96 protein-coding genes, 3 tRNA genes, 1 other RNA gene and 2 pseudogenes (2 of these 102 only partly in view) are annotated in these 115,343 nt (G+C 70.0%); 40 read left to right on the top strand and 62 right to left on the bottom strand.

All coding sequences use genetic code 11. The annotated features are described in order from the left end of the window. From dxs to dut, 5 genes are all read right to left on the bottom strand, one after another. Window positions 1-1,848 carry the 5' portion of a 1-deoxy-D-xylulose-5-phosphate synthase gene (gene dxs, locus NQ165_RS02320; RefSeq protein ID WP_257530905.1) on the bottom strand. The gene continues 132 nt to the left of window position 1, outside the view, so 1,848 of the gene's 1,980 nt are visible here — the first part of the coding sequence; its start codon is at window positions 1,846-1,848; the stop codon falls past the left edge of the window. 107 nt (window positions 1,849-1,955) lie between these two features. Beyond that, a complete protein-coding gene (locus NQ165_RS02315; protein ID WP_257530903.1) occupies window positions 1,956-4,823 on the bottom strand; it encodes an aconitate hydratase in 2,868 nt (955 codons plus the stop codon). Between the two features lie 138 nt (window positions 4,824-4,961). Beyond that, window positions 4,962-5,711, bottom strand: a complete 750-nt coding sequence (locus tag NQ165_RS02310; protein WP_257530901.1) for a DUF3159 domain-containing protein — start codon at window positions 5,709-5,711, stop codon at window positions 4,962-4,964. Next, complete coding sequence (locus NQ165_RS02305) at window positions 5,708-6,310, bottom strand: DUF3710 domain-containing protein (protein WP_257530899.1); 603 nt, start codon at window positions 6,308-6,310, stop codon at window positions 5,708-5,710. Before NQ165_RS02305 ends, NQ165_RS02310 begins: the two co-directional genes overlap by 4 nt. After that, entirely contained in the window at window positions 6,307-6,759 is a 453-nt protein-coding gene (gene dut / locus NQ165_RS02300) for a dUTP diphosphatase (protein ID WP_257530897.1), read from the bottom strand. Before dut ends, NQ165_RS02305 begins: the two co-directional genes overlap by 4 nt. A 12-nt stretch (window positions 6,760-6,771) precedes the next feature. Between dut and NQ165_RS02295 the strand changes: the two genes are divergently transcribed. Further along, window positions 6,772-7,248: a DUF3093 domain-containing protein gene (locus NQ165_RS02295; RefSeq protein WP_257530895.1), complete on the top strand. Its 477-nt coding sequence runs from the start codon at window positions 6,772-6,774 to the stop codon at window positions 7,246-7,248. 9 nt (window positions 7,249-7,257) lie between these two features. Here NQ165_RS02295 and NQ165_RS02290 read toward each other — a convergent pair whose 3' ends face one another. Then, complete coding sequence (locus NQ165_RS02290; RefSeq protein ID WP_257530894.1) at window positions 7,258-7,551, bottom strand: DUF4193 domain-containing protein; 294 nt, start codon at window positions 7,549-7,551, stop codon at window positions 7,258-7,260. Window positions 7,552-7,772: 221 nt separating this feature from the next. Between NQ165_RS02290 and sepH the strand changes: the two genes are divergently transcribed. After that, on the top strand, window positions 7,773-8,813 hold the full coding sequence (sepH, locus tag NQ165_RS02285) for a septation protein SepH (protein WP_257530891.1): 1,041 nt from the start codon (window positions 7,773-7,775) through the stop codon (window positions 8,811-8,813). Here the strand turns inward: sepH and NQ165_RS02280 are convergent. Continuing rightward, window positions 8,810-9,940, bottom strand: coding sequence for an alkaline phosphatase family protein (locus NQ165_RS02280; protein WP_257530889.1), 1,131 nt, complete (start codon window positions 9,938-9,940; stop codon window positions 8,810-8,812). The two genes, sepH and NQ165_RS02280, sit on opposite strands and share 4 nt — an antisense overlap. 70 nt (window positions 9,941-10,010) lie before the next feature. Between NQ165_RS02280 and NQ165_RS02275 the strand changes: the two genes are divergently transcribed. Further along, complete coding sequence (locus NQ165_RS02275; RefSeq protein WP_257530887.1) at window positions 10,011-12,479, top strand: DNA topoisomerase (ATP-hydrolyzing) subunit A; 2,469 nt, start codon at window positions 10,011-10,013, stop codon at window positions 12,477-12,479. Window positions 12,480-12,761: 282 nt separating this feature from the next. Further along, on the top strand, window positions 12,762-13,055 hold the full coding sequence (locus tag NQ165_RS02270) for a GIY-YIG nuclease family protein (protein WP_257530885.1): 294 nt from the start codon (window positions 12,762-12,764) through the stop codon (window positions 13,053-13,055). A 104-nt stretch (window positions 13,056-13,159) separates the two neighbouring features. Here the strand turns inward: NQ165_RS02270 and NQ165_RS02265 are convergent, their stop codons facing one another. Together NQ165_RS02265 and NQ165_RS02260 are read right to left on the bottom strand one after the other, a co-directional pair. Beyond that, complete coding sequence (locus tag NQ165_RS02265) at window positions 13,160-13,546, bottom strand: hypothetical protein (protein ID WP_257530882.1); 387 nt, start codon at window positions 13,544-13,546, stop codon at window positions 13,160-13,162. Between the two features lie 375 nt (window positions 13,547-13,921). Continuing rightward, on the bottom strand, window positions 13,922-16,003 hold the full coding sequence (locus tag NQ165_RS02260; RefSeq protein ID WP_374940921.1) for a type IIA DNA topoisomerase subunit B: 2,082 nt from the start codon (window positions 16,001-16,003) through the stop codon (window positions 13,922-13,924). 196 nt (window positions 16,004-16,199) lie between these two features. Here NQ165_RS02260 and NQ165_RS02255 point away from each other — a divergent pair, with 196 nt between their 5' ends. Beyond that, window positions 16,200-16,424, top strand: coding sequence for a hypothetical protein (locus NQ165_RS02255; RefSeq protein ID WP_257530880.1), 225 nt, complete (start codon window positions 16,200-16,202; stop codon window positions 16,422-16,424). Between the two features lie 79 nt (window positions 16,425-16,503). After that, window positions 16,504-17,529, top strand: coding sequence for a sugar-transfer associated ATP-grasp domain-containing protein (locus NQ165_RS02250; protein WP_257530878.1), 1,026 nt, complete (start codon window positions 16,504-16,506; stop codon window positions 17,527-17,529). Between the two features lie 63 nt (window positions 17,530-17,592). On the opposite strand, the gene NQ165_RS02245 is transcribed toward NQ165_RS02250, so the two are convergent. The 3 genes from NQ165_RS02245 to NQ165_RS02235 form a co-directional block, all read right to left on the bottom strand. Continuing rightward, a complete protein-coding gene (locus NQ165_RS02245) occupies window positions 17,593-18,291 on the bottom strand; it encodes a coenzyme F420-0:L-glutamate ligase (RefSeq protein WP_257531720.1) in 699 nt (232 codons plus the stop codon). 14 nt (window positions 18,292-18,305) lie between these two features. Next, complete coding sequence (locus NQ165_RS02240; protein WP_257530876.1) at window positions 18,306-19,718, bottom strand: RNA polymerase sigma factor; 1,413 nt, start codon at window positions 19,716-19,718, stop codon at window positions 18,306-18,308. 213 nt (window positions 19,719-19,931) lie between these two features. Further along, on the bottom strand, window positions 19,932-20,873 hold the full coding sequence (locus tag NQ165_RS02235) for a proteasome assembly chaperone family protein (protein WP_257530874.1): 942 nt from the start codon (window positions 20,871-20,873) through the stop codon (window positions 19,932-19,934). 83 nt (window positions 20,874-20,956) lie between these two features. Between NQ165_RS02235 and NQ165_RS02230 the strand changes: the two genes are divergently transcribed. The 3 genes from NQ165_RS02230 (at window position 20,957) to sucB (ending at window position 25,588) form a co-directional block, all read left to right on the top strand. Next, window positions 20,957-22,432, top strand: a complete 1,476-nt coding sequence (locus tag NQ165_RS02230) for a leucyl aminopeptidase (protein WP_257530871.1) — start codon at window positions 20,957-20,959, stop codon at window positions 22,430-22,432. After that, complete coding sequence (gene lpdA, locus NQ165_RS02225) at window positions 22,432-23,802, top strand: dihydrolipoyl dehydrogenase (RefSeq protein ID WP_257530869.1); 1,371 nt, start codon at window positions 22,432-22,434, stop codon at window positions 23,800-23,802. The genes NQ165_RS02230 and lpdA overlap by 1 nt, the downstream gene beginning before the upstream one ends. 64 nt (window positions 23,803-23,866) lie before the next feature. After that, window positions 23,867-25,588 carry a 2-oxoglutarate dehydrogenase, E2 component, dihydrolipoamide succinyltransferase gene (sucB, locus tag NQ165_RS02220; protein WP_257530867.1) on the top strand — a complete coding sequence of 574 codons (1,722 nt, stop codon included), beginning with the start codon at window positions 23,867-23,869 and terminating at the stop codon, window positions 25,586-25,588. A gap of 6 nt (window positions 25,589-25,594) precedes the next feature. Here the strand turns inward: sucB and NQ165_RS02215 are convergent, their stop codons facing one another. Beyond that, window positions 25,595-27,061 (bottom strand): hypothetical protein, encoded by a 1,467-nt coding sequence (locus NQ165_RS02215; protein WP_257530865.1) that lies wholly within the window; start codon window positions 27,059-27,061, stop codon window positions 25,595-25,597. Window positions 27,062-27,180: 119 nt separating this feature from the next. Here NQ165_RS02215 and NQ165_RS02210 point away from each other — a divergent pair, with 119 nt between their 5' ends. After that, a complete protein-coding gene (locus NQ165_RS02210; RefSeq protein ID WP_257530863.1) occupies window positions 27,181-27,891 on the top strand; it encodes a DUF4191 domain-containing protein in 711 nt (236 codons plus the stop codon). Window positions 27,892-27,906: 15 nt separating this feature from the next. On the opposite strand, the gene NQ165_RS02205 is transcribed toward NQ165_RS02210, so the two are convergent. Beyond that, window positions 27,907-28,329: an RDD family protein gene (locus tag NQ165_RS02205; protein ID WP_257530861.1), complete on the bottom strand. Its 423-nt coding sequence runs from the start codon at window positions 28,327-28,329 to the stop codon at window positions 27,907-27,909. A 129-nt stretch (window positions 28,330-28,458) separates the two neighbouring features. Between NQ165_RS02205 and glnA (NQ165_RS02200) the strand changes: the two genes are divergently transcribed. Both glnA (NQ165_RS02200) and NQ165_RS02195 read left to right on the top strand, forming a co-directional pair. Further along, window positions 28,459-29,883, top strand: coding sequence for a type I glutamate--ammonia ligase (glnA, locus tag NQ165_RS02200; RefSeq protein WP_257530859.1), 1,425 nt, complete (start codon window positions 28,459-28,461; stop codon window positions 29,881-29,883). A 232-nt stretch (window positions 29,884-30,115) separates the two neighbouring features. Continuing rightward, window positions 30,116-30,757, top strand: a complete 642-nt coding sequence (locus NQ165_RS02195; RefSeq protein ID WP_257530857.1) for a hypothetical protein — start codon at window positions 30,116-30,118, stop codon at window positions 30,755-30,757. Window positions 30,758-30,782: 25 nt separating this feature from the next. Here the strand turns inward: NQ165_RS02195 and NQ165_RS02190 are convergent. From NQ165_RS02190 to NQ165_RS02170, 5 genes and pseudogenes are all read right to left on the bottom strand, one after another. Next, window positions 30,783-31,820 (bottom strand): annotated as a pseudogene (locus NQ165_RS02190) (IS3 family transposase). Between the two features lie 594 nt (window positions 31,821-32,414). After that, on the bottom strand, window positions 32,415-32,612 hold the full coding sequence (locus tag NQ165_RS02185) for an IS3 family transposase (protein ID WP_374940923.1): 198 nt from the start codon (window positions 32,610-32,612) through the stop codon (window positions 32,415-32,417). A 275-nt stretch (window positions 32,613-32,887) separates the two neighbouring features. Then, window positions 32,888-35,908, bottom strand: coding sequence for an RHS repeat-associated core domain-containing protein (locus NQ165_RS02180; protein WP_257530855.1), 3,021 nt, complete (start codon window positions 35,906-35,908; stop codon window positions 32,888-32,890). A gap of 1,579 nt (window positions 35,909-37,487) precedes the next feature. After that, on the bottom strand, window positions 37,488-38,165 hold the full coding sequence (locus tag NQ165_RS02175) for a Pr6Pr family membrane protein (protein ID WP_257530853.1): 678 nt from the start codon (window positions 38,163-38,165) through the stop codon (window positions 37,488-37,490). A gap of 402 nt (window positions 38,166-38,567) precedes the next feature. Next, a complete protein-coding gene (locus NQ165_RS02170) occupies window positions 38,568-38,792 on the bottom strand; it encodes an AlpA family transcriptional regulator (protein ID WP_257530851.1) in 225 nt (74 codons plus the stop codon). A 455-nt stretch (window positions 38,793-39,247) separates the two neighbouring features. Between NQ165_RS02170 and NQ165_RS02165 the strand changes: the two genes are divergently transcribed. From NQ165_RS02165 to NQ165_RS02150, 4 genes are all read left to right on the top strand, one after another. Continuing rightward, entirely contained in the window at window positions 39,248-39,991 is a 744-nt protein-coding gene (locus tag NQ165_RS02165) for an alpha/beta fold hydrolase (RefSeq protein ID WP_257530849.1), read from the top strand. 83 nt (window positions 39,992-40,074) lie between these two features. After that, on the top strand, window positions 40,075-40,560 hold the full coding sequence (locus NQ165_RS02160) for an alpha/beta hydrolase (protein WP_257530847.1): 486 nt from the start codon (window positions 40,075-40,077) through the stop codon (window positions 40,558-40,560). Then, a complete protein-coding gene (locus tag NQ165_RS02155) occupies window positions 40,557-40,985 on the top strand; it encodes a lysophospholipase (protein ID WP_257530845.1) in 429 nt (142 codons plus the stop codon). Before NQ165_RS02160 ends, NQ165_RS02155 begins: the two co-directional genes overlap by 4 nt. Window positions 40,986-41,056: 71 nt before the next feature. Beyond that, window positions 41,057-41,932: a LysR family transcriptional regulator gene (locus tag NQ165_RS02150; protein ID WP_257530843.1), complete on the top strand. Its 876-nt coding sequence runs from the start codon at window positions 41,057-41,059 to the stop codon at window positions 41,930-41,932. 183 nt (window positions 41,933-42,115) lie between these two features. Here NQ165_RS02150 and NQ165_RS02145 read toward each other — a convergent pair whose 3' ends face one another. The 7 genes and pseudogenes from NQ165_RS02145 to NQ165_RS02115 all read right to left on the bottom strand — a co-directional run bounded on the left by NQ165_RS02145 (window position 42,116) and on the right by NQ165_RS02115 (window position 49,118). After that, window positions 42,116-42,880, bottom strand: a complete 765-nt coding sequence (locus NQ165_RS02145; RefSeq protein WP_257530841.1) for an ABC transporter permease — start codon at window positions 42,878-42,880, stop codon at window positions 42,116-42,118. Continuing rightward, a pseudogene (locus tag NQ165_RS02140) lies at window positions 42,877-43,691 on the bottom strand (ABC transporter ATP-binding protein). The gene NQ165_RS02145 and the pseudogene NQ165_RS02140 overlap by 4 nt, the downstream one beginning before the upstream one ends. Further along, window positions 43,688-44,062 (bottom strand): DUF1048 domain-containing protein, encoded by a 375-nt coding sequence (locus NQ165_RS02135; protein WP_257530839.1) that lies wholly within the window; start codon window positions 44,060-44,062, stop codon window positions 43,688-43,690. Before NQ165_RS02135 ends, NQ165_RS02140 begins: the two are co-directional and overlap by 4 nt. Window positions 44,063-44,067: 5 nt before the next feature. Beyond that, complete coding sequence (locus NQ165_RS02130) at window positions 44,068-44,406, bottom strand: PadR family transcriptional regulator (RefSeq protein WP_257530837.1); 339 nt, start codon at window positions 44,404-44,406, stop codon at window positions 44,068-44,070. Between the two features lie 77 nt (window positions 44,407-44,483). Further along, on the bottom strand, window positions 44,484-47,483 hold the full coding sequence (locus NQ165_RS02125) for a bifunctional [glutamine synthetase] adenylyltransferase/[glutamine synthetase]-adenylyl-L-tyrosine phosphorylase (RefSeq protein ID WP_257530835.1): 3,000 nt from the start codon (window positions 47,481-47,483) through the stop codon (window positions 44,484-44,486). A 10-nt stretch (window positions 47,484-47,493) separates the two neighbouring features. Continuing rightward, complete coding sequence (gene glnA / locus NQ165_RS02120; RefSeq protein ID WP_257530833.1) at window positions 47,494-48,831, bottom strand: type I glutamate--ammonia ligase; 1,338 nt, start codon at window positions 48,829-48,831, stop codon at window positions 47,494-47,496. Between the two features lie 35 nt (window positions 48,832-48,866). Next, a complete protein-coding gene (locus tag NQ165_RS02115; protein ID WP_257530831.1) occupies window positions 48,867-49,118 on the bottom strand; it encodes an SPOR domain-containing protein in 252 nt (83 codons plus the stop codon). A 46-nt stretch (window positions 49,119-49,164) separates the two neighbouring features. Here NQ165_RS02115 and ppgK point away from each other — a divergent pair, with 46 nt between their 5' ends. Then, the gene (gene ppgK, locus NQ165_RS02110) at window positions 49,165-49,986 is read left to right on the top strand and encodes a polyphosphate--glucose phosphotransferase (RefSeq protein ID WP_257530829.1); all 822 of its coding nucleotides are present in this window, start codon (window positions 49,165-49,167) and stop codon (window positions 49,984-49,986) included. 26 nt (window positions 49,987-50,012) lie between these two features. Here ppgK and rnpB read toward each other — a convergent pair. Next, an RNA gene (rnpB, locus tag NQ165_RS02105) (RNase P RNA component class A) lies at window positions 50,013-50,373 on the bottom strand. Window positions 50,374-50,516: 143 nt separating this feature from the next. On the opposite strand from rnpB, the gene NQ165_RS02100 reads away from it, so the two are divergent. Both NQ165_RS02100 and NQ165_RS02095 read left to right on the top strand, forming a co-directional pair. After that, window positions 50,517-51,227 (top strand): cell wall protein, encoded by a 711-nt coding sequence (locus tag NQ165_RS02100; protein ID WP_257530827.1) that lies wholly within the window; start codon window positions 50,517-50,519, stop codon window positions 51,225-51,227. Continuing rightward, window positions 51,224-52,993, top strand: coding sequence for a DUF4012 domain-containing protein (locus NQ165_RS02095; protein ID WP_257530825.1), 1,770 nt, complete (start codon window positions 51,224-51,226; stop codon window positions 52,991-52,993). Before NQ165_RS02100 ends, NQ165_RS02095 begins: the two co-directional genes overlap by 4 nt. Window position 52,994: 1 nt before the next feature. Here NQ165_RS02095 and NQ165_RS02090 read toward each other — a convergent pair whose 3' ends face one another. Next, window positions 52,995-54,659 (bottom strand): bifunctional 3'-5' exonuclease/DNA polymerase, encoded by a 1,665-nt coding sequence (locus NQ165_RS02090; RefSeq protein ID WP_257531719.1) that lies wholly within the window; start codon window positions 54,657-54,659, stop codon window positions 52,995-52,997. Window positions 54,660-54,728: 69 nt separating this feature from the next. After that, window positions 54,729-55,463: a zinc ribbon domain-containing protein gene (locus NQ165_RS02085; RefSeq protein ID WP_257530822.1), complete on the bottom strand. Its 735-nt coding sequence runs from the start codon at window positions 55,461-55,463 to the stop codon at window positions 54,729-54,731. A gap of 53 nt (window positions 55,464-55,516) precedes the next feature. Here NQ165_RS02085 and NQ165_RS02080 point away from each other — a divergent pair. From NQ165_RS02080 to NQ165_RS02050, 7 genes are all read left to right on the top strand, one after another. Then, window positions 55,517-55,588: transfer RNA gene (locus NQ165_RS02080), tRNA-Val, on the top strand. A gap of 156 nt (window positions 55,589-55,744) precedes the next feature. Beyond that, the gene (aceE, locus tag NQ165_RS02075) at window positions 55,745-58,474 is read left to right on the top strand and encodes a pyruvate dehydrogenase (acetyl-transferring), homodimeric type (protein WP_257530820.1); all 2,730 of its coding nucleotides are present in this window, start codon (window positions 55,745-55,747) and stop codon (window positions 58,472-58,474) included. 8 nt (window positions 58,475-58,482) lie between these two features. Beyond that, on the top strand, window positions 58,483-59,703 hold the full coding sequence (locus tag NQ165_RS02070) for a CdaR family transcriptional regulator (RefSeq protein ID WP_257530818.1): 1,221 nt from the start codon (window positions 58,483-58,485) through the stop codon (window positions 59,701-59,703). A gap of 85 nt (window positions 59,704-59,788) precedes the next feature. Then, window positions 59,789-60,700, top strand: a complete 912-nt coding sequence (locus tag NQ165_RS02065) for an ACP S-malonyltransferase (RefSeq protein WP_257530816.1) — start codon at window positions 59,789-59,791, stop codon at window positions 60,698-60,700. Window positions 60,701-60,702: 2 nt separating this feature from the next. Continuing rightward, on the top strand, window positions 60,703-61,704 hold the full coding sequence (locus NQ165_RS02060) for a beta-ketoacyl-ACP synthase III (protein ID WP_257530814.1): 1,002 nt from the start codon (window positions 60,703-60,705) through the stop codon (window positions 61,702-61,704). A gap of 82 nt (window positions 61,705-61,786) precedes the next feature. Continuing rightward, entirely contained in the window at window positions 61,787-62,035 is a 249-nt protein-coding gene (locus NQ165_RS02055; RefSeq protein WP_257530812.1) for an acyl carrier protein, read from the top strand. A 55-nt stretch (window positions 62,036-62,090) separates the two neighbouring features. After that, window positions 62,091-63,329 (top strand): beta-ketoacyl synthase, encoded by a 1,239-nt coding sequence (locus tag NQ165_RS02050; RefSeq protein WP_257530810.1) that lies wholly within the window; start codon window positions 62,091-62,093, stop codon window positions 63,327-63,329. A 156-nt stretch (window positions 63,330-63,485) separates the two neighbouring features. Here NQ165_RS02050 and NQ165_RS02045 read toward each other — a convergent pair whose 3' ends face one another. The 3 genes from NQ165_RS02045 to NQ165_RS02035 form a co-directional block, all read right to left on the bottom strand. Then, window positions 63,486-63,989 carry a DUF3145 domain-containing protein gene (locus NQ165_RS02045; RefSeq protein WP_257530808.1) on the bottom strand — a complete coding sequence of 168 codons (504 nt, stop codon included), beginning with the start codon at window positions 63,987-63,989 and terminating at the stop codon, window positions 63,486-63,488. Between the two features lie 193 nt (window positions 63,990-64,182). Beyond that, window positions 64,183-64,256, bottom strand: a tRNA-Ile gene (locus tag NQ165_RS02040). Window positions 64,257-64,284: 28 nt separating this feature from the next. Further along, window positions 64,285-65,295, bottom strand: coding sequence for a DMT family transporter (locus NQ165_RS02035; RefSeq protein WP_257531718.1), 1,011 nt, complete (start codon window positions 65,293-65,295; stop codon window positions 64,285-64,287). A 45-nt stretch (window positions 65,296-65,340) separates the two neighbouring features. Here NQ165_RS02035 and def point away from each other — a divergent pair, with 45 nt between their 5' ends. The 4 genes from def to NQ165_RS02015 all read left to right on the top strand — a co-directional run bounded on the left by def (window position 65,341) and on the right by NQ165_RS02015 (window position 67,780). Next, entirely contained in the window at window positions 65,341-65,907 is a 567-nt protein-coding gene (gene def / locus NQ165_RS02030; protein ID WP_257530806.1) for a peptide deformylase, read from the top strand. A 70-nt stretch (window positions 65,908-65,977) separates the two neighbouring features. Continuing rightward, window positions 65,978-66,463, top strand: a complete 486-nt coding sequence (locus NQ165_RS02025; RefSeq protein ID WP_257530804.1) for a DUF2975 domain-containing protein — start codon at window positions 65,978-65,980, stop codon at window positions 66,461-66,463. Beyond that, the gene (locus tag NQ165_RS02020; RefSeq protein WP_257530802.1) at window positions 66,463-66,726 is read left to right on the top strand and encodes a helix-turn-helix transcriptional regulator; all 264 of its coding nucleotides are present in this window, start codon (window positions 66,463-66,465) and stop codon (window positions 66,724-66,726) included. Before NQ165_RS02025 ends, NQ165_RS02020 begins: the two co-directional genes overlap by 1 nt. 88 nt (window positions 66,727-66,814) lie before the next feature. Continuing rightward, complete coding sequence (locus NQ165_RS02015; protein WP_257530800.1) at window positions 66,815-67,780, top strand: LLM class F420-dependent oxidoreductase; 966 nt, start codon at window positions 66,815-66,817, stop codon at window positions 67,778-67,780. A gap of 233 nt (window positions 67,781-68,013) precedes the next feature. On the opposite strand, the gene NQ165_RS02010 is transcribed toward NQ165_RS02015, so the two are convergent. From NQ165_RS02010 to dusB, 6 genes are all read right to left on the bottom strand, one after another. Then, window positions 68,014-68,490, bottom strand: a complete 477-nt coding sequence (locus tag NQ165_RS02010; protein WP_257530798.1) for a cupin domain-containing protein — start codon at window positions 68,488-68,490, stop codon at window positions 68,014-68,016. A 196-nt stretch (window positions 68,491-68,686) separates the two neighbouring features. Continuing rightward, window positions 68,687-68,762, bottom strand: a tRNA-Asn gene (locus NQ165_RS02005). Between the two features lie 63 nt (window positions 68,763-68,825). Further along, a complete protein-coding gene (locus NQ165_RS02000; RefSeq protein ID WP_257530796.1) occupies window positions 68,826-69,605 on the bottom strand; it encodes an ATP-binding cassette domain-containing protein in 780 nt (259 codons plus the stop codon). Window positions 69,606-69,638: 33 nt separating this feature from the next. After that, the gene (gene dnaG / locus NQ165_RS01995; RefSeq protein WP_257530794.1) at window positions 69,639-71,495 is read right to left on the bottom strand and encodes a DNA primase; all 1,857 of its coding nucleotides are present in this window, start codon (window positions 71,493-71,495) and stop codon (window positions 69,639-69,641) included. Then, a complete protein-coding gene (locus NQ165_RS01990; RefSeq protein ID WP_257530792.1) occupies window positions 71,495-72,868 on the bottom strand; it encodes a deoxyguanosinetriphosphate triphosphohydrolase in 1,374 nt (457 codons plus the stop codon). The genes dnaG and NQ165_RS01990 overlap by 1 nt, the downstream gene beginning before the upstream one ends. Beyond that, window positions 72,858-74,021, bottom strand: coding sequence for a tRNA dihydrouridine synthase DusB (dusB, locus tag NQ165_RS01985; protein WP_257530790.1), 1,164 nt, complete (start codon window positions 74,019-74,021; stop codon window positions 72,858-72,860). The genes NQ165_RS01990 and dusB overlap by 11 nt, the downstream gene beginning before the upstream one ends. A 62-nt stretch (window positions 74,022-74,083) precedes the next feature. Here dusB and NQ165_RS01980 point away from each other — a divergent pair, with 62 nt between their 5' ends. After that, complete coding sequence (locus NQ165_RS01980; protein WP_257530788.1) at window positions 74,084-74,587, top strand: glutathione peroxidase; 504 nt, start codon at window positions 74,084-74,086, stop codon at window positions 74,585-74,587. Between the two features lie 76 nt (window positions 74,588-74,663). On the opposite strand, the gene NQ165_RS01975 is transcribed toward NQ165_RS01980, so the two are convergent. The 3 genes from NQ165_RS01975 to recO are packed head-to-tail and all read right to left on the bottom strand — an operon-like array spanning window position 74,664 to window position 76,952. Continuing rightward, window positions 74,664-75,341 carry a DsbA family protein gene (locus NQ165_RS01975; protein WP_257530786.1) on the bottom strand — a complete coding sequence of 226 codons (678 nt, stop codon included), beginning with the start codon at window positions 75,339-75,341 and terminating at the stop codon, window positions 74,664-74,666. A 43-nt stretch (window positions 75,342-75,384) separates the two neighbouring features. Next, entirely contained in the window at window positions 75,385-76,188 is an 804-nt protein-coding gene (locus tag NQ165_RS01970; RefSeq protein ID WP_257530784.1) for an isoprenyl transferase, read from the bottom strand. Then, the gene (recO, locus tag NQ165_RS01965) at window positions 76,185-76,952 is read right to left on the bottom strand and encodes a DNA repair protein RecO (RefSeq protein ID WP_257530782.1); all 768 of its coding nucleotides are present in this window, start codon (window positions 76,950-76,952) and stop codon (window positions 76,185-76,187) included. Before recO ends, NQ165_RS01970 begins: the two co-directional genes overlap by 4 nt. Window positions 76,953-77,017: 65 nt before the next feature. On the opposite strand from recO, the gene NQ165_RS01960 reads away from it, so the two are divergent. Then, window positions 77,018-77,758 (top strand): trimeric intracellular cation channel family protein, encoded by a 741-nt coding sequence (locus NQ165_RS01960; RefSeq protein WP_257530780.1) that lies wholly within the window; start codon window positions 77,018-77,020, stop codon window positions 77,756-77,758. A gap of 103 nt (window positions 77,759-77,861) precedes the next feature. Here the strand turns inward: NQ165_RS01960 and leuA are convergent, their stop codons facing one another. Beyond that, window positions 77,862-79,622, bottom strand: coding sequence for a 2-isopropylmalate synthase (gene leuA, locus NQ165_RS01955; protein ID WP_257530778.1), 1,761 nt, complete (start codon window positions 79,620-79,622; stop codon window positions 77,862-77,864). A gap of 194 nt (window positions 79,623-79,816) precedes the next feature. Between leuA and NQ165_RS01950 the strand changes: the two genes are divergently transcribed. Continuing rightward, window positions 79,817-80,452 (top strand): hypothetical protein, encoded by a 636-nt coding sequence (locus tag NQ165_RS01950; protein ID WP_257530776.1) that lies wholly within the window; start codon window positions 79,817-79,819, stop codon window positions 80,450-80,452. A gap of 42 nt (window positions 80,453-80,494) precedes the next feature. Here the strand turns inward: NQ165_RS01950 and NQ165_RS01945 are convergent, their stop codons facing one another. The 13 genes from NQ165_RS01945 to lepA all read right to left on the bottom strand — a co-directional run bounded on the left by NQ165_RS01945 (window position 80,495) and on the right by lepA (window position 93,493). Beyond that, window positions 80,495-81,433, bottom strand: a complete 939-nt coding sequence (locus NQ165_RS01945; RefSeq protein WP_257530774.1) for an NADP-dependent oxidoreductase — start codon at window positions 81,431-81,433, stop codon at window positions 80,495-80,497. Next, window positions 81,433-82,332: a GTPase Era gene (era, locus tag NQ165_RS01940; protein ID WP_257531715.1), complete on the bottom strand. Its 900-nt coding sequence runs from the start codon at window positions 82,330-82,332 to the stop codon at window positions 81,433-81,435. The genes NQ165_RS01945 and era overlap by 1 nt, the downstream gene beginning before the upstream one ends. Before the next feature lie 9 nt (window positions 82,333-82,341). Further along, window positions 82,342-83,316 carry a choloylglycine hydrolase gene (bsh, locus tag NQ165_RS01935; RefSeq protein WP_257530772.1) on the bottom strand — a complete coding sequence of 325 codons (975 nt, stop codon included), beginning with the start codon at window positions 83,314-83,316 and terminating at the stop codon, window positions 82,342-82,344. Between the two features lie 91 nt (window positions 83,317-83,407). Then, window positions 83,408-84,781 carry a hemolysin family protein gene (locus NQ165_RS01930; RefSeq protein ID WP_257530769.1) on the bottom strand — a complete coding sequence of 458 codons (1,374 nt, stop codon included), beginning with the start codon at window positions 84,779-84,781 and terminating at the stop codon, window positions 83,408-83,410. Next, window positions 84,778-85,248, bottom strand: coding sequence for an rRNA maturation RNase YbeY (gene ybeY, locus NQ165_RS01925; RefSeq protein ID WP_257530766.1), 471 nt, complete (start codon window positions 85,246-85,248; stop codon window positions 84,778-84,780). The genes NQ165_RS01930 and ybeY overlap by 4 nt, the downstream gene beginning before the upstream one ends. Beyond that, window positions 85,245-86,270: a PhoH family protein gene (locus tag NQ165_RS01920; protein WP_257531712.1), complete on the bottom strand. Its 1,026-nt coding sequence runs from the start codon at window positions 86,268-86,270 to the stop codon at window positions 85,245-85,247. Before NQ165_RS01920 ends, ybeY begins: the two co-directional genes overlap by 4 nt. A gap of 58 nt (window positions 86,271-86,328) precedes the next feature. Then, window positions 86,329-86,676, bottom strand: a complete 348-nt coding sequence (locus tag NQ165_RS01915) for a histidine triad nucleotide-binding protein (RefSeq protein WP_257530764.1) — start codon at window positions 86,674-86,676, stop codon at window positions 86,329-86,331. A 62-nt stretch (window positions 86,677-86,738) separates the two neighbouring features. Further along, window positions 86,739-87,473, bottom strand: coding sequence for a 16S rRNA (uracil(1498)-N(3))-methyltransferase (locus tag NQ165_RS01910; RefSeq protein ID WP_257530762.1), 735 nt, complete (start codon window positions 87,471-87,473; stop codon window positions 86,739-86,741). A gap of 1 nt (window position 87,474) precedes the next feature. Then, complete coding sequence (dnaJ, locus tag NQ165_RS01905) at window positions 87,475-88,590, bottom strand: molecular chaperone DnaJ (RefSeq protein ID WP_257530760.1); 1,116 nt, start codon at window positions 88,588-88,590, stop codon at window positions 87,475-87,477. A 39-nt stretch (window positions 88,591-88,629) separates the two neighbouring features. Next, complete coding sequence (gene hrcA / locus NQ165_RS01900; protein ID WP_257530758.1) at window positions 88,630-89,667, bottom strand: heat-inducible transcriptional repressor HrcA; 1,038 nt, start codon at window positions 89,665-89,667, stop codon at window positions 88,630-88,632. A 70-nt stretch (window positions 89,668-89,737) separates the two neighbouring features. Continuing rightward, window positions 89,738-90,955 carry a radical SAM family heme chaperone HemW gene (gene hemW / locus NQ165_RS01895; protein ID WP_257530756.1) on the bottom strand — a complete coding sequence of 406 codons (1,218 nt, stop codon included), beginning with the start codon at window positions 90,953-90,955 and terminating at the stop codon, window positions 89,738-89,740. Beyond that, window positions 90,955-91,605: a DUF1990 family protein gene (locus NQ165_RS01890; RefSeq protein ID WP_257530754.1), complete on the bottom strand. Its 651-nt coding sequence runs from the start codon at window positions 91,603-91,605 to the stop codon at window positions 90,955-90,957. Before NQ165_RS01890 ends, hemW begins: the two co-directional genes overlap by 1 nt. A 43-nt stretch (window positions 91,606-91,648) precedes the next feature. Continuing rightward, complete coding sequence (gene lepA / locus NQ165_RS01885) at window positions 91,649-93,493, bottom strand: translation elongation factor 4 (RefSeq protein ID WP_257530752.1); 1,845 nt, start codon at window positions 93,491-93,493, stop codon at window positions 91,649-91,651. 250 nt (window positions 93,494-93,743) lie between these two features. Here lepA and NQ165_RS01880 point away from each other — a divergent pair, with 250 nt between their 5' ends. From NQ165_RS01880 to rpsT, 3 genes are all read left to right on the top strand, one after another. Continuing rightward, on the top strand, window positions 93,744-98,480 hold the full coding sequence (locus NQ165_RS01880; RefSeq protein WP_257530750.1) for an ExeM/NucH family extracellular endonuclease: 4,737 nt from the start codon (window positions 93,744-93,746) through the stop codon (window positions 98,478-98,480). Window positions 98,481-98,557: 77 nt separating this feature from the next. Beyond that, the gene (locus NQ165_RS01875; RefSeq protein WP_257530749.1) at window positions 98,558-99,301 is read left to right on the top strand and encodes an alpha/beta fold hydrolase; all 744 of its coding nucleotides are present in this window, start codon (window positions 98,558-98,560) and stop codon (window positions 99,299-99,301) included. A 116-nt stretch (window positions 99,302-99,417) separates the two neighbouring features. Continuing rightward, on the top strand, window positions 99,418-99,678 hold the full coding sequence (gene rpsT, locus NQ165_RS01870) for a 30S ribosomal protein S20 (protein WP_257530747.1): 261 nt from the start codon (window positions 99,418-99,420) through the stop codon (window positions 99,676-99,678). 296 nt (window positions 99,679-99,974) lie between these two features. Here the strand turns inward: rpsT and holA are convergent, their stop codons facing one another. Genes holA through NQ165_RS01855 form a run of 3 tightly spaced genes read right to left on the bottom strand, consistent with a single transcriptional unit; the run spans window position 99,975 to window position 104,011 of the window. After that, window positions 99,975-101,027, bottom strand: a complete 1,053-nt coding sequence (holA, locus tag NQ165_RS01865) for a DNA polymerase III subunit delta (protein WP_257530745.1) — start codon at window positions 101,025-101,027, stop codon at window positions 99,975-99,977. Window positions 101,028-101,036: 9 nt separating this feature from the next. Beyond that, a complete protein-coding gene (locus NQ165_RS01860; protein WP_257530743.1) occupies window positions 101,037-103,352 on the bottom strand; it encodes a ComEC/Rec2 family competence protein in 2,316 nt (771 codons plus the stop codon). 35 nt (window positions 103,353-103,387) lie between these two features. Next, complete coding sequence (locus NQ165_RS01855) at window positions 103,388-104,011, bottom strand: ComEA family DNA-binding protein (RefSeq protein ID WP_257531710.1); 624 nt, start codon at window positions 104,009-104,011, stop codon at window positions 103,388-103,390. A 278-nt stretch (window positions 104,012-104,289) separates the two neighbouring features. Here NQ165_RS01855 and NQ165_RS01850 point away from each other — a divergent pair, with 278 nt between their 5' ends. Further along, complete coding sequence (locus tag NQ165_RS01850) at window positions 104,290-105,003, top strand: gamma-glutamyl-gamma-aminobutyrate hydrolase family protein (protein ID WP_257530740.1); 714 nt, start codon at window positions 104,290-104,292, stop codon at window positions 105,001-105,003. 12 nt (window positions 105,004-105,015) lie between these two features. On the opposite strand, the gene leuS is transcribed toward NQ165_RS01850, so the two are convergent. Next, complete coding sequence (gene leuS / locus NQ165_RS01845; RefSeq protein WP_257530738.1) at window positions 105,016-107,592, bottom strand: leucine--tRNA ligase; 2,577 nt, start codon at window positions 107,590-107,592, stop codon at window positions 105,016-105,018. 66 nt (window positions 107,593-107,658) lie between these two features. After that, window positions 107,659-109,020: an anthranilate synthase component I family protein gene (locus NQ165_RS01840; RefSeq protein ID WP_257530736.1), complete on the bottom strand. Its 1,362-nt coding sequence runs from the start codon at window positions 109,018-109,020 to the stop codon at window positions 107,659-107,661. Between the two features lie 42 nt (window positions 109,021-109,062). Between NQ165_RS01840 and NQ165_RS01835 the strand changes: the two genes are divergently transcribed. Beyond that, the gene (locus tag NQ165_RS01835) at window positions 109,063-109,746 is read left to right on the top strand and encodes a DedA family protein (protein ID WP_257530734.1); all 684 of its coding nucleotides are present in this window, start codon (window positions 109,063-109,065) and stop codon (window positions 109,744-109,746) included. A gap of 8 nt (window positions 109,747-109,754) precedes the next feature. Next, entirely contained in the window at window positions 109,755-110,804 is a 1,050-nt protein-coding gene (locus NQ165_RS01830) for an App1 family protein (protein ID WP_257530732.1), read from the top strand. A gap of 23 nt (window positions 110,805-110,827) precedes the next feature. Here the strand turns inward: NQ165_RS01830 and NQ165_RS01825 are convergent, their stop codons facing one another. Beyond that, on the bottom strand, window positions 110,828-112,102 hold the full coding sequence (locus NQ165_RS01825; protein WP_257530730.1) for an alkaline phosphatase family protein: 1,275 nt from the start codon (window positions 112,100-112,102) through the stop codon (window positions 110,828-110,830). Between the two features lie 473 nt (window positions 112,103-112,575). Here NQ165_RS01825 and NQ165_RS01820 point away from each other — a divergent pair, with 473 nt between their 5' ends. Beyond that, complete coding sequence (locus tag NQ165_RS01820) at window positions 112,576-114,612, top strand: PQQ-binding-like beta-propeller repeat protein (RefSeq protein WP_257530728.1); 2,037 nt, start codon at window positions 112,576-112,578, stop codon at window positions 114,610-114,612. Here the strand turns inward: NQ165_RS01820 and NQ165_RS14630 are convergent. Next, window positions 114,602-115,343, bottom strand: the 3' portion of a protein-coding gene (locus NQ165_RS14630) for an Lrp/AsnC family transcriptional regulator (RefSeq protein WP_257530726.1). The gene runs 257 nt beyond the window's last position; 742 of the gene's 999 nt are visible here — the last part of the coding sequence; its start codon lies beyond the right edge, outside the window; the stop codon is at window positions 114,602-114,604. The two genes, NQ165_RS01820 and NQ165_RS14630, sit on opposite strands and share 11 nt — an antisense overlap.

Here is a 115,343-nt window from a genome sequence, read left to right as displayed (position 1 = left end):
CTGCGCGATCTTCGCCGCGCTCAGTCCGGCGTCGGCGAGGATCTGCTCCCTGCTGGCGTGGTCGATGAACTCGTCCGGCAGGCCGAGCTCATCCACGGCGGTGTCCACGCCCGCCTCACGCAGCACCTGCCGCACGCGCGTGCCGATGCCGCCGACACGGATGCCGTCTTCGAGCGTGATCACAAGACGGTGGGCGGCGGCGAGGCTCACGACCGAGGGCTGCACGGGCACGACCCAGCGCGGGTCGATGACCGTGGCGCCGATGCCCTGCGCGCGCAGCCGCACGGCGACGTCCATCGCCAAGTGCGCCATGGGCCCGATGCCCACCAGCAGCACGTCCTCGGCGCCGTCGCGGGCGAGCACGTCCACGCCGTCCTCGAGGCGCTCGATGGCGGGGAGATCCGCCCCGACGGATCCCTTGGGGAAGCGCACGACGGTCGGTGCGTCCTCGACGGCGATGGCCTCGCGGAACTCCTCGCGCAGCCGCTCGGCGTCGCGCGGCACGGCTATGCGGATGTGCGGCACCAGCTGCAGCATCGCCAGGTCCCAGACGCCGTGATGGCTCGGGCCGTCCGGCCCCGTCACGCCGGCACGGTCGAGCACGAACGTCACCCCCGCCTTGTGCAGGGCGACATCCATCAGCACCTGGTCGAAGGCGCGGTTCATGAAGGTGGCGTAGAGGGCGACCACCGGATGCAGGCCGCCGTACGCGAGACCGGCGGCCGAGGCCACCGCGTGCTGCTCGGCGATGCCCACGTCGTAGACCCGATCCGGGAACCGTTGCGCGAAGGGCAGCAGCCCGGTGGGGCGCAGCATCGCAGCGGTCATCGCGATGATGTCCTCGCGCCGCTCCCCTGCGGCCACGAGCTCCTCGGAGAACACGTCGGTCCAGGAGCCGGATCCGGCGCCGCCGATCGCCTCGCCGGTGATCGGGTCGATGCGGCCGACCGCGTGGAACTGGTCCGCCTCGTCGCTGCGCGCAGGGGCGTAGCCGCGGCCCTTCTCCGTGATGGCGTGCACGATCACCGGTGCGCCGTACGACTTCGCCAGCTCCAGCGTCTCCAGCAGCGACTCCATGTCGTGCCCGTCGACGGGACCGAGGTACTTGATGTCGAGATTGGAGTACAGCGCGACGTTGTTGACGAAGCGCGACAGGAAGCCATGGGTTCCACCGCGGACGCCGCGATAGAACGCGCGGGCGGCGGGACCGAGGCGGCGGGACAGCGATGCCGAGCCGCGGTGCAGCGTGCGGTAGGTCTCGGCGGTGCGCACGCGGTTGAGGTAACGCGCCATGCCGCCGATCGTCGGGGCGTAGGAGCGCCCGTTGTCGTTGACGATGATGACCAGGTTGCGGTCGTTGTCGTCGGTGATGTTGTTGAGCGCCTCCCACGTCATGCCACCGGTGAGGGCGCCGTCGCCGACGACCGCGACCACGTGCCGGTCGTGCCGGCCGGTGCGGGTCAGCGCCCGGGAGATGCCGTCGGCCCAGCTCAAAGAGCTGGATGCGTGGGAGGACTCCACGACATCGTGCGGGCTCTCGCTGCGCTGCGGGTAGCCGGCCAGGCCGCCACGGGAGCGCAGCATCGAGAAGTCCTTGCGCCCCGTGAGCAGCTTGTGCACGTAGGACTGGTGGCCGGTGTCGAAGATGATCGGGTCGTCCGGCGAGCGGAACACGCGGTGGATGGCGAGGGTGAGCTCGACCACCCCGAGGTTGGGACCCAGATGACCGCCGGTGCGTGAGACGTTGTCGATGAGGAACTGGCGGATCTCCCCGGCCAGCTCGTCGAGTTCGGCGGGGGTGAGGCGGTCCAGATCGCGCGGGCCGTCCACCGAATCAAGCAACGACATCGGTCCTCTTCCTGTCTTCGGACGGGGTGCCCACTCTACCCGCGCCTGCCGGGAGAGGGATGGGAACAGGCCCGGAGCCGTGGGGCTCCGGGCCTGTTCCCGGTCAGTCAGACCAGGCTGCGCAGCACGTACTGCAGGATGCCGCCGTTGCGGTAGTAGTCCGCCTCACCGGGGGTGTCGATGCGCACGATCGCGTCGAACTCGATCGTCTGCTTGCCCTCGGGCGAGAACTCGCTCGGCTCGGCGACGACGCGCACCGTCTTGGGCGTGACGCCCTCGTTGAGCTTCTCCAGGCCGGTGATCGAGATGATCTCGGTCCCGTCCAGCCCCAGCGACTTCCAGCTCTCGCCGGCCGGGAACTGCAGCGGCACGACGCCCATGCCGATCAGGTTCGAGCGGTGGATGCGCTCGAAGCTCTCGGTGATGACGGCCTTGACGCCCAGCAGGCTCGTGCCCTTGGCCGCCCAGTCCCGCGACGATCCCGAGCCGTACTCCTTGCCGCCGAAGACGACGAGCGGGGTCTGCTGCGCCTGGTAGTTCATGCACGCGTCGAAGATGTAGGACTGCGGACCACCGGGCTGGGTGAAGTCGCGGGTGTACCCGCCCTCGACCACCTTGCCGTCGTTGACGGCGGCGACCAGCTCGTTCTTCAGGCGGATGTTCGCGAACGTGCCGCGGATCATGACCTCGTGGTTCCCGCGGCGCGAGCCGTAGGAGTTGAAGTCCTTCTGCGCCACGCCGTGATCGGCGAGGTACTGCGCCGCGGGCGTGCCCACCTTGATGTTGCCCGCAGGGCTGATGTGGTCGGTCGTGACCGAGTCTCCCAGCGCCGCCATGACGCGGGCTCCGGTGATGTCCGCGACCGGCGTCAGCTCCATCGACATGCCGTCGAAGTAGGGCGCCTTGCGCACGTAGGTCGACTCCTCGTCCCACTCGAAGATGGGGCCGGTCGGCGTGGGCAGGGTCTGCCAGCGCTCGTCGCCGTCGAAGACGGTCGCGTACTGCTTGATGAACTGCTCGCGCGAGATCGAGGAGTCGATGATCTCCTGCACCTCGTCGGTGGCGGGCCAGATGTCCTTGAGGAACACGTCGTTGCCGTCGCTGTCCTTACCGAGCGGGTCGGTCTCGAAGTCGAAGTTCATCGAGCCGGCCAGCGCGTACGCGACCACCAGGGGCGGCGAGGCGAGGTAGTTCATCTTCACGTCGGGGCTGATGCGGCCCTCGAAGTTGCGGTTGCCCGAGAGCACCGCGGTCACCGCGAGGTCGTTGTCGTTGACCGCCTGCGAGACCTCGTCGATGAGCGGGCCCGAGTTGCCGATGCAGATCGTGCAGCCGTAGCCGACGGTGTAGAAGCCGAGGCCCTCGAGGTCCTTGTCCAGACCCGACTTCTCGTAGTAGTCCGTCACGACCTTCGAGCCCGGGCCGAGCGTGGTCTTGACCCAGGGCTTCTGCTTGAGACCCTTCTCACGCGCCTTGCGGGCGAGAAGGCCGGCCGCGATCATGACGGACGGGTTCGACGTGTTGGTGCACGACGTGATGGCCGCGAGCGTCACCGCACCGTTGTCCAGCAGGTACGGCGAACCCTCCGGGGGCGTCACCTTGACCGGGTTGGATGCCGGGTGGGTGGAGCCGCTGAAGAGCAGGGCGGACTCGGCGTGCTGGTCCTCGTGCTGGTGCGAGACACCGCCGACGGACACGGTCTCGTGCTCGACGCCGGGCGCGGTGCCGGGGTCGGAGGCCGGGAACGTGCCCTCGACCTCGACGGCGTCCTCGACGGTCGTGTCGGTGTAGTTGAGGATGTCCTTCTGGAACTGGTTCTTCGCCTCGGACAGCAGGATGCGGTCCTGCGGGCGCTTGGGCCCGGCGATGGAGGGGACCACGGTGGACAGGTCGAGCTCCATGTACTCGCTGAAGCTCGGCTCGCGGTCGGCGTCGTGCCACAGCGACTGCTCCTTGGCGTACGCCTCGACCAGTGCCACGGTCTCCTCCGGGCGGCCTGTCAGGCGCAGGTAGTCCAGCGTGACGTCGTCGATCGGGAAGATCGCGGCGGTCGAGCCGAACTCGGGGCTCATGTTGCCGATGGTGGCGCGGTTGGCCAGCGGAACCGATGCGACGCCGGCGCCGTAGAACTCCACGAACTTGCCGACCACCCCGTGCTTGCGCAGCATGTCGGTGATCGTGAGCACCACGTCGGTGGCGGTCACGCCGGCGGGGATCTCCCCGGTGAGCTTGAAGCCGACCACCCGCGGGATCAGCATCGACACGGGCTGGCCGAGCATCGCGGCCTCGGCCTCGATGCCGCCGACGCCCCAGCCGAGCACGCCCAGGCCGTTGACCATCGTGGTGTGCGAGTCGGTGCCCACACAGGTGTCGGGGTAAGCGCGCAGCACGCCGTCGACCTCGCGGTCGTAGACGACCTTGGCGAGGTGCTCGATGTTGACCTGGTGCACGATGCCGGTTCCCGGCGGGACGACCTTGAAGTCGTTGAACGCGGTCTGTCCCCAGCGCAGGAACTGGTAGCGCTCGCCGTTGCGCTCGTACTCGATCTCGACGTTGCGCTCGAGCGCGTTCGGGGTGCCGAACAGGTCGGCGATGACGGAGTGGTCGATGACCATCTCAGCAGGCGACAGCGGGTTGATCTTGTTCGGGTCGCCGCCGAGCGCCGTGACGGCCTCACGCATGGTCGCGAGGTCGACGATGCAGGGCACACCGGTGAAGTCCTGCATGACCACACGGGCCGGCGTGAACTGGATCTCGGTGTCGGGCTGGGCGTCGGGGTCCCAGGAGCCGAGAGCCTGGATCTGCTCCTTGGTGACGTTCGCGCCGTCCTCGGTGCGCAGCAGGTTCTCGAGCAGCACCTTGAGGCTGAACGGGAGCTTTTCGTACCCCGGCACCGTCTCGATGCGGAAGATCTCATAGTCGGTGCTGCCGACTGTCAGGGTGCTCTTGGCACCGAAGCTGTCAACACTGGACACGCGTGTCTCCTTCGTCGGCCGCGGGAGGGGGCGTGATCACGCCCGTGCTCCATCTTCCCCCGGGGCGGAGGGCCGGGCTAGTGAGGCCCACCTAACTCTGCCGGGGTGCGAATTTATCTTGATATCAAGATAAATGTATCACTCCGGTGGGCGGCGGTAGAGAGCGCGCGCGGCGAGCCACGTCACCGCCACGAGTGGCGCGAACAGCGGCAGCCCCATGACGAGCTTGAGCGTGCCGAGGGTGGCGACATCGCCGGCGAGGTAGAGCGGGAACTGCACGGCGAGCCGCGCGTAGAAGAGCATCGCCCACGCGATCGCGAGCCAGAAGAACACGCGCCGTTTGCGGGGATCCCGCCGCCAGGCGGCGCCCTCCCCCATCAGGTACCCGGCGGCGAGGCCGATGAGCGACCAGCCGATGAGCGCGGAGACGAGCAGGGCGGTGCCGTACGCGGCGTTGGTGATGAAGCCCGGGATGAAGTTGTCCTCGCCGCGGCCGGTCAGCAGGGCAAGGCCGGCGGCGACCGCGGTCGCGATGAGCCCGCCGATGGCTGCTGATGGCGGGGTGCGCTGCACCAGCCGCACCACCGTGAACACCAGGGCGAGGCCGACGGAGAGGCCCAGACTCAGCGGCAGATTCGCTTCGCCCGTGGCCCGGTCGATGGTGAGGGTGTAGGCGACGACGAAGACCAGACCGGGCAGCACCGATTCCAGCACGCCACGCCAGCCGCCCATGGCGCGCCATACGACGTGGCCCGTGGGTCGGTCATCGGTCGGGTCCAGCCCCGCGCGACGCGCAGCCCCGCTGAGCGCCTGCCCGAGGACGTCGCTCGCGCGCGGCTCCGGAGGCTCGAGCGCGTCGTCGCGCGGATCGTCGGCCGGGGTCGTCACGCGCTGCCCGGCGTCGCCGGCATCTTCAGCGGAATCAGGTCGCGCGGGGGCATCGGTGTTCCGCCGCGCACGACGACGAGAGAGCGGAAGAGGTCCTCCACCCGCGCTGCCGCCTCGGTGTCCGAGGTCGCGGCGCCGCCGATCACGCCGCGCAGGAACCAACGCGGCCCGTCGACCCCGACGAAACGCGCCAGGCGCATGCCCGTCGCGCCGTCGGCCCCGGCGACCACCGGCACCTCGGCGAGCAGTTCCGGCCCGAGGGGACCCTCGCGCTCCTCGACCCGGCCACCCTGCTGACGCACCTGCTGACGGATCTGCTCGCGGGTCTCGTCCCACAGACCGCTCGAGCGCGGTGCCGCGAAGGGCTGCACCTGCAACGTGGAGTCGGCGTAGTCGAGTCCGACCGCGACGATGCGCTTGGTCTGCTCCTCGACCTCGAGCCGGAGGTTCAGGCCCTCGCGAGGCAGCACCTTGATACCGCCCAGGTCGATGTAAGGGCGGACGGGATTGGCCTCGGACTCGTCGAACGGCCCCATCTGCGCCCGGTCCTCCGGTCCCGCCTTGCGCGGCGGCTGCTCCTGCGGCGACTGATCGGTCATGCGTGGGTTCCTGTCTTGTGGTAGCCCGTGGAGCCGAAGCCGCCGTCCCCGCGGACGCTGTCGGGCAGCTCCGCGACGGGGATGAACCGCACCGGCGGCACCGGCATGACGATGAGCTGCGCGATGCGGTCGCCCACGGCGACGTCGTACGCCTCGCCGGCATCCGTGTTCAGCAGCGCGACCTTGATCTCGCCGCGGTAGCCCGCGTCGACGGTTCCGGGCGCATTGACGATCGTGATGCCGTGCTTGGCCGCCAGGCCGCTGCGCGGCACGACGAACGCCGCGTAGCCGTCGGGCAGCGCGATGCGCACACCGGTGCCGACGAGGGCACGGGCTCCGGGCTCGAGACGCACCGCCTCGGCGGCGACCAGGTCGGCGCCCGCGTCACCCGGGTGCGCGAACGCCGGCACCACGGATGCAACAATGGGGACGTCCACGGAATCGGTCACCCCACGAGGCTAATGCAGAAGACAGCGGCCGGCACACGCCCGGCATACGCATACCGCGAGCGGCTCACCCCCTCACTCTGGGCGCTGGTCAGCGCCGCGGTGGTGGGGCCGATGGCGGCGCTGGTGCTCACCGCCTTCAACCCGACCGTCGGCCTGATCGTCGGCGGCATCCTGGCGGTGGCGGTTGTCGCGCTCATGCTCGCGCTGTCCCCCGTGATCGAGGTGCGCGACGGCTGGCTGTACGCCGGCAAGGCGAAGATCGAGCTGCAGTTCCTCGGCGATCCCGACGTCTTCGTCGGCGAAGACGCACGCCGCGCGCGGGGGCCGGAACTGGATCCGCGTTCGTGGATGCTCGTGCGGCCCGGAATAGACGGCCTCGTGCGCGTGCCCGTCGACGATCCTCGCGATCCCGTCCCCTGCTGGGTCCTGTCAAGCAGAACGCCCGACCGCCTCAGCGCGATCATCCGCGCTGCGCGGCCGGGCGTCTGAGCGGCGTCGTTACGCCGAGCACTCCACGCAGACGGCGCCTGCGGCCGTCTCGTGATCGATCTGCGACCGGTGCTTCACCAGGAAGCAGTTCGCACAGGTGAACTCATCCTCCTGCGGCGGGAGCACGACGACGTCGAGCTCCAGGTCGGACAGATCGGCGCCCGGCAGCTCGAACCCCGACGGGTTGTCGGAGTCCTCGACGTCGACAGCGCCGGAGAGCTTGTCGGGAACACGCTCCTTGAGCGCTTCAATCGACTCGCTGTCATCCTCGGTCTTGCGCGGTGCGTCGTAATCGGTGGCCATTCTCGAGCGTCTCTACTTCCAGTTCATGCGGGCGTGATCGCCCATCGGGCGGCGACAGTTTGCATCACGGGATCCCTTTTCGCAAATGCCCCCAGGACATCCGCAGGTCTGCTCCCATCGCGATGCGTGAAACTCGCGGCGCGCCCTGGGTATTCCCGGGTGTGGGGGTCGTGCTGTGACAGCATGGGCGGCACCACGGCAGATTCGGAGGGGTGTTTCGCATGGAACAGCTCAAGGTGATCGGCACCGAAGACGGCACGCTCGTCCTCGCAACCGAGACGGGCGAGCGTTTCGCCCTTCCCGTCGACGACGTGCTGCGCGCGGAACTGCGCAAGGCTCGCCGAGACCGCGACGGTGAACGCCGCGCGCCCAAGGCCAGCCCGCGCGAGATCCAGTCGCACATCCGCTCGGGCATGTCCGCCGCCGAGGTGGCGGAACTGCTGGGCGCACGGCTCGAGGACGTGCAGCGCTACGAAGGCCCGGTGCTCGCCGAGCGCGAGCACATCGTCGGCCAGGCACTGGCGGTCCCGGTGCTCGTGGGCAGTGAGCTCGAGCCCGACGCGCAGCCGACCTTTGGAGCCGCAGTGCGCGCGAAGCTCGCCGAGGCCGGTGCCGCGGGCGAGCGTTGGACGAGCTGGCGCGAGCAGACGGGCTGGATCGTCAAGCTCGAGTTCACCGCGAACGACGTCGACCACGACGCCCGCTGGACCTTCGACCCCCGACGCAGCACGCTCGCCCCGCAGAACAGCGATGCGACGCAGCTGTCACGCCAGGGCGCGCTGCCGGAGGGGCTCATCCCGAGGCTGCGTGCACTGGACCACCCGATGGGCAAGGACGACTCCCGCTTCGACAGCGGCGCGTTCGGTCCGCGACGCCCTGCCGAGCCCGAGGCAGAGTTCGAGGTGCCGGACGTGCGCACCCCGACGGCCCCGGCTGTGCAGTCCGCGGCGATCAAGCGCGCGCCCGACGCGCCGGTAACGACGTCATCCGAGACAGCCGACCTGCTCGAGGCGCTGCGCCGCCGTCGCGGTCAGCGCGAGCCGCTCCCCGGCGCGACGCAGCCCGAGCCGTCGTCGACCTCGCCGTCGCCCATCGCCCTCTTCGACAACGCCGAGCCGTCCCGCCAGGCGCCCGCACAGGAAACCGTGGACGAGCACCCCGCTTCCGGCCCGGCATCCGAGGGGACACGCCGCCGCGGCGGACGGCCGTCGATGCCGTCGTGGGACGAGATCGTCTTCGGCGCCCGCACCGAAGAGTCCTAGGCGGCGTACGCGCCCAACCGGATGAGCGGCACGATCCGCTCCTCCGCGGTGAGCGAGCCGTGCTGCCCGACCATGCGCTGCGATCCTTTGTCCGCCACCCGGTCGTCGTAGTACGCCACGCCTGCGCGCGCCGCCACGAGGACGTCGCCGATGCGCGGGAGCACCTCGGAGTCTGTCGGTCCGAACAGGCCCGCCTGCACGGCGTCATCGCGCCCCATCACCCAGGAGCGTCCGCTCTCGGCCGCCTGCCAGGCCGCCAGCACGGCGTCGGCCCGGCCGGGTTCCGCGTACAGGTGCAGCATCCGCGGCTCGCCGGCGATGACGCGCACATCGTCGACCAGTCCGTCGCCCTCCTGCAGCAGCAGGTGACGGTGCCGGGGGACGTCGACCATGCCGTGGTCCGCGGTGACGAGCACGCCGGTCCCCGATGCCGCCCGCCGCGTCAGCAGCCGGGCCGCGGCATCCACCCGTTCGAGCCCCGCGGACCACTCGTCCGACTCCCAGCCGTGACGGTGTCCGAGCGAGTCGAGCTCGGGCGCGTAGAGGTAGACCAGCGCGCCGGGGTGATCGGCGGCAAGCTCTGCCGCGCGTTCGACACGTTCGTCGAGATCGTCGGCGCCCACGAAGCGGCCGCCGCGGAGAATGGCCTCGGTGAATCCGGTCGCGGCGTACTCGGAGCGCGTCACCACGAAGCACGGCCGGCCGGCGCGGTGCTCCCGCTCGAGGAGCGGCTCGGACCGCTGCCAGGTGAGCGGGTCGAGGCCGTGGGTCTCCCACCCCTTCAGCTGATTCGGCGCCTCGTCGGTGCCGGGGATGCGCAGCCGATACCCGACGATGCCGTGGGTGCCGGGACTCCGACCGGTCAGCAGGCTCGTCAGCGCCGCGGCCGTCGTACTCGGGAACACGGTGTGCGCGATGTCGCGCTTGGCCATCGCGCCGGCAAGGTACCGGGCGTGACCTGCGCGGGCGGCGAGGTTGGCCCGGCCGAGGCCGTCGATGACGAACACGATCGCGCTCGACGCCGGCGGCAGCCAGTCGTCTGCGCCGTCCAGCGAGGCCAGCATGTGGGGCACGACACCGGTGAGGCTTCGGGCGCTCGGCGGGTCCGCGGGTAGGCTGAGAGGCATCGCGGCCAGTCTCCCACACGGGATGCGCGGCCACTTCTCCCGCCCGTCACCCGAGGACGCATCTCCGTACATGGCTGCATCGCGCAAAGACCCCGCCCCCGCCGCCGCCCTCGTCGAACGCATCGAGGATGTGGACGTCTCCACCGAGATGCAGGGCTCGTTCCTGGAGTACGCCTACTCGGTGATCTACTCCCGCGCCCTGCCCGACGCCCGCGACGGCCTGAAGCCCGTGCAGCGACGCATCCTCTACCAGATGGCCGAGATGGGCCTGCGCCCCGACCGCGGCCACGTCAAGAGCGCCCGCGTCGTCGGCGAAGTCATGGGAAAGCTGCACCCGCACGGCGACACCGCGATCTACGACGCCCTCGTCCGCCTCGCACAGCCCTTCGCGCTGCGCGTTCCGCTCGTCGACGGCCACGGCAACTTTGGCTCCCTCGACGACGGACCGGCCGCCGCCCGATACACCGAAGCCCGCCTCGCGCCGGCCGCCCTCGCCCTCACCGAGAGCCTCGACGAGGACGTCGTCGACTTCATCCCCAACTACGACGGCCAGTTCCAGCAGCCCGAGGTGCTCGCTGCGGCGTTCCCCAACCTGCTCGTCAACGGCACCACCGGCATCGCCGTCGGCATGGCCACGAACATGGCCCCCCATAACCTCATCGAGGTGGTGGGCGCCGCCGTGCATCTGCTGGACAACCCCGATGCCACGCTCGAGGAGCTCATGGAGTTCGTGCCGGGGCCGGACCTGCCCGGCGGCGGCGTCATCGTCGGGCTCGACGGGGTGAAGGATGCCTACGCCACCGGCCGCGGCACGTTCCGCACGCGGGCCAAGGTGTCGATCGAATCGCTCGGTCCCCGCCGCACCGGCCTCGTCGTCACCGAGCTGCCATACATGGTCGGTCCGGAGCGCGTGATCGAGAAGATCAAGGACGCCGTCACCGCCAAGAAGCTCACCGGCATCGCCGACGTCGCCGACTTCACCGACCGCAATCACGGCCTGCGGCTGGTCATCGGCATCAAGACCGGCTTCGACCCGCAGGCGGTGCTGGCCCAGCTCTACCGACTCACGCCGCTGGAGGATTCCTTCGGCATCAACAACGTCGCCCTCGTCGACGGTCAGCCACAGACCCTCGGCCTGCGCGAGCTGCTGCAGGTGTACCTGCAGCACCGCATCCGCGTCGTCACCCGCCGCAGCCGCTACCGTCTGGCCCGGCGCCAGGAGCGCCTCCACCTCGTGGAGGGACTGCTGATCGCGATCCTCGACATCGACGAGGTCATCCAGGTCATCCGCGCGTCCGACGACAGCGACCAGGCTCGCACCCGCCTCATGGATGTGTTCGACCTCTCGCAGGCGCAGGCCGAGTACATCCTCGAGCTGCGACTGCGCCGCCTGACGAAGTTCTCCCGCGTCGAGCTCGAAGCCGAGCGCGACCAGCTGAAGACCGAGATCGCCCACCTCGAGGAGCTGCTGGCCAGCGACGTGCTGCTGCGCGCGCAGGTCGCCCGCGAACTCGACGCCGCGGCCGAGACGTACGGCACGCCGCGTCGCACGCTGCTGCTCAACGGCGGTCCGCCCGTGTCGGCGCGCTCGCGCGCGGCCGCCCCGGCCGACCTGCAGATCGCGGATTCGCCGTGTCGGGTGTTCCTCACGGCCACCGGCCGCATGGTGCGCGCCGACCTCACCGAGGACGCCCCCAACCGAGGCATCGTTCCTCCGGCACGACGCAGCAAGCACGATGCGATCCGTTCGAGCGTGGACACCACCACGCGCGGCGATCTCGGGGCCGTCACCAGCACCGGTCGTCTCGTGCGCTTCTCCCCCGTCGACCTGCCTTCGGTCCCGGGCAACTCCGTGCAGCCGGCGGCCGGCACGCGCGCCGACCAGTATCTGGGCCTTGCCGGCGGCGAGCACGTCGTCGCACTGGTTCCGCTGACCGATCAGCCTCCGGTGGCGCTCGGCACCGCGCAGGGCATCGTCAAGCGCGTGTCTCCAAGCGAGATCGGCACGAAGCACGACGTCGAGATCATTGCGCTGAAACCCGGCGACCGCGTCGTCGGAGCCGCACCCGCGCCCGACGACGCGACCCTGGTGTTCGTCACAACCGACGCGCAACTGTTGCGCTTCGACGCGGCCGCCGTGCGTCCGCAGGGGCGGACGGCCGGCGGCATGGCCGGCATCCGTCTCGCTGACAAGCAGCAGGTGGTCTACTTCGGGGCCGTCGCCGCGGGCAGCGAAGACGAGGCCGTCGTCATCACGATCGCCGACACGTCGCAGACCCTCACCGGCACGGATGCCGGCAGCGGCAAAGTGACCGCCTTCAGCGAGTACCCCGCGAAGGGTCGCGCGACCGGCGGTGTGCGCGCGCAGCGCTTCTTGAAGGGCGAGGACACTCTCTCGCTCGCATGGGTCGGTGTCGAGCCGCGCGCGGTCGGACCCGACGGCGCCGTCCGCGCGCTTCCCGACCCCGGCGCCAAGCGAGACGCGTCAGGTCAGCCGTTGGCCGACGTCGTGGGCGCAGTGGGCACCGTCGTCGCCTAACTTCTCCCGGTTCGTTGCGAGACCCCGCGGTGCGTTGAGCGAGCGCAGCGAGACCAAACGCCCGTGCACTACCCTCCCGCGGCCCGTTGAGCGGGCGCAGCGAGACGAAACGCCCGTGCCCACCCTCCCCTCGGCCCGTTGACCGAGCGCAGCGAGACGAAACGTCGACACGTGCACTACCCCTCCCGCGGTGCGTTGAGCGAGCGCAGCGAGACGAAACGACGCCCCGAACCCTGTGGAATCCGCGTCTCGCAGCCCACCGCAACCGCGTACCGTCACGACATGCCCCACGTGTACATGCTCGAATGCGCGGACGGCACGCTCTACGTCGGAAGCACGATCGACCTCGAGCGCCGCCTCGCGCAGCATGCGGCGGGCGAGGGCGCCGCCTACACGCGGCGCAGGCTTCCGGTCACCCTCCGTTGGCATGCCGAGTTCGCCCGGATCGAAGACGCCTTCCAATGGGAGAAGAGGCTCCAAGGGTGGAGCCATGCGAAGCGCCTCGCCTTCGCGGCGGGCGGACTTGATGCCGTGCGCGGCTGGAGCGCGCGGGAGCGGCGTGAGGGAAAAGGGTGACCGCGTTTCGTCTCGCTGCGCTCGCTCAACGACCGGTGGGTGCGTCCAGCCGCTTCGTCTCGCTGCGCTCGCTCAACGACCGGGGGTGGAGTGGCCGCGACACGTCACCGGTTCAGCCGCCTGCGGCAGTCCTCCAGCGACTGGACGATCGAGTCGGTGACATCTCCGGGTTCTTCCGCCGCCTCAGCTCCCCCGGACAGGCGCGAGATCAGGTTCTCCTTCGCCGCCCGGCGGTCGACGCCCTCAGGGATCACCCAGGCGAGGACATCGAAATCCCGATGCGCGTACTCCGGCACCGTCGCCCGGACGCGTCCGAGCTGCGGATCGTCGCTCTCCAGGTGCAGATGCGCGCGCAACTCGGGATCGAAGCCGGTAGCGCCGACGTAGGCCACCTCTCCCGTGCGGGTATCGACCCAGATGTAGAGCCACGACCCGGTCGGCTGAACGCCTCCCTGGCGGATAGTGAGGATGCGGGCAGGGCTGAGGGGCATGGACACACCCTATTGACGGATGCCGGCTGGGCGCGGCGCGTTTCGGCTCGCTGCGCTCGCTCAACGACCGGAGGTCGGACACGGGCGTTTCGTCTCGCTGCGCTCGCTCAACGACCGGAGGTCGGACACGGGCGTTTCGTCTCGCTGCGCTCGCTCAACGACCGGAGGGCGGACACGGCGCGTTTCGGCTCGCTGCGCTCGCTCAACGACCGGTGGTCGGACACGGCGCGTTTCGTCTCGCTGCGCTCGCTCAACGACCGATGGTCGGACACGGGCGTTTCGTCTCGCTGCGCTCGCTCAACGACCGGTGGGCGGGCATGGGCGTTTCGTCTCGCTGCGCTCGCTCAACGAGCGGAGGGCGGCGGGCAGAACGGGTCAGGCGTCGATGCGCTCGCGGGCGAGTCGGTCGCTGGAGTCGACGATGAACTCGCGGCGCGGGGCGACGTCGCTGCCCATCAGCAGTTGGAAGACGTTGTTCGCCGCGTCGGCGTCCTGCACGCGCACGCGACGCAGCGTGCGTCCGGCCCGGTCCATCGTGGTGGTCGCGAGCTGATCGGCATCCATCTCGCCGAGGCCCTTGTACCGCTGGATCGGCTCCTGCCAGCGCTTGCCAGACTTGGTGAGCTTGGCCAGCAGCGCGTGCAGCTCGGCCTCGCTGTACGTGTAGATGGTCTCGTTCGGCTTCGACCCGGGGTTCATCACGATGACGCGGTGCAGCGGCGGCACGGCGGCGTAGACGCGGCCCTCCTCGATCAGCGGACGCATGTATCGGAAAAACAGGGTGAGCAGCAGCGTACGGATGTGAGCGCCGTCGACGTCGGCGTCGCTCATCAGGATGATCTTGCCGTAGCGCGCCGAGGCGAGGTCGAACGAGCGACCGGAGCCGGCGCCGATCACCTGGATGATCGCCGCGCACTCGGCGTTGGAGAGCATGTCGCTCACTGACGCCTTCTGCACGTTGAGGATCTTGCCGCGGATCGGCAGCAGCGCCTGGTACTCGCTGTTGCGCGCATGCTTGGCCGTGCCGAGGGCCGAATCGCCCTCGACGATGAACAGCTCCGACTGCTCCACGTCGTTCGTGCGGCAGTCGGCGAGCTTGGCCGGGAGCGACGAGGATTCCAGCGCGTTCTTGCGCCGCTGGGTCTCCTTGTGGGTGCGCGCCGAGATGCGCGCCTTCATCTCCGAGACGACCTTGTCGAGCACCAGCGCGGTCTGTGCCTTGTCATCGCGCTTGCTCGACGCGAACCGGGCGGTCAGCTCGCGGGTCACGACGTTCGCGACGATCTGGCGCACCGCGGGCGTGCCCAGGATCTCCTTGGTCTGACCCTCGAACTGCGGTTCGGCGAGCCGCACCGTGAGCACAGTGGTCAGCCCGGCGAGGATGTCGTCCTTCTCCAGCTTGTCGTTGCCGACCTTGAGACGGCGGGAGTTCTGCTCGACCTGCGCGCGCAGCACCTTCATCAGGCCCTGCTCGAAGCCCTGCTGGTGCGTGCCGCCCTTGGGGGTGGCGATGATGTTCACGAACGAGCGCGTCACCGTGTCGTAGCCCGTGCCCCACCGCAGAGCGATGTCCACGACGCACTCCCGCTCGACGTCGGTCGGGATCATCGCGCCGGTCGGCTGCAGCACGGGCACCGTCTCGGTGAACGTGCCGGTGCCGGTCAGACGCCACACGTCGGTGACGGCCGCGTCGGGTGCCAGGAACTCCGCGAACTCGGAGATGCCCCCGTCGAAGCGGTAGCTGGTCTCGACCGGCTCCTCCCCCGCGGGCACGGCGCGCTCGTCACGGATGACGATCTCGAGGCCCGGGACGAGGAATGCCGTCTGACGGGCACGCTGCACGAGCTCGTCCAGGTTGAAGGCGGCATCCTTCGTGAAGATCTGCCGGTCCGCCCAGTACCGGATGCGCGTGCCGGTGACACCCTTCGGCGCCTTGCCGGCCACGCGCAGTTCGCTGGCCTTCTGAAACGGCGAGAAGTCGGCGTCGGGAGTCGGGCCGGAGAACACCCCGGGCTCGCCCCGGTGGAACGACATCGCCCACGTCTTGCCGCCGCGATCCACCTCGACGTCGAGGCGCTCCGACAGCGCGTTGACCACCGAGGCACCGACACCGTGGAGGCCGCCCGAAGCCGCGTACGAGCCGCCGCCGAACTTGCCGCCGGCGTGCAGCTTGGTGAGCACGACCTCGACACCCGACAGCCCCGTGCGCGGCTCGATGTCGACGGGGATGCCACGCGCCCGGTCACGCACCTCGACGCTGCCGTCGGCGTACAGGATGATCTCGATGCGGTCGCCGTGGCCTCCGAGGGCCTCGTCGACGGAGTTGTCGATGATCTCCCAGAGGCAGTGCATGAGGCCACGGGAGTCGGTCGAGCCGATGTACATGCCGGGGCGCTTACGGACGGCCTCGAGGCCCTCCAGCACCTGGAGATGATGGGCGGAGTACTCGGCGGTCACAATCCTCAAGCCTATCCGCCGCCCCTGACAGCGCCCTCGCCGACACACACGCGTCGGATGACGAAGGCGCCCAATGACGACCCGCATCGTACGCGCACAGCGAAATGTGCCCGGATCTCGGCATGATCCCGGCATCCGCGTGGTTGTATGAGATGAGTCTGCAACCAGTAGCGAGACATCCCGAGGAGGCACCGAGATGAGCATCACATCGACCCCGACCGACCAGACCGCCGTCCTCGACTACCGCCTGACCGCGGCGGACCGGTGCGACTCCTGCGGAGCGCAGGCGTACATCGCCGCCGAGGTCAACGGCAGTGAACTGCTGTTCTGCGCCCACCACGGTCGCAAGTACGAAGAGAAGCTGCGCGCTGTGGCGACCAGCTGGCACGACGAGACGGCCCGTCTGGCCGACGCCCTCTGACCATCGGCCGACACGGCCGCCTGCGGTGCCCCGCCTAGACTGGCGGGGCACCGCTTTCTTCGTCCAGGGAGGACAATCCATGGCCTCTGGTGGCCTCGCGCTCCAACACCGTCTCCGCGTTCTGCTGCAGCGCGCCCGCCGCATCGACGTCTCCTCGGTGACCGATCGGGCTCGCTTCACGGCGAAGGTGCACGGACGCAGCTACCCCGTGGTGCTCGCGGACATGCTCTGGTCGGCGGCACGACACCGGGTCGGGTTCAACGACTACCTGGAGTTCGACTTCGCGATCCTCACGAAGGCCGAGCGCGGGACCTGGGTCACCAGCCCCCTCGCTCTGGAACTGTCCAACCGCTACGACGACCCCGCGTACGTGCACCACTTCCACCACAAGGTGGACTTCAACAAGCGGTTCGACCGCTTCCTCGGCCGGGAGTGGCTGGAACTCGTTCCCGGCAACGCCACCGAGCTCCAGGCGTTCGCCGAGCGGCATCCCGTGCTCATCGCCAAGGTGCCCGTGAGCAAGTCGGGTCTGGGGGTCCGCCGCTTCTACGCGTCCGAGGTGACCGATTGGGAGGCATTCCACGCCGAGCGACTCGCCGCCGGCGAGGTGCTGATCGAGGAGAAGATCGAGCAGCACCCCGACATCGCCGCGACCTGCCCCGGCACGGTGAACACCACGCGCGTCACCACGTTCGTCAAGGATGACGGAACGGTCGAGATCATCAACATGGCGCAGAAGTTCGGGCGCGGCGAGGTCAGCGACCAGGGCGGTTTCGGGGGCTTCTACACGGTGCTCGACGAGAACGGCCATGCCCTCGGCAAGGGGTACGACATCCACGGCCACCTCTACGAGACGCATCCCGAGACCGGTTACCGCATCGCCGATTTCCAGCTGCCACTGATGGACGAGGTGCGGGCACTCATCACCGAGGTCGCACTCGTGATCCCCGAGGTGCGGTACGTCGGGTGGGACATCGTCGTCGGACCGGATGCTCCACTGCTCGTGGAGGGCAACTGGGGCGCGGGCGTGTTCGAGAACAAGCCGACCGCCACCGGCATCCGCCACGGTCACCTGCCGCGCTACCGCGCCGCGATGGGCTTTTAACCCGCGACACGAAGAAGGCGGTCGCGAGAGGATTCTCGCGACCGCCTTCTTCGTTCGGCGTGGTCAGGCGTTGCGGACGATCCCCAGCGGGGTGGACTGATGCCCCTGCCCCAGCGGGTTGTCGCGCAGGATCCGCACGAGACGCGCCTCAGCGGCCTTGTCCAGCGTGGACCCGAGGATGTTGCCGCCGATGTCGTTGATGTCGACCACCGCGACGTCGGCCGTGCCGCCGAGCATCTGCTTCAGGTGTGCGGCGACCTCGCGTGGGCGCTCGGGACCCAGCACGACCGCCTTGTTGTACGGCGGGATCGTGCCGCTCGTCGGTCCGTCGATCGCGCGGGCCTTGTCGCCGGCGATGCGGTAGAAGTCGCCCTTGCGGCCGAACGCCTTGGTCACCGCGGCGACAGCCGCGGCGAACAGGATGCGCGGCGTGCCGCACTCGCGCAGCGCCATCTCCATCGTCTCGGGCATGCCCAGACCGATGCCGTACGAGGTCTTGGTGACGTACTTCGACAGGAACGTCGCGAGCTTGCGCGGCTTCACCGAATCGATGGGATACGACCGGCCCTGCGTGATCGCGACGATCTTCTCCGTGACGAACAGCAGATCGCCTGGGCGCACCACGTCGGCGGCGTACTCCCGCACGAACGTGTCGAGGTCGTCTCCGGGCATCACGACGCGCGTGCGGATCGGGATGCGTTCGAAGGTGCGGCCTTCCACCGTGACGGTGAGGGCCTTGCCGTCGTTGGGCACAGCCGACATCGGAACGTCGCCCATCACTCGAGGTAGTCCCGCAGCGACTGCGAACGCGACGGATGCCGCAGCTTCGCCATCGTCTTCGACTCGATCTGACGGATGCGCTCACGCGTGACGCCGAAGGTGTCACCGATCTGGTCGAGCGTCTTCGGCTGGCCGTCGCCGAGTCCGAAGCGCATGCGGATGACGCCCGCCTCGCGCTCCGACAGCGAGTCCAGCAGCGACTCCAGCTGACGCTGCAGCATGGTGAAGCCGACCGCGTCTGCGGGCACGACCGCCTCGGTGTCCTCGATGAGGTCACCGAACTCGCTGTCGCCGTCCTCACCGAGAGGCGTGTGGAGCGAGATGGGCTCACGACCGTACTTCTGCACCTCGACGACCTTCTCGGGCGTCATGTCCAGTTCGCGGCTGAGCTCCTCGGGCGTGGGCTCACGGCCCAGGTCCTGCAGCATCTGCCGCTGCACGCGGGCGAGCTTGTTGATGACCTCGACCATGTGCACCGGGATGCGGATGGTGCGGGCCTGGTCGGCCATGGCGCGGGTGATCGCCTGACGGATCCACCAGGTGGCGTACGTGGAGAACTTGAAGCCCTTGGTGTAGTCGAACTTCTCGACCGCACGGATCAGACCCAGGTTGCCCTCCTGGATGAGGTCCAGGAACTGCATGCCGCGACCGGTGTAACGCTTGGCCAGCGAGACGACCAGGCGCAGGTTCGCGCCGAGCAGGTGGCTCTTGGCACGCTGGCCGTCGCGGGCGACCCACTGCAGGTCCAGGCCCAGCTGCGACGACTTCTCGGATGCCGACATGTGCGACAGCTTCTCTTCGGCGAACAGTCCCGCCTCGATGCGCATCGCCAGCTCGACCTCTTCGGCCGCGTTCAGCAGCGGCACCTTGCCGATCTGCTTCAGGTAGTCCTTGACGGGATCGGCCGTGGCGCCGGTAATCTGCGTCGAGTAGACGGGGACGTCGTCCTCATCGCTCGAGGAGATGACGATCGCGCCGGTCGGAAGAGGCTCGGTGAACGCCGGCTTCTTCTTCTCGTCGTCATCGTCGTCGTCGTCATCGCTCGCCGTGTCGTCGCCGACCTTGGCCTTGGTGCGCGAGGGCGTGGCCGCGGCGTCGTCGTCCGATGCATCGGCATCCAGTTCGACGTCGACCTCGACCTCGTCGAGCTCTTCCTCGTCGACCTCGTCGCCCGCGCTCTTCGCCTTCGAGGCGGTGGCCTTCTTGGCGGGCGCCTTCGCGGCGGTCTTCTTGGCGGGTGCCTTCGCCGCGGGCGCCTTCTTGGCCGCAGGCGCCTTCTTGGCCGCGGGGGCCTTCTTCGCAGGCGTGTCGGCGGCCGCGGACGTCGTCGTCTGGTCGGTCTCAGCCTCGGCGTTCGCGGACGCCGCGGTTGCGCCGGTGCGCGTTGTGGTCTTCGTGCCTGACGTCACGTTTCGCCTTTCACCGAGGAATGAACATCGGTTGGTTCTCGGACACTAGTAAGACCCTTGTCAAGTCCGCCGGGTCTCCGCGGAGGGAGCCACGATCGGTCGACAACGGGTCAGGTCCTTCATTGTCTCATACGTTCCTGACGCACCCCGACGGCGCGCACAAGAGTCGAACGCCGCCGCGCCGCCGCGCATTCCCGCTCGGACCGGACCCGGTCAGGAGCCGAAGCCGCCGCCGGCGCTCTTGTCGTCGCCGTCGCTGCGCGGCCGCGTGGCGAGGAAGCGCTCGAGTTCGGCGGCGAGCTCGTCCGCGCTGGGAAGGTCGCCGGTGTGGATGATCGGCTGCGCGAGCGTGGAGCCGGCCATGTAGGAGTCGTACCGCTCTTCCAGCCCGTGCAGCATGCGGCTGAGCTCTTCGCTCGCCGAGACCTGCTCGGTGACCTTCTCGACGAACTCCCGGTTCTCCTCCCGCAGCTCGTCGCCGTCGAACACGAGCCCGGTCGCGACGGTGAGGCTGTCGAGGGCGGTCAGCGCAGCGGCGGGGTACTCGGTGTCGGCGAGGTAATGCGGCACCAGCAGAACGAAGCCCGCCACCTGACTGCCGGACTCGGCGAAGCGGTACTCGAGGAGATGGCCGATCGTCGCCGGCACCTGGGTGTGCGGCTTCCATACCGAGTGCGCTTCGGTCAGCTCGCTCCGGGTGCCGCTGACGGTGGTACCCAACGGGCGGGTGTGCGGCACGGGCATCGGGATGGCGTGCACCCAGGTGACGGTGGACACCTCCAGCCCTTCGGCCAGACCCAGCACGGTCTCGGTGAACGCCTCCCAGCCGAAGTCGGGCTCGTATCCGGCCAGCAGCACGAACGGCTGCCCGACGGCGTCGTGGGCAAGCGAGAGCTCCAGCCGCGGCGCGCGGTAGTCGGTGAGGTGATCGCCCTGGAAGGACACGATCGGGCGGCGCGCGCGGTAGTCCAGCAGAGCGTCGTTGGAGAACGAGATGACCGGTGCCGGGTCGAGGTCGGCGCGCATGTGCTCGATCACGCCGGCGACGGCGCCGCCGGCATCGGTGAAGCCGGTGAGCGCGATGACCATCGGCAGCCCCGCGGGCACCGGCGGCGCCGAAGCGACACGCTCATAGAGAGGTCCGGGATAGGGCATGCATCAACTTTACGAGGCGTGCGACCGGGCCCGGCCGCCGCGCCTCCCGCTGACAGCGAACACGACGAACCTAGGATGGGAGGATGCCGTTCCCCGAGCTCGCGCACAGTACCCGCCCCTTGACAGAGGCCGAGGCCGACGCCCTCGTCCTCGCCCTTCCCCCGCTGGACGCCGCCGGCGACGCCCTGCAGACGTGGCCCGGCCTTGCCGACGCCCTCACCGCGTTCGGCTTCACCGGCGCCCCCGGCGCACAGCAGCGCCTCTTCCTTCCACAGATCGCTGCGGTGCCGCTCATCGTGGTCGGCACGGGGAAAGAGCCGGATGCCGCAGCCATCCGCGACGCCGTCGGTGCCGCCGTGCGCACCGCCACCGGCTTCGACACCCTCGCCGTGGCGGCTCCGCTCGCAACCGGTGACCCGTGGCGTGCCGCCGCAGAAGGCGCGGTGCTCGGCGGGTACCGTTTCGCCGGCTACAAGAGCGACGAACCCGCATCGCAACGCGCGAAGCGCGTGGTGCTGCACACCCCCACCGCGCCCGCCGAGGCCGACGTCGCCGCCGTCGCCGCGCTGGGCGAGGCGGTCGCGCTGGTGAAGGACCTCGTCAACATCCCCGCCGAGTGGCTCTCCCCCGCCGACTTCGCCGACCGCTCCATCGATGCCGTCGCCGACCTCCCCGTCACCGTGACCGTGCTCGATGAAGAGCAGCTCCGGGAGCAGGGCTTCGGCGGCATCCTGGGCGTCGGACAGGGCTCGGACCGCCCTCCGCGGTTCGTGCAGGTCGACTACGCCCCCGCGAACGCCGAGCGCCACATCGCCGTCGTCGGCAAGGGCATCACGTTCGACACCGGCGGACTGTCACTGAAGCCCGCCGCGAGCATGGTGGGCATGAAGTACGACATGTGCGGCGCGGCCGTAGCTCTCGCGGTCGTGCGCGCGGCTGCGGCCATGCAGCTGCCGGTGCGTGTCTCGGGCTGGCTGTGCCTGTCGGACAACATGCCCTCCGGCCGGGCGACGCGCCCCGGCGACGTCCTGCGGATGCTGGACGGCACCACCGTGGAGGTGCTCAACACCGACGCGGAGGGCCGGCTGGTTCTCGCCGACGGACTCGTCGCGGCCAGCCGCGCGAAGCCGGACGTCCTCGTCGACATCGCCACCCTCACGGGGGCGATCACCGTGGCCCTCGGCACGCGCCACACCGGTGTCATGGGTGAGGATGCCGCCGTGCAGGCCTTCCTCTCCGCCGCGGAGCGCGCCGGAGAGGCCGCGTGGCCGCTGCCGCTGCCGCCGCACATGCGGGAGGAACTCGACTCCCCCATCGCCGACCTGCAGAACGCCAAGATCGGCGACCCCGCCGGCGGTTCGCTGTTCGCCGGACTGTTCCTGCAGCACTTCGTCGGACGGGTCTCGGATGAGCCTGAGGCGGAGCGCATCCCGTGGGTGCACCTGGACATCGCCGGTGCGGGCTGGAACAAGGGCTCCGGGTTCGGTGCGACCGACAAGGGCCCCACCGGCACGATGGTGCGCAGCCTCCTGGAGTTCATCGCGGCGGGAGGCCGCTGATGGCCGAGCACGCGGCCGACATCGTCATCCTCGGCGGCGGCAGCGGCGGCTACGCCGCGGCGCTGCGCGCGGCAGAGCTCGGCAAGAGTGTCGTGCTCATCGAGAAGGACAAGCTGGGCGGCACGTGCCTGCATCGCGGATGCATCCCGACCAAGGCGCTGCTGCACGCCGGCGAGGTCGCCGACAGTGCGCGGCACGCCGGCGATGTCGGCGTGCGGGCGACGTTCGGCGGTGTGGATATCGATGCCGTGCGCGCCTACCGCAAGGCGATCGTGGCGAAGAAGCACTCCGGGCTGCAGGGACTCATCTCCGCACGCGGCATCACGGTCGTCCCCGGTGCCGGGCGGCTGACGGCGGATCGTGCGGTGCAGGTCGGCGAGGATCTCTACCGGGGCGCCGACGTGGTGCTCGCGACGGGGTCGTACAGCCGCACCCTGCCCGGCCTGGACATCGGCGGCCGCATCCTCACCAGCGAGCAGGCACTCGAACTCGCCGAGGTTCCCGAGCGCGTGATCGTGCTCGGCGGCGGCGTCATCGGAGTGGAATTCGCCAGCGTCTGGCGCTCGTTCGGCTCCGAGGTGACGGTGGTCGAGGCGCTCGACCACCTGGTCCCCACCGAGGATGTCGCTCTCAGCAAGGCGCTCGAGCGCGCCTTCCGCAAGCGTGGCATCACCTCCCGGCTGGGGGTGCGGTTCGCCGGCGCTTCACAGACCGACGATGCGATCACCGTCCGTCTCGAAGACGGCACGGAGCTGGTCGCCGACTACCTGCTGGTGGCCGTGGGCCGCGGTCCCGCCACCGACGGCCTCGGCTTCGAGGAGGCCGGCGTGGGCCTGGATCGCGGATTCGTCGTCGTCGACGACGACCTGCGCACGACCGCGCCGGGCGTGTGGGCCGTGGGCGACATCGTCCCGGGCCTGCAACTGGCCCATCGCGGCTTCCAGCAGGGCATCGCCGTCGCCGAGCGGATCGCCGGTCGCACCGTGCCGAGCATCCCCGACTCGCTGATCCCCCGGGTCACCTACAGCAGCCCTGAGGTGGCATCCGTCGGACTCACCGAGGCGGCGGCGCGGGCGGCGCACGGCGACGCCGTCGTGGCCTACGAATACAACCTCGCAGGCAACGCCCGCAGCGAGATCATCGGCACGGCCGGCGTCGTGAAGGTCGTGCGGCTCGCCGACGGGCCGGTGCTGGGCGTGCACCTCGCAGGAGAACGCGTCGGCGAACTCATCACCGAGGGGCAACTCGCGGTGGGCTGGGAGGCCCATCCCGAGGACATCGCGCCTTTCATCCACGCGCATCCCACGCAGAGCGAAGCGCTCGGCGAAGCCTTCCTGGCTTTGTCGGGCAAGCCGCTGCACGCACGCTGACACCCCGTCGCGTGCCCGGACAACTAAGCTGGTTCAGAATCGCCATCAGAAGGAGACAAAGCTCATGAGCACTTCCGTGGTCCTCCCCGCGCTCGGCGAGAGCGTCACCGAGGGAACGGTCACCCGCTGGCTCAAGCAGGTCGGGGACACGGTCGAGGCAGACGAAGGTCTGCTGGAGATCTCCACCGACAAGGTCGACACCGAGATCCCGTCGCCCATCAGCGGTGTGATCGAAGAGATCCTCGTCCAGGAGGACGAGACGGTCGAGGTCGGCGCCGTGCTGGCGAAGATCGGCGACGGCTCCGGAGCCGCCGCCCCCGCTGACGAAGCCCCCGCCGCGGAGACCCCCGCACCGGCCGAGCAGCCTGCCGCTGAGCAGCCCGCCGCCGAGGCCCCTGCAGAATCGGCTCCGGCCGAGCAGCCCGCACAGCCCGCCGCCTCCGACTCGGGAGACGCCAAGGACGTGGTCCTGCCGGAACTGGGCGAAAGCGTCACCGAGGGTACCGTGACCCGCTGGCTCAAGCAGATCGGCGACGACGTCGCGGTCGATGAGCCGCTCCTCGAGATCTCGACCGACAAGGTCGACACCGAGATCCCCGCGCCGTTCGCCGGCAAGCTCGTCGAGATCCTCGTGCAGGAGGACGAGACCGTCGAGGTCGGCGCTGCGCTTGCCCGCATCGGCTCCGGCGCGCCCGCCCCCGCAGCAGAGGCTCCGGCTCCGGCCGCCGAGTCCGCGCCCGCCGAGGCTCCGGCCCCCGCCGAGGAGAAGAGCGCCCCGGCGCAGTCCGCTCCCGCCGCCGCACCGGCGCCCGCCGAGGCTCCCGCGCCGCAGAAGCAGGAGGCGGCACCCGCCGCGGCCCCGCTCTCCGTCGCCGCGGACGACGACACGCTGACCTACGTCACCCCGCTCGTGCGCCGCCTGGCTCAGCAGCAGGGTGTCGACCTCACCAAGGTCAAGGGCACCGGCGTCGGCGGACGCATCCGCAAGGAGGACGTGCTCGCTGCCGCCAAGGCGCCGGCACCCGCCGAGGCGGCTCCGGCTGCCGCTGCCCCCGCCGTCGAGGTCTCCGAGCTGCGCGGCACCACCCAGCCGATGTCGCGTCTGCGCAAGGTCCTCGCCGAGCGCGCGGTCGCCTCGATGCAGCAGACGGCGCAGCTGACCACGGTGGTCGAGGTCGACGTGACCAAGCTCTCGGCTTTCCGCGACCAGGTGAAGGGCACGTTCCTGGAGAAGACGGGCGACAAGCTGTCGTTCCTTCCCTTCTTCGCACTGGCCGCCGCTGAGGCGCTCAAGACGTACCCCGTCATCAACTCGACCGTGGACGGCGACAAGATCGTCTACCCGGCGACCGAGAACCTCTCGATCGCGGTCGACACCGAGCGCGGGCTGCTGACCCCGGTGCTGCGCGACGCGGGCGACAAGAACCTCGCAGAGATCGCACACGAGATCGCCGACCTGGCTGCCCGGACGCGCAACAACAAGCTGAAGCCCGACGAGCTCGCCGGCGGCACCTTCACGCTGACCAACACCGGCTCGCGCGGCGCGCTCTTCGACACGCCTGTGGTGTTCCTGCCGCAGACGGCCATCCTCGGCACCGGAACCGTCGTCAAGCGGCCCGGCATCGTTCAGGTCGACGGGAAGGATGCCATCTCGGTGCGCTCCTACGTCTACCTCGCCCTGTCGTATGACCACCGTGTCATCGACGGTGCCGACGCAGCGCGCTTCCTGAGCGCGATGAAGGCGCGCCTCGAGGCGGCAAACTTCGAGGGATCGCTCGGCATCTGAACCCGTTCATGGCTGATCCGCGACGTCGTAGGCGTCGCGGATCAGCCATTTCCGCTCCACCTCGACGATGACGAGCAGGCGATCCGGCTGCGCCCCCGGCACCGAGGGTGAGACCCGCAGCACCGCGACGCCACCATAGTCGTCCACCAGCGTGATCCGACGCTCCTCGGGACGCTCCGCCAGGATCCCGTCGACCACCGGCCGCCCCGGCGTCTCGCGCAGCCGGTTCAGGCAGGCTTCGTCACCGCAGTGCGACACTGCGTCGAGCAGCGTCCGCCCCCGCTGCTCGGGGTCTTCTGCCGCCCGCGCATCCTCAGCACCGGCGGCATCCACGCTCCCGCTGGCAGCCTGCGCCGCGGCATCCGCATCCGGCTGCGCGCCGGGTGACTCGAGCGCCGGCGGCGGTCCGGTGGCGGTGCCCGGTGACCCCGGGGTGGGGGACGGCGACGGCCGTGCGTCGATCGCCTGCCCGGTGGGCGCAGCGGGCGGCGCGGATTGCTCCGGCCACATCATGCCCGCGGTCAGCACAGCCGCCGCGACGGCGACCCCGATGAGCGCAGGGCGTCGTCGAGGCCGTGCGGCGGCGCGCGCCGACGCAGGCGGCTCCGCACCCACCCCCGCCGCCGCCGCGGAACCCGCCCCCGGCGCATCCCGTCTCCGGCGCTGCCGGGGGCGCCGAACCCGGGGCTCGCTGCGGCGCCGCGTCCACCACACCCGCACGTCGTCGCGCGCGCGCAGCACGCGGTCGGCGACATCGGCGTCGACGTGGCGCGCGACGGCGGCCCGCAGCGCCGATCGCGACGGTGCCGCCGCGTGGTCGACCGCCGCAGCCACCGAGCGGGCTGCCGCCGGGGCGGGCACGCTCGTGATGAGCGCGGCCGGCTCCGCGGCGGCGAACAGCAGATCCTCCGCCTGCATGATCGCGGACGCGTTGCCACCGATGGCGTCGTGCGCAGCAAGCAGCGCCGTGCTCAGCACCGGGTCGGCCGAGGACGCCGCCAACTCACTCAGGAGGTTGCGCGTCTCGGTCGCCGCGTTCTCATCGCCGGTCAGCGCGAGAACCGGTCGCCCGTCCTCGGCGATCCACCATTTCCCGGGCGCTTCGGCGCCCGCCTCCTCCGTGCCACGCAGCAGACTGACCGCCACCGTCACCGCCTCCCCCGCCGTCAACGGCGCCCGCACGCGGTCGCGCTGGTGCAGCAGCACGTCGAGTCGTCCGCGGCACAGATCGAACACCGCCTCGTGGCCCGTCGCCGTGCGCACGACATCGGTGGGCGCCAACAGGTGCCCTCCCGTCGGGGCGCGCCACACCTCGCTGCCGGCGAGCAGCGCGGCATCCACATGCAGCGTGCTGCGGCCGTCATCCTCCCGCACGATCACCCCGGGCCAGGGCGCACCGTCTGCGGCGACCCGCACGACGGTGCCGCCACCGAGGAGAGAGCCGGCGGAGCGCAGGCGATCAGGGGGATTCATGCCCCCGATTGTGCGCACGGGTGAGGACACGGATGCGTGGTGAATGCGGCATCCGGGGATAACCAGCGCTTCCCGTCGGCGGTGCAGGAGACGAGGCGCCGAAAGGTAGGCTGGTGGGCATGGCCGCACGCACTCCCGCACCAGAGAAGCGCCCTGGTCTGATCTCTCAGATCAAGTCGCTGTTCGTCTTCACCAAGAACGTCTACCCGTGGCTCGGGTGGCTCCTCATCGGCATCATCGTGCTGGGCATCGCCCTGGGCGTGCTCGTCGGGTTCCTCATCCCGCCCACGGCGGTGTGGAGCATCATCCTCTGGGGCGTCAGCGGTCTCATGGCCGGCGTCCTCGCCGCGATGATCACGATGACACGCCTGTCGACACGTGCGATGTACCAGAAGATCGACGGCATGCCCGGCGCGGCCGGACACATCCTCTCCACGGGGCTGGGACGCAAGTGGCAGGCGAACGAGATGCCCGTGGGCGTGAACCCGAAGTCGCAGGATGCCGTGTATCGCGTCATCGGTCGCGGCGGCGTCGTCATCGTTGCCGAGGGTGCGCGCGGCCGTCTGACGCGCCTCGTCGCCGACGAGCGCGCCAAGGTGCAGCGTGTCGCGTCCGGCGTGCCGGTGACCGTGCTCTACATCGGTCACGGCGAGGGCGATGTGCCGATCTCGAAGCTGGCATCCACCATCAAGGCACTTCCGAACAAGATCGACCGCTCGACGATGGCGGCCGTCATCAAGCGCGTCGACTCGGTGTCGAAGTCCGTGACCTCGCTGCCGATCCCGAAGGGCATCGACCCCACGAAGGTCCGCGCTCCGCGTCCCCGCTGACGCCGCTGCCCGGCCTCAGGCGCGGACGAGCACCGTGCCGGCTGCCTTGTCGTGCAGGCCGCGGCCGTCGGCATCCCAGATCGCTGCCGGGATCACCAGCACCAGCAGCAGCGTGCGCAGCACGGGACGCCACAGCCCCGGCCAGCCGCCGGTGGCGAGGTTGACCCGCATGCCGAGCAGTCGGTGACCCGGGCTCCCGCCCAGGGTCGGAATGAACACGATCTGCAGGCCGGCGAAGAGCGCCAGGATCAGCAGCGGCGGAGCCGAGTAGTCGCCGACCGTCGCGAGGGTGATCGCGATGGCGACGATGTAGGCGCTGGTGTAGTCGATGAACAGCGCGCCGACACGCCGACCGAGCGGGGCGAGACTGCCGGCACCTGTCGCCGGGAGACCCAGTCGCTCGCCGGGATACGTGTCGTCGAGGGGGGTTTCTGGCACGTCTCCAGCCTATCCGGCCTCGCGTAACATGGCTGAAACATGGGGGATACTGCCGAGCAACTCCCCCCGACTACGGTCGGAAGTGCCCGCCCGCCGGGTCCCGACACCAGCCCCACCTTTGGAGAACGCATGTTCCGTGATTCATCAGAGGTGCTGAAGTTCATCCAGGACGAGGACGTCAAGTTCCTCGACATCCGTTTCACGGATCTCCCGGGTGTCCAGCAGCACTTCAACATTCCCGCCTCCACGGTCGACGAGGAGTTCTTCACCGTCGGCCAGTTGTTCGACGGGTCCTCGATCCGCGGATTCGCGAACATCCACGAATCGGACATGCAGCTGATCCCGGATGTCTCGACGGCGTACCTCGACCCCTTCCGCGAGGCGAAGACGCTGGTGATGATCTTCGACATCTACAACCCGCGCAACGGCGAGATCTACGCCAAGGACCCGCGTCAGGTCGCCAAGAAGGCGGAGAAGTACCTCGCGTCCACCGGCATCGCCGACACCGCGTACTTCGCCCCCGAGGCGGAGTTCTACATCTTCGACGACGTGCGCTACGAGGTGAAGCAGAACTCGAGCTTCTACCACGTCGACTCTGAAGAAGGCGCCTGGAACACCGGCCGCGTGGAAGAAGGCGGAAACCTCGCCAACAAGACCCCCTTCAAGGGCGGCTACTTCCCCGTCAGCCCGGTCGACAAGCAGGCCGACCTGCGCGATGACATCAGCCTGCGTCTCATCGACGCCGGCCTGCACCTGGAGCGCGCCCACCACGAGGTGGGCACCGGCGGACAGGCGGAGATCAACTACCGCTTCGACACCATGGTGCACGCGGCAGACGACATCCTGAAGTTCAAGTACATCGTCAAGAACACCGCGCTCGAGTGGGGCAAGGTCGCGACCTTCATGCCCAAGCCCCTCTTCGGTGACAACGGTTCGGGCATGCACACCCACCAGTCGCTGTGGCGCGACGGCAAGCCGCTGTTCTACGACGAGAAGGGCTACGCCCAGCTCTCGGACACCGCACGCTGGTACATCGGCGGCATCCTGGCCCACGCGCCGGCGCTGCTGGCGTTCACCAACCCGACGTTGAACTCCTACAAGCGCCTGGTGAAGGGCTATGAGGCTCCGGTCAACCTGGTGTACTCGGCCGGCAACCGCTCCGCAGCCATCCGCATCCCGATCACGGGTTCGAACCCGAAGGCCAAGCGCGTGGAGTTCCGTGCGCCCGACGCCTCCGGCAACCCGTACCTCGCGTTCGCCGCTCAGCTCATGGCGGGCATCGACGGCATCCAGAACCGCATCGAGCCGCACGAGCCGGTCGACAAGGACCTGTACGAGCTTCCCCCCGAGGAGGCCAAGAACATCCCGCAGGTTCCGAACTCGCTGCTGGACTCGCTCGAGGCGCTGCGCGCCGACCACGACTTCCTCACGCGCGGCAACGTCTTCACGCCCGAGCTGATCGAGACGTGGATCGAGTACAAGATCGAGAACGAGATCAAGCCGATCGCGGCGCGTCCGCACCCGTTCGAGTACGAGCTGTACTTCGGCGTCTGATTCCGAGGGGTCTTAGGGACCGCACTCCCGGTTCCGAGGCCAGCAATTTACTGAGCCCCAGACAGCAGATGCTGTCTGGGGCTCAGTCTATCTCTGGACGTTTACGGACGGCTACGGGGAGTAAACGGACAGGTTCTCGGACAGTGCGGATGACCGCTTCCGCGCACGCGCAGCGACGGCAAGAGGCACAGGCGAGACGCGGCGGGCCCGCAGCGTGTGGTTCGCTGGTCGGATGGCCGCCGTGATCGCCCCATCTGACGACGACGAACCCTTCGACGAGGGCGAAGAAGAGGCGTCCGCCCACGAGGGCGACGTGCCGGCCGACGACACTTCGGGAGAGACCCCGCAGCACACGCGCATCCGTTTCACGATTCGTGGCGACGACGGCGAGCCGCTGGACCCGAAGGATCTGACCGCGTTCAAGGGGGCACTCCCCTCGGGTTCGCTGGGACGAATCTTCGACGACGACTTCATGCGGTCTGTGACCAGCCCGTTCATGCAGCAGACCGAGACGCTGAAGCTCAGCGACTCCCTGATATGGCTCCTCGGCCAGACGTCCGACCCCGGTGCCTTCGGGTCCGACGGGCTGAAGGTCACAGGCCTTACTAGCAACGCCTTCTTCTTTCCCGAAATGAATGCTTCGACATCGCAGTTGATCTCCTCGGCGATCGACCCTTCCGCGTGGGTGAAGGACTACGAGGGGCTCGCCGGCGCCGCATGGATGGAGAACATTCCGCCACTCATCGACACCGGCTGGATGAAAGACCTGCCCGGACTCACCGGTGTCGGGTCGATCACTGGCAACCTGTTCACGGACGCGCAGATGCGGGCGATACTCCCGGCGATCGTCATGCCAAATCTCGGCTTGGCGTGAGGAACGAACTGGTGACAGGTGCGGTTTAGGCCGCGAGTGTGAGCGGCTCGGTTAGCTTGGCCTCGAACTCGATGGGCGTCAACCCGCCGAGGGTGTCTTGAGCTCGTTGGCGGTGGTACTTCCGCTCGATCCAGACGACGATCGCGAGCCGCAGTTCCTGCCGAGTCGCCCACCTCTGCTGGTTGAGGACGTTCGTTTGAAGAAGCGACCAGAAGCTCTCCATCGCGGCGTTGTCTCCGGCGGCGCCGACGCGGCCCATCGATCCGACCATGTCGTGACGGCGCAGCTCGCGGGCCATCGCTCTGCTGCGAAATTGACTGCCTCTATCGGCATGCAGAATGCACCCGGCGACGTCACCTCGTCGCGCGACGGCGTTGCGGAGCGCGTCGACGGCGAGTTTCGAGGTCATCCGGTCGGAGATCGAGTACCCGACGATCCGGTCGAATGCACGTCCTTGATCGCGCAGCAATACAACTTGCCCTCGGCCGTGCGGTGCTCCGTGATGTCGGTCAGCCACACCCGGTTCGGCGTCTCAGCACGGAACGCCGGGCCTCGTCGGCCAGGTATCGGTACCCGGACGTGGGGTCGTCGTGGTGCGCGTCATGCAACGCGTTGATCCGGTGCGCCCGGAGCACGTCAGCGTCCCGCACAGGGTCGTTACGCCACCTGTAATAGGGCTGGCGGGCGAGCTTGAGGACCCGACACGACACCGTCACGGGGATCCCCGCGTCGGCGAGCTCGGCAACGAGCGGGTATGTCATTTTGGAGAGCCACCGAGTTTCAGGTTCGCCTGCGACAGATACGCCGCAGCCCGCCTGAGAACCTCGTTCTCCTGCTCGAGCAACCGGATACGTTTCTTCAGCTCGCGCGCTTCCGCAGCATCGGCCGCAGTCTGACCGGGACGATTGCCGTCCTCGACATCGGCCTGGCGGAGCCAGTTCTGCAACGTTGCTTCGCTGATACCGAAGTCGGTGGCGATCTGCTTGATGGTGACGCCACTCTCGCGAGGCCTCTCGACCGCGACAACGTCCTCACCGAACTCCTTGGGGTACGGACCGGGCATGATGACATCCTTCCCGCCAGCGCTCCCAGCACTAACGATCAGTTGTCACCGATTCGTTCCTCACGCCCATCCTCTTCACCCCCGGCGCCTGTATGCGCTGGATGCAGCGCGAGCCGAGGAATATCGCTTTCCGATTCCGGGAAGCGACGACCTCCCTATTCGAGCTAACGCGGCCCTCCGCGGCGACGGATTACCGTCGCGGTTGCGAGTACGCTCACACCACCAAAACCTACGAGCATCATCAGCCCTGCAACCCAGGCGCTCGCGCTGGAAAGCATAAGGACCAATCCTCCAACCGCGGCGATTGCGGCGATCACAGCGAGCGCTTTCATCATTCCTCCGTCAGTAGCATGAGTCGTACACGCCCCAAGCGGACCCTACATATCCCGCGAGAGCGAGCCCCACCATAATCGAGCCGCCCAGCGTCACGGGGGCGGTGAGTATGGCGCCGACCAAGCCCGCAGTCCCCACTAGCGCAAACGTAAACGCCCACCCGCACGACATGTAGCCGGTGGGGTCGGTGTTGTTGATGGGGTCGCATCCGGCGTAGGCGTATCGGTTGGGTCTGCCGCACGGATAGGTGACGGGTTGCAGTCACGCCGCGAGGGCGACGTCGGTGTTCATGATTGCTTCGTACTCGATGGGGTCCAAACCGTGGAGCCGCTTCTGTCGACGGCGCCGGTGGTAAGTGCGTTCGATCCAGGTGACGATTGCGATACGGAGCTGGTCCCGGGTGTCACAAGATCGGCGGTTGAGGACGTTCTTCTGCAGCTTGCGCAACTGATTCCGCATGCAGCTCCCGCAGCCGCAGCCGCAGCCGCCGGCGCCTAGATCCAATCCGATTCCCATGGCGACTCCCCAGCCGGTGCGGCTCAACGCCGACGCATAGTCACGACGATTCCGACTGTCGACGCGAGGAGCAGTAATACACCCAGGACGGGCACCGACCAGCTTGACGCCCACCCGAGAGCGAGAGATCCGACGATCAAGATCGCTCCCAGGATCAATCCAGCTGAGTAGACGATTACCAGCGCGGCCTTCGTAGCGTTCTTTTGCATGGTCATTACCTAACTGAGCGCCTGCGTAACTAGTGATCCGACGAAGCCCCCAATGGCGCCCGAAACAAAGCCCGCTAGAGCACCCGATCCACAGCCAGCTAGAGCCGTCGGCCCGCCTGGTGATGTGGCTACAGCGCCGATGGCACATCCGGCTGCCGCGCTACCCACGCCGCCCGCCAGGCCAGCGACGGACGCGTCTGAGAGGCTAATGCGCCCAGTGGGGTCAACATTGTTGATGGGATCACCGGCGGCGTAGCCGTATCGGTTGGCGTTGCTGGGGTCGAGAGGGCTGTCGAGGGTGTCTTGTTGGGTCCAGCGGCCGAGGGTGGGGTTGTACCAGCGGTTTCCGAAGTGCACCCACCCGGTGGCGCGGTCCTGGATGCCACCCTGGAACAGGAACGGGTTCTGGGAGAGCCCGGTGCCGCCGCTGTTGGAGGTGACGGTCGGGAGCCCGTACGGGTCGTACTGGTAGGTGTAGCCGGTGCCGGCGAAGTCGCGGAGGATGGCGGTGGGGTTTCCTGTGCCGTCGTAGACGTACAGGCTGACGGTGCCGGTGGAGGTGCGCAGCATCAGCGGCTGCCCGGTGACCGGGTCGTTGTCGACGTACGCGGTGACCGAACCGATCTTGGCTTGCTCGATGACGGGTTGGCCGACCTGGTTGGTGCGACCGTAGACGAGGTTGTAGGTGGCGGTGGGAGTCTGCTGCTGCAGCACCTCGACCTGGCTGGTGCCGGCGTACTTGTACCCGAAGGTCCCGCTGGCGTTGGTGGCAGAGGTCATCTGCTCGGCGCCGTTGTAGGCGTAGGTGCCTGCGGTGTCGGCGGTCATGTTGCCTGCGCCGTCGAATGTGTACCCGGTGGTGGTGACCTGGTTCGCCGCGTTGAAGGTGAGGGCCTGTGAGGTCGTGGTGCCGCCAGTGGTGCCTGCGGTGAGGCGGTTTCCGCGGGCGTCGTAGGTATAGGTCCAGGTGGTGGGGTTGGTCCCGCCGGTCTGGGAGGCGCCGGTCAGTCGCCCTGCCCCGTCGTAGCTGTAGCTGGTGACCTGCCCGGTGATGTTGTTGCGTTCCCATTGCAGCTTCGCCCGGTCGCCGGATGTCTGCGCTGCGCAGGTGGGGGCAGGAGTCCCGGTGTTGTAGCAGTAGGAGATGTCGCTGATCGTGGTGACGGTGCCATCGTTGGTCATCGACTCCGCGATGGCGCGGCTGACTCGGCCGCTGGCGTCGTAGTCCTGGTGGGTGTGGCCGCGCCAGCTGGTGTTCGCGGCGTTTGCGGCCAGCCAGGAGTCGGTGCGTCTGCCCTGGTCGTCGCTGGCGAAGTTCAGCATCTTCGTCCCCGAGCTTGTCGGGTAGGCGATGCCGGTGGGGGTGCCGGAGTTGTCGAAGTGGTTGGTGACAGTGCCGCGGCTGTCGGTGACGGTGACGAGGTTGGATGACTTGTCATACCCGTAGGTGATGGTTCCGCCGGCGAAGGTGTTCGCGCGGGCGGTGAGGCGGCCGAGCTGGTCGTAGGTGTAGGTGGTGGTGCCGTTCGCGTCAACGCGCGTCTTCGGGCGGCCATTGTCGTCATACGTGTTCGTCACCGTCGCAGTCCCGCCGCTGAAAGCGGTGGACAGCAGCCGGTCCTGCTTGTCGTAGCTGTACGTGACCGTGACACCCTTGCCGTCCGTGGCGGTGCGCACCCGTCCGAAGTCGTCGTACGTGAAGTTCCGGACCCCGAGGGAGGAGCCTGTGACGGGTGTTACTCGCGTCAGCTGCGCGTTGGCGTTGTACGTGTACTTGGTGGTGTTGGACCCGTTGCCGGGGGCGGCGGCGGTCGCGACGGTCCCGTTCGTGTTGTAGGTGAGGGCCGCGGTAGCTGCGACCGCGTCGGAGGTGGTCAGCGGGTTGCCGGCACCGTTGTACGTGTACGTGGTGGCGTTCCCGGCGGAATCGGTCGAAGTCGTCGGCAGGTAGCTTGTCTCTGCGGCGGTGTTGCCGTACGCGAAGGCCTGTGTGGCGCCGGCGGGTGACTGCACGCTCGTGAGTGAGTCGCCGTTGTTGGCGCCGTAGGTGGCCATGGTCGTGGACGCTGCGTTCCCCGTCCCCGACGTTGCTGAGGCGACATCCCCGTTGGCGGTGTACGTCGCGGCGCGGCTGCGGCCCATCTCGTCTGTTGCAGAGCTGACGAGGCGATTCCCGTCGATGCGGTACTGGATGTGGGGAACGGACGCGACAGCAGTGGACTGGTTGGTGTTCGGGCGGGCCACGAGAGTTGTGCCTGCGGACGGGTACGCGAGGCGGGTGATGGAAGCGCCCGGGGAGCCTGCGGAGCTGTTTGCCCGGTTGACGGAGAGGACCTTCCTCGACCCGGACTCGTAGGTGATCGTGGTCACCCCGCCGTCCGGTGCGGTGATGGTTGTGAGGTTACCCCCGGAGTACCCGAAGGTGGTCTGCTTCCCGTTGGCGTCGGTGATCTTCACCAGGTTCGACGCAGCGTCCTTGGTGTAGACCACCGAACGGCTCGAGTACCCGGAAGCCTGCGACACGGTCAGCGTGTACGTGGTGGCGTTGTACGCGAAGGTCGCGGTCCGCGCCTGGGTGGGCCCGGCTGTGGACACGACAGTGCTCAGACCGCTGGGCCCGTAGGTGAGGGCCGTGGTGTTGCCGTTGCGGTCCGCGATGCTCACCGGCCGGCCGTCGGCGTCGAAGGTGACGACGTTCCGAGAATTCCGGAACGTCAGCCGGTACTGGGAGCCCACTGCCGCAAGGTCGGCTCGCAACCCGGCCGGGGCTGCGAAGGTTCCCCCCGTGCCCGCGGTGAACGTCCACATCCCGCCGTCAGCGGCGACGTACACCACCGCCCCATCCGCGCCGGCTGCGAGGCTGCCCACCCCTTGCACGCCGAGGGTCCAGCGGTGCGCCGCCAGCGTGCCGGTGCTGCCATTCTGGCTACTGAACGAGTTGTAGGCCTGGCTGATAGCCACACTGCTGTTCACACCGGGCAGCTGCAGGGACGCCGTCTGCAGGCGCAGGTTGCCAGTGCCGACATCCACGAACACGGTCGCCTGATCCGAGATCGGGAACTCCAACTCCGTGCCCCCCGGACGGTCACCGGCGCGCACGGTGGAATAGGGCCCGACAGGAAGTCCGGTCGCGGAGAGGGCTGACGCGGGCGGCGCAGGAAACAGCAGAAGCAGGCCGATAGCCGCGGCCGCTGTGCCTCTCGTGAGACGTTCCCGCCAACCATCCGCGCGCGTACGTGCCGACACACTGCCCCCAACCGGTCGTCGTTCCCCAATGAACTCCCGTGTCAGCGGCCTAATCTGCGTGACGGGTGCCTGAAAGCTAGCGCATAGCAACGGGAAAGGTAAAGGGATCCGCCTATGCGAACCTGACGGTCACCCCACCACCCAGCACCGGCCGGCGAGACACCGGCAACAACCTCGCACACCTAGGACAATCCAACGCGCCCGAAAACCGGGCGCGTTCGCATTTTCACGCCTAAAAGGTGGAGCCCACCTACCCACGCACCTCGGCGAGAGCCCGGGTACCCAGAAAACGAGAAGGGCACCGGCTCGAAGCCAGTGCCCTTCTCGTTTCTCGGCCGTTTTGCAATCAGTATTGCCAACAGCCCACCGGTCGGGATGACAGGATTTGAACCTGCGACCCCTTGGAGGATTCGGGCGATTTCCGAATCTCACCGGATGTCTTGGAAACCCTCGCGTTCCCTTGTGTTGACAGGGAACCGGACGGTTCGAATGGCCCGAGTGTATCCGGTTGGCTCGGGTCGTCCCTGGGTGATTGAGGTGGGAAAGTGATGACCTTCGGGTCCCGCGCTGGACGCGGCGAACCCTTCCCGTCCCGGATGCTTCGGTTGGGACACGGCCCCCTCCTGAGATGTGGAAGGCGCCTCCTGGGGTGGAGACCCCCTACGTTTGTGCGTCGTCTGGTGGGAGTTCGGCGTCTAGATTCGGAGGGTGGGCGCGTTCGTTCGGTATCAGAGCATCGTTCCTAGTCGCCGCGACCGATTCCCGGGCGTGTTCGCTCTCGTGAACGCCCTGGTCCAGGACTCGCTGCTGTCCAGTGAGAACGCCGTATGGGTCCGTTCATCGAACGATCGCGCCAATGCGGCGTACCCGGATCCAACAACCGTGGTCGCGGACTGCTACGACCCGATCGTGAACCCCGGAGCCAGTTCATGGTTTAGATCGTCGGCGAGGGACTTGCTTGGCCTCACCCGTGAGTATCTCGATCTCCTGGATCGTTACGGGGTGCGATGGGTCGACCTGCGGACGGGCACCCCCGGCAGGATCACATACGAAGATGACGTCAGGTCGTTGCGGTTCCATACGCCCATCCCGATGACTGGCCGTTCGCGCGCTCACTCCCTTGACCTCCGGTCGCCTAGAGGGTGCCGTGACCCGGGTTTCCTTGCTGGCGTCTGTTCCGAGACCGTACGTTGCTCGCATGAAGCGGTCATCACGAGAACCTCGCACACGGCGACTAATACCCTGCGTATTCGCGGCACCGTGAGCGCTCCGACTGCCACAGAAGCAATGCCCCGCACAAACCGAAGTGTGACACGACGACCGAGGATCGTTCCGCCAGCAGCGTTCGCAACGTCCCGCGCAACTACCGCTCGGGATGGCTTTCTGCGGCCACGGAGTCAGACAAACTTCGACGGAGGACAATCCCCCGCGATCTGGAGCTGACCCAGACGACGGCACCTGCGGCGAGGAGGGTGAGTAGGAGTGCCGTGCTGTATCCGATTAGCGACATCACACCGCGCTCGGGGAGGAGAAACCCGTAGGGAACCCATCCGTCGGTCGCTCCACGGATAAGGACGACTCCCAGCCATGCGACCGGGTAGGGCAGGATGATCCACAATGTGCGCCACTGCAACGGGGCGCGGTCGCCGATGAGACCCCAGTCCAGTAACACGAACACCGGGAAGACCACGTGGAGGACAGCACTCACCCACGCAGGCGCGGTACCGGTGCCCGGAACGAGTCCGTTGTAGATGACAGCCACGACGAGCAGATACGCCGTCACGACCCCGCGTGCAATAACCAACCACTGCGGCGCGGGTTGATCGCGGAGTGACAGCGAGCCGGTGGCAGCCAGAACGAGAGCCGCGAGCAGGCTCGTCTGATTCGTGAAGTAACCGAAGTAGTCGAAGGGATTGTCGTCACCTACCGCGATGCGTCCCGCGAAAGTATGCAGCAGAAGGACAACCACGAAGACCGCGGCGCTGATACGCACGATACCGATGCGGAGCACCGCCCTATGGGAGCCGATGGTGCGAATCACATCAGACAGCCTAGATATGCTCCGATCAAACGATGAATGGAGTCGGCAAATGCGAGCACGGCGTTCTCTGCCCGGGGCAGTGGCATTGGCGATCCTCGTCTCGTGCGCCGGATGCTCGACGATCCCGAGTCCTCCAGCCGCGGTCGGGGAGAACTTTCCCGGCACGTGTCTCCCGGCCGAACTGTCGTGGCCAACTGATTTTCTTGAGTCGTTGCCGGACGGCAACATCGGCCGCTTCCTGCAATGCGGCCAGCGCCTCGGGTTCGGTCGCTCCGCTGCCGCTCGGACGACGCTCGCGCCCGTTACCGTCGTAGACGCGTCCTCGCGCGATGACGAGACCGCTCGGCTCAACGGTGTAGGTCACCTTGCCGAGTTCGCCAAGCGCGCGCTTCGGCCGCGCCATCAGTCGCCCGCCCTGTCCATAGGAACCACGATCCGCCCTGCGATGAACGCCTCGATATCCTCATCGCGGTAGCGGACGTTGTGCGCCGAGAGTGCGACGAACGGCAATCCGAGACCTCGGCTGCGCGCGCGCTCCGTCCGCCAGTCAGCGAGCGTCCTGATGGGGATGCCCGTATAGTCGGCAAGCTCCTGCGGAGTCCAGAGGCGAGTGCGGTCGGCGCTCATATCAAACAGGTAGGCGGTACCTCCCGTAGACCCCCAGGAAGACCCGTAGGGCGGCCAAGAATCGGCAAAACGGACAGGTTCTCGGACAGCCGCAGCAGCGACCCACCTCATGCTCAGCATCGCACTTCCCTTAGTTCGCAGGGGAGTACGTTCCTGTGGAACACCCTCCGAATCTCAGATCCTGAAGCCGAGCTGTACTTCGGGGTCTGATCCACTTACGACGGCGCCTCCCGGGCCCCCGACTCGCGTCGGGCCCGGGAGGCGCCGTCGTTGTCAGGGCGGGCGGGTGCGCCTGATCCGTCGCCTGCCCAGCGACAGGCGCGCCCGTCGAGACCGCATCACGGCGAGGCGGCGTGCGGCGCCATCTCGTGCCGCACCCATGCGCACTGCGCATAGCCCGATCCAGGACATGCATTCCACGCACGGGCGTGGCCCGCACGCCGGACGATCGCAGCATGACCTCGACAACACACAAGCCCACGATCGTCCTCGTCCACGGAGCCTGGGCCGACGGCCTCAGCTTCGCGGCGCTCACCGAGCGACTGCAGCGGCAAGGCCACACCGTGCTGCTCTCCCCGAACCCACTGCGGGGTGTCGCACACGACACCAAAGCCGTCTCGGATTTCCTCGCACAGGCGACGACGGGTGCGGTGATACTTCCGGCGCATTCCTACGGCGGGATCGTCATCAGCGGCGCCGCCCTCGGCAACCCTCTCGTCAGAGCGCTCGTCTACATCGACGCCTACGCCCCGGTCGACGGCGAGAGTGCGAGCTCTCTGAGCAATGAACGACCGGGTTCCTTACTGAACGTGCCCGACCCCACCACGGTCTTCGACTTCGTCGTCCCTGCCGCCGACGCGACGCAGGGCGAGTACGACAGCTACATCAAGCGAGATCGTTTCCACGCGATCTTCGCCGACGGCATCCCCTCCCGCGAAGCGGCCGTCCTCGCCGCGGGGCAGAGCGCCACGGCTCTCGCAGCCCTCGGCACCCCCTTCAGCGGCACGCCCGCCTGGCAGTCGATCCCCAGCTGGAGCGTGATCGGCACGGCTGACCGGGTCATCCCGCCCGCGCAGCTTCGTGCCATGGCGTCGCGCGCGGGAAGCAAGACGGTCGAGATCGACGCCCCGCACCTCTCGATGACGGCCGACCCGCGACGCGTCGGCCACGTCATCGAGCAGGCCGCGGCATCCATCTGACCCCGAGTCCTCCGTTCCCTCTGCCCGCACGGCAGAGGACCACCGAGGGCGATAGCTCCGTCCTCCCGAGCAAAGGAAGTCCCATGAGAACAACGATCCGTCGCGATGAGCGGCGCACCGGCCCGCGTCGTCGGAGGCCGCTCCTGGCGATGCTCGCCGCGATCATCGCCACCGCTCTCCTCGCCCTCGCCGCACCGGCCGTCGTATCCGCGGCGCCCACCTCCTCTCCGTCGGCGGTCTCCGCCGCCAAACCGCGGACGACGGCAGCGAAACCGACCATCGTCCTGGTCCATGGGGCATGGGCGGGGGCATCGAGCTTCGACCCCGTCACGACGATCCTCCAGGCGCAGGGGTACACCGTGGTCAGCGCGAACGTCCCCATGCGCGCGATGGAGGACGACATCAACCAGGTGGTCTCCTACGTCTCCACACTCCACCCGGAACCGGTGGTGCTGGTCGGGCACTCGTACGGCGGTTTCGTCATCACGGGCGCCGCCTCGCGGCTTCCCAACGTGAAGGGCTCGTGTACATCGACGCATTCGCACCGAAGGCCGGAGAGAGCATCGTGAGCCTCGCTCAGGGGAGCGGCTCACTGCTGGATGTCGGCACGGACTACGCGAAGGCGTTCGACATCGTCCCCCACCCCGGTCAGGACGGAGCCGGGCCGGACTTCTATCTCCGTGTCGACCGGTTCAGGGAGATCATCGCTGCCGGCGTACCCTCCGTCGTGACCAAGGTGCTCGCTGCAGACCAGTCTCCGATCGCGGGCAGCGTTCTGGAAACGCCCTTCAACGGCCCGGCCGCGTGGGAGAGCCTCCCGAGCTGGTACTTCGTGGGCACTGACGACAAAGTGATCCCCGCCGCCGGCCAGCGCCAGATGGCCCAGCGCGCGGGAAGCACGATCGTGGAAGGCAGAGCGCCGCACCTCGCCATGTACGGCGCACCGCTGAAGGTCTCCCAGCTGATCGTGAGCGCAGCCCGGGCAGTCGGCTGACGTCCCGACACTCCGGGGAGGGGAACCGGCCGCTGCGCCGCCGGTTCCCCTCCCGTTCGCGCGGGCCTAAAGTGGGCCCCACTCCTACCCGAGCTCTTTCGATCAGCCGCGTCGCCCAGCTCGAACGCGAGCTGGACGTGCGGCTGTTCGAGCGCACCGCGCGTGGGGTCTACCTCACGGACGCTGGCCAGGCTCTCATCGGTCCGGCCCGGCGCACCCTGAACGAATCCCGCTCCATCCGCGGCAGCGTCGCCTCGATGCGCGATGGCGTGCGGGGCACACTGTCGATCGTCGCGAGTTCGGCGCAGAGCGACGGCATCCTCGGCGACTACCTCTCCGCATTCCACGCCGCTCTCCCCCACGTCGAACTCCGCGTCGCGGCGGCGGAGAGCTCTGTGGCCGCGGCCGACGCCGTCGTGGCGGGCGAGTACGACATCGCGTTGGTGGAGATGCCCGTACAGCCCGCGCTGGAGGTCCTTCCCGTCGTGGAGGAGGAGTTCTACGCGTTGTTCGCAGGCGCGGGAATCACCGACCCCACGAAGGGGATCCCCACCATGACCCGCGAGCTGCTGCAGGGGCGCACGATGCTCCATCTCCCGCTCGCGCAGTTCCCGCGCCAGAGGAGCGTCCAGCTGTGGCACCAGTTCGGCGCCGATCCGCTCCGTCACCTCGAACTGGCCGACTGTACGCTGCAGGTGTCCGTCGCCCGGTCCGGGGGTGCCGTCGCCGTCCTGCCCCGTGTCGCAGCCCTGGCCGGATGGGGCGCCGGGCTGGATATCGCCGCGCCGCCACGAGCCATTCGCCGAACCGTCGGGTTCGCGAGGCAACGCACCAACACCTCGGCTCAGGTCACCCGGTTCCTGGGTCTCGCGCGCCGGCTCCGGCCCTCCGTGAACGCCCCCATCAGCCGAGCGGCGACGGATGCCATGCCTCTCCCGCTCGCCTAGTCGCGCGTCAGCGGCGAACCGCGGCGGATGGCCGGCATGAACGGCATCACGGACCGCATCGCGCAGCAGGTTCTGCACGCGGGGTGGACGGGGTGACGTGGCGTGGCTGACCGCGGCCGCCGCGTTGCGCACGCCACGGCGACGAGCCGCGACGTGGCGGCCGCCACCAGGGCCGCCCGAGCCTCACCGCGCGCGGCGCCGGAGGATCGCCATCGCCACCGCGAACGCGACGGCCAGGATGCCGGTGCACCACCCCAGCGCGATCCAGATGTCCCCGCCCACGGGCTGCGCGGTGAGGAGCGCCCGGATCGTGTCGACGATGGGCGTCACCGGCTGGTGCTCGGCGAACCAGGCCACCGGCGCCGGCATCGTGCCGGTCGGCACGAACGCCGAGCTGATGAACGGCAGGAAGATCAGCGGATACGAGAAGGCGCTGGCGCCGTCGATCGTCTTCGCCGACAGCCCCGCGATCACCGCGAGCCACGTGAGAGCCAGGGTGAACAGCACCAGGATGCCGGAGACGGCGAGCCAGGCGCCCGGTGAGGCGTTGCTGCGGAAGCCCAGCAGCAGCGCGACGCCCACCACGATCGCCAGCGACACGATGTTCGCCGCCAGAGACGTGAGCACGTGAGCCCACAGCGGACTCGAGCGCGCGATGGGCATCGACCGGAACCGCTCGTACACGCCGTCCTGCAGATCGACGAATAGTCGGTAGGCCGTGTACGCGATCCCCGACGCGATGGTGATCAGCAGAATCCCGGGCAGCGTGTACGAGACGTACGACGTGCCCGATCCCACGTCGATGGCGCCGCCGAGCACGAAGACGAACAGCAGCATGAGCGCGATCGAGGTGACCGCGGTGGTGATGATGGTGTCGGGGCTGCGCAGCACGTGTCGCAGCGACCGCCCCGTCAGGATTCCGGTGTCGCTCAGCACATGGCCGGTCATGGCATCTCCTCCTCTTGGCATGCCGCCTCGTCGGCGGGTCCCGCTCCCGCCTCTCCGACGAGGGCGAGGAACACCTCTTCGAGGGTCGGCTGCTTCTGCACGTACTCGACCTTCGCCGTGGGCAGCAACCGCCGCAGCTGCTCGAGCGTGCCCTGCTGCACGATCGTGCCCCGGTGGAGGATCGCGATGCGGTCGGCGAGCTGCTCGGCCTCCTCGAGCTGCTGGGTCGTCAGCAGCACGGTGGTGCCGCCCCGCGCCAGCTGCCTGACGGCATCCCATACCTCCCGGCGTGCCTGCGGGTCGAGGCCGGTCGTCGGCTCGTCGAGGAAGATCACCGGCGGGTCCCCGATCAGACTCATCGCGATGTCCAGCCGCCGGCGCATGCCGCCGGAGTAGGTCCCCGCACGGCGGCTCCCTGCCTCGCTGAGCGAGAAGCGAGCGAGGAGGGCATCCGCGATGCCTCCGGGATTGCTCTGCCGCCGCAGCCGCGCGATCAACGCGAGGTTCTCACGACCGGTGAGCACCTCGTCGACGGCGGCGAACTGGCCGGTCAGGCTGATCGCCTGGCGAACTGCGGCCGGCGCTTCGACACATCCGCGCCGTTCACCGCGGCGGTGCCGGCATCGGGCTTCACGAGCGTGGAGAGGATCCGCACCAGCGTCGTCTTTCCTGCGCCGTTGGATCCGAGGAGCGCCAGCACACTCCCCCGCGGCACGTCCAGGTCGACGCCGCGCAGCACCTGCACGGCGCCGAAGGATTTGCGGATGCCGCGCACCGCGATGGCGGGGGCGGCAACCGCGGAGATGGTCATGACATCCGCTCCTCATCACTGAGGGCGGCGTCGATCGCCTGCACGAGACGGGCACGTTCCTTGTCGATCCACTCCTTCGACCGGTAGGCGCGCACGAACTCCTCCGCGAACGCCACGGGGTCGTCGCCGATGACATCGCCCAGCGGCGTGGCGTCGGCGGCGGCACGCTCCCAGAGATCCGCGAAGCCGGCGAACAGGTCCACCAGCGTCGCGCCATCGGGGATGGCGCCGTAGTACACGAAGTACCGCGTGAAGGCTCGCGCCGTGCCCGCGTACGGGTCCGGCAGCCCATCGAGACGGGCGACGATCTCCTTGTACTTCTTCTTCTGCTCCAGCGACCCGGTCAGGGCATCGATCCATCTGACGGACATGGCCATCACTCTCCTTCGATCAGCGTGCTGCGCAGCCGTTCGATGCGCTCGGCGAGAAAACTCCACGTGCTCCAGAACTCGTCCAGCTGCGTTCTCCCCCGCAGATTGAGCGAGTACACCTTGCGAGGCGGTCCCTTCTCCGACGGCACCTTCTCCACATCGACGAGCCCTCGCTGCTCGACGCGCACCAGGAGGGCGTACACGGTGCCCTCGGCGATGTCGGCGAAGCCCTGCTCACGCAGCCATGCGGTGATCTCGTAGCCGTAGGCGGGCCGGCGGGCGAGGACGGCCAGCACCGTGCCCTCCAGCACGCCCTTGAGCATCTCCGTCGCCTGCCTGCCCATCGACTCCTCCGTCTACCTAGCGTTATTGAGTACCACGAGATAGTAACGCTGGGTAGCGAGGGGAGCAAGGGCTCCGATCAGCCGTAGAAGAGCTTCTCGAACACGCGGCGCGCGCGCCGCGTGGCGCCGAGGTAGTCCTCCTCGACCTGCGTGGCCGAGCGCGGCGGATACTCCAGCAGGCGGCCGATGCCGTCGAGCCGGCGACGATCGGTGGGGAGGATGTCGCTGGTCTGGCCCGACAGCAGCGTGTTCGCCGACCGCAGCCGACTCGCCAGGCGCCACGCCTCGGCGAGCCGCTGGGCCGCCGTCTCCCCCACCAGCCCGGCCTCGACCGCCGCGCGCAAAGCGTCCATCGTCGAGGTGGTGCGCAATCCCTCGATGCGGTGGCCGTGCTGCAGCTGCAACAGTTGCACCAGCCACTCCACGTCACTGAGCGACCCCGGGCCCAGCTTCAAGTGCCGCGAGCGGTCGGTGCCCTGGGGCAGTCGTTCGTTCTCTACTCGCGCCTTGATGCGCTTGATCTCGCGGACACCCTGCGGGTCGGCGGTGGCCGGGTACCGCACCGCGTCGGCCATCTCCGTGAACGCGCGGATGAGCTTGACGCTGCCGGCCACGCCCCGTGCGCGCAGCAGCGCCTGCGCCTCCCACGCCACGGACCATCGGCGGTAGTACTCCGCATAGGCCTCGAGCGAGCGCACCAGGGGGCCGTTGCGGCCCTCGGGACGCAGATCCGCGTCGAGGTCCAGCGGCACGCGGCTGTCCTCCGAGTAGGTGCGCAGCCCCGCGACGAGCTGCAGCGCCAGCGCGTGGGCGCGCTGCGGATCCACGCCGTTCGGGCGATACACGTACAGCACATCGGCGTCGGAGCCGAAGCCGAGCTCCGCACCCCCGAAACGACCCATCGCGATCACCGAGAAGTCCAGCGCGTCGTCCTCGGCGGGCACGACCTCGCGTCGCACCGCCCGCAGCGTCGCCTGGATCGTGACCTCGGTCACCGTCGTGAGCGCGTGCGCGATGTCCTCGATCGTGAGGTCCTCGAGCATGGATGCCATCGCCAGCCGCAGCAGCTCCCGGCGCCGCAGCGCCCGCACGGCGCGCATCGCGTCGTCGATGGTGCGGTGCCGGGACTGGATGGCCCGTGCCTCCTCCTCGAGCACGACTCCGGCGCGCGGGCGCAGCTGCTCCCCCGAGTCGAGCCAGGCGACGGACTCCGGGATCCACTCCATGAGCTCGCCCACATAGCGCGAGCCGGAGAGCACATGCGTGAGCCGCTCGGCCGCTCCCGAAGAGTCGCGCAACATGCGCAGGAACCACGGGGTGTCGCCCAGGCGCTCGCTGATGCGGCGGAAGGCCAGCAGGCCGTAGTCGGGATCGACACCGTCGGCGAACCACCGCAGCATGATGGGCATGAGGTGCCGCTGGATCGCCGCTTTGCGACTGATGCCGCTGGTCAGCGCGCCGATGTGACGCAGCGCGCCCGCGGGGTCTTGGAACCCGATCGCCGCGAGACGATCGTGCGCCTGCGCGGGCGAGAGCGTCTGCTCCTCGGGCGGCAGCGCCGCCACGGCCGACAGCAGCGGCTTGTAGAACAGGCGCACGTGGATCTCGCGCACCTCGCGCTTCACCGACTCCCACAGCCGCCACACGGCGTCGCCGCTGTCGGCGAGCCGGGACGCCCGCGCCAGCTCCCGAAGCCCTTCGGGGGTGCGGGGCATGAGATGCGTGCGGCTGAGACCTCTGAGCTGCAGGCGGTGCTCCAGCACCCGCAGCACCCGGTAGTCGCGCGCGAACACCGCGGCATCCGCCCGGGCGATGTAACCCTCCGCCACCAGAGCATCGAGGGCGTCCAGGGTGCCGCGCTGACGCACGGCCTCGTCCGCGAGGCCGTGCACCAGTTGCAGGAGCTGCACGGTGAACTCGATGTCGCGGATGCCCCCGGGGCCGAGTTTGAGCTGGTAGGCCACCTCGTCCCCGGGGATGTGCTCGGTGACGCGTTCGCGCATGCGCTGCACGCTGTCGACGAAGTTCTCGCGCGCGGCGCTGGTCCACACCTTCGGCTGCACAGCCGCGACGTAGCGATCGCCGAGCTCGGCATCGCCGGCGAGAGGACGCGCTTTGAGGAGCGCCTGGAACTCCCAGCTCTTGGCCCAGCGATCGTAGTAGGCCAGATGGGAGTCGAGACTGCGCACCAGGGCACCCTGCTTGCCCTCGGGGCGCAGGTTCGCGTCGACCTCCCACAACGGCGGCTCGATCTCGACGCTGGAGATGCCGCGCATGGTGAGCACCGCGAGGCGTGTCGCGATGTCGATGATGCGGTTCTCCCCCAGCTCCTCGAGGACGTCCGGGGCTCCCCCACCGACGAAGATGACATCGACGTCGCTGACGTAGTTGAGTTCCCGCGCCCCGGCTTTGCCCATGCCGATGATCGCCAGCCGGGTGCCCGCGACGTGTTCCCGGGAGAACAGGCCGGGGCCGGTCGGGCCGCTCACCCGGGCGCGCGCGACGCTGAGGGATGCTTCGAGTGCCGCTCCCGCGGCATCGGCCAGCGCGGCCGCGACCGGTGCGAGCGCGTCGTCGGGTGATGGACTGCGCAGATCGAACACGGCGATGCGCGCCAGCATCCGCCGATAGCGCACCCGCAGCGCCACCCAATCCGCGTCGTCGCCGCCCGCGGCGAAGCCGTCGGCCGCGCCCACCGACTGCAGCAGGCTCTGCGTCAGCTCGGCGGCGGTGGGCAGAGTCCCGGGTTCGGACGGCAGGTGCGCCAGCTCCTGAGGATGCCGCAGGTAGAACTCCCCGAAACCCCGGGACGCCCCCAGCAGGGCCCACGCCGAGCGGCCCGCGCCGCCGGGCGAGAACAGCGCGCGCACCGGCTCCGGGTCACGCCGTGCGATGCGGGCGAACGCCTCCAGCGCACCGTTGGGGTCGGCGGCCACCGCGGCATCCGCGATGAGCGTCTCCCGCGGGATGCCGAGCGTTTCCACGAGTTCGGCGGCGAGCCGGTCTGCCTCGGCGAGGCCGGTGAATCCCAGACGCGCCAGAGCGGTGAGGGCCGACGACCGTTCGCTCGTGGACATACGCGGCTGCCTAGAGCATCTCCAGGTTGCTCTTCAGCTCGTAGGGAGTGACCTGTGTGCGGTACTCCTGCCACTCGCGCCGCTTGTTCAGCAGCACGTAGTTGAAGACCTGCTCACCGAGGGTCTCTGCCACGAGCTCGGAATCCTCCATGCGCTCGAGCGCGCGGTCGAGGCTGGCCGGCAGCGGCGGGTAGCCCAGCGCGCGTCGCTCGGCGTCGCTGAGAGACCACACGTTGTCTTCGGCCTCGGGCGGCAGCTCGTAGCCCTCTTCGATGCCCTTGAGCCCGGCGGCGAGCATGAGCGCATACGCGAGGTACGGGTTGGCTGCCGAGTCGAGTCCGCGGTACTCGACACGCGTGGACTGGCCCTTGTGCGGCTTGTACATCGGCACGCGCACGAGCGCGGAGCGGTTGTTGTGTCCCCAGCAGATGAAGCTGGGAGCCTCGTCGCCGCCCCACAGCCGCTTGTACGAGTTGACGAACTGGTTCGTCACGGCCGAGATCTCGGCGGCGTGCTTGAGCAGCCCGGCGATGAACTGACGGCCGGTCTTGGACAGCTGATACTGCGCGCCCTCTTCGTAGAACGCGTTGGTGTCGCCTTCGAACAGCGACATGTGCGTGTGCATGCCGCTGCCGGGCTTGCCCGAGAGGGGCTTGGGCATGAAGGTCGCGTAGACGCCCTGCTCGATCGCGACCTCTTTGACGACCGTGCGGAACGTCATGATGTTGTCGGCGGTGGCCAGCGCGTCGGCGTAGCGCAGGTCGATCTCGTTCTGCCCCGGGCCACCCTCGTGGTGGCTGTACTCGACGGAGATGCCGAGGTCCTCCAGCATGCGCACCGAGCGCCGGCGGAAGTCGTGGGCGGTCCCGCCGGGAACGTTGTCGAAGTAGCCGGCGGAGTCCACCGGCTCGGGACCATCCGGCCCGTACGACGACGACTTCAGCAGGTAGAACTCGATCTCGGGATGCGTGTAGAAGGTGAAACCGGCATCCGCCGCCTTCGCCAGAGTGCGCTTGAGCACGTGACGCGGGTCGGCGACCGCCGGCTGCCCGTCAGGCGTCGTGATGTCGCAGAACATGCGCGCCGTCGGGTCGATCTCGCCGCGCCACGGCAGCACCTGGAAGGTCGACGGGTCGGGGTGGGCGAGCAGATCGGACTCGTAGGAGCGGGTGAGCCCCTCGATGGCCGATCCGTCGAACCCGAGGCCCTCGTTGAACGCGCCCTCGACCTCGGCCGGTGCGATCGCCACCGATTTGAGGGTGCCGATCACATCGGTGAACCACAGGCGGACGAACTTGACGCCGCGCTCCTCGATCGTGCGCAGTACGAAGTCACGCTGCTTGTCCATCGCTTCCCCTCCGGCGGGTGTCGCCTTCGGCCAGCCTACTGGTCGTCGGCGGGTGCTCCGGTGCGCGACGAACCCGATCCCCAGGCATCGTCGCGTGCCTCTTCCTCGGCCCATGCCCGGGACCGCTCCGCCAGACGCTGAGGGGCGCGCGCGGCCTCTTCCTCGGTGTCGAAAGGACCCGCACGATCGACGGCCGGGGACTCGAACCCGCGCTCGACCTTGCCGGTGGTGAGGTTGTACCAGTACTTCTCGTCGCCGCTCATCATGCTCCCGTCGTCGGTGTGCACGCCCGATCCTACTGAGAGCCCCTGACAGCCTGGATAGGCTGAGGGCATGGCGACTGACACGACCCGCGCCGTCGGGGTGGACATCGGCGGCACCGGCATCAAGGGGGCACTCGTCGACCTGACCGACGGCACCCTGCTCACCGACCGCGTGAAGGTGCGCACGCCCGCCGGCGCCGAGCCGGCCGACGTGCTCGATGCGGTGCGCGAGGTGCTCGACACGCTGGGCGTGACCGACGCCGCCGTGCCGCTCGGCGTGGCCTTCCCCGCGATCGTCAAGCACGGCCGCACGCTCTCGGCCGCCAATGTCGCCGACACCTGGGTGGGTTTCGAGGCGGAAGCCTTCTTCGAGCAGGGACTCGGACGCGAGATCCACTTCGCCAACGACGCCGACGTGGCGGGCGTCGCCGAGCTGCGCTTCGGTGCCGCCCGGGGCCAGGAGGGTCTGACCATCCTCACCACGCTGGGCACCGGCATCGGCTCGGCGATGATCTACGACGGCGTCGTGATCCCCAACTCCGAGCTCGGTCATCTGAACCGCGCCGGAGCGATGGAGGATGCCGAGGTGTACGCGGCCTACTCCGCGATGGAGCGGGAGAACCTCGATTGGGGCCCGTGGGCGGAGCGGCTGCAGTGGTACTACAGCCACGTGGAGTTCCTCTTCAGCCCCGACCTGTTCGTCGTCGGCGGGGGCGTCTCGAAGCACGCGGACAAGTTCCTGCCGCTGCTGGACCTGCGCACCCCGATCGTGCCGGCCGTGCACCGCAACAACGCCGGCATCATCGGCGCCGCCGCCCTGGCGCTCGCCAGCGCCGGTGTGGATGCCACCGGCGGCGCGGCCGGGCCGCTCGCCGACGCCACGACAGCCTGACGGCGGGCGGCAGCACGGCGAGAGCGCGAATGGGCCGGCCTGTACGCCGGGTTCTGTTCGGGGGCCGAAGCCCCGTCGACGGTCATCTCTCTCGGCGACACGTTGCCGTGCCGCTCCAGCGGCCTACCCGGGGACTCGGCGGGCCGCGTCGTCATCCCCTGTCTGGCCTTGCTCCGGACGAGGTTTACCTTGCGGGTCGTGTCACCACGACCCCGGTGGTCTCTTACACCACCCTTTCACCCTTACCGGGACCTGAGTCCCGGCGGTCTGCTCTCTGTGGCACTGTCTCGCGGATCGCTCCGGGTGGGTGTTACCCACCGTCCTGCCCTGTGGAGCCCGGACGTTCCTCGGCGCGGTTTCCCGCGACGCGACCGTCCGGCCGACCCATTCGCCCCTCAACCCTACCGTCGGTGCGGCGGTGCACGCCGACGCGCCGCAGGGACGCATTGCCGACCCCTCGAGCGTGGGGTAGTCTCGCCGCATTGGGGAACGAGCGCTTGGGGGTGCTCGTCATCAGCCTTTGGGGAGGCATGATGTACTTTCGTACGTCCGTTTCGGCGATCGCGCTGGCCGCGCTCGTGCTCATCGGGGTTCCGACCGCCGCGTCAGCGGCATCGACCCCTCCACCGGGAGACGGGGCAGGCGGCAGCGATCTGCCCGTGAGCCCTGACCCGTACACGCCGGATCTGCTGATCCAGCCGAGTCTGGCGGGGTCGTTCGCCGTCGGCGAGTGCCTGAGCGGTGCGCCGTGGATCGACTACTCGCTCGTCTTGACCGATCCCGACGAACAGATCGACGAGACGGCCGCGACACTCGTGCTGACGAACGGCGTGCAGTCGACGGCGCCGATTCCGCTGGGCGACCTGGTCGACGGCCGCCTGGAGGGACGGGTGCTCTGGCCCGGTGCCGCGGTCGGCCCCAGTGGGGCGGGCGTCGGATGGCCCGGCTACGAGCTGGCCGACGGCGAGTGGGTGCGCACGGACGGCAACTTCGCGTGGACGCGTGGCGAGGTCACTGCGGTGCTCCACGTCAACCCGAGCGTCTCCGTGCCGATCTCCTACCCGCAGGCGACGCCGGCGTGCCTCACGGCGCCCTCCGGCGCGGTCGCGGCCGTTTCGGGTGGCCTGGCCATCACGGGCGGCTCCGCCGCCGCAGCCCTGCCGCTGGGGCTGGGGGCCGGTGCGCTCGTCGCCGGCGGTGCAGGCCTGCTGCTGCTCCGCCGCCGCTCGACGCGCTCGTGACCCGCCCGCCTTCAGCGCACCGGACCGATCCGGTGCGCGGGGCGGTGCTGGCCAGTGTCGTGATGCTCTGCCTGGTGGTCGCGGCGCTCGCCTGGGTCGTCGTCCGCATCGCACAGGCGGGGCTCGGGCTGTCCGATGCCGCAGCGGTGGCTCGGGAACTCCCTCCCGCGATCGCCGAGGGCGACCTCGGCGCCGCGACGGACGCCGTGCGGTCACTGTCCGCCTCCGCCGACCGCGCCGCTCAGGCGACGAGCGATCCGGCCTGGGCCGTCGCCGAGGCCCTGCCCTGGTTCGGCGACGACCTCAGCGCCGTCGCCGTGCTCGCTGGACACGGTCGCGCTCTCGCTGCGGCCGGCGTCGAGCTCACGGACGCAGCCGCGGATCTCGCTGACGCCCCCGACGATGACGCGGTCGTCGACGTCGCGGCGCTCGCCGAGATGCAGACGCCGCTCAGGACCGCAGCAGAGGCCGCCTCCGACGCCCGCACGAGCGTCCATGCCCTGGCTCCCGCCGGTCTGCTGCCGCCCATCGCCTCCGGAGTGCGTGCGCTGCGGGTGCTCCTGGACGAGGTGGAGCCGGCACTGCAGAGCGCAGCGGCGGTGATCGGCGTTCTGCCCGGCGTGCTCGGGGCGGAGGGTCCCCACACCCTGCTGGTGATGATCCAGAACAACGCGGAGCTTCGCGCCGGCGGCGGCATCACCGGGTCCTTCGCCCTGCTCGACGCCGATCAGGGGGTGCTCTCGCTGCGTGACCAGGCCGACTCGAGCGAGTTCCCACTTCTCACCGAACCGATCATGCCGGTGCCCGCCGACACCACCGCGCTGTACGGCGACGGCCTCGCGCGCTTCGTGCAGAACACGTCGATGACCGCCGACTTCGCCGTGACCGGGGCGCTGGCGTCCGCCTGGTGGCACGGGCGCACGGGAACGACGCCGGATGCCGTGCTGTCGCTGGACCCGCTGGTGGTGCGCGCGCTGCTCGCGCAGACCGGTCCCGTCACACTCGCCGACGGCACCGAACTGACCGCCGAGAACCTCGTCGACCGCGTGCTGGTGGAGCCGTACACGACCCTCGACGCCCGCGAGCAGACCGTGTTCCTGCAGAGCGTCACCGACTCCCTGTTCACGGCACTGACCGAACGTGGGATGGAACCGCTCGCGTGGATGCGCGCACTGGCGGACCCGGTGGCCACCGGGCGGGTGTCGCTGTGGAGTGCCGACCCCGTCGCGCAGGCGACGCTCGACGGAACCGCCCTCGGCGGTTCCGCGGCACGGCACCGCGCCGCCGAAGCGCTCGCGTTCGCGGTGTACTTCAACGACACGACCGGCGGAAAGATGGATGTCTTCCTCGGCACCGAGATCGACGTCGACGGCCTCTGCCGCACCGACGGTCGCCCCGAGCTGACGGTCACTCTCACACTCGACAGCCGTGCACCCGCCGAGGCCGCCGTGTTGCCGCCGAGTGTCACCGGCGGCGGGCACTGGGGCGTGCCACCGGGAGAGATCGGCACCATCGTCTCGGTCGCCGCACCCGAAGGCTGGTCGCCGGCCGGTGTCCGGCGGGACGGCGCCGCAGAGCCGTCCGTCGAAGCCGTCGAAGCGGGCTTCCCCACGGCAGCAGCGCAGCTGCGGCTCGCACCGGGTGCGTCGGGGTCCCTCGAGTTCCGTTTCGTGGGCCCGCCCGGGGCGGTGTCCGCACCGCGCATCCTCCACACACCGATGGTGCACGCGCCCGTGATCACCTCGACCGCGCCGACGTGCGGCTGAGTCAGTCCTTCAGCGCAGACTCCGAGATCCGCACGTCGAGCGGGAAGTCGATCGGGAACTCTCCGAAAAGCAGGCGCCCGGCGGATGCCGCGGCCTCGGCGACCGCGTGGGCTGCGGCATCCGCCTGCGCCGCCGGCGCGTGCACGATCACCTCGTCATGGAGGAACAGCGCCAGATGGGACCGGCGTGCGAAGGCGGGGCCTGAGCGCGGAGCCGCGTCGCTCGCAGGCACCGGCGGGAGGGCCGCGAGTCGGTTGCGCAGGTCGGCGAGCCAGCACAGCGCCCACTCCGCCGCCGTCCCCTGCACCACGAAATTGCGGGTGAACCTGCCGCGGTCCCCCGCCCAGCGGCGCGCGCGCGACTCGTCGGCCGCGGTCGCCTCCGGTCCGCCCGCCGCGGCCTGCACGGCGTGCCACTGCGCCGGGGGCGGCGGCGAGGTGCGGCCCAGCCGGGTGGCGACGACGCCGCCGTCCTCGCCGGTGCGAGCGGCGTCGTCGACGAGCGCCATCGCCCGCGGGAAGGTGCGCCGCAATGCCGGAACGAGCCGCCCACTGTCGCCCGTCGTGGCCCCGTACATGGCACCGAGCATCGCGACCTTCGCCTCGGCCCGCGTCTGCACGGCGCCGCGTTGCACCACGCCGGCGTACAGGTCGCGCCCGCGCGCGGCATCCGCCAGGACTGTGTCGCCCGCCATGGCCGCCAGCACCCTCGGCTCCAGCTGGGCCACGTCGGCGACCACGAGCACCCAGCCCGGGTCGGCACGCACCGCCGCTCGCAGCTGGCGCGGCAGCTGCAGCGCGCCACCGCCCGACGACGCCCACCGACCCGTCACCACGCCGCCCGGCACGTAGACCGGGCGGAACCGGCCATCGTGCACCCAGGCGTCGAGCCATGCCCAGCCGTTGGCACTGAGGAGGCGTGCGAGCCTCTTGTACTCCAGCAGCGGCTCGATCGCCGGATGCTCGTAGCGGGTGAGCTCCCACTTGCTCGTCGACGACGCGTCGATGCCTGCGCGGTGCAGCGCACGCAACAGCTTCGGCTGCGAGTCCAGGCTCAGCTGGGGGTCGCCCAGCGCGGCGCGCACCCGATCGGCGGCAGCCTGCAGCGCTCGCGGCACTCCCCCGCCGGCGGGACGGGGGCCGAGCACGGCGGTCAGCAGCTCGTCGTGCGCGTCAACGTCCCACGGGAGTCCCGCCGCCCGCAGCTCGGCCGCCACCAGGGCCCCGGCGGACTCCGCCGCCAGCAGCAGCCGCAGCCGTCCCGGATCGCGCGCGGAAGCGACGGCGGCATGCTGGCGCTGCAGCTCCGCGATCGCGTCGTCGAGCCCCTCCGGCAGGCCCGGCGCGGATGCCGCATCGAGCTCGAACAGCGTCGGCGCCGCATCGCTCGGGATCGCGGCAGCGGCGTCCCATCCTTCGGCGGCGCGCAGATCGGATGGGTCCGCCACGAGCACGCTGTCCCGCAGGATGGCGTGACAGAGCCTCAGGTCGCGACAGCGGGCGACCCGGATGCCGCCGGCGAGCAGACCGTCGTACCAGGTGGGGGTGTCGCCCCACACCCATCGCGGTGCGTGCGCCTCCTCCCTGGCAGCCACCCACGCCGGCAGGTCGCCGATCGGCTCCCGGCGCACTTCCGTGCCGGCATCATCGACGAACGCGGCGGCCATTCCGTCGGCGGTGCGGCCGACGACGATCCACGCCGGCGCGGGGTCAGCTGCGGACACCCGCCGTGCCGGTCACAGGCCGGACTCCTCCGTGCGCACCAGGATGCAGCCGCATTCGGGGCAGGTCACGACGGTGTCGGCAGGGGTGTCGCGGATGGCCTGGCGGTCGGTGCCGGAAAGCACCATCCGGCATCCCTCGCAGGTGCCGCGCCGCAGCAGGGCGGCGCCGACCGCGGAACGGGCGGCGATGCGGTCGTACATCGCGACGAGTTCGGCGGGCAGCTCCCCCACGATGGCGGCGCGATCGCGGGCGGCTTCATCGAGACGTGCGGTCGCCTCGGCGACCACGGCCTTCGCCTCGTCGGAGAGCCGGGACCCCTCGGCGTTGGTCTCGGCGATGAGGGCTTCCTGGGCGGCGACCTCGGCGTCGGCACGCTCGAGCTTCTCCATCACCTCGAGCTCGGCATCCTCCAGCGCACTGCGGCGCTTGCCGAGCGACGCGATCTCGTGCTCGAGGCCCTGCGCCTCCTTGGCGTTCGCGCTGGTCGTGAGGCGCTGCGCGTCGCGGTCGCTGCGGGCCTGCACGACCGCGACGTCCGCCTCGATGCGCGCCAGCTCGGTGCGGGCGTCGTCGCGCGCTCCGAGCAGCTGAGCGAGCTGCTGGTTGTAGGTCTGTCGCTGCGCGAGCAGCTCCTTGACGCGGGCGGCCTGCGGGGGCTGGGCGCGGGTGCGCTCGGCCTGACCGATGCGTGCGTCGAGGTCGGCGATGTCGAGGAGTCGGCGCTGGTCGGCGGGGCTGGCGTTCACGTCTCCAACCTACCTCCCGTGCGCGCCCGCCACCGAGGCTTAGGATGGCGGGTGGCCGGTTGGCGCAGCGGTAGCGCAGCTCCTTTACACGGAGAAGGTCACCAGTTCGATCCTGGTACCGGCCACGACGCGCGTCGCACCCGCATTTCCCCCGGCCCACCCCGCGCCGCGCGCCGCCTGAGTGGGTAGGCTGAACGATGGCGCGTTGTGTGGTGCGAACAAAGCCCCCGCTCCCTGCGCCGCGTGTACCTGGCACGATCTGCCATAGAGAAAGGTCTTCCGTGACTGTCAACGATCAGGATCCGTACTCGCAGGAGGCCCTCGACAGCGACCCGGAGGAGACCTCCGAGTGGCAGGAGTCGCTCTCTCAGCTCGTCGATGCCAAGGGTTCCGGCCGCGGCCGCGAGATCATGCTCAGCCTGCTGCAGAAGTCGCACGAGCTGCAGCTGAACGTGCCGCAGGTGCCGACCACGGACTACATCAACACCATCGCGCCTGAGAACGAGCCCGAGTTCCCCGGCGACGAGGAGCTCGAACGCCGCTACCGCCGCTGGATCCGCTGGAACGCCGCCATCACGGTGCACCGCGCCCAGCGCCCGGGGATCGGTGTCGGCGGACACATCTCCACCTACGCCTCGTCCGCATCGCTGTACGAAGTCGGGTTCAACCACTTCTTCCGCGGGCTCGACGACCCGTCCGGCGGCGACCAGGTCTTCATCCAGGGCCACGCCTCCCCCGGCATCTACGCACGCTCGTTCCTCGAGGGACGCCTCAGCGCCGACCAGCTCGACGGGTTCCGCCAGGAGGCGTCCAAGGCGCCCAACGGCATCCCGTCCTACCCGCACCCTCGCCTCATGCCGGACTACTGGCAGTTCCCGACCGTGTCGATGGGCCTCGGGCCGATCAACGCGATCTACCAGGCGATGACGAACAAGTACCTGACGAACCGAGGGATCAAGGACGCCTCCGACTCCCACGTGTGGGCGTTCCTCGGCGACGGCGAGATGGACGAGGTCGAGAGCCGCGGACAGCTGCAGGTCGCAGCCAACGAGGGCCTCGACAACCTCACCTTCGTCGTCAACTGCAACCTGCAGCGCCTGGACGGCCCGGTCCGCGGCAACGGCAAGATCATCCAGGAGCTCGAGAGCTTCTTCCGCGGCGCCGGCTGGAACGTCATCAAGGTCGTCTGGGGCCGCGGCTGGGATGAGCTGCTGTCGCAGGACGACGAGGGCGCCCTGGTGCGTCTGATGAACACCACGCCCGACGGTGACTTCCAGACCTACCGCGCCGAGGACGGCAAGTTCATCCGCGACCACTTCTTCGGTCGCGACGAGCGCACGGCCAAGATGGTCGAGGACTGGTCCGACGACGACATCTGGGGCAAGCTCCGTCGCGGCGGGCTGGACTACCAGAAGGTCTACGCCGCCTACAAGACGGCGCTGGCGCACAAGGGCCAGCCGACGGTCATCCTGGCGAAGACCATCAAGGGCTACGGTCTGGGTCACCACTTCGAGGGACGCAATGCGACCCACCAGATGAAGAAGATGACCCTCGAAGACCTCAAGCACTTCCGCGACTCCATGCGCATCCCGATCTCGGACGCGCAACTCGAGGAGAACCCCTACCTGCCGCCGTACTACCACCCCGGCATGGAGGACGACACGATCCGCTACATGGTGGAGCGCCGCCGCAACCTGGGCGGCTTCCTGCCCGAGCGCCGCAGCACCCACGTGCCGATCAGCCTCCCCGACGACAGCGCCTACGCGCTGCCGAAGAAGGGGTCGGGCACGCAGGAGATCGCCACGACGATGGCGTTCGTCCGCCTGCTCAAGGACCTGCTGCGCGCGAAGGACTTCGGCCACCGCATCGTCCCGATCATCCCGGACGAGGCGCGCACGTTCGGCATCGACGCGTACTTCCCGACGGCGAAGATCTACAACCCGCACGGGCAGAACTACACCTCCGTCGACCGCGAGCTGCTGCTGGCCTACAAGGAGAGCCCGCAGGGCCAGATCCTGCACGTCGGCATCAACGAGGCCGGCGCGGTGGCGGCGTTCACCAACGTGGGCACGTCGTACGCCACGCACGGCGAGCCGCTGATCCCGGTGTACGTCTTCTACTCGATGTTCGGCTTCCAGCGCACGGGCGACGCCCAGTGGGCCGCCGGCGACCAGATGGCGCGCGGATTCATCATCGGCGCGACCGCCGGCCGCACCACGCTCACCGGTGAGGGCCTGCAGCACGCGGACGGACACTCGCACATGCTGGCGGCCACCAACCCCGCCACCGTCTCGTACGACCCCGCGTTCGGCTACGAGATCGCGCACATCGTGCGCTCCGGTCTCGAGCGCATGTACGGCGGGTCGCACCCCGACCCCAACGTCATGTACTACCTCACGGTGTACAACGAGCCGCTGGTGCAGCCGGCCGAGCCCGAGGGCGTGGACGTGGACGGCATCGTCCGCGGCATCCACCGCATCTCGGTCGGCGAGGGCGACGGGCCGCGCGCACAGCTGCTCGCCTCGGGTGTCGGTGTGCCGTGGGCTCAGGAGGCGCAGCGCCTGCTGAAGGACGACTGGGGTGTGATCGCCGATGTGTGGTCGGTGACCTCGTGGACCGAGCTGCGCCGCGACGGCCTGGCCGCCGACGAGCACAACTTCCTGCACCCGACCGAGGAGCCGCGCACCGCGTACATCACCGAGAAGCTGCGCGACGCGCAGGGTCCGGTCGTCGCGGTCAGCGACTTCATGCACGCCGTGCAGGACCAGATCCGCCCCTGGGTGCCGCAGCGTTTCGCGACGCTCGGCGCCGACGGCTTCGGGTTCTCGGACACCCGCCCCGCAGCGCGTCGCTTCTTCAAGATCGACGGGCCGTCGATCGTGGTGCGCACGCTGCAGGCGCTGGCCGATGAGGGCGTCGTGGACCGCGGTCTGTCCGCTCAGGCGATCGAGAAGTACCGCCTGTACGACGTCACCGCGGGCACGAGCGGCAACGCGGGCGGGGAAAGCTGATCGAGCGCATGTCCGCCGCCCCCACCGCATCGGAGAAGGCCGAGACGCTCGCTTGGCTGCGGCGCATCTCGGGCGACCTCGCGACGGCGACCATCAAGCGACTGGAGGACACGCTCCCCTGGTACGCGGAGATGCCGCCGGCGCGACGGTCGGCGGTGGGGCTGGTGGCGCAGGCCGGCATCACGTCGTTCATCCAGTGGTACGACGACCCGACGTCCACACCCTGGATCGCGGCGGACATCTTCGCCGCGGCGCCGCGTGAACTGCTGCGCAGTGTCAGCCTGACCCAGACGTTGCAGCTGATCCGCGTGACGGTCGCCGTGACCGAGGAGCGTGTGGCCGGTCGCGACGAGGATCTGCGCGAGGCGATCCTGCTCTACTCGCGCGAGGTCGCCTTCGCCGCGGCCGACGTCTACGCCCGTGCCGCCGAGGCGCGCGGCCTGTGGGATGCGCGGCTCGAGGCACTGGTGGTGGACTCGATCCTCACCGGTGAGACCGACGAGGAACTGCCGAGTCGCATCGCCGCCCTCGGGTGGCACGGCCACGGCGAGGTCGCGGTGCTCGTGGGCACCACGCCCCCGCAGTTCGACGTCGACCAGGTGCGGCGCATGGCGCGCAAGCTCGACGTCGACGTGCTGATCGGCGTGCAGGGCTCCCGCCTCGTGCTGGTGCTCGGTCGCTCGCAGCCGCCCGGCAAGGAGGAGTCCTCCGAGCCGGAGATGCCCTTCCCCGAGATCGCGCAGCGCCTGGAGCCGTGCTTCGGCCCTGGCTATCTCGTGCTCGGCCCGGCCGTGCCCGCGCTGGTCGAAGCGAGCCAGAGCGCCCGCGCTGCCCTCGCCGGGTTCGCCGTGGCGCGCGCGTGGCGCAACGCTCCGCGGCCTGTCGAAGCCGACGATCTGCTTCCCGAGCGCGCCCTCGCCGGCGACTCGGTAGCCAAGCAGACGCTCGTCGAGCGCATCTACCGCCCGCTGCAGGCTCACAGCACCGACCTGGTGGCGACGCTGTGGAGCTATCTCGACAACGGCAGGTCGCTCGAAGCGACCGCACGCGAGCTGTTCGTGCATCCGAACACCGTGCGATACCGGCTCAAGCGCGTCTCCGATGTCATCGGCTGGGATGCCACCGGCCCCCGCGAGGCGCTCATCCTGCAGACCGCGCTCATCCTGGGTTCGATCGGCACGGACGCGGCCCGCCGTCGGCCCGCACCGCACCGCCGCCAGCACGCGTGATGTTGTACGCCGCGCACAAGGGTTTCTTTCATTCTTGTGAGGCGTTCGCCAGAACCCGCCGGGGAGTTGTTGGCAGGATGGTCAAGTGATCATCGCCGTCTTCCCCGGTCAGGGCTCGCAGACCCCCGGGTTCCTCTCCCCCTGGCTGGACGTCGACGGCGCGCGCGAGCGCCTGCAGGCCGCGTCCGACGCGGCGGGCGTCGACCTGCTCGCCGCCGGCACCGAATGGGATGCCGATCGCATCCGCGACACCGCCGTGGCCCAGCCGCTCATCGTCGCTGCGAGCCTGCTGTCCTGGGACGCGCTCGTCGCGCACGCGCCGGCGCGCCCTGCCGGCGTCGCCGGGCACTCGGTCGGCGAGATCTCTGCCCTGGTGGCGGCCGGCGTGCTCACCGAGCACGAGGGTATGCGGCTGGTCGGCATCCGCGGGCGGGCGATGGCCGATGCCGCTGCGGCAGAGCAGTCCGGCATGAGCGCGGTCATCGGCGGCGACCAGGATGCCGTCGTGGCGCGTCTGTCGGAACTCGACCTCGCGCCCGCGAACTACAACGGCGGCGGCCAGATCGTCGCCGCGGGCGCTTCGGCCGCGCTGGCTGAACTCGCCGCCACCCCCGTGGCCGGCACCCGGGTCATCCCGCTGCAGGTGGCCGGCGCGTTCCACACCCGATACATGCTTCCCGCCGTCGAGACGCTGCGCACCGCTGCGGCCGACGTGCAGCCCGCCGACCCGGCGGTGACACTGTGGACCAACCACGACGGCTCCACGGTCAGCGGCGGCCGCGAAGCGCTCGATCTGCTGGTGGCCCAGGTCGCCTCGCCTGTCCGGTGGGACCTCTGCATGGCATCCTTCGCCGAGCACGGCGTGACCGGCATCATCGAACTCTCCCCCGCCGGTACGCTGACGGGACTGGCCAAGCGGGCGCTGCGCGGCGTGCCGACGGTGGCCGTGAAGACCCCCGACGACCTGGCCGCCGCGGCGGCCATGCTGGGAGCATGAACATGAGCGTGACCCTCCGCCAGGCCTCCGGGCCCGCCCACACCCGCATCTACGCCTACGGCGCGGCCCGCGGCGAGATCGCGGTGCCCAACGACGACCTCATCGGCCCCATCGACTCGAGCGACGAGTGGATCCGCCAGCGGACCGGCATCGTCACCCGCACGCGCGCCGTGGCCGGGACGACCGCCGTCGACCTGGCTGCCGACGCCGCCGCCGAGGCCGTGGCGCGTTCCGGCGTCGACCCGGCTGCGATCGACGCCGTGATCGTGGCGACCGTCTCCAACCCGAAGCAGACCCCCTCGGTGTCGGCCATCGTCGCCGACCGCATCGGCGCCAACCCCGCCGCGGCATACGACGTCAACGCCGCCTGCGCCGGGTTCGCCTACGCCGTCGCGCAGGCCGACGCCCTCATCCGCGCGGGAGCCGCCCACTACGCCGTCGTCGTCGGCGCCGAGAAGCTCAGCGACATCGTCGACCCCACCGACCGCTCGATCTCGTTCCTGCTCGGCGACGGCGCGGGCGCCGTGGTCATCGGGCCCAGCGAGACCCCCGGCATCGGCCCCACCGTCTGGGGGTCCGACGGCTCCAAGGCCGATGCGGTCGGGATGAACCACACGCTCGTGGACTTCCGCGACGGCAAAGCGCCGTGGCCGACGCTCCGCCAGGAGGGGCCCACGGTGTTCCGCTGGGCCGTCTGGGAGATGGTGAAGGTGGCACGCCAGGCCCTGGAAGAGGCCGGCGTCACCGCTGACGATCTCGCCGCGTTCGTGCCGCACCAGGCGAACATGCGGATCATCGACGAGTTCGCCAAGCAGCTGAAGCTGCCGGAGTCGGTCGTGATCGGTCGCGACATCGAGACGACGGGCAACACCTCCGCGGCATCCATCCCCCTCGCCACCCACCGGCTGCTCGAGGAGCATCCCGAGCTGTCGGGCGGACTCGCGCTGCAGATCGGCTTCGGCGCCGGCCTGGTGTTCGGCGCGCAGGTGGTCGTGCTGCCCTGAGCGCGACGACCGCCACCCTAAACTGAACAGCGGCCCGCCGGGCCGCAGCACCTCGAAGAAACCCCCAGAACAGGAGCATCCCATGGCTTACACGAACGACGAGGTCCTTGCCGGACTTGCCGAACTGATCACCGACGAGACAGGCATCTCCGCCGACGAGGTCGCCATGGAGAAGTCGTTCACCGACGACCTCGACATCGACTCCATCTCGATGATGACGATCGTCGTCAACGCCGAGGAGAAGTTCGGCGTCACCATCCCCGACGAAGAGGTCAAGAACCTCAAGACCGTCGGCGACGCCGTCACCTACATCACGTCCAACCAGGCCTGAGTCGGCAACGGTGGGGGCTCGTCCCCCACCCCGCCGGCGTGGAGGAACCACCCGCATGAGCGCTCCCCGCATCGTCGTCACCGGAATCGGCGCCTCGTCGCCGATCGGCGGCACCGCGCCAGAAAGCTGGTCGGCCCTGCTGGCCGGCGCCTCCGGCGCGCGCACGCTCGAGTACGACTGGGTCGAGAAGTACCAGTTGCCGGTGACGTTCGCCGCGCAGGCCGCCGTGCGGCCCGACACCGTGCTCGCTCGTCCCGTCGCCAAGCGACTCGACCCGGCATCGCAGTTCGCCATGGTCGCGGCGATGGAGGCCTGGGCGGATGCCGGCGAGCCCGAGGTCGACCCCGAGCGCCTCGGCGTTGATTTCGCGACCGGCATCGGCGGGGTGTGGACGCTGCTCGACGCATGGGACACGCTGCGCGAGAAGGGGCCGCGTCGGGTCCTCCCGATGACCGTTCCCATGCTCATGCCCAACGCCGCGGCGGGCAACCTGTCCCTGCACTTCGGCGCCCGCGCCTACGCGCGCACCGTCGCCAGCGCCTGCGCCTCGAGCACCGAGTCGATCGTGAACGCCGTCGAGCACATCCGTGCCGGGTACGCCGATGTGGTGATCGCCGGCGGCACTGAGTCGGCGATCCACCCGATCACGATCGCGTCGTTCGCGTCGATGCAGGCGCTGTCGCGTCGCAACGACGACCCCGCGACGGCGTCGCGCCCGGCGAGCATCGACCGCGACGGCTTCGTCATGGGCGAGGGCGCGGGCGTGCTGATCCTCGAGACCGAGGAGCATGCCAAGGCGCGCGGCGCGAAGATCTACGCCGTCGTGGCCGGCGGCGGAGTGACGGCCGACTCGTACCACATCACCGCCAACGACCCGGAGGGCGTCGGCGCGGCGCGCGCCGTGACGATGGCACTCGCCCAGGCGGATGCTTCCCCCGATGAGGTCACGCACATCAACGCGCATGCCACCTCGACGCCGGTGGGCGACCCCAACGAGTACCAGGCGCTGCGAAAGGTGTTCGGCGACCGCGTGGGCGAGATCCCCGTCTCGGCCACCAAGGCGTCGACCGGCCACCTGCTGGGCGGCACCGGAGCCCTCGAGGCGATCTTCACGGTGCTCGCGCTACGCGACGGCGTGGCACCGCCGACGATCAACCTCACCGAGCAGGACCCGGCCGTGCCGTTCCGGCTCTCCGGCCAGCCGACGCCCCTCGGCGACGGCGACCAGCTGGCGATCAGCAACTCGTTCGGCTTCGGCGGACACAACGCGGTCGCGGCGTTCCGTTCGGTCTGACCGCGCATCACATACGACGCCCCCGGATCCGCGACAGTGCGGCATCCGGGGGCGTCTTGTGTGTCAGGCGGTGCGGACGATGTCCCGCTCCCCGGGGAATCTCACCGAGATGCGGTACCGGCGCCTCGTACCGTCTGAGTTCGTCAGGCGGGCCGGTCAGCCCACCTTGTGCAGCCAGACGACGGGCGCGTCGTCGCTCGCATGCCGGAACGGCTCCAGCTCCTCATCCCACGCCGACCCGAGCGCCACCAGCAGCTCTCGCTGCAGTTCGACCGGATCGCCGCCGGCGACCTCCATCGCGTAGCGCACGCGGTCCTCGCCGATCACGATGTTGCCGGCGGTATCGGTCTGGGCGAAGTGGATGCCGAGGCCGGGCGTGTGCAACCACCGGCCGCCGTCGCTGCGGGGTGTGGGATCCTCGCTGACCTCGAACCGAAGATGCTCCCAGCCGCGGATCGCCGTCGCCAGCGCCGCTCCGGTGCCGGCGGGGGCTTCCCAGTAGAACTCGGCGCGGCGCGTGCCCGAGAGCACGGGCTGCTCCGCCCACTCGAAGCTCACGGCGCGGCCGAGAACCCGACCGACCGCCCACTCCAGGTGCGGGCACAACGCACGCGGCGCCGAGTGAACATAGATCACTCCGCGCGCTTGTGGTGTCGCCATGATCTCTCCTTCGTCAGGTACGTCTTCCCCTACGACCTGATGTGGAGCACGGCGGGCTATTCGCTTGTGTCGCCATTATCGCGGACGGGCGAGCGAAATCACAAGTGTGTAACTCCTGACCGCTTCGGCGCGCCGGCCGGCTCGATGTTCAGCGCTCCGGTGTGCAATGCCTGAGGGCACCGCAGGATTCTTGTAGGGCGGGTGGGACTTGAACCCACGATCGTCGGGTTATGAGCCCGCTGCCTTGACCAGCTTGGCCACCGCCCCTCGCCCCACGAGCATATCGGGCGCTCGGTCAGGCCCGCGGATCCTCGTCGGCGCCGCTGTCGGCATCCTTCGAGCTGCCGCGCAGGAACGGCAGCTCCTGGCTCTCGGAGATCACCTGGGGATGGTAGCGAGCCAGCGTCATGACACCCCAGATCGCGATGGCACCGGCCATGGCGAACATGACGAAGCCCCAGACCGGCACCGCGGCGCCTTCACCCAGCACCAGCAGGCCGATCAGCACGGCGACCATCGGGTCGACCACGGTGAGGCCGGCGATGACCAGGTCGGGCGGGCCCGACGAGTAGGCGGTCTGCACGAAGTAGGCGCCCAGAGCGGTGCCGGCGAGCAGGGCGGCGATGCACAGCACCGTGAGCCACTCGAAGTCGCCGGACTGGATGCGCTTGATGACGATCTTCGCGAGTGTCGCCACGAAGCCGTAGACGATGCCAGCGGCGAGGATGTAGAAGAGGGCCCGGATGCCGTGGCGGCGGCGCACCAGCAGCCACGACGCGACGAGCGCGGCCGCGACGACCGCGAGGATCACGAGCACGGTGATCAGCTGGCGGTTGGTCACGGTCTGCTCCACCGCGAACAGCGCCGCCACGATGACGAACCAGAAGATGCCGCCGACGCACGCGATGATCGCGAGCAGCGAGCGCCTCGTCGGTGCGTGACCGGTGTAGTGCGCGTTGAGCAGGGTCGTGATGACCAGCGCCACCGCGCCGAGGGGCTGCACGACGATGAGCGGGGCGAACGCGAGAGCGCCGAGCTGGCAGACGATCGCCAGCCCGAGCATCAGCGTGCCGACCACCCACGACGGCCTCGCGAGCAGCTGACGCAGCTGCCCGCCCGTCAGGCCCGTCGACCCGTCGGTGCCGCTCAGCCGCTCGACCTTCGCCACGCCGCGGTGCTGGTACTGGGCACCGAACGACATGAAGACCGCGCCGGCCAACGCCAGCGGGATTCCCAACAACAGACCCGGGTTCTGGAACGCGCCGACGAGCTGATCGCCGACGTCCCCGATACCCACCTCCCACATCACCCCTCGACGATAGCGCCATGGTCGGCTCGGTAGGCTCAAGGCGTGGCTGTTCTACCGATTCGCATCATGGGCGATCCCGTCCTGCACTCCCCCGCCTCTCCCGTCGAGGAGATCACCGATGACGTGCGGCGCCTCGTCGCCGACATGTTCGAGACGATGGATGCCGCGCCCGGCGTCGGACTCGCCGCACCACAGGTCGGCGTGGCGCTGCGCATCTACACCTACAACTACGAGGACGACGAGGGCCGCCCCTGGCGCGGCGTCATCATCAACCCTGAGCTCTGGATGCGCCCCCTCGAGCCCGGCTCCCCCGACCCGGACGCCGAGTCGGAAGGGTGTCTGTCCGTCCCCGGCGAGCGGTTCCCGCTCCGTCGCTCCGATGAGGTGCTCGTCACCGGAACCGACCTCGAGGGTGAGCCTGTGCGCATCCAGGTGGACGGCTGGCGCGCCCGGATCATGCAGCACGAGTTCGACCACCTCGACGGCATCCTCTATGTCGACCGCCTCGACGACGGCGACTGGAAGACCGTGCAGAAGATCGCCCGCAAGCGCGGGTGGGGTCGCCCCGGCGTCAGCTGGATGCCGGGCGTCGACAACCTCGACGCCTGACCCCTACCCTTCCGGACGGCGCGGAGCTATCGTTACTCGATAGATTTCCATCGTTACGCGGAGGTGGATCATGGGTGCGTTCGTGATCGGAGCACTTCGAGTGGTGCTGATGCTCGCGCTTGCCGGATCGCTGTTCGTGCAGGTCGTCATGGTGCCGCTGCTCTGGCGCGATCTCGCCGGGGCGCCCGAGGCCGCGCGGATCGCGGCGGTGGTGATCGTCGTGCTCGGCATCGCGACGCTGCAGATCTGCGCCGTGTGCATCTGGCGGCTGCTGACGATGGTGCGGCGGGGGTCGGTGTTCTCCCGGCGCGCCTTCCGCTACGTCGACGCCATGATCGTGGCCATTCTCGTGGGCGCGCTCCTGATCTTCTCCCTCGCGGTGCTGCTGGCACCGGGAAGCGTGGCGCCCGGCGTCGTCGGTCTCATCTGCGGAGCCGCCCTGGTGGCGGCGGGTATGGCCCTGGTGGTCTTCGTGCTGCGGATGCTGCTGATCCAGGCCGTGGAGCGTGAGACCGAGGCGCGTCGGCTGCGCTCCGAGCTCAGCGAGGTGATCTGATGCCCATCGTGGTGGACATCGACGTCATGCTCGCGCGGCGCAAGATGCCGGTGGCGGTGCTCGCAGAGCGGGTCGGCATCACTCCGGCGAACCTCGCCGTTCTGAAGAACGGGCGCGCTAAGGCCGTGCGCTTCACGACGCTCGAGGCACTGTGCGAGGTGCTCGACTGCCAGCCGGGTGACCTGCTGCGATGGGAGCCCGATACACCGCCCCTGACCTCCCGTCCGGAGCAGCCCGCGCGAGCCGCCGCCGAGCAGCGCTGACTGCACCATCAGACGTCGCGTCGCAACCCCCGTTCGTCGGGCGGCGTCGCTCGGTAGCGTGCTGGCACACCTACGCGAGGAGGGCGCCATGACGCGCTTCGGATACACCCTGATGACGGAGCAGAGCGGGCCGCGGCAGCTGGTCGACTACGCGGTCAAGGCCGAGGCGGCCGGCTTCGACTTCGTCGTGTCCAGCGACCACTACTCGCCGTGGCTGACGGAGCAGGGGCACTCCCCCTACGCCTGGAGCGTGCTCGGGGCCGTCGCCTACGCCACGCATGACGTGGAGCTGATGACATACGTCACGTGCCCGACCATGCGGTACCACCCCGCCGTCGTGGCGCAGAAGGCGGCAACCCTTCAGCTGCTGTCCGAGGGGCGGTTCACGCTGGGGCTCGGGTCGGGCGAGAACCTCAACGAGCACGTCGTCGGCGAAGGCTGGCCGGCGGTGCAGATGCGCCAGGACATGCTCGTCGAGGCCATCGAGATCATCCGGGCGCTGCACACCGGGGATCTGGTCACCTACGACGGGCAGTACTTCCGCGTCGACTCGGCGCGCATCTGGGACTGCCCGGATGGCGGGGTGCCGATCGGCGTCGCGGTGTCGGGCGAGTCCTCGATCGAGCGGTTCGCCGGACTGGCCGACCATCTCATCGCGGTGGACCCGGAGCCGGAGCTGATCGAAGGGTGGGATGCCGCGCATCCGGCGTCGTCGCGCAAGATCGGTCAGATTCCGATCAGCTGGGATCCTGACCGCGACGCGGCCGTCGCGCGGGCGCATGAGCAGTTCCGCTGGTTCGCCGGCGGCTGGGCGGTGAACGCGGATCTGCCGACGCCGGCCGGGTTCGCCGCGGCATCCCAGTTCGTTCGTCCCGAGGACGTGGCGGAGTCCATCGCTGCCGGCCCCGACCTGGACGAGCTCGCCGAGAGCGTGCGCCCGTATCTCGACGCCGGGTTCACCGACGTAGCGATCGTGCAGGTGGGCGATGAGCAGCAGGACCGCTTCGTCACCGAGGTCGCCCAGCCGCTGCTGGAGAAGCTCCGCACCCTCTGACGCGGCTCCGTCGCGCCGAGCCCGTGAAACAGCATCTGGGCGCTGAGACGGTGGTCGTTTACCGCTGTCTCGGCCGTCAGATGCCGTCTCATCGGCAGAGCGGTGGTCGAACCCGCGCGACCGGTGGCCTAAGCTAGGAGGTGAGGATCCCGCGTCATCTGCGCGGCCCTCAACCGAAGGCCAGGGCTTCCACCCCTGGCCTTCACCTTTTGCGGCACCGGTCGCGCAGCAGGCTAGGCGTGCTCGTCCTCGGCACTCGACGGGGGCTGCACCGTCCACGACGGCGGCTCGTCGGTCCCCGCCGCCTCGTCGCGCTCGGCATCCGCGTGGGTCGCCTGCACGATGCCGGCCGCGTGGTGCGACGGCGCGTACACCGTGTAGAGGCGCAACGGCTCATCGCCGGTGTTGATCACGTCGTGCCACGTTCCGGCAGGCACCTGGATGGACCACCCGTCCGCCACGTCGTGCTCGAAATCGAGCTGGTCCTTCGCGGGCCCCATCACGACTCTGCCACTGCCGGCATCGAGACGGAGGAACTGATCGGTGTCAGGGTGGGCCTCGAGCCCGATCGACTCACCGACGGGGATGGACATCAGGGTCACCTGCAGGTGCTTCCCGGTCCACGCCACCGTGCGGTAGTTCTCGTTCTGTCGGGTCGCCGATTCGATGTCGAAGGCGTTCGGCTTCGGGCCGTTGTCGCTGACAGACATTGTCGTGTCTCCTGCTCTCCGCATGCACCGCGCCGAATGGCGCGGGAGTGCCGATCATCGCAGGACACGCCGTCCACCGGAAGGGAGCGCGCGCGTCACCGAGCGGCACGACAGCGTGGCCGGGTGGATGTTCGCCACGTCACGCCCGTCGCAAGAAGAAACTCCCTTGATGAATCAAGGGAGTTTCGGAGCCTGATGGCTCCCCGGCTTGGACTCGAACCAAGAACCTATCGGTTAACAGCCGATTGCTCTGCCAATTGAGCTACCGAGGATCATGTCCGCCTTGCGGCGGGCAACTCGTCAATCCTAGCAAACCCGAAAGGGTGCTCGTGACCTCACGACGCGACGAGATTGCGCGTGTCGTCGTCGCCCGGCGTCCACAGCAGACCCCGGGTGCCGTGGCCGGATGCCACCGTGTGACCGCCGCGCAGAACGAGCACATCCGCGTCGAGTTCATCGGCGGCTGCGGCCTCGTTGGTCACGATCACCGTTGCCATGCCGTACTCGTGCCGGCGGCGCAGCACCGCGTCGCGCGCCGCGACCCGCACCTCGACGTCCAGGTTCGCGTACGGCTCGTCGGCCACGAGCAGACGCGGGCGCAGCATGAGGGCGCGGGCCAGCGCCACACGCTGACGCATGCCGGCACTCAGCTCGTACGGGTACTTGTCGGCAGCACCGAGGGGCAGGTGCAGCTCGTCCAGGAGCGCCGCGACGCGCACCGCGAGGGCGCGGGCGTTCACCCGCCGGTCACGGCTGATCACCGGCTCCCCCACGACGTCGGCGACGGTCAGTCGGGCGGGGAGATCGGCGCCTGCGCGCTGCGGAAGATAGCCGGTGACGTAGGTGTGCACGCGGCGGCTGCGCCCCCGCTTCCCCGCCCGCACCCCCTCGACGACGGCACTGCCGCCGACGATCGTCAGCGTGCTGTCGCCGCGGCCGGCGAGCACCGCGGCGAGACTCGACTTGCCGGCTCCCGTGGGACCCATGACCGCGAGGGTGCCCGCCCGCGGCAGCGTGAAGGTGACGCCGTCGACCACGCGCTGCCCGGAGCCGCCATGGGCGATCGACAGGTCGTCGCACCGGATGGAGATGTCGTCGTCGGCGGCCGATGTCATGTGTTCATCCTGCCCTGTTCCGCGACGGCGGGGCTACTCGGCGACGAGGCGCGCACGCTCGGCATCGAGCTCCCGCAACCGCAGTCGCACCGCCCGGCCGCCGTCGGAGTCGGGAGCCACCCGCTGGATGTGCCCCAGCAGCTGGGTCTTCTCCCGCTCCACCGCGCGCAGTCGCAGTCTGCGGGCGAGGTCGGCGGTGGACGCCAGCGCGTCCGCCTCCGTGCGCGCGGGGAAATCCGCTGTGAGCAGCTCGGCCGCGAGAGTGCGGTACGGCTCCCGCACCGACTCCACCGCGGCAGCCGCCCACCCGATACGGGTGCGGTCCGGATGCTCGGCAACGGCGCGGCGCACGGCCTCCAGCGCGGGATGGTGGAACGGCAGCGCCAACGCGGGGTCGAGCACCGCGGCATCCACCGCATGCCCGTACTGCAACACCCCCATGATCGCGTCGCGCTCGAGGGCGACGTCGGCGGTGCGAGGAAGCCCGGCGAGGGTCACGCGCGGCATCGGCGCCTCGCCGTCGGCGGACGGAGCGGCAACAGGTGCCGCCGGCGTCTCCGGATGCCGCTGCGCGCCGCTGCGCGCCGCACGCTCCACCGCGGGGGCCACCTCGGAGAGGTCCAGGCCCAGCTTGCGCGCCAGCACGCGTGTGTAGCCCGGGCGCAGGGCGGGGTCGCGGATGTCGGCGACGATCGGCGCGGCCGCGCGCAGCGCGCCGACACGTCCTTCGACGGTGGCCAGGTCGTAACCCGCCAGACGCTGCTCGATGACGAACTCGAACATCGGCGCCTTGGCCTCGAGCAGCGCACGCACCGCCCCGTCGCCGCGTTGCACCCGCAGGTCGCACGGGTCCAGACCGCCGGGGGCGACCGCGACGTAGGTCTGGGCGGAGAAGCGCTTCTCCTCCGAGAAGGCGCGCAGCGCCGCCTTCTGCCCGGCGGCATCCGGGTCGAACGTGAACACGACCTCGCCCGACACGTCGCTGTCGCCCATCACCCGGCGCAGCACCGTGATGTGGTCGGAGCCGAACGCGGTGCCGCAGGTCGCGATCGCGGTGGTCACCCCGGCGAGATGGCACGCCATGACGTCGGTGTAGCCCTCGACCACGACCACGCGGTGCTGGCGTGAGATGTCGCGCTTGGCGAGGTCGAGGCCGTAGAGCACCTGCGACTTCTTGTAGATGACCGTCTCGGGGGTGTTGAGGTATTTCGGCCCTTGATCGTCGTCGTAGAGCTTGCGGGCGCCGAACCCGATCACCTGCCCGGTGACGTCGCGGATGGGCCACACCAGTCGACCGCGGAACCGGTCGTAGACGCCGCGCTGCCCCTGCGACAGCAGTCCCGCCGCGACCTGCTCCTCGTCGCTGAACCCCTTCGCCTTGAGAGCGTCACGCAGGTGCGACCACCCCTTGGGCGCGTAGCCGACACCGAAATGGGCTGCCGCGGCCGCGTCGAAGCCGCGGCCGCCCAGAAAGCTGCGGGCGGCCTCGGCCTCGGGGATGGACAGCTGCGAGCGGAACCACTCGGCCGCGGCGCTGTTGGCGGCGTAGAGGCGCGACCGGCCCGAGGTCTCGGGCGCTGCCGCGCCGTCTTCGTAGTGCAGCGGGTAGCCGAGCCGGCCGGCGAGGCGCTCGACCGCTTCGCTGAACGAGACGTGGTCCATTTGGCGCAGGAACGTATAGACGTCGCCCGACTCGCCGCAGCCGAAGCAGTGGTAGAAGCCGGCCTGCGCGCGCACGTTGAAGCTGGGGCTGCGCTCGTCGTGGAAGGGGCACAGGCCCTTGAGTGATCCGACGCCGGCAGGCTTGAGGGCGACCCGCTCGCCGATCACGTCGGCGATGTTGGTACGGGCCTTCACCTCATCGACGTCGGCCTGGCGGATCCGTGCCATCAGAGCCCCTCGAGCGGCTCGGGCAGTGCATACGCGTCGGAGGCGACCACGCGGCTCCCCGGCGCCCACACTCCGAGGCTCGCCAGGTCGACCGGCTCCACCAGCCGCGAGTACCAGGCGATCGCGAAGCGGTCGGTGAGGGTGGCGACCTGGTCGACGACCACGCGGCGGCGCGCGGCATCGGTGTCTGCCCGCTCGAAGTCCCCCGCGTGCAGCAGGTCGAGGTGGTCCGGACGCTCCCACAGCGCGGTCGCGAGGCGCTTGAGCAGGCGGCGCTGCTCCTTGTAGAGCCCCTTGCGTCCCTCGATGGAGACGACGAAGGCGCCGATGATCCCCTTGAGCACCGCCATCTCGGCCTCGATCACCCGCGGCACAATGACACGGCCGCGGTAGCGGGTGAGCACCGGCGTGTCGAAATGCTCGCGGGTCGCGGAGGTGGCGGCGCGGGCGAACCGTCCGATGAGGTCGGACGTGAGGTTCTTCAGCCGAGCCAGCGCGGCGCGCGAGCCGTCGAAGGTCGTGATCCACTCCGGCATCCTCATCAGCCGGAACAGGGCGTCGTCGAGCTCGTCGCGTGCGAAGTCATAGCCCACCCAGGTCTGGATGGCGCTGAGGATCGCCTCGTGCTCGCGGGGATCCGACAGCCGACGGGGGTCGAGGTAGCCGTTGACGATCGCGTCCTCGAAGTCGTGCACCGAGTAGGCGATGTCGTCGGAGAGGTCCATGACCTCCGCCTCGATGCACCGCACGCGGCCGGGCGCGTCCTGGCGCATCCAGCGGAAGACCGCCTCGTCCTCGGGATAGACGCCGAACTTCAACCGTCCGCCGGGATCGGGCACGGGGTGCTCCGCAGTCCACGGGTACTTGCACGTGGCGTCGAGGCTCGCCCGGGTGAGGTTCAGCCCGAAGCTCGTCCCGTCGTCGTCGACCACCTTCGGCTCGAGTCGGGACAGGATGCGCAGCGTCTGCGCGTTGCCCTCGAACCCGCCGATGTCGGCCGCCCAGTCGTTGAGCGCCCGCTCGCCGTTGTGCCCGAACGGCGGGTGACCGATGTCGTGGCTGAGGCACGCGGTGTCGACGACGTCCGGAGAGAGCTGCAGCGCGATCGCCAGCTCCCGGCCGACCTGCGCGACCTCGAGCGAGTGCGTGAGGCGGTTGCGGGCGAAGTCGTAGGGGCTGGCCGGGCTCAGCACCTGCGTCTTGGATGCCAGACGTCGCAGCGCCGCCGAGTGCAGCACGCGAGCACGGTCGCGCGCGAAGCTGTCACGCTGCGAACGATGGCGCTCAGGGTGGAACCGCGCCGCGTCGTCGTCGTCGTATCCGTCGGGGCGCCCGGTCGAGACGCCGACGCCGCTGGCCAGTTCACCCGCCACTGTTGTCGATCTCCGCTTCTGCCAGCATCGCGCCGGCCTCCGCCGCGAGGTCACGCGACGCCAGCCAGCCGTCGGGAAGGGCCGGTCGCTTGGGGGTGCCGGCGCGGCCGCGCTGGCCCTCCGCAGCGGAACCGGGATAGGCCGCGGTGCGGTCGAGCGTGGCGAGGACCTCGTCGATCTCCGCCAGGCTCCCCACCGTCGCCAGTCGCGCGCGCGTGTCGCCGCCGACCGGGTAGCCCTTGAAGTACCACGCGGCGTGCTTGCGGATGTCGCGGCAGCCGCGGTCTTCACTTTCGTAGAACTCCACGAGAAGCTGCGCGTGCCGCCGGAACGCGTCGGCCACGAAGCCGAGCGTCGCGTCGACCGCCGGCGCCGGGGCGGCGTGCGGGGCGAAGGCACGGGCGAGGTCACCGAACAGCCACGGACGCCCGAGGCAGCCGCGGCCGACCACGACGCCGTCGCAGCCGGTCTCGGCCATCATGCGCACGGCATCGTCGGCAGACCAGATGTCTCCGTTGCCGAGCACCGGCACACTCGTGACGGCCTGCTTGAGCTGCGCGATCGCGTCCCAATCGGCGTGGCCGGAGTAGAACTCCGCGGCCGTGCGCGCGTGCAGGGCGACCGCGGCCACCCCGGCATCCTCGGCGATGCGGCCCGCATCGAGGAACGTCAGGTGATCGCGATCGATGCCCTTGCGCATCTTCACGGTCAGCGGGATGTCGCCGGCGGCGCGTGCCGCACGCGTGACGATGTCGCGGAACAGCCCGAGCTTCCAGGGCAGCGCCGCTCCGCCGCCCTTGCGGGTGACCTTGGGCACAGGGCAGCCGAAGTTGAGGTCGATGTGGTCGGCGCGGTCCTCCTCGACCAGCATCCGCACGGCAGCCTCGGTGGTCGCGGGGTCCACGCCGTACAGCTGGATGGAGCGCGGCGTCTCGGACTCGTGGTGCTGGATGAGGCGCATGGTCACCGGGTTGCGCTCGACGAGGGCCCGCGTGGTGATCATCTCGCTGACGTAGAGCCCGGCGCCGTATTCACGGCACAGCCGACGGAACGCGGTGTTGGTGATTCCTGCCATCGGGGCGAGCACGACCGGCGCGTCGAGCTCGATGGGCCCGATGCGCAGCGCGGGGGCGGAGGCGACGGTGGAGGACATCCTGTCCATTCTCCCAGACGATCACCGACCCGCAGGTGTCGGGCGGACCTATCGTGGACAACATGACCGACGAACAGAGCGCGGACATCCGCGAGATCCCCTTCCGCACCGCCGACGGTGAGGAGAAGACCCTCTCAGATCTCGGCGATGGCCCCTTCCTCGTCGTCAACGTCGCGTCGAAATGCGGTCTCGCGCCGCAGTACGAACAGCTGGAGGAGCTGCAGCGCACCTATGGCGACCGCGGCCTGACGGTCGTCGGTTTCCCCAGCAACCAGTTCATGGGGCAGGAGCCCGGCTCGATGGAGGAGATCCTCGAGTACTGCTCCACCACATGGGGTGTCACCTTCCCCGTGCAGGAGAAGATCCATGTCAACGGCCGCCACGCCGCTCCGCTCTACAAGGCGCTGAAGAAGGCGCGCAACGTCGAGGGCGCCCGCGGTCCGGTGATGTGGAACTTCGAGAAGTTCCTGGTGGCCCCGAACGGCACCGTGCACCGCTTCCGCCCCCAGACCAAGCCCGACGCCCCTGAGGTCATCGCCGCCATCGAGGGCGCGCTGGCCGGCTGACCCCGACCGCGTCCGCCCGGCGTGCGAAGGGCCTCACCGCGATGATGCGGCGAGGCCCTTCGTCTGTGCGGATGCGTCAGGCGGCGGGGACGGCGTCGCCGCGCTCGGCCCACACCTGGCGGGCGATCTGCGCGAATGCCTCTGCCGGCTGCGCGCCGCTCACGCCGTACTTGCCGTCGATGACGAAGAACGGCACGCCCGTGATGCCGTACGCCTGCGCCTGCTGCTGGTCGGCGCGCACGTCGGCGAGATACTGCGAGCTCTCGAGCGCGGCGCGGGCGGCCTCCACGTCGAGACCGGCGTCGGCGGCCAGCTGCACGAGGTCGTCGATGCGACCCACGTGGCGGCCTTCGGTGAAGTACGCGGACATCAGGCGCTCGGCCATCTCGTGCTGGCGGCCGTGGGCCTTGGCGAAGTGCAGCAGCTCGTGCGCCTTCACCGTGTTGGTGTGCTTGAGCAGATCGAAGCGGTACTCCAGACCGGCTTCGGCGGCGACGCCGGTCACCCGCTGGAGCATCTCCTCGACCTGGTCGCGCGGCATTCCCTTGTGCCCCGCGAGGAACTCGATCTCGTCACCGTCGAAGTCCACGGGGGTGTCGGGCGAGAGCTCGTACGAGTGGTAGGTCACCTCGACGACGGGCGCGTCGTCGTCGGCGGATGCCGCCGCCAGCCCGTTCTCGAGGTTGCGCTTGCCGATGTAGCACCAGGGGCAGGCGATGTCACTCCACACGTCGATCTTGATGGCATCCGTCATACCGGTGGCCAACGCGACACGGATGAGGCCTATTCCCGTGCGTTCATACGTTCGGTGTGTCGACGGCTCCGCCGAACCGTCGGTCGCGGTCGAGGTAGATGCCGATCGCGCGCCAGAGGTCGGCTCGTGAGAAATCCGGCCACAGCGTGTCGAGGAACACCATTTCCGCATACGCGGCCTGCCAGAGCAGGAAGTTGGACGTGCGCTGCTCGCCGCTCGAGCGCAGGAACAGGTCGACGTCGGGCATCTCGGGCACGTACAGGTGCGAGCGGATCAGCTTCTCACTGACCGCCGACGGTTTGATGCGCTTCGCAGCGACGTCGTCGGCGATCGCGCGCACGGCATCCACGATCTCCACGCGGCCGCCGTAGTTCACGCACATGGTGAGGGTGAGCACGTCGTTGCCGGCGGTGAGCTGCTCGGCGTACTGCAGTTCCTTGATCACCGAGCTCCAGAGCCGCGGCTTGCGCCCGGCCCAGCGCACCCGCACGCCCCACTCGTTCAGCTGGTCGCGGCGGCGGTGCAGCACGTCGCGGTTGTAGCCCATGAGAAAGCGCACCTCCTCGGGCGAGCGCGCCCAGTTCTCGGTGGAGAACGCGTAGACCGAGAGGTGCTTCACCCCGGCCTGGATGGCGCCGGCGACGACGTCGAGCAGCACCTCCTCGCCGGCTTTGTGCCCCTCGATGCGGGTGAGACCGCGACGGTTCGCCCAGCGGCCGTTGCCGTCCATGACGATCGCGACATGATTCGGCACCGCGCCGGGAGGGAACGCCGGCGGGTACTGCTGCGTCCAATCGAGGGGGCGGTACGGCACCGCGTCGCGGTGGGTATAGGGCTTCGGCGTCACCGGTGGGCTCCCGCTCTCGGGGTGGACGGTCTCGGAGTGTGGTCGGACGAGACGTGTGAGAGGGAGCGGATGCCGCGCTCGAGGTGCCACTGCGCGTAGGCGGCCACAAGGCCCGAGGCGGCGCTGGCGCTGCCGGGGGCTGCGGCATCCACCACGTCCCACTCCCCCGACAGCAGAGCGCGCAGCTGCGCTCCGGTCTCCGGGTGCACGCGGGCCGACCCCGCCGGGGCGCAGGCGGCGCAGACCATGCCGCCCAGCTGGGCGACGAACCGCTCGTGGGGGCCCTCGGCACCGCACCGCGCGCAGGCGTGCAGGCTCGGCGCCCAGCCCGAGAGGGCCATCACACGCAGCAGGTAGGAGTCGAGCACGGCGCGCGACGAGTGCTCGGCGCGCGAGAGCGCACGCAGGCCGCCGACCAGCAGCAGGTACTGCTGCGGCGTCGTCTCGGCCTCGTTCAGCCGGTCGGCGGTCTCGACCATCGCGCTCGCGGCGGTGTAGCGATCATAGTCGGCGGCGATCTCGGCGCCGTACGATCCGAGCGACTCCGCCTGCTGCACGATGTCGAGGGAGCGGCCCTGGTACAGCTGCACGTCGGCGACCATGAACGGCTCCAGGCGCGCCCCGAAGCGCGACGAGGTGCGCCGCACCCCCTTCGCGACGGCGCGCAGCTTGCCGTGGCGACGACTGAGCATCGTCACGATGCGGTCGGCTTCACCCAGCTTGTGGGTGCGCAGAACCACGACCTCGTCGCGATAGGTGGGCACCCTCCCATTATCGGTCGCCTGCGCGCCGTATCGCGCGGCGGCGCGACGACCGGGAGAATGTAGCGGTGCCCGAACCCACCTTCGTCATCCCCCTCTGGGCCGATCTGCTCGCCGTGGGGCTCGGCGGCGTGCAGGGGGCGCTGTTCGCCGCCGGATTCACCGGTCGACGTCTCGATCTGCTGGGCGTGGCGATCATCGGCATCGTGATGGGCATGGGCGGCGGCCTCATCCGCGACCTGCTGCTGAACACCACGCCGGTGACGCTGCAGAGCAACTGGTATCTGCTCACGGCGATGGGGGCGGCCCTCGTGGGCATGCTGCTGTCCGGCATCTTCCAGCGGCTCAACAACGTGATCATCGCTCTGGATGCCGTCGTGATCGGGCTGTTCGGCGCCTTCGGCACGAGCAAGGCGCTGGCTCTGGGGCTCCCGATGGTGCCCGCGGTGTTCATCGGGGTCTGCTCGGCGGTGGGCGGCGGCATCCTGCGCGACGTGATCATGGGGCTGCCCGTGGCGATCATGCACGTCGGGTCCCTCTACGCCGTGGCGGCGGCCGTCGGCTGCTTCGCCCTCGCGGGTCTGGAGGCGCTCGGGGTGACGCTGACGGTGGCGGCGGTGGTGAGCGTCGTGGTCACCGCGGTCATCCGGCTGCTCGCCGTGATCTTCGACATCTCGCTGCCCGAGCAGCGGCGGCTGCATCGCCGCAAGGTCGCCGTGGAGACGAGCGCCATCCCGGTCGTCTCCCCAGAGCCGCCCCGCCGCCCGTGGCTGCGCCGGCCCCGCCCCCGCCCCCGCCCCCATCGGTGAGACGAATACTGACGGCCGAGACGGCGGGTGATACCCACGGTCTCGGCCGCCAGTTGTCGTTTCAGCGCGCGGTGCCGCCTTCGGGGGCCCGGCGGGTTGCGGGTCAGACGGCGGCGAGCTCCGCGGAGCGGGTGCGGGTGCGGATCGCGCGGTTCACGCACGACACGATCGCCTTGAGGCTCGCGGTCGAGATGTCGCCGTCGATGCCGACGCCCCAGAGCCGCTCGCCGTCGACCTGCAGTTCGACGTAGGCAGCCGCCTGAGCGTCGCCGCCGGCGCTGAGCGTGTGCTCGACGTAGTCGTACAGCGAGATGTCGAAGCCTCGCCCGCCCAGCACCGACAGGAACGCCGCAATCGGTCCGTTGCCGGTGCCGGTGAGGTCTTCCGCGGCATCCCCGTCGCGCAGCGTCACGTCGAGTGTCACGTCGCCGGACATGTCGCTCTGCGTGCGGGTGGCGAGCAGCTCGAACCGGCCCCACTTGGCGTCGTCGGCCGCAGCGGGCAGATACTCGTCGGTGAAGATGTCCCAGATCTGATCGCTGGTCACCTCGCCGCCCTCGGCATCCGTCTTCGCCTGCACGACCCCCGAGAACTCGATCTGCAGCTTGCGCGGCAGGTCGAGGGAATGGTCCGAGCGCAGCAGATACGCGACGCCGCCCTTGCCCGACTGCGAGTTGACGCGGATGACCGCCTCGTACGAGCGGCCGAGGTCCTTCGGATCGATGGGCAGGTACGGAACGGCCCACTCGATCTCGTCGACCGAGACACCGGATGCCGCAGCGCGGGCTTCCATCGCCTCGAAGCCCTTCTTGATGGCGTCCTGGTGCGATCCGCTGAACGCGGTGAACACCAGGTCGCCGGCCCACGGGCTGCGCTCCGGAACGGGCAGCTGGTTGCAGTACTCGGCCGTGCGCTTGACCTGGTCGATGTCGCTGAAGTCGATCTGCGGATCGATGCCCTGGGTGAGCATGTTGATCCCCAGCGCGACGAGATCGACATTGCCGGTGCGCTCGCCGTTGCCGAACAGGCATCCCTCGATGCGGTCGGCGCCCGCCATGTAGCCGAGCTCGGCTGCGGCGATGGCCGTGCCCCGGTCGTTGTGCGGGTGCAGCGACAGGATCACGTTCTCGCGGTGCGCCAGCCGGCGGCTCATCCACTCGATCGAGTCGGCGTAGACGTTCGGCGTCGCCATCTCGACCGTCGCGGGAAGGTTGATGATCACCTTGCGCTCGGGCGTCGGCTCGAACACCTCGATCACCTGGTTGCAGATGTCAACGGCGAACTCGAGCTCGGTGCCGGTGTAGCTCTCGGGCGAGTACTCGTAGAACACCGCCGTCTCGGGAATGCGCTTCTCGAACTCGCGGCACAGCCGCGCCCCCTCGAGCGCGATGTCGATGATGCCCTGCTTGTCACTGCGGAAGACGACCTCGCGCTGCAGCACGCTCGTGGAGTTGTACAGGTGCACGATGGCCTGCTTCGCCCCGGCGATCGCCTCGTAGGTGCGCGCGATCAGGTGCTCGCGCGCCTGGGTCAGCACCTGGATGGTGACGTCGTCCGGGATCAGATCCTCTTCGATCAGCTGACGCACGAAGTCGAAGTCGGTCTGGCTGGCCGAGGGGAACCCGACCTCGATCTCCTTGTACCCCATGCCCACGAGCAGCTCGAACATGATGCGCTTGCGTTCGGGGCTCATCGGGTCGATGAGTGCCTGGTTGCCATCACGCAGATCGACGGCGCACCAGCGGGGCGCCGTCGTGATGCGCTTGTCGGGCCAGGTGCGGTCGGGCAGGTCCACGCGCAACTGCTCGTGGTACGGACGGTACTTGTGCACCGGCATGCCGGAGGGCTTCTGGGTGTTGTCCATGATGCTGTCGCTACTACTCTCGTCGAATGATGCGGGCCGACGACAAGCTCCGCGACGAGGGAGGCCCTAGAACGAGGTCTCGTCGCGGCGACTAAGAAGGAGAAGCCGGCCGAAGCGCATGGGCCCAATGTACACCCGTGCCGACGAGCGGGAGAACTCTGAGACGATCGCGCCGGCGGCGACACTCCACGGGCATGACCCCACGACGTCTCATCTTCGGACCCGCCATCGTCGTCTTCGCGGTGATGTCGGCCTCGGGCTGCGCCACCCCTTCGCCCTCGGCGGCTTCACCGGATGCGCCGGTCGGGCACGCGCTCGGGTCACTGTGGCCGGGGGCTCCGGAGGGCGAGGTGATCGGCCAGGGCACGGTCATGGACATCGCCGGGAGTGCCGAGCTGTGCCTCGGGGGCGTCATGGAGTCGTGGCCACCGCAATGCAACGGCATGCCTCTGAAGAGCTGGAGCTGGGAGGGCGTGGAGGGCTGGGATTCGCAGGGCGAGACCCGGTGGGGCACGTACGCGGTGCAGGGCACGTTCGACGGCGCGGAGCTGACGGTGACGCAGCCGCCGATCATGCTCGCGCTCTACGACCCGATGGCGGCGGACGACCCGACCGGCGGTCGCCCAGGCACGGCGAGCGAGGCGGAGCTCAGCGACATGCAGGAGCGCGTTGCGGAGGTCCTCGGTGAGGCGTACCTCGGGTCGTATCCCGAGAACGGACGCCTGGTGGTGGAGGTGCTGTGGGACGACGGCACGTGGCAGGATGCCGCGGACGCCGATTTCGGCCCCGACAAACTCCTCATCCGCTCCGCGTTGCAGCCGCTCGACTGACCTCCCAGCCCTGCACCAGGACCAGCGGCACCGGGCCCTCCGTCAGGGGACGAGGGCCAGCTTGCCGCCGGGGTGCCCGGACAGCAGAACCTGCAGCGCGTCGTGCAGTCGCTCGAGGGGGAAGACGCCCGCGATCGGCACCTCGAGCTCCCCCGCCCCGGCCAGGGCGATGAGCTCGGCCCGTACGCCGTCACGGTAGGCGGCGCTCGCCGGCATCCCGCCGCCGATGCGACGGATGCCGAGGCGCTCCGCCGCGTCGGTCGCGGCGATCGTCACGACGCGGGACGGATCGGCGACGACCTCGAGGGAGACCTGCAGGGCCTCGTCGGTCCCCGCTGCGTCGAGCGCGGCGACCACGGGGGCGTGGTTCGCAGCATCCCGCACCCGATCCAGCAGGCCTTCGCCGTACGCCACCGGCACCCCGCCGTAGCGACGCACCCGTTCGAACGACCCCGGTGACGCCGTCGCGATCACGCGCACGCCGAGCCGCCGCGCCAGTTGCAGCACCGCCACGCCCACGGCGCCGGACCCGCCGTGCAGCAGCACGGTCTCCCCCGGCGATGCGCCCGTCACGTGCAGCAGCTCGGATGCCGTCGTCCCCGCCAGCAGCAGGTTCGCCGCCTCCGGGTGCGTCAGCGACGCGGGCTTGGCGAACACCTTGTCGGCGGGGACCGTGAGTTCGGTCCCGTATCCGCCCGTGACGCGGAAGGCCAGCACCTCGTCGCCCACCGCGGCGGTGCCCGAGGCGATCTGCGTGCCCGGTCCGATCGCCGTCAGCACGCCGGAGACCTCGTACCCGATCGGGACGGGCAGGGACAGGCCGGGGCGCTCGACGGCCACGTGCTTCACATCGGCCGGGTTCATCCCCGCCGCCGCCATCTTGATCGTGACTTCGCCGTGGAGGGGTGCGGGGACCTCGACGTCGGCGAGCTCCCAGCCCTCCGGTCCGCCCCAGCGCGGCGCCTCCCAGCGGCGGGCCATCAGAACCCGAGGCGGCCGAGCTGCTTCGGGTCGCGCTGCCACTCCTTGGCGACGCGCACGTGCAGCTTGAGGAACACCCGTGTGCCGATCAGCGGTTCGATCTGGGCGCGAGCGCGGGCTCCGACATCGCTCAGCCGCGAACCGCGGTGCCCGATGATGATCGCCTTCTGGCTGTCCCGCTCGACCACGATGCTCGCGAAGATGTCGGTGAGGTCGCTGTCCTCGCGCGGGGCGATGTCGTCGACGGTGACGGCGATGGAGTGCGGCAGCTCGTCGCGCACACCCTCCAACGCCGCCTCGCGGATGATCTCGGCGATGCGGTCCTCGAGCGACTCGTCGGTGACGACGCCCTCCTCGTAGAGCGCGGGGCCGGTCGGCATGAGCGAGAGCAGCTCGTCGGAGAGCACGTCGAGCTGGTCGTCGGTGACGGCGGAGAGCGGGATGACGGCGTGCCAGTCCTCGCGCAGCGCGTCGACCTCGATCAGCCGCTCGGTGATCTGCTGGCGGCTGCCGGCATCGGTCTTCGTGACGATGGCGACCTTCTTGGCCCGCGGATACTTCGACAGCGACTCGGCGATGCGGCGGTCGCCCGGACCCACCTTCTCGGTGGCGGGCACGCAGAACGCGATCACGTCGACGTCGCCGAGCACCTGCTCGACGAGGTCGTTGAGACGCTCGCCGAGCAGGGTGCGCGGACGATGGATGCCGGGGGTGTCCACGATCACGAGCTGGCCGCCGGGGCGGTTCAGGATGCCGCGGATCGCGCGCCGCGTCGTCTGCGGCTTGTCACTGGTGATCGCGACCTTCTCGCCGACAAGGGCGTTGGTGAGCGTCGACTTGCCCACATTGGGGCGTCCCACGAAGGTGACGAAGCCGGAGCGCTGGACGTTCTCGTCGATGTGAAGCTCTCAATTCTGCATATGGATCTGCTGCCCCTTGATCAAGGGGTAATCCACCAGTGTAGTTGCGTCGAGATCCTCCTTGTGCATGTCGACGCCCGTGACCTGGCTGTTCTCGTAGGTCGTGTAGTAGTAGATGCCCTTGTCGGTGTTGCAGCACGACGAGTAGATCGTGATCTCGAACTTGCCCGGCTCCACCTCCACCAGGCCACGCTGCTGCGCGACGGAGCCGAGGATCTGGAAGAACTGGCTGATCGATTCCGATTCGGAATCGCCGGACTGCGAGTTCATCTTCGTGAAGACCGCCTTCACGAAGCGGGATGCCGACGACAGGTCGCCGGGCAGGCCGATCGCCCCCATCCCCCGGCTGTAGACGTCGAAGTCGAGCTCGGGAGCGAAGGTGTTCTCCGGGGGGTTCTTCGTCAGATGCATGAAGTTGTTGAGGTTGAAGGACTGGATGTCGAAGGTGGGATTGTTGGTCATGATCCCGTAGGGGTTGTCGTGCACCTTCAGCCCCTCCTTGACGCTCTCGACGGTGATCGAGCCGTCCCTGTCACTGATGATCCAGTGCAGGGGTGACGGCGGGAACTCCGCGCTGAACGCGGCATCGGTCACGACCAGGTCCGCGAGCGCGGCCCGCACCTCGGTGACGCTCTCGAACTGCCCCAGCACCCAGGGGATGAACTCGAACGACGCGACGTTCGTCTTCGCCGGGTCTTCCTGCTTGTAGTCGGCGTTTCCGGGGAAGTTGAGCCCCGCCATGCTGAGGCCCTTCTCATTCGTCGCGTCGTAATACAGCGGGTAGCCGTCGGCGATGGTCGCCATGCCGATGATCGCGTGGTGCGTCGCGAGCGTCGGCACCTTGCGGAACTCGAAGGGGAAGTTGCGGGGCGTGATCGTCACGGTCTCGTGGTACGAGAACTCCAGATCCAGATTGCGCCCGAAGTAGTGGTCCTTGGTCGTGTAGTTGGCTCCTGTGCACATGTGATGACCTCCGATGTCACGGTGTCCGGCTCGCCCGGTCCACGCAACAGTAGGGGGGCCACCCGCGATGCGCTACGGGTCCCGCTGATCGCTACGCGCGGCGGTCGTCGGTGTCGCCTCGGCGCGACACCCGCACCTCGCCGGTGCGCGCGGGGCGCGTGATCTCGCCCGTGCGCGGCGCCCGATCGGCGGTGTCCTCGGCGTCGTCGGGTGAGGCGGCGCGCTCCACGAAGACCGTCGCCAGTCCCCTGCCCCGGCCGCGGGAGGCGCCGCCGGTGAGGACGAGACCGTGGGTTTCGGCGGTGACGCCGGGCATCGGGATGCGTCCGAGCGCCTTGCCGAGGAGCCCGCCGATCGAGTCCACCTCGTCATCCTCGAGCTCCATGCCGAACAGCTCGCCCACCTCGTCGAGGCCCAGGCGGGCGCTGACCCGGAAACGCCCGTCGCCGAGATCGACGACCTCGGCGGCACGCGCGTCGTACTCGTCCGCGATCTCCCCGACCAGCTCCTCGATCAGGTCCTCCAGGGTCACCAGTCCCGAGACCCCCCCGTACTCGTCGACGACGAGGCAGACGTGCACGGCATCCCGCTTCATCTGCTGCAGAAGCGTCTCGGCCTTCATCGACTCCGGCACGAAGACCGCCTTGCGTGCGATGCGGTTGACCGGGGCGTTGCGCCACGCGCTCTCGTCCCGGAACGCGAACTGCACGAGGTCCTTCAGGTAGAGCACGCCCACCACGTCATCGGCCTCGTCGTCGACGACGGGAAGCCGGGAGACCCCGCGGTCCAGGAACAGTTTCATGGCTTCGTGCGTCGGCGTGCCGGCCTCCACCGACACCATGTCGGTGCGGGGCACCATGACGGCGCGCACGAACGTGTCGGTGAAGTCGAAGACCGAGTGGATGAGGTCGCGGTCGTCCTCTTCGATGAGGTCCTGCGACGCGGCCTCGTCGACCATGCTGAGCAGCTGCTCCTCGGAGGCGAACGACGCGTTGCGGTTGAGGCCGGGGGTGAACCGGTTCCCGAGGATCACCAGCAGGTGGGCGAGCGGACCCAGCACGATGCGGGCGCCGCGCACCAGGGGGGCGGCGCTGCGCAGCAGCCCTTCGGCGTGTTGACGACCGACGGCGCGCGGGCTCGCACCGACGAGCACGAACGACACCACCGTCATCAGCAGCGCCGCCGCCAGCAGCGCCCACCAGATGTTGTCGAACGCGAGCATGAAGGCCGCCGTCACCAGCACGGCGGCGGTGGTCTCGGCGAGGATGCGGATGAACACCACCGCGTTGTTGTGCGCGTCGGGATCGTCGGCGATGCGGCGCAGCGCCGTGCGGGAGCGGGCGGTCACGGCCAGCTCCGCCAGGCCCTGGCGCGAGGTCACCGACAGCGCCGCGTCGAGGGCGGCCATGAGACCCCCGAGTGCCACCAGCAGCGCCGCACCGACCAGCAGCAGGACCTCGGTCACGGGCGGGGTCGACGACGCTCAGCGGCGGCGAAGTCGAGGATGAGCTGCTTCTGCAGCCCGAACATCTCCCGCTCCTCCTCCGGCTCGGCGTGGTCGAAGCCCAGCAGGTGCAGCAGACCGTGCGTCGTGAGCATGATCAGCTCATCGAGGGTGGAATGCTGTGCGACGAGCGCCTGAGCCTCGGCCACCTGCGGGCACAGCACGATGTCGCCCAGCAGGCCCGCGGGGGTGGGCATGTCCTCGGTGCCGGGCCGGAGCTCGTCCATCGGGAAGCTCAGCACGTCGGTGGGGCCGGGCTCGTCCATCCACTGCACGTGCAGCGCCTCCATGGCGCCCTCATCCACGAGCAGGATCGCCACGTCGGCGTCGGGGCTGACGTGCAGCTCCGCCAGGTTGTGCTCCATGAGCCGCAGGAGCACGGTCTCGTCGACGGGGACGCCCGACTCGTTGTTGATCTCGATCGTCATGAACGTCCTCGTTTGGGCAGGTGGTCGCGGGGTCCGGCGGGGCGCGGCTTGCCGCGTCGCTCGGCCCGGTTGGCGAGTTCGGACGCCTCGTCGCGTTCACGGCGGTGGGCCAGGCGCTGCTCGTCGTACTCGCTGTAGGCGTCGACGATGCGCCCCACCAGGGTGTGGCGCACCACGTCGTCGCTGGTGAGGCGCGCGAAGTGGATGTCGTCGATGTCCTTCAGCACCCGGGTCACCAGACGCAGCCCCGACGAGCCCTGCGGCAGGTCGACCTGCGTGATGTCGCCGGTGACCACCATGCGCGTGCCGAAGCCCAAGCGGGTGAGGAACATCTTCATCTGTTCCGGGGTGGTGTTCTGCGCCTCATCGAGCACCACGAAGGAGTCGTTGAGGGTGCGACCGCGCATGTAGGCCAGCGGCGCGACCTCGATGGTGCCGCTCGCCATGAGCTTGGGCACGAGTTCGGGGTCGAGCATCTCGTTGAGGGCGTCGTAGAGCGGCCGCAGATAGGGGTCGATCTTGTCGGTCAGCGAACCGGGGAGGAACCCCAGCCGCTCCCCCGCCTCGACGGCGGGGCGGGTCAGGATGATGCGGGTGACCTCTTTGCGCTGCAGCGCCTGCACGGCCTTGGCCATCGCGAGATAGGTCTTGCCGGTGCCGGCGGGGCCGATGCCGAAGACGATCGTGTTCTCGTCGATCGCGTCGACGTAGGCCTTCTGGCCGGCGGTCTTCGGGCGGATGATCTTGCCACGGGAGGTCAGGATCGCCTCGCCGAGCACCTCGGAGGGACGCAGGCCCTCGTCGCGCATCATGCGGCTGGACGCCGTCACGTCGACCGGGTCGAGCCCTTGCCCCGCACGGGTCATCGAGATGAGCTCGTCCACGAGGGCGCGGGCCGCCGCGACCGCGTCGGCCTCGCCGGACAGGGTGATCTCGTTGCCGCGCACGTGCACGTCGACGCCGGGATGCTCCCGCTCGACCACGCGAAGAAGGCGGTCCTGCGGGCCCAGCAGCTGCACCATGGCCACGCCGTCCGCCCAGATGCGGTCGACCGTCGTGCCCTCGCGCGCCTCGGAATCGTCAGCCACCGAGACCCGCTTCCGAAAGGTCGCCGGCGAGCACATGGGCGTGCACGTGGAAGACCGTCTGCCCGGCGCTGGGACCGGTGTTGAAGACCAGGCGGAAGTCGCCGTCACCGTGCTCGGCGGCCAGGCTCGATGCCAGCCCGACGAGCTCGGCCAGCAGGGCGGGGTCACCGGCGGCGAGTTCCGCGACGTTGCGGTACTCCTCCGTCTTGGGGATGACCAGCAGGTGCACGGGCGCCTGCGGCGCGATGTCGCGGATCGCGAACGCGTTCTCGGTCTCCGCCACGATCTCGGAGGGGATCTCGCCGTTGAGGATGCGTGTGAACACGCTCGGTTCGGTCATGGTCTCCAGTCTACCGAGCCGCGGCATCCCCGCTCCGGTTGCGGCCGGGCGCGTGGGCGACGTCACCAGCGGCCGATGGTGGCGTTGACGAGGGCCAGCGCCGCCGGTCCGGCGGTCGACGTGCGCAGCACCGTGTCGCCCAGTCGCACCAGGGTCGCACCGGCGTCGGCGAGGACCCGCAGCTCCTCGGGGGCGATGCCGCCCTCCGGGCCCACGACCAGCAGCACCTCGGCGTCGTCGGCAGCAGGGCGCCATGCGGTCAGTGCGACGGATGCCGTCGGCTCCAGCACCAGCATCCGCGCGGTCGCCGCGCGAGAGGCCAGCTGCCGGGTGGTGACGAGCTCGGTGACCTCCGGCAGCCACGCGCGGTGCGCCTGCTTCGCAGCCTCCCGGGCGATCGTCCCCCAGCGCGCACGTCCCTTCTCGGCCTTGCCGGCATCCCAGCGCGACACGCTGCGCGTGGCCTGCCACGGCATCACCTCGTCGACCCCGAGCTCGGTGGCGGCCTGCACGGCGAGCTCGTCCCGGTCGCCCTTCGCGAGCGCCTGCACGAGACCCACCCTCATCGCGGGAGCGGGTACCTCGGTGCGCTCGGTCACCTCGATGACCACCTCACGCGGCGACACCGATGCGCAGGCACCCGTGAGCCAGGCGCCTCGGCCGTCGCCGAGCGTGACGATCTCCCCTACGCGCACGCGGCGCACCGCTGCGGCGTGGTGGGCCTCGGCGCCTGTCAGCGTGATGCGGTCGCCGGGTCCGGCGGCGCCGGCCGCCGCGTCGACGAAGTGCAGCGCCATGTCAGCCCCGGAAGCGGTCGCGGAGCTTCGAGAACAGACCCTGGTGGAACTCGGCCAGCCGCGGTGCGGGAGCCTTGGTGCGCTTGGCGAAGTCCTCGATGAGCGCGCGTTCCTTGGCGTCGAGCCGGGTGGGGGTGACCACCTGCACGCCGACCCTGAGGTCGCCCCGCTGCGAGCCCCGTAGCGGCGTGATGCCGCGGCCCTTGATGGTCAGCACGTCGCCGGACTGCACGCCGGGACGGACCTCCAGTTCGACCGGCCCGTCGAGGGACTCGATCGTGGTGCTGGTGCCGAGGATGGCATCCGGCATCGACACCTCGAGGGTCGCGAGCAGATCGTCGCCGTCGCGGCTGAACGCCTCGTGCGCAGCCACCGTGACCTCGATGTACAGGTCGCCGTTGGGGCCGCCGGCCGGTCCGACCTCACCGGAGCCGGGCAGCTGCAGTCGCAGGCCGGTCTCGACGCCGGCAGGGATGTCGAGCGACACCGTGCGGCGGGCGCGCACCCGCCCCTGGCCCTGGCAGGTCGTGCAGGGGAAGGGGATGGTGGTGCCGTACCCCTGGCACACGTTGCACGGCTGCGAGGTGACGACGTTGCCGAGAAGGCTCCGCACGGTGCGCTGCACATGGCCGGTGCCGTGACAGATGTCGCACGTGGCGGGCTGGGTTCCGGGCTGGCAGCACGAGCCCGAGCAGGTCTCGCACAGGACGGCCGTGTCGACCTCGATGTCGCGGTGCACGCCGAAGATGACGTCGCCGAGCTGCAGCGTGACGCGCACCAGCGCGTCCTGGCCGCGCTCGCGGCGTGAGCGGGGCCGTCCGCCCCGACCACCGCCGCCGCCCGCGGCGCCGAAGAACGTCTCGAAGATGTCGCCGAAGTTGCTGAACCCGCCGCCGGCGCCGGCGAACGCGTTGTCGCCGCCCATGTCGTAGCGGGCACGCTGGTCGGGGTCGCTCAGCACGTCATACGCATGGGTGACCAGCTTGAAGCGCTCCGAGGCGTCGGCACCCGGGTTGACGTCGGGGTGCAGCTCGCGCGCCAGGCGACGATACGCCTTCTTGATCTCGTCGGGAGTCGCGTCACGCGACACGCCGAGTACGTCGTAGTGGTCAGCCACATTCGCCTTTCGTGCCGCGCGGACGCGGCGTCGGAACCGTCAGCGGTTGCTCTCGTCTTCTTCGAGCAGCCGGTTCAGATAGTGGGCGACGGCGCGGACGGCCGCCAGGTTCGAGGAGTAGTCCATGCGGGTGGGGCCCAGCAGTCCCAGTCTCGCGCGCGAGCCGGTCACGTCGTACTCGCCGGTGATGACGGATGCCTCCGCCAGCCCGAACGGCTCGTTCTCGCGCCCGATGCTCGCGGCGAGCCCCTGGTCGTCGGCGACCATCTCGGACATGAGCTTCAGCAGCGTGACCTGCTCCTCGATCGCCTCGAGGAGCGGGTAGATGCTGCCGCGGAAGTCCTGCTCGCGACGGGCGAGTGTGGCGCTGCCCGCGAGCACCAGGCGATCCTGCCGGAACTCCTCGAGCTCTTCGGCCACCACGCCCGCGATCGCGCGCACGGCGCGGTCGAACGCGTCGGGCTGGGCGGGCGCGGCCAGCAGGTCGGCCACCGCCTGCGCGCCGTCGCGCACGCTGCTTCCGGTGAGGAGCTCCGCCAGACGCGCGCGCACCCGCGTCATGCCGTCCTCCCCCAGATCGGTGGGAACCGACGCGATGCGCTGCGACACACGCCCGATGTCGGTGACGACGATCACGATGACCCGGCCGCCGCCGAGGTCGACCAGCTCGAGATGGGAGACGTGCGCCCGCGCGAACGACGGGTACTGCACGATCGCGACCTGCCCGGTGAGCCGCGTGAGGGCGCGCACCGTGCGCGCGAGGAGGTCGTCCAGATCGCCGGCGCCGTCGAGGAAGGATCCGATCGCGGTGCGCTGGGCGGGAGTGAGGGGGCGCAGCTGGGCGAGGTGGTCGACGAAGACGCGGTACCCCTTGTCGGTCGGCACACGCCCCGACGAGGTGTGCGGCGCGACGATGAGCTCCTCATCCTCCAGCTGGGCCATGTCGTTGCGGATCGTCGCCGCGGAGACGCCGAAAGCGTGCCGGTCGACGATCGCCTTGCTGCCGACGGGTTCGTTGGTGTCCACATAGTCCTGGACGATCGCCCGCAGCACCTGCAATCCGCGTTCGCTGACCATGTCACTCCCTCCCCGTTGGCACTCTTCTCTCGCGAGTGCCAATTCTACCGCGGTGAGGTCGTTGCTCGCGTCAGGCGGTGAGGGCGCGCACGACCGCGTCGGCCAGCAGCCGACCGCGGCGGGTGAGTACGAGGGTTCCGTGCACGGCCGCGGCCCCGTCGACGAGGCCGTCCGCGATGAGCCCGGCGACCGCGCCGCGGCCGGCGGGGGTGACCTCGGCCAGCGCGAGGCCCTCACGGATGCGCGAGCGCAGCAGCACGTCCTCCAGCCGGCGGGATGCCGCGTCGGGGCGTTCCCGCCCGGCGGCGGGCGACTCTCCGGCGGCGAGGCGCTGCGCGTAGGCGGCGGGGTGCTTCACGTTCCACCAGCGCAGACCGGCGACATGACTGTGCGCGCCCGGACCGTAGCCCCACCAGTCGGTGCCGCGCCAGTAGGCGAGGTTGTGCCGCGAGCGGTGGGACTCGTCCCGCGCCCAGTTGGACACCTCGTACCACTCGAAGCCGGCAGCGGCGAGCGTCTCGTCGGCGAGCTCGTACATGTCGGCCTGCAGGTCGTCGTCGGGCGCGGGCACCTCGCCGCGACGGATCTGACGATGCAGCTTCGTCCCCTCCTCGACGATGAGGGCGTAGGCCGAGATGTGGTCGGGAGCGAGGCCGACCGCGGTCTCCAGCGATCGCTCCCAATCGGCGAGGGTCTCCCCCGGCGCGCCGTAGATGAGGTCGACGCTGACATCGAGTCCCGCCTCGCGCGCTGCGGCGACGGCGGTGGCCACGTTGTCGGGGTCGTGCGTGCGGTCCAGCGCCGCCAGCACGTGCGCGACGGCCGACTGCATGCCGATGGACAGCCGGGTGACGCCCGCCCGCGCGAGCTCTGCCACACCGGCGGGGGTCACGGTGTCGGGATTCGCCTCGACGGTGACCTCTGCCCCGTCGGCGATGCCGAACGTGTCGCGCACGCCGTCGAGCATGCGCGCCAGGTCGCCCGACGGCAGCAGCGTGGGCGTCCCACCGCCGAAGAACACCGTCTGCGCGGGGCGCAGCGGACCCGCGGCCGCGAGCACACCGCGCGACAGGGAGATCTCGTGCAGCAGCGTGTCGGCGTACTGATCCTGTCTCGCCCCGCGCAGCTCACCCGCTGTGTAGGTGTTGAAGTCGCAGTAGCCGCAGCGCACACGACAGAACGGGACGTGCAGGTAGACGCCGAAGTCGGTCCCGGCATCCGTCTGGAGGTCGGCGGGCAGAGCGCCGTCGGCCGGCGCGGGCTCACCCACGGGCAGAACGGAGGGCATCAGGATCCGGTGGTGTACAACGGCGAGATCGCGCGCAGGTAGCCGAGGAACAGCTCGCGGCGGCGGCGGCGCACGAGCGGCGGCATCAGACGGTACAGCGCGGCGGTCGGGGCATCGAAGGCGCGCACGGTGAACCAGACCTCGTCGTTCTCGCGCCACTCGACCATGAACGATTCCTCGCCGCTGACGACGGAGCCTCCGACGGTGCCCAGGGCGAACCCGACGCGGCGGGCCTCCTCGACGCAGAAGATCACGCGCAGCTCGGCGTCGGCCCGATGCCCGCGGATGCGGCCGTGCACGCGCACCGTCGTCCCCGCGCCCACGTAGGGGGTGCCGTCGGCGTCGTAGCGCTGCTCGGCCTCACGCCGGCTCGGCGCGACAGGGGTTCCCTCGGCGTCGAACGCGACACCCGCGTAGCCCGGCCCGGACGCGGGCCGCACATCGGTCAGCTGCAGGCCGGCGCCACGCTGCGCGCCCCACGACAGCAGCGCGTCGCCGGCGGAGCGGAATCGCGCTTCGCCGCTGCCGATGCGCCACGACTCATGGGCGGGGATGCTGCGCTCCGGCGGGTACTGCAACAGGTCGGACGCCTGCGTCGCCCCGACGGCGGCGTAGTCGACCGTCTCATCCCTGAAGGTCCCGCGGCGCATGTCTCCAGCCTACTTCGTGCGTGTGTGCCCGACGGCGGCCAGGCTACTTCTTGCCGTCGACGTCGCCCGACAGCGCGGCGATGAACGCCTCCTGGGGCACCTCGACGCGTCCGACCATCTTCATGCGCTTCTTGCCCTCCTTCTGCTTCTCGAGCAGCTTGCGCTTTCGGGTGATGTCGCCGCCGTAGCACTTGGCGAGCACGTCCTTGCGGATGGCGCGGATGTTCTCTCGTGCGATGATGCGCGCGCCGATGGCCGCCTGGATGGGCACCTCGAACTGCTGACGCGGGATCAGCTTGCGCAGCCGCTCGGTCATCAGTGTGCCGTAGGCGTAGGCCTTCTCACGGTGAACGATCGAGCTGAAGGCATCCACCTTCTCGCCCTGCAGCAGAATGTCGACCTTGACGAGATCGGCGGTCTGCGACCCTGCCGGCTCGTAGTCCAGGCTGGCATAGCCCTGCGTGCGGCTCTTCAGATGGTCGAAGAAGTCGAACACGATCTCGCCGAGCGGCATGTTGTACCGCAGCTCGACACGGTCCTCGCTGAGGTAGTCCATGCCCAGCAGCGTGCCGCGGCGCCCCTGGCAGAGCTCCATGACCGTTCCGACGTAATCCTTGGGCAGCAGGATGCCGACCTTGACGACGGGCTCGGACACTTCGGCGACCCGCCCGTCGGGGTACTCGCTGGGGTTGGTGACCGTGATGGTCTCACCGGTGTCGGTCAGCACCTCGTAGGTCACCGACGGGGCGGTGGTGATGAGGTCGAGCCCGAACTCGCGCGAGAGGCGCTCGGTGATGATCTCGAGGTGCAGCAGCCCGAGGAACCCGCAGCGGAAGCCGAAGCCCAGGGCGACCGACGTCTCGGGCTCGTACTGCAGGGAGGCGTCGGACAGCTTCAGCTTGTCCAGTGCTTCCCGCAGCTCGGCGTAGTCGCTGCCGTCGATCGGGTAGATGCCGGAGAACACCATCGGCTTCGGATCGGTGTAGCCCGGCAGCGCCTCGGTGGCGGGCTTGCGGTGGGTGGTGATCGTGTCGCCGACCTTCGACTGGCGCACGTCCTTCACACCCGTGATCAGGTAGCCCACCTCGCCCACACCCAGGCCCTTGGTCGGCACCGGCTCGGGGTTGGAGACGCCGATCTCGAGCAGCTCGTGCGTCGCCCTCGTCGACATCATCTGGATGCGCTCACGCGGCTCCAGCTTGCCGTCGATCATGCGCACGTACGTCACGACGCCGCGGTAGGAGTCGTAGACCGAGTCGAAGATCATCGCCCGGGCCGGCGCGTCGGGGTCGCCGACGGGCGCGGGGATGTCGCGGACGATGCGGTCGAGAAGCTCCTCGACGCCCACACCGGTCTTGCCGCTGACGCGCAGCACGTCTTCGGGGTTGCCGCCGATGAGGCCTGCGAGCTCGGCCGCGAACTTGTCGGGGTCGGCGGCAGGCAGGTCGATCTTGTTCAGCACCGGGATGATGTGCAGATCGTTCTCGAGGGCCAGGTACAGGTTCGCCAGGGTCTGCGCCTCGATGCCCTGTGCGGCATCCACGAGCAGGATCGCCCCCTCGCAGGCGGCGAGGGACCGGCTGACCTCGTAGGTGAAGTCGACGTGCCCCGGGGTGTCGATCATGTTCAGCGCGAACGTGTCGCCGCCCGCAGCCCAGGGCATGCGCACGGCCTGCGACTTGATCGTGATGCCGCGCTCGCGCTCGATGTCCATGCGGTCGAGGTACTGGGCGCGCATGTCGCGGTCCGACACCACGCCGGTGATCTGCAGCATGCGGTCGGCCAGCGTGGACTTGCCGTGGTCGATGTGGGCGATGATGCAGAAGTTGCGGATCTGCGCGGGCGGCGTGGCAGCGGGCGCGAGCGGCGTGAGGGCACGGGGTGACATGTCGCGTCGAGTCTACCGGGGTGGGTGGTGACTCGCGGGCGCGCCGCGAGCAGAGGCGCGGGCGCGGGCTCACGTCGCCTGGGCGCGCGATGGTAGGGGCTCGCGGTGGCGACACGCCAGGCGCCGTCAGATGAGAACAAGTTAACCCGGATGTCGCCGATCTGACACCGGGAATGAGCCCTTCGCTCAGTAGCGTGGCCCAGGTCTGCGCGATTCCCCCACGCGCCCGACCCATCACAGGAGATCGATCGTGACGCAACGCCCTCTTCCCGATTCCGCGCGCCGGGCGCTGCGGCGGCCGCTGGCCGCCCTCACCGTGGCCGCGACCGTCGCCGCAGGCATCGCCTTCGCGCCTGCCGCGCACGCTGCCGTGAGCGTCGACGCCCCCGTCGTCATCGCGGAGGTGTACGGCGGCGGCGGCAACTCCGGTGGCGCGTACCAGCGGGACTTCATCGAGCTCGCCAACCGTTCCGGTGCGGCGGTGGACCTCTCCGGCTACAGCGTGCAGTACGCCTCGGCCACCGGCGGCACCTGGCAGGTCACGGCCCTCACCGGACAGGTGCTTCCCGCCGGCGGCCGGCTGCTGATCGGCCAGGCCACCGGAACCGACACGACCCAGCCGGCGTTCGAAGCCGACGTCAACGGATCCATCCCCCTCAGCGGCAGCCAGGGCAAGGTCGCCCTGGTGTCCTCCCTCACCCCGCTCTCCGGCGCGAACAGCCTGGTCGATCTCCCCCAGGTCGTCGACTTCGTCGGCTGGGGCGGCGCCACGCACTTCGCCGGCAGCGCAGCCGCACCGGGAACCACGAACGCGCAGAGCGTGAGCCGCGACGAAGCGGCCACCCACACCGCGGACAACGCCGCGGACTTCGCCGCAGGTGCGCCGACCCCGCAGGGACTCGGCACCGGCGGCGGCGACCCGGAGCCCGAGCCGGAGCCGGAGCCGGAGCCCACCGTCGTCGCGATCGCAGACATCCAGGGAGCGCAGGCGGAGTCCCCGCTCGTCGGCCGCACCGTCACGACGACGGGCGTGGTCACCGCGCACTACCCGACCGGCGGTTTCGGCGGCTACGTCATCCAGACCCCGGGAACCGGCGGTGCCCTCGACCTCGCCTCCCACAGGGCATCCGACGCCGTCTTCGTCCGCGCACCCGAGGCCGTGTCGGAGGTCGCCCTCGGCGACACCGTCGACGTCACCGGCGTCGTCGGCGAGTACCAGGGCCTCACCCAGCTGAGCGTCTCCCCCGGTGACGCGGCCGTGGTGGCTCCTGCCGCCCCGCCCGTGCCCGCCACCGTCGGCTGGCCCGCCGACCCCGCCCAGCGCGAGGCGCTCGAGTCGATGCTGGTCGCCCCGCAGGGACCGTTCACGGTCACCAACACGTACTCGACCAACCAGTACGGAGAGGTGGGGCTCGCCGCCGGCGACGCCCCGCTGCGCCAGCCGACCGACGTCGCCCGCCCCGGCAGCCCCGAGGCCGCCGCCATCGCCGCCGACAACGCCGCGCGCGCCGTCACACTCGACGACGGCACGAGCATCAACTTCCTGAGCGCCGCCAACAGCGCACTGACCCCCGCCTACGTCTCGCTCGGCGAGCCGATCGTCGTGGGCGGAGGCGTGGAGTTCAGCGAGCCGGTCATCGTCGACTTCCGCAACGGCTCCTGGAAGCTCAACCCCATCGTGCCGCTGACGGCCGACGGCTCCGGGGCCGACGGGATCCTCTTCACCAGCCCTCGCACCGCGGCGCCGGAAGACGTGGGGGGCGACCTGTCGATCGCGTCGTTCAACGTGCTCAACTACTTCACCACCCTCGGCACCGACACCCCCTCGTGCGTCGCCTACACCGACCGCTTCGGCGACGGCGTGACGGTGCGCCAGGGCTGCGATCAGCGCGGCGCGTGGGACGCACAGGACCTGCAGCGCCAGCAGGACAAGATCGTCGCGGCGATCGAGCAGCTCGATGCCGACGTCGTGGGCCTCATGGAGATCGAGAACTCCGCCGCCCTCGGCGAAGAGGCCGACGAAGCCACTGCGACCCTCGTGGACGCGCTCAACGCCGCGTCGGAGCAGGAGAAGTGGGCGTACATCGCGTCCTCCGAGGACCTGCCCGACCTGTCGCAGCAGGATGTCATCACCAACGCGATCATCTACCAGCCCGCGGCCGTCTCACCCGTGGGCGCTGCGATGGCGCTGGGCGACCAGAGCGGCGCGGACCAGGCGTTCGGCAACGCCCGTGAGCCCATCGCGCAGGTGTTCGAGCCCTCCGACGGCGGCGAGCCGTTCCTGTTCGTCGTGAACCACTTCAAGTCCAAGGGCTCCCCCGGTCCGTGGCCGGGCGACGCCGACACCGGCGACGGACAGGGCGCATCGAACGAATCCCGCGTGCGCCAGGCGACCGCGCTGCGCGACTGGGTCGCCGACGTGCAGGGCGACGTGGATGCCGTCGCGCTCGTGGGCGATTTCAACTCCTACGGCGCGGAGGACCCGCTGCAGGTGCTGTACGAGGCCGGTTTCGCCGGCGCAGAGGCCGCGTTCGACGTGGCCACGCAGTCCTACAGCTTCTCCGGTCTGTCCGGCTCGCTCGATCATGTGCTGCTCAACGACGCCGCTCTCGGCCGCGCCACCGGCGCGGACATCTGGAACATCAACTCCGGCGAAGCCCTCGCCCTGGAGTACAGCCGGTTCCGCTCCCACGGCACCGAGTTCTACGCGCCCGACGTCTACCGCTCCAGCGACCACGACCCGATCAAGGTGGGTCTGAGCGCCGAGGCGGCCCCGACGGTGCTGACGCTGCTCGGGATCAACGACTTCCACGGCCGCATCGACGCCAACACGGTGAAGTTCGCCGGCACCGTCGAGCAGCTGCGCGAGGGCGCGGCCGGTGACGTGCTGTTCCTCTCGGCGGGCGACAACATCGGCGCATCGCTGTTCGCCTCCTCTGTGGCCCGCGATCAGCCGACCATCGACGTGCTGAACGCGCTCGACCTGGCATCCAGCGCCGTCGGCAACCACGAGTTCGACCGCGGTTACGACGACCTCGCCGGTCGCGTCAGCGACGCCTTCGACGCGCCGCAGCTGGGCGCGAACGTCTACCTGGTGGGCACCGACACCCCGGCCCTGCCGGAGTACTCGCTGCACGAGCTCGACGGGCTCACGGTCGGCGTCATCGGCACCGTGACCGAGGAGACCGCGGCGCTGGTCTCCCCCGCCGGCATCGCCGACCTCGAATTCGGTGACCCCGTCGAGGCGGTCAACCGCGTCGCCGCCGAGCTGAGCGACGGCGACCCCGCCAACGGCGAGGCCGACGTACTCGTGGCGCTGTACCACGAGGGTGCCGGCGCGGGCACTCCCGAGGGCGCGACCCTCGAAGAGGAACTCGCCGGCGGCGGCGCCTTCGCCTCGATCGTGAACGACACCGCCGCTGAGGTCGACGCGATCTTCACCGGTCACACGCACAAGGAGTACGCGTGGTCGGCCGCCATCCCCGGCACCGATCGCACGCGCCCCATCGTGCAGACAGGTTCGTACGGTGCACGCATCGGCGCGATCACCCTCACGGTCGACGCCGAGACCGGCGAGGTCGCTGCGCACACCGAGCGCAACGTCGAGCGGACCACCACCGACGACGCCACCCTGATCGCGCAGTACCCGCGTGTGGCGGAGGTCGCCGAGATCACCCGCGCGGCCCTGGCGGCCGCCGCCGAGATCGGCAACACGGGCGTCGGCGAGGTCGCAGCCGACATCACCACCGCGTTCTCCGGCGGATCGTTCGTCGACGGCGTGTGGACCGGCGGCACCCGCGATGACCGGGCATCGGAATCGACGCTCGGCAACACCGTCGCGAACATGCTGCGCGACTCGCTCGCCGACCTGCCGAACGGCGCCGTCATCGGCGTCACCAACCCGGGCGGGCTGCGGGCGGACCTCTGGGACACGCAGGCGGAGTTCGGTGCCGCCGCGGTTCCGGGACTGCCCGACGGCACGGTGTCGTTCTCGCAGGCCAACGCGGTGCTGCCGTTCAACAACACGCTGGGTCTGGTGACACTGACGGGCGAGCAGTTCATCACGATGCTCGAGCAGCAGTGGCAGCGCGACGCCGACAACGAGATCCCTTCGCGCCCGTACCTGCAGCTGGGTCTCTCGGACAACGTGTCGTACACCTTCGACCCCGCCCTTCCCGAAGGAGAGCGCATCACCTCGGTGACGGTCGACGGTCAGCCCATCGATCCTGCGGCCGAGTACCGCATCGGCACGTTCTCGTTCCTGGCCAGCGGCGGTGACAACTTCCGGGCCTTCACAGAGGGCACCGGCTACGTCGACACCGGCCTGCTCGACTACGAGGCGTGGGTCGACTACATCGCCGACAACTCGCCGCTCGCGCCCTCGTACGCCAAGCAGGCAGTGCAGGTCAGCGGGGTGCCCGAGACGGTCGAGCCCGGTGCTCAGGTGCAGTTCGACGTCGCGGGGCTCAACCTCACCAGCCGCGGCGCCCCCGAGAACACCACGCTGACGGTCGCGCTCGGCGACACGGTGCTGGGCGAGGTGCCGGTCACCGCGGGAGCCGCGACGGTCGCCGTCACCCTGCCCGCGGGCCTTCCCGCAGGCGCGGCGACGCTGACCCTCACCGCGCAGCCCTCCGGCACCGTCGTGAGCGTCCCGCTGGACGTGGCACCCGCCGTCGTCCAGGCGAAGACGTCGACGCAGCTCATCCCGCTGCTGCCGGTGCACATCAACCGGTTCCTGCCCACGACGCTGCTGGCGTACGTGCAGCAGGACGGCGCGCGCGCGAACGGCGTCGTCGAGTTCCGCGAGGGCGGCGCAGACGGCGCGCTCGTGGGCACAGCCACGGTGCGCAGCGGGCTGGCGAGCCTGCGTCTGGGGAACCTCAGCCGCGGCATCCACACCTATACGGCGGTGTTCGTCCCCTCCGACACCGCAACGGTCGCCGGCTCTGCCAGCGCTCCGGTCAAGGTGCGGGTGATCGGCTGATCTGCTGAGAAGCCGTGAGGTCGGCCGGTGGGAGGCGTTCGCGCCCCGCCGGCCGACTGCTCTTCTAGGGTGGGACGATGACGGTGCAGGTGGTGCTCGTGCACGGCATCCGCACGTCCGCGACCATGTGGCGCGCGCAGGTGGCGTTCCTCGCGGAGCACGGCATTCCGGCACTCGCCCTGGATCTGCCGGGCCATGGCACGCGCATGGCGGAGACGTTCACCCTCGAGGGTGCGTTCGCCACGATCGACCGCGCGGTGCGCGATGCCGCCACACGCGGGCCGGTGCTGCTGGTGGGCCACTCCATGGGCGGGCTGCTGTGCACCGAATACGTCGGTGGTGAGCGGCGCCCGCCGGTGGCGGGCTTCATCGGGGCGTCGTGCACGTCGATCCCCCGCGGTGTCGGCCTGGCCGCGTACCGCCTCATCGCGCGCGGGTTCGACGCGCTCCCCGGGCACGGGCTGTGGTTCACCCAGCAGATGCTCGCGCGCACGCTCCCGCCGGAGACGCGCGCGGATTTCGGTGCCGGCGGTTACGCCTTCAGCGCCCAGGACGTGGCCCTGCGGAGCCTGTCGGTGCTCGACCTGCTGGCATCGCTGCGCCGGATCGACGTGCCGACCTGGTTCGTCAACGGGCAGTACGACCAGCTGCGCGTGAACGAGCGCCTCTTCACGCAGCTCGTGCCGGACGCCGAGCTCATCGTCGTGCCGCGCACCACGCATCTGGTCACGGCGATGCGGCCTGCTGTGTTCGACGCGGTGCTGCAGCTCGCTGTGGCGACACTCGAGCGGGATGCCGCCGCGTCGGGGCCAATGGGCTGAACCTGCTAGACTCTGTAGTCGGCTTGCGTGTGGGTTTCCTCCTCACACGACCGCCGGGGGCACCCCTCTACTGCCGCTCGGCACTTCCTATCACTCCGAACGAAAGATACGTCGACGTGGCGAACATCAAGTCGCAGATCAAGCGCAACAAGACCAACGAGAAGGCGCGCGAGCGCAACAAGGCCGTCAAGAGCGAGCTCCGCACCGAGGTGCGTCGCACCCGCGAGGCCATCGCAGCCGGCGACAAGGCCGCCGCTGAGAAGGCTCTCGTGAAGGCGGCCAAGAAGCTCGACAAGGCCGTCAGCAAGGGTGTCATCCACGCGAACCAGGCAGCGAACCGCAAGTCGGCCATCGCCAAGAAGGTCGCTTCGCTCTGACGCGCAGCCGAACGTCACGGCCCGTCCCCTCGTGGGGCGGGCCGTTTTCGTTTCCGGGGTGACGCCGCCGCGGTGCCGCGCCGGGCTGCGCCGGCGTATGGCTGCGGTGCCGCGTGTCGCCAGGCCCGGGCTGCTCGAGTGTCGCGAATGGCGGGTGACCGCGTCGCAAAAGCGCCATTCGCGACACCGGAGCCGCTCACCGCGCCTGCGGGGCACGCGTGCCCGTCGGCGACGCACCGCGGCGCGAACACGGGGCCTGAGCGGCGCGAGCGCGACCGGGCGGTGCGACCGGCGGGTCAGGAACCGAAGGGCTGCCGCGTCGCGATCACGGTCACGAGACGCTCCAGCGCGAACACGGGGTCGCGCGAACCGCCCTTGACCTCGGCGTCGGCGCGTGCCGCGGCCTGGATCGCCATGCCCAGCGACGACTCGTTCCAGCCCATCAGGTCGCGTCGAGCCCGGTCGACCTGCCAGTCCTTCAGGCCGAGCCGCCCCGCCAGAGCCGCGGACGGCTCGCGGTGCCCAGCGACCTTGGCCATCGTGCGCAGCTTCATCGCGATCGCCGCGACCATGGGCACCGGGTCTGAACCGGATGCCAGTGCCTGCCGCAGCGCCAGCAGCGCTTCGCCGTAGCGCCCGGCGATGGCCGTGTCGGCCACGGTGAACGCCGAGGTCTCCACGCGTCCGCCGTAGTAGCGGGTCACGATCGCCTCGGTGATGTCGTCGGGAACGTCGACGATGAGCTGCTGACAGGCGGCGGCGAGCTCCGTGAGATCGTCGGCGAAGGCGGAGACGAGAGCGCGCAGCGCAGCCGGCGCGATGCGCTTGCGCGCGGCGGAGAACTCCCCCGCCGCGAAGTCGTACCGGTCGCTGTCACGTTTGACGGCGGGGCACGCGATCTCGACGCCGCCACCCGTGCCCGCACGGATCGCGTCGAGCAGCTTCTTGCCCCGCACGCTTGAGGACGTGTGCCGCAGCACCACGGTCGCACCGTCCTGCGGGTGGTCGAGGTAGGCGATCGCCTCGGTGAGGAACGTGTCGGAGCACTTCTCCACGCCCGAGACGCGCACGAGCCGGGGCTCGCCGAACAGCGACGGCGACGTCACCCCGAGCAGGGTGCCGGCGGCGTAGTCGTCGGCGCGGATGTCGGTGACTTCGAGGCTCGGATCCTCGGCGCGCAGGTAGTCCCGCACGCCGGCGATCGCGCGCTCCGCGCAGACCTCCTCGGGACCGGAGACGAGGACGATGGGCGCCGGTTCGGGGTTGCGCCACGACAGCTGCCGGATCTTGCTCGCCGCGGCCTTGCCTGCGGGCTTGCGCGCGGTGGGTCTGCGCGCGGGGGATGCCATGGCTCCAGCCTATCCCGGGGCGTCGACACCGTCGGAGGCGTGTTCCCGCCAGACCGCGAGCTCGCCGTCCCTCACCGTCACGGTGACGATGCCATCGCGGTCGGTGCGCGCGATGACCGCTCCCCCGTGCTCGAGGAGATCCAGGATCTCGGCCCGAGGGTGCCCGTAGTCGTTGTCCCCGACGGTGACCAGCGCCAGCGCCGGCCGCAGCTGTCGGTACAGCCGCTCGGCCTGGTCGGCGCTGCCGTGGTGGGCGACCTTGACGACGTCGTACCGCGGCAGCAGGACACCGGAGGCGGCGAGGGCGTGCTGCGGCTGCTCCGACAGATCGCCGAGGAACAGCGCGGATGCCGTCTGGGGCACCGTCACCTCTATCACCACCGAGGCGTCGTTGCCGGAGGGGAAGGCGACGGAACGCGCGGGCGGCCACAGCACGCGCCACGACGCGTCGCCCAGCTCGCCGCCGACACCGACGGAACCGACGGCCACCTGGGCGCCCCCAGCGGCGAGCACCTGCAGCACCTGCGAGGCCGCGGCATCCGGCACCGGCCCGTGCACGACGGTGTCGACGCGGCCCGTCACCGCCGACACGCCCGCGACGTGATCTGCGTCGAAGTGGGTGAGCACGAGCAGGTCGACCCGGTCGACGCCGAGGCGGCGCAGACACGCCGTCAGCGGCTGCGGATCGGGTCCGGCGTCGATGAGCGCCACCGCGCCACCGGATCTCACGAGCACCGCGTCCCCCTGTCCGACGTCGCACGCGGCGATGGTCCACCCGCCCGGCGTGGTCGCGGGGGCCGCGACCCCCGCGAGCAGGGCCGAACCGATGCCGACGCCCGTGAGCCCGGCCAGCCCGACGGCCGCCACGCGTCGCCCCACCCGGGCCCGCGCGGTCGTCCCCGGCACGAGGCATACGGCCACCACCGCAGCACCCACGAGCGCCAGCGCGCCCACCCCCGCACCGCCCTCGATCCACGGCACGGCGGCACCGGGCAGACCCGAGAACGTCGACGCGGTCCCCGCGATCCACGAGGCCGGCACCCACGCGATCGCCGCGAGTCCGGCCTGCAGCACGGGCAGCGGCGCGGCCAGACACGCGGCGAGCCCCACCACCGTGGCCACGGGCGCCGCCGGTGCCGCGAGCAGATTGGCGACGACGCCGTAGAGCGGCACGGTCGGCTCCACGAGGATCAGCAGCGGTCCGCAGGCCAGCTGCGCCGCCAACGGCACCGCCAGCGCCAGGGCGAGCGGGCGCGGCATCCATCGTGCGATTCCGTCGGCCAGCGGCCCCGACAGCAGCAGCAAGGAACCCGTCGCGGCCGCCGACAGCGCGAACCCGATCTCGCCCGCCAGCCACGGGTCGGCCACGAGCAGCACGATCACCGCGAGCGACAGCACCGACATGCCCGCCCCGACACGTCCGAGCAGCACGCCGAGCATCGCGATGGCCGCCATGACCGCCGCGCGCACGACACTGGGTTCGGGCGTCACGAGCACGACGAAGCCCGCCAGGGCGCCCAGTCCGCACCCCACCCGCACGCCGCGGCGCACGCCGCACGCCGCGGCCGCCGCGAAGGCGATCCCGACCACGAGCGCGCAGTTCGCCCCGGAGACAGCGGTGAGGTGCGAGAGGGACGACGCCTTCATCGCGGCATCCAACTGCTCGCCGACCGCTGCCGTGTCTCCCACGGCCAGCCCAGGTACGAGGCCGCCGCCAGGCGGGGGCAGCCCGGATGCCACGCCCACGAGACTTCGCCGGAGATCGGCGGCGGTCTGCAGTCCCCCGCGCGGCGGATCGATCACCCGCATCCCGTCCGCCGCGCGCACCACCAGCACGGCACGCTCCCCCGCGTCGGCGCGGAAGGCGGTCCCCGTGATCTCCACGCGCGCGCCGGGAGCGAGCGCATCCCGACCCTCCACCGACGCGCCGGTGCTGCGCACCGTGACCGGCAGCGACACGATGTGCGTGTCCCGCCCGATCATGATCCGCTCGGCGATGGCGTCGAACCCGAGGCCCGCACCGGAAGGCTCCACTTTGCCCGTCACGATGGCCACGACGCGCAGCGCCCGGCCACCGTCGACCTCGAGGTGCGCCACACCGCGCCCCGGTTGCGCCAGCGCCAGGTGCGAGAGCACGGCAGCGGCCGCCGCGCAGCTGAGAGCCGCGACACCGGCCGTGGCACGGATGCCGGATCGAGGTGACCGCGCCGCCGTCACGAGCGCCGCCAGGCACAGCGCCCACACGATGAGCGCCGACACTCCCGCAGCGGATGCCGCGGAGGCGCCGCCGAGCGCGGCCACCCACGCACCGACGGCAGCGGGCACGAGGCGAAGATCGCGGCGCCGCGCCCGCCGCAGGTTCACAGCGTCACCAGGTCGCGCAGCGCGGCGAGCATCTTCTCGCCGATCCCCGGAACGGCCAGCAGGTCCTCGATGCTCGTGAACCGACCGTTCTGCTCACGCCAGTCGAGGATGCGCTGCGCCAGCGCCGGGCCGATCCTCGGCAGGGTGTCCAGCGCCGTCAGGTCGGCGGTGTTGAGGTTGACCCGGCCGTCGCCGCCACCCGCCGGCCCGGCCGGTCCCGCAGCGCCGGCGGCTGGCGCCTCGCCGACGACAGGCACGTGCAGCTGCTCGCCGTCACCGACCGGCCGCGCGAGGTTCACCGCGGCCCGGTCGGCGTCCGCACCGAACCCGCCGGCCGCAGCCACCGCGTCGACGACGCGGGCGCCGGACTCCAGCACGTAGAGCCCCGGCGCGGCGACCGCTCCCGACACATGGACGTACACGGCCGACGCGTCCCCGAGCACCGACGGCCCGGCGTCGGCGCCCGCCGGCGTCTGCGCGATCGTCACCGTCTCGACCGGGGCGGTCGACGTGCGCAGGATGCCGATGGCCACCGTGACCGCCAGCGCGAGGATCACGACGACGGTCACCGCGCCGACGCCGAGACGTCGACGGGCGGACGGTGGGGAGCTGTCGCCGATCACCCCGCCACGCTAGGGACCACCGGATGGCGGCGATCCGCCCGTCCGGCGAGTCGTGGAGATCCCGCTCGGCCGCGCGCCGGTGCAGAAGACGAGGTGATGGATGCCGCCGCACGGATGCCCCGTCGTCGGCGGCTGCCGCCGCACAGCTCCCCGTACCGTGACTGAACGAGCACGCACCCGACCCCGTGGCCACGACATACGCGCGAAACCTCGCCGTGACCCCGACGTCGCCGCCCTCTGCGATCCTGTCAGCAACCAGACCCGGAAGGCCCCCGATGCACCACCGCCCCACCGTCCTGCTGCTGCACGTCCGCGACGCGCGACCGCACGCCCCGCAGTTCCAGCAGCAGCTGACGACGCTCAACGACGCCACCGTCGCCGCCGTCGAGGCGCTCGGTGGGACGGCCGAGCTCGTCGCCGCCGCCGATGTCGCGGAGTCGACGGTGCGAGAGCGCGCGCGGCGCGCCGACGCCGTGGTCGTGCTCGGCGGCGAGGACGTGGATCCGGCGTTCTACGACGGCCCGCGCGACTACCCCGGGTCGGGCTTCCACGAGCCGGTCGCCGACCGCGTCAGCATCGCCGTGATCCGGGATGCCGTCCAGCACGGCATCCCGCTTCTCGGCATCTGCCGCGGGCTGCAGCTCATGAACGTCGCGCTGGGCGGCACCCTCGTTCCCGATATGCACGGCCACCGCTCCCTCGACGGCGACCCGTTCGTGCAGACGCGGGTGACGGTCGAGCGCGAGGGCGCCGCGGGATCGGTCGCCGGGGCGGGACCGGTGCTGTGCACGCATCACCAGGCGATCGACCAGGTGGCTCCCGGCCTGTCGGTGCTGGTGCGCGCCGTCGACGGCGTCGTGGAGGCGGTCGCCCACGACACCGCCCCGATGCTGGGCGTGCAGTGGCATCCGGAGCACCCCGACACCGCGCTGACGCAGGTCGGGATGCTCCTTCGCGATGTGATGAGCCGGGGCTCCGCGGCGAGGTGAGGGGCGATCCGCTCAGCGGGTGCTGAAGCTGACGACCTTCGGTGCCCGCACGATGGCGCGGGTGATCTCCCGCCCGTCGAGCGAGCGGACCACACGGTCGTCGGCCCGGGCGAGCGCCTCGAGTTCGGCGGCGTCGATGCGGGCGGAGACCTCGAGCGTCGCCCGCACCTTGCCGTCGATCTGCACGGCGACCTTGACGGTGTCCTCGACCAGCAGAGTCGGGTCGGCCTGGCGCCAGGGAACGAGGCCGACCGACGGCGCGTAGCCGAGGATCTCCCACATCTCCTCCGCGGTGTGCGGGGCGAAGAGGTCCAGGATCAGCGCGGTCACCTCGGCGGCTTCGCGCACGGCGGGGTCGGCCGCGCCGGCCCCGGCGTCGATCGCCTTGCGGGTCGCGTTGACCAGCTCCATGAGGCGTGCCACCACGACGTTGAACTTCGTCTGCTCGAGCAGCCCGGGCGCATCGGCGAGCAGGCGGTGGGTGATGCGGCGCAGCGCGACGTCGCCGTCGGCCCACTTCACGTCGGGGCTGCTGGTGACATCCCGAGCCACGCGCAGCGCGCGGGCCAGGAACTTGGCGGCGCCGACGGTCGAGACGTCGGCCCAGTCCTTGTCGTCCTCGACCGGCCCCGCGAACGCGAGGCCGACGCGGAGGGCGTCGGCGCCGTGGGCGTCGAGCTCCTCCTGGAAGAGCACCAGGTTGCCCTTGCTCTTGGACATCTTGGCGCCGTCGAGGATCACCATGCCCTGGTTGATCAGGCTGGAGAACGGCTCGGTGAAGTCGACGTGCCCCATGTCGTACAGCGCCTTGGTGATGAAGCGCGCGTACAGCAGGTGCAGGATGGCGTGCTCGACGCCGCCGATGTAGAAGTCCACCGGACCCCAGCGGTCGGCCTCGCGCTGCGAGAACGGCTGGGTGGTGTCGCCCGGCGAGAGGAACCGCAGGAAGTACCACGAGCTGTCGACGAAGGTGTCCATCGTGTCGGGGTCGCGGCGGGCGGGCTCACCCGTCTCGGGATCGACAGTGGTGACCCAGTCGGTCGCGGCACCCAGGGGCGACGAACCCTTGGGCGTGAGGTCCAGTCCCTCGCGCGAGGGGAGTTCGACCGGCAGCTGCTCGTCGGGCACGGGCACGATGCGCCCGTCCTCGGTGTGGATCATCGGGATCGGCGTGCCCCAGAACCGCTGACGGGAGATCAGCCAGTCGCGCAGGCGGTAGGTCTTCGCGGCACGGCCGGTGCCGGCGGCCTCCAGCAGGTCGATCGCGCGGGCGATGGCGTTGCGCTTGCTCAGGCCGTCCAGCGGTCCGGAGTTGATCATGCGGCCTTCGCCGGTGAGCGCGACCCCGGTCTTCACCGGGTCGGTCTCGTCGGCATCCGCGCCCGGATCGATCGGCACCCCCTCGTCGTCCAGCTCGATGACGGGGATGGCTCCGGTGACCGGGGCCGAGGTGTCGACGACCACTCGCACGGGCAGGTCGAACGCGCGGGCGAAGTCCAGATCACGCTGGTCGTGAGCGGGCACGGCCATGACCGCACCGTGGCCGTAATCGGCCAGCACGTAGTCCGCGGCCCAGATGGGCAGGCGCTCGCCGTTGATCGGGTTGATCGCGTAGCGGTCGAGGAAGACACCGGTCTTGGGGCGGTCGGTGGCCTGCCGATCGATGTCGGTGGCCTTCTGCACCTTCTCCAGGTAGTCCTGGAAGCGCATGCGCACCTCGGCCGAGGCGCCGGCGGCCAGCTCCGCGGCCAGGTCGGAGTCAGGCGCCACGACGAAGAACGTCGCGCCGTGCAGCGTGTCGGGGCGCGTGGAGAAGACGGTGACCTTCTCGGCGCGACCCTCGATCTCGAAGTCGATGTCGGCGCCGATGGAGCGTCCGATCCAGTTGCGCTGCATCTGCAGCACCTTGTGGGGCCAGAAGCCCTCCAGCTGGTTCAGGTCATCCAGCAGCCGGTCGGCGTAGTCGGTGATGCGGAAGTACCACTGGGTCAGCTTCTTCTTGATCACCTCGGCGCCGCAGCGCTCGCAGTGTCCGTCGACGACCTGCTCGTTGGCCAGCACCGTCTGGTCGACGGGGCACCAGTTGACCGGACTCTCCTTGCGGTATGCCAGGCCCCGTTCGTACAGCTGCTGGAACAGCCACTGGTTCCAGCGGTAGTATTCCGGGTCGCTCGTGTGCAGCACCCGGCTCCAGTCGAAGGAGACGCCGTACTGCTTGAGGCTCGCCTTCTGCTGGTCGATGTTGGCGTAGGTCCAGGCCCGCGGGTCCGCCCCGCGCTTGATGGCCGCGTTCTCGGCGGGCAGGCCGAACGAGTCCCACCCGATGGGGTTGAGCACGTTGTAGCCGCGGTGGCGCCAGAAGCGGGCGACGATGTCGGAGTACAGGTAGTTCTCGGCGTGCCCCATGTGCAGGTCGCCGGACGGGTACGGGAACATCGCCAGCACGTACTTGCGGGGGCGCGTGTCGTCGTCGCCGCCGGCACGGAAGGGGTCGTCCTGCTCCCAGCGGCGCTGCCACTTCTCCTGGATCGCGTGCACGTCGAACGCGCCGGCGTCGCCGGCGGTGTCGGGAGGAAGAGTCTGAGACACGAGGAAAGAGCCAATCGTGGGGGTCGGGTCGGCGCGGTGCGCGTCGACCCAGATTACCGGAACGCGCTATGACCAGCCTGGAGGCAGGGTCGCGCCCAGCGCCGCCAGCGGTGCGCGGGCCTTCAGCCCCACTTCCGCCACCTCGGCGGAGGCGTCGGACCCCCAGGTGATGCCGCCGCCCGCGCCGACGTACGCGCCGCCCGGATGAAGCACGATCGAGCGGATCACCATCGCCAGATCCAGCGCCCCGTCGGCCCCCACCCAGCCGAAGCATCCGGCGAACACCCCCCGCGGGCCGCCCTCCAGGTCGTGCAGGATCGTCATGGCCGACCGCTTCGGCGCCCCCGTCATGCTGCCGGCGGGAAAGGCCGCGGCCAGCAGGTCGCCGACCGTCGCCTCGGGCCGCAGGCGCCCCGCAACGGTGCTGACCAGCTGGTGCACCGCGGGGTACGACTCCACCTCGAGCAGCCCGTCGACCGCGACCGTCGCCGGCAGGCACACCCGCGACAGGTCGTTGCGCATCAGGTCGACGATCATCACGTTCTCGGCGCGCTCCTTCACACTCGCGCGCAGTTCGGCGGCACGTGCCGCGTCGTCAGCGGCGTTGCGCCCCCGCGGGCGCGTGCCCTTGATCGGACGCGTGCGCACGACCCCGCCGGCCGCCTCGAGGAAGCGCTCGGGGCTCGCGGAGACGAGCGCGACGTCCCCGCTGCGGATGAGCCCTCCGTGGTGCGCGGATGAGGTCGAGCGCAGGCGGCGGTGCACCGCGACGGGGTCGAAGGGGGTGGATGCCGGCACGTCGAATCGGGTCGTGAGGCACAGCTGAAAAGCATCGCCGGCGCGGATGGCAGCGCGGCAGCGGCCGATCAGGTCGGCATAAGCAGCGGGGTCCACCCGCGCCGACGCGGTGGCGGTGGCGGGCGCGGCGTCAGACAGCGGCGCAGCGGATGCCACGGCGTGCGCGGGAGCCGCCGACGCTTCGGCATCCGCCGCCCAGCCGGACGCCTGCAGGGCGAAGTCGTCGAGGTCCGATACGGGGGCCACGGCCCACATGCGCCGTCGGGAGTGGTCCACGGCGACGAATCGGCCCGCCCGCAGCCACATGCGGTCCGGCACGGTGGCGTCGGTCACGGCGGGTGCGCCCGCACCTGCGGCAGCGCCGTCGTAGCCCAGCCAGCCGACCCAGCCGCCGCGGAATGGCCCCCACTCCCCGGCGGGAGACGCTGCCGGAGTGGGCGCGCCCAGCGCCACGGCATCGACGACCGCCGGGTCTGTCTCCGGTTCTCCCACCCCGAGCCAGCTCCACCCCTCGGTCGCGTCGGGGCCGGCGTCCAGCCAGAAGGCATGCGCGGCCCGGGACGGTCCGGCGGCGAACATCGCGGCGGGATCGACCCACGCCAGCGGGCGGGCGGCCACGGCGGGGAGCATCTTCTCAGGCTAGGGGTGGCGGGGCGGCTCTAGGCTCAGAACGTGAACGAGATCCTCACCTGGCTGCTTGACGCGGTTCAGAGTGTCGACCCCGTGCTGCGTACCGTGCTGGCGGGTGTCGCGATCCTGCTCGAGACGAGCGTGCTGGTGGGTCTGGTGGTCCCCGGCGACACCGTCGTGATCGTTGCGGGCACCGCGGTGGGGTCGCCCGTGGAGGGCGTGCTGCTGGTGATCACGGTGATCCTCGGCGCGCTGGCCGGCGAAAGCATCGGATTCTGGCTCGGACGGGTGCTGGGGCCGCGCATCCGCTTCTCTCGCTTGGGTGCGAAGCTCGGGGAGCACAACTGGCAGCGAGCCGAACTGTACCTGCGCCGACGCGGTGGACCCGCGATCTTCCTGTCGCGATTCCTGCCGGTGCTGCACTCGCTCGTGCCGCTGACCGTCGGCATGAGCGGCTTCGCCTACCGACGCTTCATCGCGTGGACCCTGCCGGCCTGCACCCTGTGGTCCGTGCTGTACGTGGGGGTGGCCGCCGCGGCTGCGGGCACCTACCGCGAACTCGCCGATCGTCTGCACTTCGCGGGGTACATCTTCGTGGGCATCATCGTCGCCTTCTTCGTGCTGGCGTACCTCGCCAAGCGGATCATCGCGCGTCGGGAGCGCCGCCATCTGCACGTCGACGGAGCGACGGACGCTTCGCATGCCGAGGAGGGCATGCGAGACTGAACAACACGATGCCTGGCACCGACCCCGCACCCCCACGCCCGAAGACGCTCTGGATCGCACGTCTGGAGTACAGCTTCCATTCCTGGCGCGAGCGCCGAGCGCGACGTCGGGGCAACCGCGCCACCGTCGCGGCTTTCCCCGGCTACGCCGGCCCTGACTGGGTGCGCGTGCTCGGGCGGGTGCTCATCGTTCCGGCGGTGCGCACCGACACCCGCGGCGAGTATGCCGGTGTGCGCGGCTGGCGCAGCTTCGCCAGCGTGCCGGTCGGCTTCGCCCAGGTGACGGTGGAGATCGACGGTGTGGAACACGAGGTCGTCGCCGATCGCGGGGGTGTCATCGACGCGACGCTGCCCGCCACGCTCGCCGCGGGATGGCAGCCGATCAGGATGTCCGTCGAAGGCTGCGATCCCATCGAATCTCGCGTGTTCGTCGTCGCGCCCGAGGTGCGCTTCGGCGTCGTCTCCGACGTCGACGACACCGTCATGGTCACCGCCCTCCCCCGCCCTTTCGTGGCGGCGTGGAACTCGTTCGTGCTCGACGAGCACGCCCGCCAGCCCGTCCCGGGCATGGCGGTGCTGCTCGAGCGCATCATGCGCGAGAACCCCGGCTCTCCCATGATCTACCTCTCCACCGGAGCCTGGAACGTCGCCCCCACCCTCATGCGATTCCTCCGCCGCCACGTCTTTCCGCCGGGGGCGATGCTGCTCACCGACTGGGGCCCTACGCATGACCGTTGGTTCCGCAGTGGCCGCCTGCACAAGCAGCAGAACCTCGACCGCCTGGCGCGGGAGTTCCCGCACATCAAGTGGCTCCTCATCGGCGACGACGGTCAGGCCGACGACGCGATCTACACCGCCTTCGCCGCGGCGCACCCGGACCGGGTGACCGCGGTCGCGATCCGGCGGCTCTCCCCCACCGAGGCCGTGCTCGCCGGCGGCCGCACGGTGGTCGACGACCACTCGGCGGCGGGGGTGCCCTGGGTGACCGACTCCGACGGCGCCGGCCTGCTCGACCGACTCAACGACGTCGGAGTGCTCAAGCCCGAGCCGCCCGCCTGAGGACGCCTGGCCGCGACTACCCTCTACCGCGCGCGGATGGCCTCCGAGAGCACACGCCCCTCGGCACCTGCGGGCGGCGCATAGCCGAGAAGCGCCGCGATGGTCGGTGCCACGTCGATGTGCCGCGGGTCGACCGGCACGCCGTTCGGGCGCACACCGGCTCCGGCGAGCACGAGCGGCACCTCGAGGTTGCGACTCGTCCCATGGAGTCCGGAAGCATCGGCAGGAGTGGCGCCCAGCGACCATCCCTCGACAGGCTCGATGACCAGCTCGCCGTATTTCGGCGACATCTTCAGTTCTCGTTGCTCCGACTTGTCGTACACAGCGGCGATGTGGGGCAGCGCCGACACGGCGCGGTCGATCCTGCTCGCGGCGACGGGGTCGGCCGCAGCCTCACCGATCAGATGCAGCGATCCGACCCCTCCCACGACGACGACGACATCGGTCTGCGGCTGAGGTGAGCGCCCGGCAGCGAGCATCTCCACGTCGTATCCGAGCGCCGATATCGCTGCGAGCAGTTCCTGCTGCATCCCCTGCGTGAACGTGCTCATTCCGTGGTCACCGGTGATCACGAAGGCCGTTCGCCCGTAGATGCCGGCATCCTTCACCGCTTGCACGAGTCGACCGATCTGCTCGTCGACGTCGGCGAGGGCTGCGGGCAGACCGGCGGCAGCGGAGCCGTCGGCGTGACCGAGCACGTCGAGGGTGTCGCAATACACCGCGATCAGGTCGGGGATCCCGCGGGCTCTGGTCATCTGCCCCCCACTGTCGACCGCTTCGCCCCGCAGCACGGCGACCGCATCGTCCGTTCGCTCGCTGCACGCGCCGCCGGGCTGGGTGTAGAGGCCATCCGGGTCGCCGTACGTGACGCCATAGCTCTGGAGGATGAACCATTGCGCAGACATGACCGTGCCGCCCTGTTCCCGGATCGCCTGAGCAATGGTCGGTACTGCGAGGTCGCGCTGCTGGCTGCGCGCGGTGCCCGTGTCCGCATCGAACCAGTAAGCGGTGTTGAGGTGACTGGCAGGCCATGCACCGGTCGCGATGGACGCCCAGGACGGGTTCGTGATGGAGGTCATGACCCCCGTCGACGTGGTGAGGCTGCCGCGCTTGGCGAGATGAGTCAGGTTCGGCATCTGCGCGTCCTCCAGGTACGCCGCGTCGAAGCCGTCGAGGGCGATCAGCACCACATGCTCAGCGGGCGGCGGGGGTGCCGCGCTGGCTTGGCCGCCGCTCAGTCCTGCCACGGTGACACCGGCGATGGCCAGCATCGAGAGGGAACGGGATCGGATGCGCATCGATCTGACTCCTGTACGTCTGCCGAGACACCGGGGGAACCGGATGGCCCGACCGTGACGTCCGTTGTGTCGGGGGTCAACCCGCTGCGGTCGGCGTGCAAGGAATCGCGATCGTTGCCGCGACGAGTGACGGGAAGCGCCACGCCCGACATCCACCGCACCCCATGGCGGTTCCTTGCGCAAGCACGGCCACGGGTGGCGATCCCTCTCAAAGCGTCCACCGGGCCTGGTCACCCGTGCGGCCTGGTCGGTTGGGTGCAGGAAGGCGATCGGCGACGAGGCGGAGTGTGGCGATGGTGGAACCAGCGGTCGGGACGAGCGGCGAACAGCGCGGTGTGAGCAGGCGGGGCTTCCTGGGGCTCTCAGCGGTCGGTCTGGGGGCAGGCATGGTCGCGGCCGATGCTGGCCTCTGGCCGGGTACTGCCGTCGGCGCATCACCGACCGGCGCAGGCGCCAGCCCCTTGAGGTTCGTGGTGCTGACAGACACACACGCCAACGACGAAGAAGCCGACAGGATGGCCAACCTCCGGCGGGTCTTCGCCGCCGTTGCCGCGGAGGACCCGCAGTTCGTTCTGCATTGCGGGGACATCACCGACTTCGGCGACGATTCGGGATTCGAGGCGTATCGCGCATCCATCCCGGCCGCGCTGTGGGATCGGATCCGTCATACCCCGGGGAACCACGAGATCCGCTGGGACGTCACGGCCAGGGAGCGGTTCCGCCGCTGGTTCGGGCCGACCAGCTACAGCTTCGATGTCGGCGGCGTGCACTTCCTGGCGCTCGACCCGACTCAACTCCTTCAGGAGCCCGGCCTGTTCGGCGATGACCTCGAAACGATCCGGCGCGACCTCGAGGGCGCGGGCGCGATGCCGAGCATCATGTTCCTGCACTACCCGCTGTCCGGGCGCAACCACTACGTCAACGATGCCGATGCGCTGCTGCGCACCATCGAGCCCTACCCGGTGCGTGGAATCTTCGCAGGTCACATCCATCGCAACGAAGTGGACCGCTTCAACGGGCTGACCCAGGTCGCGGCGATCAACACCCGCAGTGGTCCGTTCTACCTGCGCGTCACCGAGCGGGCCGACGGGCTGGCGCGGGTCCTGGTCGTGGACCAGGTCACCCTCGGAGCTTCGGATGCCGATGCGCCCACCGCTGATCTCCTCGCTGAGATCCCCCTGAACGCCGGACCGGGCGAGACGGCAGGACCGGTGCGCGCGGGAGCACGTATCGAGCACGACCGCGTCGCTCTCAGCGCCATCGCCGGCCCGGGAGCGGTGGACGTCTCCGCTCAGCTGTACGCGCAGGAGCTGTTCGGCGCTGTCGGCGACCGCGAATGGGTTCCCCTGAACCGCACCGGCGGGTCATGGAGCGGCGCCCTCGACGCGACCGCACTGCCGCCAGGGGTACATCGCATCAGGTTCCGAGCCGCTGATGCGAGCGGCGCGTTCTGGCACGAGACGGTCACGGTGGAGCGGCGCGGACGATCGATCTCGATGCCCAAGTGGGAACTCGCACTCGGCGGACAGATCCAGGGTGCGCTCGCCGCCTTCGGCACCACCGTCGTCGCCGCGTCCACGGCGGGGAACGTCACCGCCCTGCGCATCACCGGTGCTGCCCGGCACGTGATGTGGGAGCGCAACCTCGGAGCGGTCCACCGCGCAACGGCTTTCACCACGGATGGGTCCATGGTGATCGTGCCCTCGGCGGACCACACGCTGACCGCACTGGATGCCGCCCGCGGCACCACCCGCTGGCGAACGGACCTCAGCCGTCCCGTGATGTCCACGCCGGCGGTGTTCAACGTCGGCGGCGCTGACCGCGTCGTCGTCGCAGCCGGTGATCGCCTGTTCTGCCTCGACGCCCGAGGTGCGGTGCTGTGGGAGTCCGAGGTGCCACGACTCTCTGCTGGGCGCGCCGAGTCGGACGGCAGTCGCGTGTACGTGGGAGCGGGCGATGGGCGAGGCTACGCCTACGATCTCAATACCGGGGCCCCGTTATGGTCGGTGCTCACGAACACCAGGCCAGACACCTACCGGCAACTGATCTACGGCCCGTGGGACGACTGGATCGAGGTCCTTCCGACCGGAGCCGTGCTTTTCAGCACCGTGACGAACGCGATCGCCGTGGACCCCGTCACCGGCGCGGAGCGATGGCGCCTCGACGGAAGCTACATTTACGCACCGGGTGTCGCCCTTCCGGACGGAGGCCTGCTGCTGACGACGGAATGGGGCGTCGTGGATCTCATCGACCCGGCGACGGGAGTGAGGCTCTGGAGTGCACAGGCTGTGCCTCGGGCGGTGAACGCCGGACCGGTGCGAGACGTGCGGAGCGGGCGGGTGTGGCTCGTCGGCGTCGGCGGACAGCTCACCGCCATCGACCCGGCGACCGGCGAGGTCACGGTGGATCGCCAGCTGTTCACCGCGAACACCTTCTCGACGCCGGTCATCGTCGGCCGACAGCTCATCGTCGGGGCGCAGGACGGTGTGATCCGCGGCATCACGGTCTGAGCTCTGCGCGTACGTCGCCTGGCGCCGTCCTCGCCAATCCCGCACGCTTGACGGATTGCAGCGCGACCGCGACGTCGGCATGCTGCAGACCGGGCAGGCTGCCGACGGTGTCCGAGATGAACGTGTAGAGGGAGGCATCGGAGGGCAATGCGACCTCCCCGCACAGGTTGCGATCCCCCGTCGTCGCCGCCATCATCAGCACCGCAGGATGCTCCGCGAGGAGCTGTCCGGCGTGCCCGAGCTGCGTCGGGTTGACGTTGAGCGAGACGAAGGCGTTGACGGGCAGCCCGATCCGATCGGGTTCCACGACGGTGCGCATCCGCAGCGCGCCGGACGCCATCATCGTCTCGGTCCGCCGCCGCACCGTGACGGGGTTGGCGCCGCACAGCTCGGCGAGCCGCTGCCAGCCGAGACGTCCGTCGCGCGCGAGGAACCCCGCGATTCGCTCGTCGAGGGCGTCCGTCGTGGCCGTCCGATCCGGCAGCGGATCATGCCAGGGGTCCAACCGCTGACTGCGCAGCCGTTCGACGAGCTCGTCCGCCAGGAGAGCGGGCAACCAGCTGTGAGGAGTCGCGAACCGACGGATCACCTGGTTGCTCCAGACTGCGAGGACGCCGTCGAGGGCAGGCAGCTGTTCCATGGTGATCGCGAGGAGGTGCTCGTTCGTCGCGTAGCTGATCTCTGCGATGCAGTCGACGCTGCCGCTGAGAAGCTTCACCGAGCCGCACTCC

The organism is Microbacterium sp. zg.Y1084 (assembly GCF_024623595.1).
Taxonomy (GTDB): Bacteria; Actinomycetota; Actinomycetes; order Actinomycetales; family Microbacteriaceae; genus Microbacterium; species Microbacterium wangruii.
The sequence above is the reverse complement of the archived record's forward strand: the minus strand, read 5'-3'. Positions and strand labels throughout refer to the sequence as shown.

What these genes read in the sequence shown, in the direction of transcription:
- NQ165_RS02305 (WP_257530899.1), bottom strand. Translation starts at nt 6,310, where the DNA reads ATGACCGATCAGTCGCCGCAGGAGCAGCCGCCGCGCAAGGCGGGACCG.
- NQ165_RS02295 (WP_257530895.1), top strand. Translation starts at nt 6,772, where the DNA reads ATGCAGAAGACAGCGGCCGGCACACGCCCGGCATACGCATACCGCGAG.
- NQ165_RS02290 (WP_257530894.1), bottom strand. Translation starts at nt 7,551, where the DNA reads ATGGCCACCGATTACGACGCACCGCGCAAGACCGAGGATGACAGCGAG.
- sepH (WP_257530891.1), top strand. Translation starts at nt 7,773, where the DNA reads ATGGAACAGCTCAAGGTGATCGGCACCGAAGACGGCACGCTCGTCCTC.
- NQ165_RS02280 (WP_257530889.1), bottom strand. Translation starts at nt 9,940, where the DNA reads ATGCCTCTCAGCCTACCCGCGGACCCGCCGAGCGCCCGAAGCCTCACC.
- NQ165_RS02275 (WP_257530887.1), top strand. Translation starts at nt 10,011, where the DNA reads ATGGCTGCATCGCGCAAAGACCCCGCCCCCGCCGCCGCCCTCGTCGAA.
- NQ165_RS02270 (WP_257530885.1), top strand. Translation starts at nt 12,762, where the DNA reads ATGCCCCACGTGTACATGCTCGAATGCGCGGACGGCACGCTCTACGTC.
- NQ165_RS02265 (WP_257530882.1), bottom strand. Translation starts at nt 13,546, where the DNA reads ATGCCCCTCAGCCCTGCCCGCATCCTCACTATCCGCCAGGGAGGCGTT.
- NQ165_RS02255 (WP_257530880.1), top strand. Translation starts at nt 16,200, where the DNA reads ATGAGCATCACATCGACCCCGACCGACCAGACCGCCGTCCTCGACTAC.
- NQ165_RS02250 (WP_257530878.1), top strand. Translation starts at nt 16,504, where the DNA reads ATGGCCTCTGGTGGCCTCGCGCTCCAACACCGTCTCCGCGTTCTGCTG.
- NQ165_RS02245 (WP_257531720.1), bottom strand. Translation starts at nt 18,291, where the DNA reads ATGTCGGCTGTGCCCAACGACGGCAAGGCCCTCACCGTCACGGTGGAA.
- NQ165_RS02235 (WP_257530874.1), bottom strand. Translation starts at nt 20,873, where the DNA reads ATGCCCTATCCCGGACCTCTCTATGAGCGTGTCGCTTCGGCGCCGCCG.
- NQ165_RS02230 (WP_257530871.1), top strand. Translation starts at nt 20,957, where the DNA reads ATGCCGTTCCCCGAGCTCGCGCACAGTACCCGCCCCTTGACAGAGGCC.
- lpdA (WP_257530869.1), top strand. Translation starts at nt 22,432, where the DNA reads ATGGCCGAGCACGCGGCCGACATCGTCATCCTCGGCGGCGGCAGCGGC.
- sucB (WP_257530867.1), top strand. Translation starts at nt 23,867, where the DNA reads ATGAGCACTTCCGTGGTCCTCCCCGCGCTCGGCGAGAGCGTCACCGAG.
- NQ165_RS02215 (WP_257530865.1), bottom strand. Translation starts at nt 27,061, where the DNA reads ATGAATCCCCCTGATCGCCTGCGCTCCGCCGGCTCTCTCCTCGGTGGC.
- NQ165_RS02210 (WP_257530863.1), top strand. Translation starts at nt 27,181, where the DNA reads ATGGCCGCACGCACTCCCGCACCAGAGAAGCGCCCTGGTCTGATCTCT.
- glnA (WP_257530859.1), top strand. Translation starts at nt 28,459, where the DNA reads ATGTTCCGTGATTCATCAGAGGTGCTGAAGTTCATCCAGGACGAGGAC.
- NQ165_RS02195 (WP_257530857.1), top strand. Translation starts at nt 30,116, where the DNA reads ATGGCCGCCGTGATCGCCCCATCTGACGACGACGAACCCTTCGACGAG.
- NQ165_RS02185 (WP_374940923.1), bottom strand. Translation starts at nt 32,612, where the DNA reads ATGCGGAATCAGTTGCGCAAGCTGCAGAAGAACGTCCTCAACCGCCGA.
- NQ165_RS02170 (WP_257530851.1), bottom strand. Translation starts at nt 38,792, where the DNA reads ATGAGCGCCGACCGCACTCGCCTCTGGACTCCGCAGGAGCTTGCCGAC.
- NQ165_RS02165 (WP_257530849.1), top strand. Translation starts at nt 39,248, where the DNA reads ATGACCTCGACAACACACAAGCCCACGATCGTCCTCGTCCACGGAGCC.
- NQ165_RS02160 (WP_257530847.1), top strand. Translation starts at nt 40,075, where the DNA reads ATGAGAACAACGATCCGTCGCGATGAGCGGCGCACCGGCCCGCGTCGT.
- NQ165_RS02145 (WP_257530841.1), bottom strand. Translation starts at nt 42,880, where the DNA reads ATGACCGGCCATGTGCTGAGCGACACCGGAATCCTGACGGGGCGGTCG.
- NQ165_RS02135 (WP_257530839.1), bottom strand. Translation starts at nt 44,062, where the DNA reads ATGTCCGTCAGATGGATCGATGCCCTGACCGGGTCGCTGGAGCAGAAG.
- NQ165_RS02130 (WP_257530837.1), bottom strand. Translation starts at nt 44,406, where the DNA reads ATGGGCAGGCAGGCGACGGAGATGCTCAAGGGCGTGCTGGAGGGCACG.
- NQ165_RS02125 (WP_257530835.1), bottom strand. Translation starts at nt 47,483, where the DNA reads ATGTCCACGAGCGAACGGTCGTCGGCCCTCACCGCTCTGGCGCGTCTG.
- glnA (WP_257530833.1), bottom strand. Translation starts at nt 48,831, where the DNA reads ATGGACAAGCAGCGTGACTTCGTACTGCGCACGATCGAGGAGCGCGGC.
- ppgK (WP_257530829.1), top strand. Translation starts at nt 49,165, where the DNA reads ATGGCGACTGACACGACCCGCGCCGTCGGGGTGGACATCGGCGGCACC.
- NQ165_RS02100 (WP_257530827.1), top strand. Translation starts at nt 50,517, where the DNA reads ATGATGTACTTTCGTACGTCCGTTTCGGCGATCGCGCTGGCCGCGCTC.
- NQ165_RS02090 (WP_257531719.1), bottom strand. Translation starts at nt 54,659, where the DNA reads ATGGCCGCCGCGTTCGTCGATGATGCCGGCACGGAAGTGCGCCGGGAG.
- NQ165_RS02070 (WP_257530818.1), top strand. Translation starts at nt 58,483, where the DNA reads ATGTCCGCCGCCCCCACCGCATCGGAGAAGGCCGAGACGCTCGCTTGG.
- NQ165_RS02060 (WP_257530814.1), top strand. Translation starts at nt 60,703, where the DNA reads ATGAGCGTGACCCTCCGCCAGGCCTCCGGGCCCGCCCACACCCGCATC.
- NQ165_RS02055 (WP_257530812.1), top strand. Translation starts at nt 61,787, where the DNA reads ATGGCTTACACGAACGACGAGGTCCTTGCCGGACTTGCCGAACTGATC.
- NQ165_RS02050 (WP_257530810.1), top strand. Translation starts at nt 62,091, where the DNA reads ATGAGCGCTCCCCGCATCGTCGTCACCGGAATCGGCGCCTCGTCGCCG.
- NQ165_RS02045 (WP_257530808.1), bottom strand. Translation starts at nt 63,989, where the DNA reads ATGGCGACACCACAAGCGCGCGGAGTGATCTATGTTCACTCGGCGCCG.
- NQ165_RS02035 (WP_257531718.1), bottom strand. Translation starts at nt 65,295, where the DNA reads ATGTGGGAGGTGGGTATCGGGGACGTCGGCGATCAGCTCGTCGGCGCG.
- NQ165_RS02025 (WP_257530804.1), top strand. Translation starts at nt 65,978, where the DNA reads ATGGGTGCGTTCGTGATCGGAGCACTTCGAGTGGTGCTGATGCTCGCG.
- NQ165_RS02020 (WP_257530802.1), top strand. Translation starts at nt 66,463, where the DNA reads ATGCCCATCGTGGTGGACATCGACGTCATGCTCGCGCGGCGCAAGATG.
- NQ165_RS02015 (WP_257530800.1), top strand. Translation starts at nt 66,815, where the DNA reads ATGACGCGCTTCGGATACACCCTGATGACGGAGCAGAGCGGGCCGCGG.
- NQ165_RS02010 (WP_257530798.1), bottom strand. Translation starts at nt 68,490, where the DNA reads ATGTCTGTCAGCGACAACGGCCCGAAGCCGAACGCCTTCGACATCGAA.
- NQ165_RS02000 (WP_257530796.1), bottom strand. Translation starts at nt 69,605, where the DNA reads ATGACATCGGCCGCCGACGACGACATCTCCATCCGGTGCGACGACCTG.
- dnaG (WP_257530794.1), bottom strand. Translation starts at nt 71,495, where the DNA reads ATGGCACGGATCCGCCAGGCCGACGTCGATGAGGTGAAGGCCCGTACC.
- dusB (WP_257530790.1), bottom strand. Translation starts at nt 74,021, where the DNA reads ATGTCCTCCACCGTCGCCTCCGCCCCCGCGCTGCGCATCGGGCCCATC.
- NQ165_RS01980 (WP_257530788.1), top strand. Translation starts at nt 74,084, where the DNA reads ATGACCGACGAACAGAGCGCGGACATCCGCGAGATCCCCTTCCGCACC.
- NQ165_RS01975 (WP_257530786.1), bottom strand. Translation starts at nt 75,341, where the DNA reads ATGACGGATGCCATCAAGATCGACGTGTGGAGTGACATCGCCTGCCCC.
- leuA (WP_257530778.1), bottom strand. Translation starts at nt 79,622, where the DNA reads ATGGACAACACCCAGAAGCCCTCCGGCATGCCGGTGCACAAGTACCGT.
- NQ165_RS01950 (WP_257530776.1), top strand. Translation starts at nt 79,817, where the DNA reads ATGACCCCACGACGTCTCATCTTCGGACCCGCCATCGTCGTCTTCGCG.
- NQ165_RS01945 (WP_257530774.1), bottom strand. Translation starts at nt 81,433, where the DNA reads ATGGCCCGCCGCTGGGAGGCGCCGCGCTGGGGCGGACCGGAGGGCTGG.
- bsh (WP_257530772.1), bottom strand. Translation starts at nt 83,316, where the DNA reads ATGTGCACAGGAGCCAACTACACGACCAAGGACCACTACTTCGGGCGC.
- ybeY (WP_257530766.1), bottom strand. Translation starts at nt 85,248, where the DNA reads ATGACGATCGAGATCAACAACGAGTCGGGCGTCCCCGTCGACGAGACC.
- NQ165_RS01920 (WP_257531712.1), bottom strand. Translation starts at nt 86,270, where the DNA reads ATGGTGCAGCTGCTGGGCCCGCAGGACCGCCTTCTTCGCGTGGTCGAG.
- NQ165_RS01915 (WP_257530764.1), bottom strand. Translation starts at nt 86,676, where the DNA reads ATGACCGAACCGAGCGTGTTCACACGCATCCTCAACGGCGAGATCCCC.
- NQ165_RS01910 (WP_257530762.1), bottom strand. Translation starts at nt 87,473, where the DNA reads ATGGCGCTGCACTTCGTCGACGCGGCGGCCGGCGCCGCCGGACCCGGC.
- hrcA (WP_257530758.1), bottom strand. Translation starts at nt 89,667, where the DNA reads ATGGTCAGCGAACGCGGATTGCAGGTGCTGCGGGCGATCGTCCAGGAC.
- hemW (WP_257530756.1), bottom strand. Translation starts at nt 90,955, where the DNA reads ATGCCCTCCGTTCTGCCCGTGGGTGAGCCCGCGCCGGCCGACGGCGCT.
- NQ165_RS01890 (WP_257530754.1), bottom strand. Translation starts at nt 91,605, where the DNA reads ATGCGCCGCGGGACCTTCAGGGATGAGACGGTCGACTACGCCGCCGTC.
- lepA (WP_257530752.1), bottom strand. Translation starts at nt 93,493, where the DNA reads ATGTCACCCCGTGCCCTCACGCCGCTCGCGCCCGCTGCCACGCCGCCC.
- NQ165_RS01875 (WP_257530749.1), top strand. Translation starts at nt 98,558, where the DNA reads ATGACGGTGCAGGTGGTGCTCGTGCACGGCATCCGCACGTCCGCGACC.
- holA (WP_257530745.1), bottom strand. Translation starts at nt 101,027, where the DNA reads ATGGCATCCCCCGCGCGCAGACCCACCGCGCGCAAGCCCGCAGGCAAG.
- NQ165_RS01850 (WP_257530740.1), top strand. Translation starts at nt 104,290, where the DNA reads ATGCACCACCGCCCCACCGTCCTGCTGCTGCACGTCCGCGACGCGCGA.
- NQ165_RS01840 (WP_257530736.1), bottom strand. Translation starts at nt 109,020, where the DNA reads ATGCTCCCCGCCGTGGCCGCCCGCCCGCTGGCGTGGGTCGATCCCGCC.
- NQ165_RS01830 (WP_257530732.1), top strand. Translation starts at nt 109,755, where the DNA reads ATGCCTGGCACCGACCCCGCACCCCCACGCCCGAAGACGCTCTGGATC.
- NQ165_RS01825 (WP_257530730.1), bottom strand. Translation starts at nt 112,102, where the DNA reads ATGCGCATCCGATCCCGTTCCCTCTCGATGCTGGCCATCGCCGGTGTC.